The following is a 111,620-nucleotide window of genomic DNA, read 5'->3' on the forward strand; positions in this document are numbered from 1 at the left end:
ACCCGGCCGGTCTCGAACAGGCGCCCCGTCCAGAAGTCCACGCCGGCCGAGGGGAGGAGCACGGCACCGAGCAGTGCCGTGCCCGCGAAGGACGCCGTCGCGACAGCCGCCTCCTTCCTGCGTGCGGTGAGGAACAGATAGGCGATGAAGACCGCCGGGGTGAGTTTGATGCCGGTCGCGATGCCCAGGGCCACGCCCCGGGCGCGGGCGCCCGGCGGGCGGGTGAGGTCCCACAGGACCAGGCAGGCGATCGCGAGGTTGATCTGGCCGAAGAGGAGGGTCTGGAAGACCGGCTCCAGCCAGAGGGCGCCCGCGGTGGCCGCGCACAGCACGGGCAGGGACGCGGTGCGGCCGGCCAGCCGGGCGGAGAGGGCGACGAGGAGGGCGAGCAGGAGCGCGTTGCCCGCGAGGAACGTCACCTTCAGGGCCGGGACGGGGATCCAGGTCGTCGGGACGAAGAGGACCGCCGCGAAGGGCGGATACGTCGCCGGCAGCCGCCACCGGGTGACGGTGAAGCCGTACAGGTCACCGCCGTGCACCACGGCCTCGCCCTCGGCCCGGTAGACCAGCAGGTCGGCCATCGGGGCGTGGAGCAGGAGGCAGAGGGCGGCCAGCGAGGAGAAGGAGACCGCGAGGAGGGAGACGGACAGGAGGAGGCGCGGCGGGCGGGAGCGGGGCGGGCGGGGGTCGGGCAGGCGGGCGCGGGGCGACGACACCGTGCGGTTCGGCACGGTGGTGACCCTATGCCGTCACTTGCGGCGTATGCCCGCCTCCTCGCCGTACTCGCCGAGTACGGCGACGCTGAACGCCGCGGTGACGAACACCTTGACGGCTCGCAGGGCGTCGCCCAGGCGGTGGTGGGGGACGCCGTCCACGGCTGTGGCGCCGGGCGGACGGCTGGGGGCCGGGTTGATGGTTGCTGCGCTCATGCCTCAATGATGGAACTTCGGACATATGGACGGCATCGGTCCAGAGGTCCAATTTCCGGCACGTGTCCGTCCACCCCAGGACGGACCTCCACCCCTACCTCCGACCCGCCTTCCGGGTGAGCCTCCCCCTAGGGGTCGGAGGGCCGGGAAAATCCATTGGCCTCCCCCACCCCCACCTCACTAGAATCTCCGCTCTTGCCCGCCTCCCACCCCGGAGTGCCGCCGCCCGGACGGAAACCGGTCGGCTGATCGCCATCCGCGCGACAACCCGCACGCGCCGTCCACCGCAGGCCTTTCGGAGGCACTCCCTTGTCCACGCCCGCCCACGACCCGCTCCCGGACCGGCCCACGGCCCCCGCCACCGCAGCCGCCACCACCGCCACCAGCACCGGCACCGGCGTCGGCACCGATCTCCTCTCCCGCGAGCGTTCCCACCTCAGCGAGTCCCGGGCCGCCCTGCGCGCCATGCGTGAGGACGTGGAGTCGCTGGACATCAGCAACGTCACCGCGAACTGGGTCAACGCCGAGGTCCTGGCCCGCCAGATCGACGAGCGCATCAAGGCGCTGGCGGACCTCAGCGACACCCCGCTCTTCTTCGGCCGCCTCGACTACCTGCACGCCCCCGGCGCCGACCAGGCCGAGGGCGCGGACGGGGAGCGCTTCTACATCGGCCGCCGGCACGTGCACGACCACGACGGCGACCCGATGGTCATCGACTGGCGGGCGCCGGTCTCGCAGCCGTTCTACCGGGCGTCCAAGAAGGACCCGATGGACATCGCGCTGCGCCGCCGGTTCGGCTACACGCGCGGCGAGATCACGGCGTACGAGGACGAGCACCTGTCGGATCCGGCGGAGGCGGCACGCACCAGCAAGCTGCTCCAGCAGGAGATCGAGCGGCCGCGTGTCGGCCCGATGCGCGACATCGTCGCGACCATCCAGCCGGAGCAGGACGAGATCGTGCGCAGCGGGCTGGGCGGCACGGTGTGCGTGCAGGGCGGGCCGGGGACCGGGAAGACGGCCGTCGGCCTGCACCGGGTGGCCTACCTCCTCTACGCGCACCGGGAGCGGCTGGCCCGCACCGGCACCCTCGTCATCGGCCCGAACAAGTCCTTCCTGCACTACATCGAGCAGGTGCTGCCCGCGCTGGGCGAGCTGACGGTCCAGCAGGCGACGGTGGACGACCTGGTGGGCCGGCACGTCGAGCTGCGGGGGACCGACGACGCGGCCGCCGCGGTCGTCAAGGGCGACGCCAGGATGGCGGAGGTCCTGCGCCGGGCCGTGTACGCGCACGTCACGATGCCCGCCGAGCCGGTCGTGGTGGTCCGCGGCTCCCGGCGCTGGCGGGTTCCGGCGTACGAACTGGAGGACATCGTCCGCGAGTTGCTGGAGCGGGGGATCCGGTACGGCGCCGCGCGCGAGGCCCTGCCGCAGCGCATCGCGCACGCGGTGCTGGTCCAGATGGAGCGGTCCGGGGAGGCGCCCGACGACCGCGTGCAGGACTCGGTGGCGCGCAACGCGGCGGTGAAGGCGGCCGTGAAGCAGCTCTGGCCGCCGGTCGACCCGGCGAAGCTGGTGCTGCGCCTGCTCACGGACGCGGACTTCCTGGCGGAGCACGCCGACGGGATCCTCACCGAGGACGAGCAGAAGAGGATCGTCCGGGCGAAGCCCGTGCGGTCGGTGAAGGCGGCCAGCTGGTCGCCCGCGGACGCCGTGCTGATCGACGAGGCGACGGATCTGGTGGAGCGGACGCACTCGCTCGGCCATGTGGTCCTCGACGAGGCGCAGGACCTGTCGCCGATGCAGTACCGCGCGGTGGGCCGCCGCTGCACCACGGGCTCGGCGACCGTCCTCGGCGACCTGGCGCAGGGCACGACGCCCTGGGCGACCCGGAGCTGGGACGAGGCGCTGGCCCACCTCGGCAAGGCGGACGGCGTGATCGAGGAGCTGACGGCGGGTTTCCGCGTCCCCACCGACGTGATCACCTACGCCTCGCGGCTCCTCCCGCACATCGCCCCCGGCCTGACCCCGGTCGCCTCGGTCCGTGAGAACCCCGGGTTCTTCGACCTCCGCGCCGTCACCGGGGTCGCCGACGTGGTGGCGGCCTGCGAGGAGCTGCTGCGCAACGAGGGCTCGACGGGTCTGATCGCGGCGGACGCGCGGGTGCCGGACCTCGCGGAGGCGTTGGCGGCGGCGGGCATCGGCTGTCTCGCCCCCGGTGAGGAGACCACCGCCGAGACCCGCCTCACGCTGGTCCCGGCCTCGCTCGCCAAGGGCCTGGAGTACGACTACGTGGTCCTCGACGAACCGCAGGCGGTGGTCGACGGCGAACCGGACGAACGCACCGGCCTGCGGCGCCTGTACGTGACCCTCACCCGGGCCGTGTCCGGCCTGATCGTGACCCACGCGGCCCCGCTGCCACCGCAGCTGGTCTGAGCGGCCGGGGGGCGGCGGGGCTAGTGCGGTGCCACCCGGGAACCGTCGCCGGGTGCGGGCGCGTGTGCGTGAAGGCTTGTCGCGTGGTTCCCCGCGTCCCTGGGCGGGACCGGTGAAGGGCGGTCCAGCGCCTGCCGCCACTCCCGTACCGCCTCCGCCGACACCGGCGCGGCCCAGCCACCCGGGCGGGCCGCGCCGCCGATGTGGAAGGCGTCGATGCCCGCCGGCAGGAGGTGGGGCACGTGGTCGAGTCGCAGGCCCCCGCCGACCAGGAGCGTCTGACCGTAGCCGGGCTCCCCGCGTCGGCCCGCCTCGGCCAGCAGCCTGGGGAGCCCCTCGTCCACGCCCGTCGCGGCGCCCGCCGTGAGGTACGTGTCCAGGCCCGGCATGTCGGCGAGCTCCTTGCGCAGGGCATCCCGGTCGGCGGACCGGTCGATGGCCCGGTGGAAGGTCCACCGGCAGCCCGCCAGCACCTCCACCACCCGTTCCACCGCGCGCAGGTCCACCGCGCCCGCCGCGTCGAGGAACCCGAGCACGAACTGGTCGGCGCCGGCCGCCCGCAGTTCCCCGGCCACGTCCACCAGGCGGTCGGCGTCCCCCGCCGCGAACCCGTCCGCCAGCCGCAGCATCACGCGCAGGTCGATGTCGACGGCGGCCCGGATCGCGGTGAAGGTCCTGGTCGGCGGGGTCAGCCCGTCGGCCGCCATGTCGGTGACCAGTTCGAGGCGGTCCGCGCCTCCGGCCTGGGCGGCGACCGCGTCCTCGGCGTCGAGGGCGATCACCTCCAGGACTGCACGCGTGCTCATAGGGCCCCTTCCGTGGTGTTCCCCGTGTACCCATGCGACCGACCACAGGAGGTCTAGTCCAATCCAGGGTACGCGGGGAACACCGGCGCCCGCGAGACCGCCTCCTCCGTCACCCGGCCCGCCGCACCGTCGCGCGGCCCGTCGCACCGTCGCGCGGCCCGCGTCACGCGTAGAGGTTCAGCTCCCCGGCCGCCGCTCCCGTCAGCTCGTAGGTCGCGCCGTCCACGGAACGCCCGGTGTACAGCCGTACGAGCGTCGCCGCGTCCCCGATGAAGCGGGCCGGGGTCCTGGTTCCGCTCGGCTCGCCCAGTTGCAGGGGCTCGTCCACGTCGTCCAGGTCGGCCTGCACCCGCAGGTGGCCCCGCCCGCGGGTCACCCGGGCCAGCAGCGCGAGGGCGTGCGGCAGTCCCTCGCCCGCGTACGCCCCGGGCTCCCCGAGGGCGTCGCGGACGTCACCGGCGTGCACCCACTCACCGAGCGCGATCGGGTCGAACACACCGTCCTCCCGGCCCGCGATCACCGCCCCGGCCTCGGTCATCCCGCGCTCCAGTTCGTCCAGCACGCGCGCGTTCGTCCACTCGGCGCGCTCCGCGATGTCCCGGTCGTTCGACGCGGGCGAGAACACGCCCGTCTCGAAACGGTGTTCCACCACCCGGGCCAGCGCGGACGAGCAGTGCGCGAGCACATCGCGCACCGTCCATCCGGGACACGCGCCGGCCGGCAGCGCGAAGTCCGCGTCCGGCCGGGCGCGCAGCAGCGGGAGCAGGGTGTCGCGTTCGACGGTGAGGAGACGTCCGGGCAGCTGGGGATCGCGTACGTCGTCAAGAGTCATGCCCGCCACGCTAGGGCGGGGTGGGCGGAGCGCGCGAGAATGGGCGCATGGCCGATCTCGACGACCTGCGCTCCCGGTGGCTGCGCGCCCTCCGCGGCACGACGGACGACGCCCGCCACCCCGACTCCGCCCTTCACCCCGACCCCGCCCGTCACCCAGACCCCGCCCGGTACGCCGACGCGCTGCTGGAGCGCTGGCAGGAGCCCCAGCGGCGGTATCACACGCTCGCCCACCTCACCGCGGTCCTCGACCGTGTCGACGTGCTGGCGGAGTACGCGGACGAGCCGGACCTGGTCCGGCTCGCCGCCTGGTTCCACGACGCGGTGTACGCGCCGGACCGCTCGGAGAACGAGGAGCGCTCGGCCCGGCTCGCCGAGCGCGCCCTGCCCGAGGCCGGGGTGCCCGGGGCCGGCACCGCCGAGGTGGCCCGCCTGGTGCGGCTCACCGTCACCCACGACCCGGCCCCCGGCGACCGCAACGGCGAGGTGCTGTGCGACGCCGACCTGGCGATCCTGGCCGCTCCGCCCGCCGCGTACGCCGCCTACACCGCCGAGGTGCGCGAGGAGTACCACTTCGTGCCCAACGAGGCCTTCCGGGCGGGCCGTTCCGCGGTACTTCGCCAACTCCTGGATCTGCCCAGGCTGTTCAGAACGCCGTACGGCCGCACCGAGTGGGAGCCGACCGCCCGCTACAACCTCACCGCCGAGCTGGAAATGCTGTCGACCGCCGAGGATCCGGCGTCCTAGGGTGCGGCCCATGCGTGAAATGGGCGGGGATCAGGTGACAGCGGCCGTCGCGGGCTGTGTGGCGGCCCTGGGGGCGGCAGTGGACCGGAACTGGACCGAGGTGACGGCCGGCGGGCTGGACTGGAACTGCCATCAGACGGCGGTCCATGTCGCCGACGACCTCGTCGCGTACGCCGCCAACCTGGCCGGCCGCGCCCGGGACGCGTACGTGCCCTTCGAGCTCACGCTCGACGACGGCACCGACAACTCCGGTCTGCTGCACGTGATCGAGACGACCGGCGCCCTGCTCGCCGCCACCGTCCGCACCACCTCCCGGCAGGTCCGCGCCTTCCACCCGTACCCCTTCCGCAGTGCCGACCGGGCGGGCTTCGCCGCGATGGGGGTGGCCGAGGTACTGCTGCACACGCACGACATGGCACAGGGCCTGGGGCTCCCCTACCGTCCCGCCGAGGAGCTCGCCGAGTCCGTCCTCGCCTACCTGTTCCCGCACGTCCAGCCCGGCCCGGCGCCCTGGGAGACCCTGCTGTGGGCGACCGGCCGCGGCGGGCTGCCCGGCCGTGCCCCCGTCACCGGCTGGCGCTGGAACAACAACCTCGTCATCCCCGCCGAACGCCTCGACCTGGTCGGCATCCGCCCCGCGGAGGCCCGTGACCTGCGCCTCGGCGGCGACGGCGGCTTCGAGTGGATCGAGGGCGGCCCGTACGAGGGCACCCGGGACGCGGCCGGCTTCCTGCTGAAGGCGTACGAAGGGGGCGTGCACCGGCCGGAGTTCGGGGTCTTCGCACTGGTCCGCCGCGACGACGGCCTGGCGGTCGGCGGTATCGGCTTCCACTCCGCGCCGGACGAGGAGGGCCGCGTCGAGATCGGCTACGACCTGACCGAGGCCGCCCGCGGCCACGGCTACGCGACGGAGGCGCTCCGCGCCCTGGCCGACTGGGCACTGGCCCGCGACGACGTACGCTCCGTGTTCGCGACGACCGAACCCGCCAACGCCCCCTCCCAGGCCGTGCTCTCCCGCGCCGGTTTCACCAGGGTGAGCGCGGCCGGCGAGGGGCCGGCCTTCGAACTGCGCGCCGGGTAGCGGCCGTCACCGGGGAGCGTCGCTCTTGCGTCTGCGCAGCCCCGCCCCGTGCAGCAGTCGTACCACCTCACGGCTGCTGACCTCCACGGCGCCGGCCCGTACCGCGTCGGCGTAGCGGTGGGAGGGGATGTCGTAGTGGTCGCGTTCGAAGGCGCGGCGCGGGACGGCCAGTTCCTCGGCGAAGCCATGCAGTTCGGCGTAGGAGACGTCGCTGACCAGGTGGGACCACATCCGGCCGTGGCCCGGCCAGTTCGGCGGGTCGATGTAGACGGTCACGAGGACGACGTCCCGCTGCCGGTGGCCCGGCCGAGCGAGCCGACGGAGGCGACCTTCACGCCCGCCTTGTGGCACACCCAGTGCGGATCGGGGCCGAGTTCCGGTTCCACGTCCAGGGCGTGCGGGTCGCCGGAGCCGCACACCGGGCACAACGGCCAGCGGCCGTACCGCTCCAGGAGCGCGTCCTGCACGTCCTGGGCGACCAGCCCCGCCACGTACCCCGCGCCCTCCGGCCACTGCTCGACCCACCAGCGCCGCTGCACGACGGAGTCCTCGACCAGGGAGACCACGTCCGCCTCGGCGACCTCGCCCGCGACGAGATCCGCGAGCACCAGGGCGCGGGCGGCGTGCAACGACTGTTCCAGGGGGCTTACGGGGTCCATGGTCCCATTGTGCGCGGTCTTGACCCGGAGCCCGATACGAAAATATCTTTCAAGGGTGACCGAGGAGGTGAAGGAAATTTTCACTCCGCACGGAAGCGGCCCGCCGGGCGCGAACCCGCCGGCCCCGGCCGCCCTCGCGGCCAAGGTGCGTACCCTCGCGCCTTCCATGACCCGCTCCATGCAGCGCGTCGCGGAGGCGGTCGCCGGGGACCCCGCGGGCTGCGCCGCCCTCACCGTCACCGGCCTCGCGGAACTCACCGGCACCAGCGAGGCGACCGTCGTGCGCACGGCCCGGCTGCTCGGCTACCCCGGCTACCGCGACCTGCGGCTCGCCCTCGCCGGGCTCGCCGCTCAGCAGCAGTCGGGGCGGGCGCCCGCGATCACCACCGACATCGCCGTGGACGACCCGATCGCCGACGTCGTCGCGAAACTCGCGTACGAGGAGCAGCAGACCCTGGCGGACACGGCCGCCGGCCTCGACACCGGGCAGCTGGGGGCGGCCGTCAGCGCGCTCGCCGGGGCGCGGCGGACCGACGTGTACGGCATCGGGGCGTCCGGTCTGGTCGCCCAGGACCTCACGCAGAAGCTGCTGCGGATAGGGCTGATAGCGCATGCTCCCGGTGATCCGCACCTCGCCGTCACCAACGCGGTGCAGCTGCGGGCGGGTGACGTGGCGATCGCCATCACGCACTCCGGGTCCACCGGGGACGTCATCGAGCCGCTGCGGGCCGCGTTCGAGCGCGGGGCCACGACCGTTGCCGTCACCGGGCGGCCGGACGCGCCGGTGACGCAGTACGCCGACCATGTGCTCACCACCTCGACGTCGCGGGAGAGTGAACTTCGGCCCGCGGCGATGTCCTCGCGGACGAGTCAGCTGCTGGTGGTGGATTGTCTGTTCGTGGGCGTGGCGCAGCGGACCTTCGAAGCGGCGGCACCGGCGTTGGCGGCGTCGTACGAGGCGCTCGCTCATCGGCACCGGAGTCTGCCGCGATAGACCGTGGGGTGCGTGTCGCGTCACTGCCACGGGTGGTTGTGGCTGGTCGCGCAGTTCCTCCCCCGGCCTTCGGCCGGGGGTGCCCCCAACGCCCCTGAGTTGATGCACTCGTCCGCGTCGGAAAGAGCCGTCTGCCCATGACCACCGAACACCACGGCCTCCGTGCCGAACTCGACTCGCTCACCACCGAGGCCTTCAGACCGGACCTCGCCGAGATCGACACACTCCCCACCCTCGACATCGCCCGCCTGATGAACGGCGAGGACGCCCAGGTCGCAGCCGCGGTGGCGCGGTGCCTGCCCGCGATCTCGGACGCCATCGACGCCGTCGCCGCCCGGATGGCGCACGGCGGACGGCTGGTGTACGCGGGGGCCGGCACCGCCGGGCGGCTGGGGATCCTCGACGCCTCCGAGTGTCCGCCCACCTTCAACACCCGGCCCGGTCAGGTCGTAGGGGTGATCGCGGGCGGGCCCGCGGCCATGGTCACGTCCGTCGAAGGTGCCGAGGACTCGGCGGAGCTGGCCCGGCAGGACCTGGACGCGCTCGGGATCGGCGCGGCGGACACGGTCGTCGGGATCTCGGCGTCCGGCCGCACCCCCTACGCCGTCGGCGCCGTCGAGCACGCCCGCGCCCTCGGCGCCCTGACCGTCGGTCTCTCCTGCAACGCGGCCAGCGCGCTCGCGGCCGCCGCCGAGCACGGCATCGAGGTCGTCGTCGGCCCCGAGCTGCTGACCGGCTCCACCCGGCTCAAGGCGGGCACCGCCCAGAAGCTCGTCCTCAACATGCTGTCGACGGTCACGATGATCCGGCTCGGCAAGACCTACGGGAACCTGATGGTCGACGTCCGCGCCTCGAACGACAAGCTGCGCGCCCGTTCCCGGCGGATCGTCGCGCTGGCCACGGGCGCGTCGGACGCCGAGATCGAGGACGCCCTCACCGCGACCGGCGGGGAGGTGAAGAACGCCGTGCTGGTGATCCTGGCCGGCGTGGACGGGCCGGCCGCCGCCCGCCTTCTGGAGGAGTCCGGCGGCCACCTGCGCGCGGCGCTCACCGCGGCGGCCGGCTGACCCGCACGCTCGGAGGGTGCAGAGATCGCCGTACGACACCGCCACCGCGCTGCTCCCCCTCGTGGGCGGCCCCGCGAACGTCATCTCCGTCGCCCACTGCATGACCCGGCTGCGGCTGGGCCTCGCCGACCCGGAGCGGGTCGACGGGGAGGCGGTACGGGCGGTACCCGGGGTGCTGGGCGTGGTGGCCGACGGGGAGACCCTCCAGGTGGTGATCGGCCCGGGCGCGGTGGTACCGGTGACCACGGCCTTCGAAGCAGTGCTCGCCGCCGCGGCAAGGGCGACCGCCCACGAGCCGAACGACGACCGTACGGACGCCGGGGGCGACGCGACCGGGCTTGCCGCGCGGGGGGCCGGGCTGAAGGCGGCCCGGGACCGGCGGAACGCGACCCCCCTCAAGCGCGCCCTGCGCCGCATCGCCGACGTCTTCGTGCCGCTCATCCCGGCTCTGATCGGCTGCGGGGTGCTCGCCGGCCTGGACGGGCTGCTCGTGAACGCCGGCCTGCTGACCGGGCTGACCCCCGCCCTCGCCGCGATCGCCTCCGGCTTCATGGCGCTGATCAGCGTCTTCGTCGGCTACAACACGGCGAAGGTGTTCGGCGGGACGCCGGTGCTCGGTGGTGCTGTCGCGGCGATCGTGGTCTCGCCGGGCGTGGCGAAGGTGACCGCGTTCGGGGTCGCCCTCTCCCCCGGTCAGGGCGGGGTCCTCGGAGCCCTGGCCGCCGCGCTGCTGGCGACGTACGTCGAGAAGCGGTGCCGGGGCCGGGTCCCGGACGCCCTCGACGTGCTCCTCACCCCGACCGTCACCGTCCTCGTCGCCGGACTGGCCACGCTCTACGGCCTCATGTACGTCGCCGGACTCGTCTCCACCGCCATCGGCACCGCCGCGAACTGGCTCCTCGCCACCACCGGACCGCTCGCCGGACTGGTCCTCGGCGGCCTCTTCCTCCCCCTGGTCATGCTGGGCCTGATCCCCATCCACACCACCCTGATCCAGCAGCAGGGCTACACCGTGCTGCTTCCCCTGCTCGCGATGGCGGGCGCGGGCCAGGTGGGCGCGGCCCTCGCCGTCTACGTCAGGCTCCGCCACGACACCTCGCTGCGTACGACGATCAGGTCGGCCCTCCCGGCGGGTCTGCTGGGCGTCGGCGAGCCCCTGATCTACGGCGTCTCGCTCCCCCTCGGCCGCCCGTTCCTGACCGCCTGTGCGGGCGGGGCGGCCGGCGGCGCGTTCGTCGGGTTCTTCGCGATGCTCGGCGACCGGGTGGGCGCCACCGCGATCGGTCCGTCGGGCTGGGCCCTGTTCCCGCTGGTCACGGGGAACAGGGGCCCGGCCCTGGCGGCGGCGGTCTACGCGGGCGGTCTGCTGACCGGTTACGCGGTCGGCTTCCTGGCCACGTACGTCGGGTTCAGGGGCGCCGCGCGGAGTGCGCCGAACGCGCCGGGTGACCCGTCACCTCCGCGATCCAGCTGACGAAGTCCCCCGGGTCCTGGTCGGCGCCGTGACCGGCGTCCCAGTAGTACCTGATGTTCACGTCGTCGCCGAGGTTCCTCAGCCTGGCGGCGAGGTTGGCGGCGACGGTGAGCGAGGTGTCGCTGTCCTTCGTGCCGAGCCGGATCCACCAGTGCCGGGCCCGGTTCGGGTTGACCCGCTCGGCCACGTGGTACATGGCGTTCATCTGGTCGAGCTTCCTGGGCAGGTCGCCGTCGAGGCGTGCGCTGTCACCCTCCGCGTGGCGCAGGCTGTAGAGGGTGAAGTGGCGGACGGCGGTGGTGCCGGTGCCGAACTCGTTGCACTCCGGGGTGGACAGGTCGAAGGCGTCGAAGGCGGGGGCGTTCTTCTTCCGGGCGCCGACGTGGGTGAGGAAGTCCGCCCAGGTGAAGGTGGCGTTCGTGCCGTCCCAGCCGATGAAGGTGTGCGCGGCCAGGTAGGCGGCCCGGTCGGTGTCGGAGAGGGCCGCCAGGTAGGCGGTCGCGGAGGGCTCCAGATGGGTCCTGAGCAGGTACTCGTCGAGGTTGCGGTCGGTGAGCCGCCCGAACCCGGGGGCCGTGAGCCGGAGTCCGGCCAGATACTCGGTGAACTGGGCCTTCAGCTCACCGGACACGGTCGCGTCTACCGTCGTACCGTCGGCGAGGGGGTTACCGCCCCAGCACCACTCGTAGGACATGTCGGAGTGTTCGAGGTCGGTGATCGGGCACCAGTCGGCGCTGGCGAACACCGCGTCGCTCGCGTCGGCCGCGCCCAGCGCCGCCAGTTCCGCCGCGTACAGGGGGCTGTCGCCGGAGGTGCCGAGCAGCGCGGAGAGCGCGCCCCCGGCGCTGGTCCCGGCGGTGACGATCCGGTCCACGTCCCCCGGGACGCGCCCCCGGTTGAACCTCACGTAGCGCACGGCCGCCTTGAGGTCCACGATGGCGGCGGGCGCGCACCCGTAGTACACGCCGGCCGAGTCCACGAGGGTACGGCCGCGGGCCCCGGGCTCGACGACGACGTACCCGGCGAGCAGCGCGAGCAGCGTCCGGTTCGGGCCGCCGCTCCCGCCGCCGGGGCCACCGGGGCCACCCGGGCCGCCGGGCCCGCCGGCGCCCCCGCCGCCGATCCCGGTCGCGCCCGCCACGGACGACGGCATGTAGCCGCCGACGTTGTTGGCCAGCAGGATCGGCGCGTGGGTGGCGTCGACGGCGGTCCCGTCGACGGACACCGGAACGCTGACGTTGAGTCCCTGGTACGTGGTGTCCACGGGGTTCGCCACGTAGCCGGCGACCTTGTAGAAGCGGTACGTCACGTCGTGGGTGGCGCCCGCGGTGTCGGTGATGCCGGTGGTCAGCTCCGTGTACGCGCTCGGGTCGAACACCAAGGCGGTCTCCGTGCCGGCCGCCGTGTCGGCCGCCGTCTCCGCGGGGTCCTTCCGCGCCGGGCTCGCGGCCCGCGCGGCCGTCGCGGGCCCGGCGGCGGGGACCGCGGCGGCCGCGGTGAGCCCCATGACCACAGTTCTGCGCTTCACTCGCTTCACTTCCGTCTCCTGAGTAGGCGGCTCGTGACAACGGGGCCCAGTGGAGCACTGGTTCACAAAATTGTCAGCAATATCGCCGGAACCCCGGGCTGTTCTCAGCCACGTCCGGCGGCGTCGGCGAGGATCGCCCGGAGCCGCGCCAGGCACTCGGCGACGAAGGCGGGGAAGGTCCGCCAGTAGTAGGCGACCCCGCTGACACCGACGGCGATCGCCCAGCCCCGGGCCCGGTCCCAGGTCTCGTCGTCCAGGCCCGACGCGTCCCGGTAGGCGTGCCGAGCGGCCGCCGGCAGGTCCCAGAGCACGGAGTGCTCGGCGTCCGGGTGACCGACCGAGAGGGACCCGAAGTCGATGACCGCGTGCAGCCGGCCCTCCCGGACCAGGAGGTTGGTGGGCTTGAGGTCGCCGTGCAGCCACACGTGCGGGCCCCGGGGCCCGGGCAGCGCGCGGGCCGCCCGCCACAGCCGCTCCAGGGTGTCGACGTCGAGTTCCGCGCCCGCGACCGCGCGGCACTCGTCGAAGTACTCACCGACCCAGCCGTCGCACTCCCCCAGGCCGCCTCCGCGGTACCAGCTCAGGTCACCCGCGCGCACCGCCCCCATGAGATCGATGCCGTGCAACTCCCGTACGAACGCGGCCAGGTCGGCGCCGAAGGCGGCCCAGTCCCGGACGCTGTCCGGACCGGCCTCGGCGCCCTCGATCCAGCGGTAGACCGACCAGCGGGCCGGGTAGGCGCCGGTGGGCGTCCCGGCGTGCACGGGCTCGGGCACCGGGCACGGCAGGGCGGGCGCCAGACGCGGCAGCCACTCCTGCTCCTTGCGCAGCGCCAGCCCCTTCTCCACGGTCCGGGGAAGCCGCACCAGCAGGTCTCCGCCCAGCCGGTACATGGTGTTCTCGGTCCCCGCCCCGACCCGCGCCAGCGGCAGCCCCGCCCACTCCGGGCACTGGGCCGCCAGCAGCCCCCGCACCAGCCCCTCACCGACCGCGATCTCACCCTCGTGAAGCCCCACCCCAGCAGTCTGACCACCACCCGCCCCACAGAGCCAACGAGTTACGCCCCCGACCGCCGGGGCCGACCGCCGTCCGGGGTGCTGTCGGTGGTGTGTGCCAGGCTGGTTCGTATGAATCATGCCCAGCTCACCGCCCTCGGACGGGCGCTTCGTCTGCTCGGGGAGCATGGGGAGGCGCTGACCGGGGACACGCCCGACGCGAAGTTGCACGAGGTCAAGGACGATCTGCGGCGCGCTCTCGACCTGCTGGAGGAGAGCGTCAGCGCCGCCGCGCCCACCACCCGGTGCGCCGAGCACCCGCAGGGCCCCGTGGACGAGAGCGCACCCGACCTGTGCCTGCTGTGCGAGACACGGCGGCGGGCGGCGCGGCGGTCGGAGTTCGGGGGCGGGCCGCGGCCGGCCGCGCAGGGCGAGGCCGCGGCGCCGTCCATGTCCCGGTACGGCGTGCGGGCCGACCGGCCGCAGGCGCAGCAGCGGTGGCTGCCGGAGGCGTGGAACGGACGGGAGTGGGAGCTGTGCGGCACCCCCCGGCGTGACCGGCGGGAGGCCGAGCTGTACCTGGCAGCCCAGCGGCGCGGGTCCCGGCCCGCGATGGCCTACCGGCTGGTGCACGAGTTCACCGACTACGAGGTGCTCCGGGTGTGGGGCACTCCCGTCCACGTCGACATCGAGCCGCTCGGCAATCTGTAGCGGCGGTGCGAGGCCGTCGGGTGCGCCGGGGTGAAGCTGCCGGCCGGGGCCCCGGCGGAGATCAAGCGCATGTGGGTGGCCCCGCGGGCCCGCCGGCTCGGCCTCGCCCGCCGGTTCCTCACCGAACTGGAGGCGCGGGCGGCCGGGCACGGCTACGACACCCTGCGCCTCGACACCAACAAGACGCTCGACGCCGCGATCAGCCTCTACCACTCCTTCGGCTTCCGGGAGGTCCCCGCCTTCAACGACGAGCCCTACGCCCATCACTGGTTCGAGAAGCGGATCACCCCGGCACCGCCGACGGGACCGGTGCCGCCGACGGGACCGGTGCCGCCATCCAGGCAGTGAACGCCCGGACCCCATGTGTCACGGCACCGTCCCGGGTACCTGAGCGGAGACACGTACGCGGAAGGGGTTCGGCGCAATGAAGATCGATCTGACGGGCCGCACGGCACTGGTCACCGGCTCCACACAGGGCATCGGCGCGGCGATCGCCGTCGGGCTGGCCCGCGCCGGGGCCCGGGTGGGCGTCAACGGCCGGGACGAGAAACGCGTCCGGGACAGCGTCGCCCGGCTGGCGGAGCAGGCGCCCGGCGCCGACCTCGTCCCGGTCGCGGCGGACGTGAGCGGCGACGACGGGGCCCGGCGGGCGGCCGAACTCCTGCCGGACGTCGACGTCCTCGTCAACAACCTGGGGATCTTCGGCTCCGAGGACCCCCTGAAGATCAGCGACGACGAGTGGCGGCGTTACTTCGAGGTGAACGTCCTGGCCGCCGTCCGGCTGACCCGGATGTACCTGCCGGGGATGACCGAACGCGGGTGGGGGCGCGTGCAGTACATCGCCAGTGACTCGGCGGTCGTCATCCCCGCCGAGATGATCCACTACGGCATGTCGAAGACCGCGCTGCTCGCGGTCGGCCGCGGCTTCGCCAAGCAGGCGGCGGGTACCGGCGTCACGGTGAACTCCGTGATCGCCGGTCCCACCCACACCGGCGGCGTCGAGGACTTCGTCTACGAACTCGTGGACCGCGACCTGCCCTGGGACGAGGCGCAGCGCGCCTTCATGCGCGAGCACCGGCCGCAGTCGCTGCTCCAGCGCCTGATCGAACCGGAGGAGATCGCCCACATGGTCGTCTACCTCAGCTCCGACCAGGCCTCGGCCACCACCGGCGGCGCCCTGCGCGTGGACGGCGGATACGTCGACGCGATCCTGCCCTGAGCAGCCCTGAGAGCCCTGAGAGCCCTGAGAGCCCTGAGCAGCCTGGGGCGACCGTCGGCCCGGGTCAGCCGAGCAGCGGCGACGGGGTGAAGTCGTACCCCTCCCACAGCCGCCGCGTGGTCTCCTCCGGGTACGGCGTGACCGTCGGGGTCGTGTCCAGGACCTGGGTGCGGCGGTGCTCGGGGTCGTACGCCGGCCAGCCCGGATCTCCCGTCCTCGCGAACGCAGTCCACGCGGTGCGGAAACGGGCGGAGAGGGTCTCGGCCTCGGGGGTGACGCCGGCCCCGGCCCAGAGGAGGTTGGCGAGGTCCGCCTCGAACGTGCCGAAGAGCAGCGGGATGTCCAGGCCGTGGCAGGCGCCGAGCAGACCGCCGCTGCCCGGGGCGCCCCAGGTCAGTTCGTAGAGGTGGGCGCGGCCGCCGCCCGCGGTCTGGGCCTCCGCCAGGCGCAGCGAGGGCATGGCGAACAGCCAGTCCGTCTGGACCTGTTCGTACAGAGCGGTCGGTGACGCCTCGGGGTAGGCCGCGCGGTAGGCCCGCTCGCCCGCCTCGCCGCCGGGCGCGAACAGCCGCAGCGCGCCGGTCGCCTGCTCGTCCGTGATCTTGCCGTACATGCCGCCCATCACCAGGAAGAGGCGGAACTCGTCGCGGTTGTGGCCGACGAGGAGGTCCACGTCCCGGGCGGCGCCGGAGGCGAGGGCCTGCCAGGGGGTGGCGGGCAGCACGTCACCGTCGACCACCGGGGAGAACGGGGTGACGGTCGGCGCGATCCGGCCCCAACGGTCCACGTACTGGGCCATCTTGACGCCCAGCGCCTGCCCGGCCTCGGTCAGCCGCCGGGGATCGGTCGTCGCCAGGTCGGCCACCGTGGGGCGCAGCCCGGCCTCGGCCGCCAGGGCCCGGCCGATGTCCTCGGCCAGTTCGGCGGAGAAGAAGGTGCCGGGGACGCTCTGCGCGATCGCCCGCCGGAACAGGCCGCGTGCCCTCGGCATCGCGAGGAGGGAGGCCACCGACCCGGCGCCCGCGGACTCGCCGAAGACCGTGACCTGCCCGGGGTCGCCGCCGAACGCCGTGATGTTCTCCCGCACCCACTCCAGGGCCGCTACCTGGTCCAGCAGGCCGCGGTTCGCGGGCGCGCCCTCGATGTGGGCGAACCCCTCCATGCCGACGCGGTAGTTGAGGGTGACCACGACGACGTCACCCGCACGGGCGATGCGCCGCGCGTCGTAGCCGGGGCTGCCGGAGTGGCCCAGCTTGTAGGCGCCGCCGTAGATCCACACCATCACCGGGCGCCGGGCGGCCGGGTCCGGGGCGGGGGTCCACACGTTCACCGTCAGCCAGTCGTCGCCCTCGGGGGCGTCCAGTACGCCGGTGCGCCCCTGGATGCCCAGGTCCTGCGGGGGCGGCGGGCCGAAGGCGTACGCCTCCCGGGTCCCGTCCCACGAGCGGGCGGGCCGGGGCGCCGCGAACCTCGCCTCCCCCACCGGGGGCTCGGCGAACGGGATGCCCCGGAAGACCGCGAGGCCGTCCTCCCGGAGTCCGCGCACGGCACCGGCGGCGGTACGCGCGACGGGGCCTTCGGCTCCGGAGACCGACTGGGAGGGCTCGCTCGTGGTCATGGTCACTCACCTTCGCATCGCCGACTGGTGGTCACCGGTGGAACGCACGGCACAGCCCACAAGTGCCGGCGTGCACGCGGCCGTGCCGTAGCCCGTGCACCGGAGCCCGGGGGCGGACACGGCGTGGATCCTGGCCCTGGTCCTCGGCGTTCTCTCCCTGCCGGTGCGGGGCGGGGTCGCTCTGGTCATGACCGTGTTCCGGTGATCACGCGCGTCCCCGCCCCGCCCCGTCCCGCCGGTCCGCGTGGCTCGGCTCAGCGTGGCTCGGCTCAGCTCAGGGACTTCAGGGCCGCCGCGTCGTACGGCTTCAGGGCGGCCGTGTCGCCGGCCAGCACCTTCGACGCCCACTCGGGGTCCTGGAGGAGGGCACGGCCGACGGCGACCATGTCGTACTCCTCGCGCTCCAGGCGGTCGAGGAGGTCGTCGATGCCCTTGACCGGGGAACCCTCGCCCTGGAAGCCCTTGATGAAGTCGCCGTCGAGGCCGACCGAGCCGACGGTGATGGTCGGCCTGCCGGTGAGCTTCTTGGTCCAGCCGGCCAGGTTCAGGTCGGAGCCGTCGAACTCGGGGAGCCAGTAGCGGCGGGTGGAGGCGTGGAAGGCGTCGACACCGGCGGCGGCCAGCGGCGTGAGGATCGCCTCCAGCTCCTCGGGGGTCTCGGCGAGGCGGGCGTCGTAGTTGTCGGACTTCCACTGCGAGAAGCGGAAGACGACGGGGAACTCGGCGGAGACCGAGGCGCGGACCGCGGCGACGATCTCGGCGGCGAACTTCGTACGGGCGACCGGGTCGCCGCCGTACGCGTCGGAACGGCGGTTGGTGCCCGCCCACAGGAACTGGTCCAGCAGGTAGCCGTGAGCGCCGTGCAGCTCGACGCCGTCGAAGCCGATGCGCTCGGCGTCGGCCGCGGCCGTGGCGAACGCGGCGATCACGTCGTCCAGGTCCTGCCGGGTCATCTCCTTGCCCTCGCCCTCGGTGCCGTCCAGGCGGATGCCGGAGGGGCCGACGGCGGGCGCGTCCGCGAACGGCGGCTGGCCCTGCTTGCGGACCATGCCGATGTGCCACAGCTGCGGGACGATCGTGCCGCCGGCCGCGTGCACGCCCTCGGCGACCCTGGCCCAGCCCGCGAGCTGCTCCTCGCCGTGGAACCGCGGGACGCGGCTGCTCTGCCCGGCCGAGTCGTGGCCGACGTACGTCCCCTCGGTGACGATCAGACCGACACCGGCGGCGGCCCGGCGGGAGTAGTACGAGACCACGTCCTCGCCGGGGACGCCGCCGGGGCTGAACTGGCGGGTCATCGGCGCCATCACGATCCGGTTGGGGACCGTCAGCCCGTTCAGGGCGATGGGACGGGAGAGGATCTCGGCCGCGCGGGAGGCGGGGGGCGTGGTGACGGTCACGTGGGGGGCTCCTCGTGAGTAGGTCGGGTACCGGGGGTGGGGGTACCCGAGTCCATAGACCAGACGGTATGTGCACACGCATCGAGTGCACGTCTGTGCACAACGGTCTGCCCGGACGCGCGCATTCCCGCTCCCGCACCCGAGCCGTGTGACCCCCGCCACGAAGCGCCGCTCTTATCGGATGGCCGCAGCGCCCCCCGCCCTGCGAGCATCTGCGGATGCTGACACTCGCCGACGATCTCGGCCATCTCTCCTACGACGTCGCCGGTGACGGGCCGCCCGTCGTGCTCGTGCACGCCGGTGTCGCGGACCACCGCATGTGGGACGCGGTCGCGCCGGTCCTCGCGGCACGGCACGCGGTCGTCCGGTACGACCTGCGCGGCTTCGGCGAGTCCGCGCCCCCGAGCGGGCCGTTCCGCGAGACCGACGACCTGCGCCGGCTCCTGGACCACCTGGGTCTCGGGCGGGTCCGGCTGGTGGGCGCGTCCTGGGGCGGCCGGGTGGCCGTGGACTTCACCCTCACCCACCCGGACCGGGTGCACTCCCTGGCGCTGCTCGCGCCGCCCTGGCCGGGATACGACTGGTCCGCCGAGATGATCGCCTACGACGGGGCCGAGACGGCGGCCCTGGCCGCCGGCGACCTGGACACCGCGGTCCAGGTGAACCTGGACATGTGGCTGCGCGGACCGGCCCGCGCATGGTCCGACGTCGCCGCCGGACTGGCCGACGGACTCCGCGGCCCGCTGCGGACCTCGCTGGTGAACCAGGACGTCGTGGGCGGGCACTCCCAGGGTCCCGCGTCCGGTGACATCGCCGCCGTCTCCGTCCCCACCCTGGTGGGGGTCGGGGGGCTCGACGTCGCCGACTTCCAGGACATCGCCCGCCGGTACGCCGCCGGGATCCCGGGCGCCACCCTGGTCGAGTTCCCCGCCGCCGCGCACCTCATAGCACTGGACGCCCCCGCCGAACTCGTCACGGCACTGGAGCCGTTCCTGGCCCGCTGAGCGGACCGCGCCCGGGTACGGCGAAGGGCGGCACTCCCTGTCCGACAGGGGGTGCCGCCCTCGGTACCGCTGGGGAACCGCCGAGCCGTCAGGCTCAGAAGTCCATGTCACCGCCCGGCATGCCGCCCGGAGCGGCCGCGGCGGCCTTCTCCGGCTTGTCGGCGATGACGGCCTCGGTGGTGAGGAACAGCGCGGCGATGGAGGCCGCGTTCTGAAGAGCGGAGCGCGTCACCTTCGCCGGGTCGATGATGCCCTCGGCGACCAGGTCGACGTACTCGCCGGTCGCGGCGTTCAGGCCGTGACCCGGGGTGAGGTTGCGGACCTTCTCCACCACGACGCCGCCCTCGAGGCCGGCGTTGACGGCGATCTGCTTCAGCGGGGCCTCGAGCGCGAGCTTCACGGCCTGCGCGCCGGTCGCCTCGTCACCCTCCAGCTCCAGCTTCTCGAAGACCTGGGAGGCCTGGAGCAGGGCCACGCCACCACCGGCGACGATGCCCTCCTCGACGGCCGCCTTGGCGTTGCGCACGGCGTCCTCGATGCGGTGCTTGCGCTCCTTGAGCTCGACCTCGGTCGCGGCACCGGCCTTGATGACGGCGACGCCACCGGCGAGCTTGGCCAGGCGCTCCTGGAGCTTCTCGCGGTCGTAGTCCGAGTCGGACTGCTCGATCTCGGCGCGGATCTGGTTGACCCGGCCCTGGACCTGCTCGGTGGAGCCGGCACCGTCGACGATGGTGGTCTCGTCCTTGGTGATGACGACCTTGCGGGCGCGGCCCAGCAGGTCGAGGGTCGTGTTCTCGAGCTTGAGACCGACCTCCTCGGAGATGACCTCGCCGCCGGTGAGGATGGCGATGTCGTTCAGCATCGCCTTGCGGCGGTCGCCGAAGCCCGGGGCCTTGACGGCGACGGACTTGAAGGTGCCGCGGATCTTGTTGACGACCAGGGTCGACAGGGCCTCGCCCTCGACGTCCTCGGCGATGATCAGCAGCGGCTTGCCCGACTGCATGACCTTCTCCAGGAGCGGGAGCAGGTCCTTGACGGAGCCGATCTTCGAGTTGGCGATCAGGATGTACGGGTCGTCGAGGGACGCCTCCATACGCTCCATGTCGGTGGCGAAGTACGCCGAGATGTAGCCCTTGTCGAAGCGCATACCCTCGGTGAGCTCCAGCTCCAGACCGAAGGTCTGGGACTCCTCGACGGTGATGACGCCTTCCTTGCCGACCTTGTCCATGGCCTCGGCGATGAGCTCGCCGATCTGGGTGTCGGCGGCGGAGATGGAGGCCGTGGAGGCGATCTGCTCCTTGGTCTCGACATCCTTGGCCTGCTCGAGCAGGGCACCGGAGACGGCCTCGACGGCCTTCTCGATACCGCGCTTGAGGGCCATCGGGTTGGCGCCGGCGGCTACGTTGCGCAGACCCTCCTTGACCAGGGCCTGGGCGAGCACGGTCGCGGTGGTCGTACCGTCACCGGCGACGTCGTCCGTCTTCTTGGCGACTTCCTTGACCAGCTCGGCGCCGATCTTCTCGTACGGGTCCTCGAGCTCGATCTCCTTGGCGATGGAGACACCATCGTTGGTGATCGTGGGGGCGCCCCACTTCTTCTCGAGGACGACGTTGCGGCCCTTGGGGCCGAGCGTCACCTTGACGGCGTCCGCGAGCTGGTTCATGCCGCGCTCGAGGCCGCGCCGCGCCTCCTCGTCGAACGCGATGATCTTGGCCATGTGAAGTGGTCCCTCCAGGACTGGGGGTGAGTCTTCGAGGACCGCGCCCGCGCCCGCGACGGACGGCTCGCCGACCCGTGGGTTCCTTGCCCCACCCGGCCTGCGGGCCTCACCGACCCGGTCCTTCTTTGTCACTCTCACCTTCAGAGTGCTAACGCCAATGATTAGCACTCGCCCATGCCGAGTGCAAGCGCCTCCCGGGGATCGGCCACCGGGAGTCAGGCCCGCCAGGGGCGCGGCCCCCGCCCCGCAGCGGGGCCGCCCCCGGGCATGCCGAAGGGCTCGTGCCCCGGGAGGCACGAGCCCTTCGAAGAAGTACAGAAGAACGTCGCTGTCAGTCGGCGCGTGCTTCAGCTGGTCGCCAAGCGGACCATGTCCGCCTGCGGCCCCTTCTGGCCCTGCGAGATCTCGAAATCGACTCGCTGACCCTCTTCCAGGGTGCGGTACCCGTCCATCTGGATCGCGCTGTAGTGGACGAAAACATCCGCACCACCGTCGACCGCGATGAAGCCGTACCCCTTCTCCGCGTTGAACCACTTGACGGTGCCCTGAGCCATGCCTAACTCCCCTATTACTGGCCCTTGCACAGATCCACACTTCGCGGATCCGGGTCAGACCTCACCCCCCATTGGTTGGGGGCGTGCGCCGGAACGCGTCGACCGCGGCTGAATGTATCTGTCCAACTGCCGTCTGCAACAGGTCAATCGGACGAGAATTCTGGGCGGGAAGGGTCCGGAATGTAGCGAGAATTCGGCCGAATTCAGGGCAAGTCGGGCCACATAAAAGCCGCAAAAGCCGCATATAACCCACACACTTTGGCTACTTCTTGGCGGGCTCGCGGTATCGAATAACAGGGCCCGTGACCCGGAGATCGGGACCGTGTTCCCCAACTGTACCGCGCTCAACCACACAGAATTGCCCCCTCCGCTTCTCTCGCGGAGGGGGCAATCCGATGAACAATCGGTGATGGCTGTTACCGAAGGTAATGTTCGGTCATTCGGCCATCACGTCAGGGTGATCGACGGTTCAGCCGCCGGCGACGGCCGGGATGATGGAGACACCGGCGCCGTCCGGGGTGGCCGTCTCCAGGCCCTGCTCGAACCGCACGTCGTCGTCATTGACGTACACGTTGACGAAGCGGCGCAGCTTGCCCTGGTCGTCGAGGACGCGGGCGGCGATCCCGGTGTGGTTGTTCTCCAGGTCGGCGATGACCTCGCCGAGGTTCGCGCCCTCGGCGACGACCTCGGCCCTGCCGCCGGTGTAGGTACGCAGGATGGTGGGGATGCGAACGGTGACGCTCACGCTTGAACCTCCGGTAGCTGTGGCACCCCGTCAGGGGCGCTGGGGGTACCCCCGGCCGAAGGCTGGGGGAGGAACTGCGCGACCAGCCCCCACCGGCCCGCAGAGTGACGACTGCCTACTGGGCGAGCCCAGCCTCACGGAACGCATCGAGAGTGGGCCGAATGGTCGCGGTCAGCCCGGTCCCCGCGACAGCGTCCAGTGTCTTCAGTCCGTCACCCGTGTTGAGCACGACGACCGACTTCGACGGGTCGATGAGCCCGCTCTCGATGAGCTTCCTGGTGACTCCGACGGTCACCCCGCCGGCGGTCTCCGCGAAGATGCCCTCGGTCCGCGCGAGCAGCTTGATCGCGTCGACGATCTGCTCGTCGTCGACGTCCTCCACCGCGCCGCCGGTGCGCCGGGCGATGTCGAGGACGTACGGCCCGTCGGCCGGGTTGCCGATCGCCAGCGACTTGGCGATGGTGTCCGGCTTCTGCGGCCGGACCACGTCGTGACCCGCCTTGTACGCGGTCGACACCGGCGAGCAGCCCTCGGCCTGCGCACCGAAGATCTTGTACGGCCTGTCCTCGACGAGCCCGAGCTTGATCAGCTCCTGGAGCCCCTTGTCGATCTTCGTGAGCTGCGAGCCGGAGGCGATCGGGACCACCAGCTGGTCGGGGAGCCGCCAGCCCAGCTGCTCGCAGATCTCGTACGCGAGCGTCTTGGAGCCCTCGGCGTAGTAGGGCCGCAGGTTGACGTTGACGAAGCCCCAGCCCTCGCCGGCCGGGTCGCCGATCAGCTCGGAACAGAAACGGTTCACGTCGTCGTAGTTGCCCTCGATGCCGACGAGCTCGCCGCCGTAGATCGCGGCCATCACGACCTTGCCCTGCTCCAGGTCGTGCGGGATGAACACGCAGGAACGGAAGCCGGCCCGGGCGGCGGCGGCACCCACCGCGCCGGCCAGGTTGCCGGTGGAGGAGCAGGAGAGCGTGGTGTAGCCGAAGGCGCGGGCGGCCTCGACGGCCTGGGCGACGACCCGGTCCTTGAAGGAGTGCGTCGGGTTGCCGGAGTCGTCCTTCACGTACAGCCCGCCGGTGACCCCCAGCTCCCCGGCCAGGTTGTCGGCCTGCACCAGCTTGGTCCAGCCGGGGTTGATGTTGGGCTTGGTCGTCACGTCCGCCGGGACGGGCAGCAGCGGCGCGTAGCGCCAGATGTTCGCGGGTCCCGCCTCGATCCGCTTCCGCAGCTCCTCGGCGTCGTAGGCCGAGAAGTCGTACGCGATCTCGAGCGGGCCGAAACACTCCTCGCAGGCGAAGACCGGGCCGAGCGGCACCCGGTGGCCGCACTCGCGGCAGGACAGCGCCGTGGCGGGGCCGAGGTCTACGGTCTTCGGGGAATCGGTTGCAACAGTCTGCGCAGCCATGTGAGGCGAGGCCCTTTCTCCTCATCTTCCTCACGACGCATCTCGCCGTGAGACGGATTTGGCACCTTCCCTAGCCGGGAGCCTCACCACGACGACGTGGAAAGACCGACTGGAGGGTTGCCGGGGCTTCATCGGGCCGTTTCCCTCTGCCCCTCTGGATGAGCGGTATTCAGTTGTCCGTTCAACGACCTTGGACATGCGATGGTCATCGGCGTTGTTCAAGACTGTAACCGAAGGCCAGGACAGTTGAGATAGTCGTCCGTACCGCGAGACACACGTAAGGAGCCGCTGACTGTGCTGGAAGAAGTCGAGCGCTGGCTGGCCACCCGCTCCTGGTCCGTGAACGACCGCCCGCTGCACCGGATACTCGCCGCCAAGCAGCGCACCGGTCAGTCCGTCTCCGTCGTGCTGCCCGCGCTCGACGAGGAGGAGACGGTCGGTGACATCGTCGCCGTCATCCGCCACGACCTGATGCGGCAGACGCCGCTCGTCGACGAGATCGTGGTCGTCGACTCGGGTTCCACCGACCGCACGGCGGAGGTGGCCGCGGCGGCGGGCGCGCGGGTCGTCCACCGTGACTCGGTCCTGCCGCGCATCCCCGCGGTCCCCGGCAAGGGCGAGGTCCTCTGGCGCTCCCTCCTGGTCACCACCGGGGACATCGTCTGCTTCGTCGACGCGGACCTCAGGGACTTCTCCTCCGACTTCGTCACCGGGATCGTCGGCCCGCTGCTGACCGACCCCGGCGTGGACCTGGTCAAGGCGATGTACGACCGCCCGCTGGCCGGCGCGGCCGGGCAGGGCGGCCGGGTCACCGAACTGATGGCCCGCCCGCTGCTGAACATGCACTGGCCGCAGCTGGCCGGGTTCGTGCAGCCGCTCGGCGGCGAGTACGCGGCCCGCCGCAGCCTGCTGGAACAGCTTCCCTTCCCGGTCGGCTACGGCGTGGAGCTGGGCATGCTGGTGGACGCCCTGCACCTGGTCGGCCTGGACGCCCTCGCCCAGGTGGACGTGGGGGTCCGCAAGCACCGCCACCAGGACGGCCAGGCACTCGGCCGGATGTCCGCCGCGATCTACCGCACGGCCCAGCTGCGACTGGCCCGCGGCCACCTGGTCCGTCCGGCCCTGACCCAGTTCGAACGGGGGGAGAACGGCTTCGAACCGCGCACGTACTCCGTGGACACGGAGGAGCGGCCGCCGATGGTGGAGATCGCGGAGTACGCCGAGCGCCGGGTGGCGTGACCTCGTATACCTTCCGGGCATCGGGCACAGCCGTACGTTTGAGCGTTTACGGGCCGGGCTAGGTTCAGGCGTATGGCTTCTCCCTTGGCTTCCACCGGCGGTGCCGAAGTGCTGGTCGCGTCGAACCGCGGCCCGGTTTCGTACGAGGTCCGCGCCGCCGACCCGGCCGGCGCGCTGCACGTCAAACGCGGCGGCGGCGGGCTGGTCTCCGGGCTGTCGGCGATCGGGCCGGACGCGAACGCGGTGTGGGTGTGCGCCGCGCTGGGCGACGGCGACCGCGAGGCGGTCCGCCGGGCCGCGGGCGGCCGGCTGCCGGCTGCGGACACCGGGGGCCAGCAGGTCCGGATGCTCGACATCGACGCGGACGTGTTCTCGGACGCGTACAACGGCGTCGCCAACTCGGTGCTGTGGTTCGTCCACCACATGCTCTACCAGACCCCGCTGGAGCCCGTCTTCGACGCGGAGTTCCGGCGCCGGTGGGCGTCGTACCAGGCCTACAACCGCGCGTTCGCCGAGGCGCTGGCCGAGGAGGCGGGCGAGGGGGCGGTGGTGGTCGTCCAGGACTACCACCTGGCGCTCGCGCCCCGGATGCTGCGCCGGCTCCGTCCGGACCTGCGGATCGGCCACTTCTCCCACACCCCCTGGGCGCCGCCGGACTACTTCCGGCTGCTGCCCGACGACATCGCGGCGGAGCTGCTGAGCGGGATCCTCGGCGCCGACCACGCGGCGTTCCTGACGCGGCGCTGGGCGGACGCGTTCGTCGACTGCTGTCACGCGGTGCTGGGCCCGGGGATCCCCTCCTCCTCGGACACCCGGATCGGGGTGCACGGACTGGGGGCCGACGCGGACTTCCTGCGCAAGCGGGCGCACGAACCCGACGTGGACGAGCGGATGCGGGCGCTGCGCGAGGAGATCGGCGGCGCGGACCGCAGGACCATCGTGCGCGTCGACCGGACCGAGCTGTCGAAGAACATCGTGCGGGGGCTGCTGGCCTACCGGCAGCTGCTCGACGACCACCCCGAGTGGCGGGAGCGGGTGGTGCATGTCGCGTTCGCGTACCCCTCGCGGCAGGACCTCGCCGTGTACCGGGACTACACGGCCGAGGTGCAGCGGGTCGCCGACGAGATCAACTCGGCGTACGGCACGGCGGGTTGGACGCCGGTGGTGCTGCACGTCAAGGACGACTTCGCCCGGTCGCTCGCGGCGTACCGGCTGGCCGACGTGGCGCTGGTGAACCCGATCCGGGACGGCATGAACCTGGTCGCGAAGGAGATCCCGGTGGTGTCGGACGAGGGGTGCGCGCTGGTGCTCTCGCGGGAGGCGGGGGCGTACGAGGAGCTGGGCGAGGACGCGGTGGTGGTGAACCCGTACGACATCGGGGGGACGGCGGAGGCGTTGGCGCGGGCGCTGGCCATGCCGGCGGGGGAACGGGCGGAGCGCTGCAAGCGGTTGGCCGCGGCGGCGACCGCGTTGCCGCCCGCGGCCTGGTTCCTCGAGCAGTTGGGGGCGTTGGGCGGGTAGTTCGTCGGCCGCGGGACGGGTGGGGGCTGGTCGCGCAGTTCCTCCCCCAGCCTCCGGCCGGGGGTATCCCCAGCGCCCCTCAACGGGCGCTGATCCTTAGAGGGTGAGCAGTTCCGCCAAGTTGTTCAGGAGGCGTACTACTTCCTCCGGGCCGTTGACCACCAGGTCGGCTCGGTCGGCGAGGTCGGTGACCTCCTCGCTGCCGCTGCACACCAGGAGGCCCGGGACGCCCTCCTCCCGGAGTTTCTCCACCGCGGCGAAGGCCGGGATGTCGCCCAGGTCGTCGCCCGCGTAGAGGACCGCGCCCGCGCCGATCTCCCTCGCGAACTCGCGGAGCGCCACGCCCTTGTCCATGCCCGGGGGGCGGAGTTCCAGGACCAGGCGGCCCGGTTCGACGATCAGGCCGTGCCGGGTGGCCAGGTCGGTCAGCGGGGCGCGGAGGGCGTCGAAGGCGGCCTGGGGGTCGTCGGCCCGGCGGGTGTGGACGGCCACCGCGAAGCCCTTCTCCTCGATCCAGGTGCCGTGCGCGGCGCCGACGCGGTCGAGGAGGGCGGGGAGTTCGGCGCGGACGGCCGCGATACCGGGGTGCGGCGGCGGTGCGGTGAGCCGGCCGGTGGCCGCGTCCCAGCGTTCGGCGCCGTAGTGACCGAGGACGACCAGGTGCTCCAGACCGGGGACGTCGGCGAACCCGCCGTGGCGGACGGCCACCTCGGCCGGGCGGCCGGTGATCACGGCGACGGCGGCCACCCGGGGCGCGAGGGCGGCGAGGGCCGGTACGGCGTCCGGGTGGGCCCGCGCCTGCTCGGGGTCGGCGACGATCGGCGCGAGCGTCCCGTCGAAGTCGAGCCCGACGAGGGCGGAGCGCGGCCGTGCGAGGAGAGCGGCGAGCCCGTCCCGCCCGGCTGGGGTGCGTGGCGTCGGGAGGGGTTCCGTGGCGTGGGGGTCCGTGCTGTGGTTGCCCATACGGCTGACAGTATCCGAGCGCTCTCGGTTCAAGCGCCCGGATGGGCGGGCGCCCGGCCCCCACCGGCCCGCGGATCCCCACGCCCTCGACCCGCCTGTCACCGCTCCCCGCGCCGCGCCTCCCGCACCCTCCGCAGCCGGTTCACCGTCACCGGGTCGTGGGCCAGCGCCCGCTCGTCGTCCAGCAGCGCGTTGAGGAGCTGGTAGTAGCGCACGGGCGCCAGGTCAAGCTCCTCCCGTATCGCCCGTTCCTTCGCGCCGGGGCTCGGAAAGCCCCGGCGTTCCAGAGCGAGGATCGTCAGCTCGCGCGCGCCCAGTTCTTGCCGGTCCATGCCGAGAACCGTAATACGCGTTCAGCCGGTCGCCGCCGCCGTACGGCTGTCCGCGAGGGCGGCCTCGGCCTGGATCGCCGTGAGCACGCTGGTCGGGTTGCCGGACGGGCTGACGGCCGTACCGATCTGCTTCTTGAGGTCGGCGCTGACGGCCGCCCAGGACGTCTTGCCCGCCGGGTACAGCTGGGACGTCGGCAGCTCCTCCAGGAAGGGGCGCAGCTGCTTGTCCTCGGCCCGGCCGGAGTCGGTCATCGTCTGGGACGCGGAGGTGGTGACGGGCAGCAGGCCGTACTCACGGGAGAAGTCGAGGACGTTCTTCTCGCTGTAGACGTAGTTCAGGAAGTCGCCGACCTGCTCGGCGTGGCCGTTCTGCTTGAACGCCGCCATCCAGTCGGTGACTCCCATGGACGCGGTGCTGGTGCTCTGGCCGCCGCGGGCCGGCATCGGGACCGCGCCGAACTTCACGCCCTTCTTCTCGGCCTGCTTGATCAGCGTGGGGTGCCCGTTGAGCATGCCGACCTGGCCGTCGGCGAACGCGGCGAACGCGGTGGCGCGGTTCAGCTTGCCGGGGGCGGTCGGGCCGGTCAGGCCCTTGCCGACCAGGTCGTCCTTGAGCCAGGTGAGGGTGTCGACGTTCTGCGAGGAGTCGATCGTGTAGGTGCCGGTGTCGTCGGTGTAGCCGCTGCCGCCGCTGAGCAGCCACTGCATGGTCTCCGCCTGCGCCTCCTCGGGGCCGAGCGGCAGCGCGTACGGGTACTTCACGCCGTGCGCCTTGAGCGCCTCGGCGTCGGCCGCCAGCTCCGTCCAGGTGCTGGGCGGGGTGATGCCGGCGTCGGCGAAGAGGGTCTTGTTGTAGAAGAGGACGCGCGTGGACGCGGCGAACGGTATGCCGTACTGCGCGTGGTTCCACTGGCCGGCCTCGGCGAGCTGGGACGGGAAGTCGGCCTGCACGGGGATGGAGAGCAGGTCGCCGGCCTCGTACAGCTTGCCGGCCGCCGCGTAGTCGGCGTAGGAGCCGATCTGCGCCAGGTCGGGGGCCTTGTCGGCGGCGACCATGTCCTTGACCTTGCGGTCGACGTCGTTCCACGAGTAGACGGTGACGTCGATCTTCACTCCGGAGTGCTGGGCCTCGTACGCCCTGGCCAGCTTGTCCCAGTACTTCTGGGAGCTGTTGGCGGCGGAGTCCCCGTAGTCTGCGGCGACGAGTCTGAGGGTGACGTCGGAGGATCCGGTCGTCCCACAGCCACCGAGGACCGCCGTCATGCCCAGGGTGGACACCACCGCGATCATTCCTGCCTTACGCCGCCGCACCCGCACTACCCCGATCTGACTGTGTCGCCGTTCAACATGTGGACACATAAGGTCTACACCACGCAAGTGGACTAGACCTCTTGAGGGTCCACGGGCCACACTGTTCCCGTGAGACATGTCATCGCCCTGGACGTGGGCGGCACCGGAATGAAGGCCGCGCTCGTCGGCCCGGACGGCGAGCTGCTCCACCAGGACCGCCGGGCGACCGGCCGCGACCGCGGCCCCGACGCCGTCGTGTCCGCCATCCTCGACTTCGCCGCCGACCTGCGGGCCCACGGCGAACAGCAGCTCGGTGAACCGGCGGCCGCGGCCGGCGTGGCGGTGCCCGGCATCGTCGACGAACGGGCCGGCACCGCGGTCTACGCGGCCAACCTCGGCTGGCGGGACGTCCCGCTGCGCGCGCTCCTCGCCGACCGCCTCGGCGTCCCGGTCGCCCTCGGCCACGACGTCCGCACCGGCGGTCTCGCCGAGGGCAGGCTCGGCGCGGGCCGGGGAGCGGACCGCTTCTTCTTCGTGGCGCTCGGCACCGGCATCGCGGGCGGCTTCGGCCTGGACGGCCGGGTGGAGTCGGGCGCGCACGGCTTCGCGGGCGAGATCGGCCACATCGTCGTACGGCCGCAGGGCGCGCCGTGTCCGTGCGGGCAGCGCGGCTGCCTGGAGCGGTACGCGTCGGCGGCGGCGGTGAGCGAGGCGTGGGCGCAGGCCTGCGGCGACCCGGACGCGGACGCCGCGGACTGCGCGAAGGCCGTCACGTCCGGCGACCCGAACGCCGTACGGGTGTGGGGCGGGGCGGTGGACGCCCTGGCCGACGGCCTGGTCACGGCCCTCACCCTGCTGGACCCACGCGTCCTGATCGTCGGCGGCGGCCTGGCGGAGGCGGGAGACGTGCTCTTCGAGCCCCTGCGGGAGGCGGTGGGACGCCGGGTCACCTTCCAGAAGCTCCCGGCCGTCGTCCCGGCCGAGTTGGGAGACACGGCGGGCTGCCTGGGGGCGGGCCTGCTGGCACAGGACCTGTTGACCACGACGACTGCGGAGGTAACCCCCTGATGGCTGCAAACGAGCGTGAGGAGAGCGCTCCCCATGCGGGGCGCTGGGGGTCCCCCCGGCCGAAGGCTGGGGGAGGAACTGCGCGACCAGCCCCCACGCACCCGCAGCCGGGGTCGAGCGGCCTGATCCTCTCCGGTGCCCGCACAGTCCTTCCCACCGGAGTGGTCGACAAGGGCCAGGTGAACGTCAACGGCACGCACATCACCGCCGACCCCTCACCGAACGCCCAGCGCATCGACCTCACCGGCCACTGGCTGCTGCCCGGCTTCGTGGACATCCACAACCACGGCGGCGGCGGCGCCTCCTTCAGCTCGGGCACCGCCGAACAGATCCTCACCGGCGTCCGCACCCACCGCCTGCACGGCACCACCACCCTGGTGGCCTCCACCGTCACCGACGACATGGACGTCCTCGCCCGGCAGGCCGGCCTCCTCTCCGAACTCGCCGAGCAGGGGGAGATCGCCGGGATCCACTTCGAGGGCCCGTTCATCTCCCCGTGCCGCAAGGGCGCCCACTCCGAGGCGCTGCTGCGCGACCCGGACCCGGCGGAGGTCCGCAAGCTGGTCGACGCGGCGCGCGGGCACGCGAGGATGGTCACGCTGGCCACCGAACTGCCGGGCGGCATCGAGTCGGTACGGCTCCTCGCCGAGCACGGCGTGATCGCGGCCGTCGGCCACACCGACGCGACCTACGAGCAGACGGCCGAGGCGATCGACGCGGGTGCCACGGTCGCCACCCACCTCTTCAACGCGATGCCGACGCTGGGCCACCGCGCTCCCGGCCCGATCGCCGCCCTCCTGGAGGACGAGCGGGTCACGGTCGAGCTCATCAACGACGGCACGCATCTGCATCCGGCGGCGCTTCAGCTGGCGTTCCATCACGCGGGCCCGGACCGGGTGGCGTTCATCACGGACGCCATGGACGCGGCGGGCGGCGGTGACGGCCGCTATCTGCTGGGCCCGCTGGAGGTCGAGGTCACGGACGGCGTCGCCCGGCTGGTGGAGGGCGGTTCGATCGCGGGCTCGACGCTGACCCTGGACCGCGCGCTCCGGCGGGCGGTCACCGTCGACCGGCTCCCCGTCGAACACGCCGTCGCCGCGCTGTCCGCCAACCCGGCCCGGCTGCTGGGCCTCTACGACCGCGTCGGCTCCCTGGAGCCCGGCAAGGACGCCGATCTCCTCGTCCTGGACGCGGAGTTCACGCTGAAGGGCGTGATGCGACAGGGCACGTGGCTGGTCACACCCGAACTTCCCTGATCATGACCGTGGTTCGAGAGACGGCGACCTAGGCCTGGTCGCCGTCTCTTTGGCATGATCAGGGCTCCGGACGAACGCCACGGTCGCACCCGCGAGGGAGGTCTCCCGGTGATCCTCACCGTCACGCTGAACACCGCGCTCGACATCACCTACCGGGTCGGTGCGCTGCGCCCGCATGCCTCGCACCGGGTCTCGGCGGTGACCGAACGGCCGGGCGGCAAGGGGGTGAACGTGGCCCGGGTGCTGGCGGCGCTCGGACACCCGGCGACCGTGACCGGGTTCGCGGGCGGGGCGACCGGGGCGGCGGTGCGGGAGCGGCTCACGGAGACGCCGGGGGTGGTGGACGCGCTGCTGCCGGTGGCCGGGGCGACCCGCCGCACGATCGCCGTGGTGGACGAACTGACGGGCGACACGACCCAGTTGAACGAGCCCGGCCCGCAGATAGCGGCCGCCGAGTGGGGTGCCTTCCTCGACCACTACGAGGAACTGCTCGCCGGGGCGTCGGCGGTGGCACTGTGCGGGAGTCTGCCGCCGGGCGTGCCGGTCGGGGCCTACGCCGGGCTGATAAAGGCCGCCCGCTCCGCCGGGGTGCCCGTGCTGCTCGACACCGGCGGTGAACCGCTGCGGCGCGGGGTGGCGGCCCGGCCGGACCTGGTCAAGCCGAACGCCGACGAACTGGCCGAACTGACCGGCTCCCACGACCCGACCCGCGCGACCCAGGACGCCCGCCGCCGGGGCGCCCGCGCGGTGGTCGCCTCCCTGGGCCCCCGGGGCCTCCTCGCCGTCACCCCGGAAGGCACCTGGCGAGCCACTCCGCCCAGCCACGAACACGGCAACCCGACGGGCGCGGGCGACTCCACGGTCGCCGCCCTGCTGTCGGCCCAGGCGGAACAACTCCCCTGGCCGGCCCGCCTGATCCGCGCGGCGGCCCTGTCGGCGGCGACCGTACGGTCCCCGGTGGCGGGCGAGTTCGACCGCACGGCCTACGAGAAGCTGCTGGGCCAGGTCACGGTGACGGGCGGGACGACGGCCCCTTAACCCTTGTTCGTGTGCTTGCCCTGCTGCACCCACAGCTGGTCCAGCAGAACGTCGCAGCTGTCACCGCTCTGGCAGGACAGGGAGATCGTGTTGGTGCCCTTGGTGAGCGTCGGCCAGGCGTAGCTGGTGGTCCAGGCCTTGGTCGGGTCGCTCTGGTGCGTGTAGTTGTCCAGGCTGAACTTGCTGCCGAACGCCTTGCCGTTGATCGACAGCGTCATGCTGCCGTCCTGTATGGCGCTGTAGTGCGCGAAGACCGTGTAGAGGCCGTCCGCCGGAATGCCGTTGACCGTCCAGGTGACGCCGGCGCCCGTCTGGTTGAGGTTCGTGACGTAGATGCCGCCGTCAGCCCTCGCCCCCTTGACGTCCGAGGCCAGGCTCGCGCCGCCGTCCAGCCGGAAGGCCTTGGCGTCGACCGGCGCGATGTCACCGGACGCCGACACCGAGCTGGAGCTGGACGGGCTCGGGGACGCGCTCGCGCTCTGGGTCGGGGTGGTGGAGGCGCCGCTGTCCGCCTTGTTGTCGTCGCCGTTGCCGTTCAGCATGGCGACGCTGATGCCTATGACGACCGCGGCCACGACCGCGATGGCGCCGATCAGGAGGCCCTTGGTGTTCGGGCCGCGGCCGCGGCCCGGACCCGGCGGGGCCTGGCGGGTGGTCGGGGCGCCGCCCGGGAAGGTCTCCGGGGCCTGGTAGGCCGCGCTGGGCTGCTGGCCGTAGCCACCCGGCTGCTGCTGGCCGTACCCGGCGGGCTGCTGCGGGATGGTCTGGCCGCCGTACTGCGGTGCCTGCTGCTGCCCGCCGTAGGTGCGCTCGCCGACCGGACGCACTCTGCTGACGGCGTTCGGGTAGCCGTAACCACCGGAGCCGGAGGGCGGCTGGGCCCCTCGGGCCTGGCCGTCGGCGTACAGGTAGCCGAACGGGTCGTCGTCCTCGGGCGTGCTCGCGCCGTTGTCGCCGGGCGTCATCCCTTGGTACTCCTCAACAGGTGCGGGCGGATGCAGTACAGGTATTGAGAGTCGAGCCTACCCGGTCTGACTGAGCCAAACGGGTGACTCGGACCGCATCAGCGAGCTGACCTGCGCATCATCCGGCACGCCTGTGTGCTTTGGGACGAGATCGTTTCTCTACGTACATCCGCTCGTCCGCGGATTTCAGGACTTCGTCCGCCGTCATGCCGCAGTGCGCCCACCCGATGCCGAAGCTGGCGCCCACCCGGACGGCCCGGCCCTCGGCGCGGATCGGCTGGATGATCTCGTTGCGCAGCCGTACGGCGAGGTCCTGGGCGTCGGCCTGGCCGAGCCCGTCGGCGAGGATCACGAACTCGTCGCCGCCGAGCCGCGCCACGGTGTCGCCGTCCCGTACGCCCCGGCTCAGCCGCCGGGCGACCTCGATGAGGACCGCGTCGCCCGCGTTGTGCCCGAACCGGTCGTTGATCGACTTGAAGCCGTCGAGGTCGCAGAAGAGCACCGCGAGCCCCTTGGCGCCGTCGTCGCGGTTCGCGTCGGGGGCGACGGTGTGCACGTGGTGGTCGAAGCCGTCGTACGCCGTCGAGCCGCCCGCCATCGAGCCGCCCGCCATCGAGCCGCCCGCCGTCGAGCCGCCCGTCCCGCCGGCGAAGTCGAAGCCGTGGCCGTTGACGTCGTAGGCGGGGTGGCCGTAGGCCGCGTCCAGGGACTCCAGCTCGGCGCCGCTGCCGGTCCGGCGGCAGAGCCGGGAGGTGAGGCGGGAGCGCAGTTCGGCGGAGTTCGGCAGGCCCGTGAGGGCGTCGTGGGAGGCGCGGTGGGCGAGCTGGAGCTCGCGGCGCTTGCGTTCCTCTATGTCCTCGACGTGGGTGAGGAGGAAGCGGGGGCCGTCGGCCGCGTCGGCGACCACGCTGTTGCGCAACGACACCCACACGTACGTGCCGTCGCGGCGGCCCAGGCGGAGTTCGGCGCGCCCGCCCTCGGCCGAGGTGCGCAGCAGGGTGCCGATGTCCTCGGGGTGGACCAGGTCGGAGAAGGAGTAGCGGCGCATCGCGGAGGCGGGGCGGCCCAGGAGGCGGCACAGGGCGTCGTTGGAGCGCAGTATTCGGCCGTGCTGGTCGCCGCCCATCTCGGCGATCGCCATGCCGGAGGGGGCGTACTCGAAGGCCTGCCGGAAGGACTCCTCGCTGGCCCGCAGGGCCTGCTGCTCGCGCTCCAGCCTGACCAGGGCCCGCTGCATGTTGGCGCGCAGCCGGGCGTTGCTGATCGCGATCGCGGCCTGGAAGGCGTACATCTGGAGGGCCTCGCGGCCCCAGGCGCCGGGGTGGCGGCCGTTGCGCGGGCGGTCGACGGAGATCACGCCCAGCAGTTCGCCGCAGGAGCTGCCCGATATGCCGGGTGTGTACATCGGGGCGAAGAGCCGGTCGGACGGGTGCCACTCGTCCTCGAAGCGGGGGGCGGGGCCGTCGGTGTACCACTGCGGGACGTCGTCGTCGTCGAGGACCCAGCCCTCGGTGTGCGGTATGAAGACGAGGTCGCCCCACTTCTCGCCCATGCCGAGCCGCCGGTCCCAGGACTCCCGGGAGCCGACCCGGCCGGTGATCAGGGCCTCGGCGGCGGAGTTGCCGGAGAAGGCGGCGACCACGAGGTCCCCGTCGGGACGCACCAGGTTGACGCACGCCATCTCGTAACCGAGGGCGGTGATCACGCCGTCGGCGACGGTCTGAAGTGTGTCCGCCAGGCTCCGTGCCGTGTTCATGTCGGCCATGACCTGGTGCAGCTGTCGCAGGGACGCAAGACGGACGTAGGGCTCGGACTCGGTCTCCATGCTCGCCCTCCCCCCGAGACCTCGTAGCGAATCAAGGGTCTGCTTCCACGCTACTTTTCCCCGCCACTGAATCACAGCGCGCTGCCCACTCGGTACACAGGGTCAACAATTAAGGCCCCTTGTGACTCAAGTCACAGGAGAAGATGAACAATTGCGTGGAGTTTCTGCGTTTTCCCTGTGCGTTTACTGAACGCAGCCTTTGCGACTGTGCGCACATCATGCACGTTACGGCCCGACGCCCGCCGTTGGTCCTAGGACCCGGCTCGGGCCGATGGCCGATGCGGCGGCACGGGAGCCGACATTAGCGTTTCCGGTGTGCTGAAGACTCCCTCCGCCGCCGCCGCAGAAGCCACCGGGCATGCTGTGGGGGTGAGCAACGAAGCGTTCAAGGCCGCGATGTCCCGGCTGGCCGCCGGTGTGGTCCTGGTGACCGCGCAGGAGCCGCCGCTGGATCCGGACGATCCGCTGGCACCGGTCGGCGAGGACGTCGGCATGACCGCCACGGCGTTCCTCTCGGTGTCGCTGGATCCACCGTTGGTGCTGGTCAGCCTGCGTACCGGCGCCCGTATGGACGACCTGCTGGACGAGCAGCCGCTGTGGGCGGTCTCGGTGCTCACCGACAGCCAGCGGCACATCGCCGGCCGGTTCGCGATGAAGGGCCGCATCAGCGACCGGCTGCTCTTCGAGGACATCCCGTACGAACGCGGCGAGACAACGGGCGCCCCGCTGGTCGGCGGCGCGCTCGCGACCCTGGAGTGCCGCACCGAGCAGCGGGTGACGGCGGGCGACCACACCCTCGTCATCGGGCGCGTCCTCACCGCCCGGCTCCCGAGCACCGAAGACGGTCCGCTGATGTATTTCCGCGGCCGCTATCGCCAGTTGGGATGAAACCACGCGGTCTGTTTTCCGCAATTTCCGCGGGAGACCGCCGAACTCCCCTCCGCAGAAGTCACATCCGCGAATTGAACATCGGTCGAAAACCGGTACGCGCGCGTGCCGACGGGGTCGGACGCACCGCGAAATGATCGCCGGCGCGGACCGCGTGGTCGGGTTTTGCGAGGGCTACCGGGTTTCGCGGACCAGCGGTCGCGGGCCACCGGTCGCGGGCTACCAGTCGCGGCCCGTCCGGCCCCGTTTGGTCTCCGAGCGCTGCTTCTTCTCGCGCAGCCGGCGTTCGTTGATGCCGCGCGGGATACGGGTCGGCCGGCGCGGCTTGGGCGGGGGCGCGGTCGCCTCGGCGAGCAGCGCGGCCAGGCGTACGGCTGCGGTCTCGCGGTTGCGCCACTGGGAGCGGTGCTCGGACGCCCGTACGACGACCACGCCGTCGACGAGCCGGCCGGCCAGCCGCTCCAGCGCGCGCTCCTTCCAGACCGGGGGCAGGGCCTCGGTGTTCGCGAGGTCGAAGCGCAGCTCCACCTGCGAGTCGCTGGTGTTGACGTGCTGGCCGCCGGGCCCGGACGAGCGCGAGAAACGCCAGTGGAGCTCGGCCTCGGGGAGCGAGACGGAGCCGCGGATGACGTAAGGACCGGACATGCCCCCTATGGTCGCGCGGCTGACCGGCACACGTCACGCGAATAACGTTCATCACCCGTTTGGCAAAGAAGGTAAAGGAAGCTGGAACCTTCGGTACCCCTCGTGGCGTTCATACCGGTAGCTGTAGCTTCAAGCCCGTACGCCGCACGGCCGTACGCATACGAGGGAAAGGACCCCCGACCATGGCTGTAAGCCTCTCCAAGGGTGGCAACGTCTCGCTCACCAAGGAGGCTCCGGGCCTGACCGCCGTCACCGTGGGCCTCGGCTGGGACGTCCGCACCACCACCGGCACGGACTTCGACCTGGACGCCTCGGCCATCGCGGTCAACACGCAGGGCAAGGTCTACTCCGACGCCCACTTCGTCTTCTTCAACAACAAGAACACCCCGGACAACTCGATCGTCCACACCGGCGACAACCGCACGGGCGAGGGCGCCGGCGACGACGAGGCGATCAACGTCAACCTGGCGGCCCTGCCCGCCGACATCGACAAGATCGTCTTCCCGGTCTCGATCTACGACGCGGAGAACCGCAGCCAGAACTTCGGCCAGGTCCGCAACGCCTACATCCGTATCGTCAACCAGGCCGGCGGCGCCGAGATCGCCCGCTACGACCTCTCCGAGGACGCGGCGACGGAGACGGCCATGGTCTTCGGCGAGCTCTACCGCAACGGCGCGGAGTGGAAGTTCCGCGCGGTCGGCCAGGGCTACGCGTCGGGCCTGGTCGGCATCGCCCAGGACTTCGGCGTCAACGTCTGAGTGACGCTGCGCTGAGCGGGAGCCCCTGGCCGCGTGGGTGCGGCCGGGGGCTCCGGTGTATCGCCGGATCAGTTCGCCGCCACGTACGGCACGAAGGCCGCCCAGGCGGAGGGGGCGAGCGCGAGCCGGGGGCCGGGGGCGGCGGGCGTGTTCGGGTACTTGGAGTCGCGGATGTGGATGGCAGTGGAGGTGGGGGCTATTTCGAGGCAGGATTCGCCGTCGTTGCCACCGCTGTAGCTGCTCTTGAACCAGGCGAGGGCGACTTCTACGCAGCTGTCGCCCTCAGGGCCGTCGCTGTAGCTGCTCTTGAACCACGCCAGGTTGGAGGGGTCCCCGGCCGAAGTCTTGTGGATCATGCTTCTCCCAGCAGTTGCTCGATGAAGGCCCGCGACTCCCGTGGCGTGAGCGCCTGAGCCCGGATCGTGCCATAGCGCAGCTCAAGGATGCGCAGCTCTTTGGGGTCGGTGGTCGGTCGACCGTTGTACGCACCGTCGGATCGACCTACGGCTGAGCCGTCCGGGAACTTCAGCACCTCGATCTTCCCGCTCAGTCCAGGGTGAGCTTCGGAGTTCATCGGCATCACCTGGAGGGTGACATTTCGCAACTGGCTCACCTCCAGCAGATGTTCGAGCTGCTGACGCCACACCATTGTGCCCCCGACGGGTCGACGTAGAGCCGCCTCCTCCTGCACAAAGCTGAGTGCCGGTGCAGGCGTCCGCTCGAAGATCGACTTCCGAGCCATCCGGGCGGCCACCAACCGCTCCATCTCTTCCGGTGAATACGCCGGCTGCCCCGCATCAAAAATGGCCCGCGCATGCTCAGGCGTCTGCAACAGTCCGTGAAGACTGAGTCCGACGTACACCCCGATCTCAACGGCCTGCCCCTCCAGCTTCGCCAGCTCCCGCACCTTCTTCGGATACCGGACCCTCTTCACGTCCTCCCAGGTCGCCGAGATCAGCCCACCGGCCCCCAGTACCTCGTCCGCCCGGTTGAGGTAGTCCTGCCGTGGGATCCGCTTGCCGCCCTCCACCTTGTAGACCATGTCCTCCCCGTAGCCGACGGCCTCCCCGAACTCGGCGGCGCGCATCCCCACCGCCTCGCGCCTCAGCTTGAGCTGACGTCCGACCGTCGCGATGACCGCCACACCCCAGTCGTCGTCCGGGTCGACCTCCCAGCCCGGCTCGGCCACCTCGCCGTCCACGGTCATCCCCCACACCCCTCTCTCCGACAGCCAAGACAGCACTGGACAAGCGCCGGACAGTCACCGTACGTAAGCCCTCCGTCACTGTTCACCGTACGCACGCGCGGCCACGCTGGGTGACGTGAACGATGAAATCTCCACCCCCGTCCGCAACATGAGCCTGCGCCTCTCCCCCACTCCGCGAGGCGCCCGGCTGGCCCGGCTGCTGACGGCCGAGCAACTGCGCAGCTGGGGACTGCCCTTGGACCCGGCGACGCAGATCGTGGCGGAGCTGGCGGCGAACGCGGCGACGCACGGCAGGGTGTCGGGGCGTGACTTCGGCCTCGTGGTGTACGTCGTGGGGAACACCCTGCGCATCGAGGTCACGGACACGCGCGGTGACCTACAGCCGCAGCCCCAACCCTTCGCACCGGACGCCGAGTCGGGCCGGGGCCTCGTCCTCGTGGACGCGCTGGCCGACAAGTGGGGCGTGACACCGGGCCTGTCGCCGCGCAAGACGGTGTGGGCCGAGATCGACGTGTCACCGTAGCCCGCAACCGCGGGCTTCGGCCGCGAGGGACGTCACCAACAAAGAACGACGGGGAGAAAGAACCCGACCAAACCCCACCCCTCCCACCCGTCGCACAGAGTCACTCCCGCGGGTGAATACGCCCAACTCGGCTGGCTTTGAGGCGGGTTGCGCGCCCTACGTTCAGCGCACCAACCGCAGAAAAACTTCGGCCCCCGCCGGGACGGCAATCCCAGTGCGAGGGCCTGACCACCTAGGAAGCACAACCTTCCCGATGGATACGAAAAACCCTAGCGCGCCCTCGTGCGCCGAGTCCCGCACTGCCGCCAAGAAGCACCCGAACCGGGGGTCCGGCAGTCTCCTGCACGACAACGCCCGCCACACCTCACACTTCGTGGTGATCGGCAACCACCTCGCCCAGCACCCCACCCTCTCGGCGCTGGCCATCGGCCTCGGCGTGCACATCCAGTCGCTTCCCAAGGGCGCCCAGGTCGACATCAAGAGCCTGGCGCTCCGCTTCCCGGAGGGCAGGGACCGCATCGGCGCGGCCCTGCGGGAGCTGGAGGCGGAGGGCTATCTGCGGCGCGAGCGGGAGCGGATCCCCGACGGACGGATCGTCACCCGCACGGTCTCCTGCAACAGGCCGGGCCACCGGACCACCGGGACCGAGACCCCCGACAGACCCGCCCGCCGTACGGCGACCACCACGGACAAGCCACCTCCCCGTAAACGCCTCCCCGCCGTACCGCAGCCCGCCGCCACCTCCCCCGCACTCCTCGGCACAGCCCTCGACGTCCTCGTCGGCCTCCGCCGCCGCGACCCCCGGCTCCGCCGCGCCCGGGCTCTGCCGTGGCTGCCGAACCGATCGCCCAGAGGAGACCTAGCATGAAAGCGACGATCCTTGCCCCTGGGCACAGACGACGAGGAGCGAGCGCCATGACCATCGCACCGGACAGCGCGCGGCAGGGCGCCTCCCACCTCTACCGAACCATGCGGGATTTCGTGCACTCCACGGACGACACCCTTCCCGGCAAGTTCGAGATCACCAAGGAAGGGATCGTCCTCGACATGATGTCGCCCTCGAAGCCGCACGAGCTCACCGTGCTTCGCGTCCGGCAGAGGCTGGAGAGGGTGATGCCCGAGTCCCTGGTGGCTCACACTGGCGAGCCCGACGTAGAGGACGAACCTGAAGGGGTCATGCGTCGCCCCGATGTCATGGTGATCAGCGAGGCGGAGATGGAGGGGGACGGTTCCTTCGACGCACGCTCGCTCGTCGCCGCCATCGAGATCGTCTCGCGCTCCAACCCGGACAACGACTGGGTTTCCAAGATGCGCGACTACCCCCTGATCGGCGTTCCGGTCTACGCGGTCTTCGACCCCCGTACCGGCACCGGTGCCGTCCTCACCGACATCCACCCCACCCCCGACGGCCCGCGCTACGCGACCCGCAAGGACTTCGTCTACGGCGAGGACGTGACGATCGGGGACTGGACGATCCCGACGGACGGCCTGCCCCGCTACGGGCCCCCTGACCGGTAGTGGCGCCGCCGAAGTCCCTTTGGCCGACGTGAAGTTATGGTTGCCTCCGGGATCGAAGGCCGGGGGGCGGATGAGGTCGGGACGTTTGCTGTGCAGGCCGGCCTGTGCCGGGCTGGTCGCGGTCGTCGCCGTGGCGACGGGGTGCACGAGCCCTTCGCAGGAGTCACCGGACGACGGCATGGCGCCCCACGCACGGGCTTATTTGTCGAAGGCGCTGAGCATCATGGAGGAGCGCTCTCTCCTCCGCCGCCAGGTCGACTGGGCGGACGTGCGGGCCAAGGCGTTCGCGCGGGCCCGTGGTGCGCGGAAGCCCGCGGACACCTATGAGGCGATCGGCGCGGCGCTGCGGTCTCTGGGCGACGGCCACAGCACCTTCTGGGAGCCGGAGCAGGCAAAGGAGAACGTGGAGTCCTCCGTCGCTCCCGACGGCCTGGAGGGCCGTTCGCTGAAGAACGGCATCGGGTACCTCTCACTCCCCGGAGCGCGGGGATCCCAGAATTCGTACGACGCGTACGTACGGCAGGGCCGGGACGCCGTGGCGAAAGTGGACCGGGCGGGGGCCTGCGGCTGGGTGGTGGATCTGCGTTCGGACACCGGCGGCAACATGTGGCCGATGCTCGCCGTCGTGGGACCCGTCCTGGGCGACGGGAAGGTAGGCATGTTCGTGGATGCCGACGGCAGGAAGTCACTCTGGTCGATCAAGCACGGTGCGCCGTACGAGGACGGGAAGTCGGCCGGCTGGGGCCCCGTCCGGCCCGTGACCGGGAGCCTGCCACCGGTCGCGGTCCTGACCGGCGGGCTGACGGCGAGTGCGGGTGAAGCAGTCGCGGTGGCCTTCCGAGAGCGTCCGGGCACCCGGTCCTTCGGTGAGCCGACCTACGGCATCCCCACCGGGAACGAGCCGCACCGTTTGTCCGACGGCGCCATGCTGTTCCTGACAGAAGTCAGGGAAGGGGACCGTACGGGCCGTACCTACGATGCGGCGATCCCACCGGACGAGGAGATCGTCAAGGACCCCCGCCCGGCAGCCCGCAACCACGACGAGGTCCTACAGGCAGCACAGACCTGGCTGCTCGGACAGACGGCGTGCCGACGGCCATGACCCGCTCCGTCGGCGCGGGACCGAGCGCGCCTGAGGCGCGGGACCTACGCCCTGCGGCGTAATTCGTCACGGGTGGTGTGTCGATCCGTGCGGCTCCCGTTCGACGCATGGGCAGAGCGGCACCCGGAACAGAGCCGGCCGTCGTACTGACCGAGGAGAGATCATGCAGATTCGTGCCCGTGTGAGCATGAGTGCCGATGGTTATGTGACCACGCCGAGCGGGTGGCCCGCGCTGACCGCCGATCCCGCGTTCGTCTCCGGTCAGAGTCACGGGATCCGGGAGTTCCTGGAGGGCTGCGAGGCGGCGCTGATGGGGCGTACGACCTTCGAGCCCGCGCTGACCAACAGCCGCTGGCCGTGGCCGACCCTCGACGTGTTCGTGCTCGGCTCGCACCGCCCGGACGGCACCCCCGACCACGTCACCACCGACAGCGACCCGGTCCGGCTGCTGGAGAAGCTCCGCGCGGCCAACCGGGGCGGCGACGTCCACCTCGTCGGGGGCGCACGGACGATCGGGACGTTCCACGCGCTGGGCGCGCTCGACTCCCTCGAACTCATCGTCCTGCCGATGCTGTTCGGCGGGGGGACACGGCTGACGCCCGCGCTCAGCCCCGACGCCGGGCTGGTCCTCCAGCGCCAGCGGGCCCTGCCCGGCGGTGCGGTGGAGATCGTCTACTCCTGCCGTGGCAGTCGCGCCGGACTTCCGGCCAAGCCCGCCAGTCAGCGCTGAGACCGGCCACGCGCGCACGCGGCCCGGATAGGTTGCCCGCATGATCCTTCAGCCCCTGGCCGTGCGGCCCGGCGCCGACATCCCGGCGCCGGTCCTCACCGAACTCACCGCCCTGTACGCGTCCAACCGGGAGTTCCAGGCGCTCAGCGGCGACTTCCCGGATCCGGACGACATCCGGCCCGAGCAGGTGGCCGCGCAACTGGCCGACGAGTTGGCGAACCCGGACGTCGAGGTGCTGCTGGCCCGCGCCGAGGGGCTGCTGGTCGGCGTGGTCGTCACGCTCGCCCGGCACCCCGACCCGGCCGACCCGGACCCCTGGATCGGGCTGCTGATGGTGGACGCGGGAGCGCACGGGAGGGGGTACGGGCGGCGGATCGCGGACCAGGTCGAGCAGCGGTTCCGGGCGGAGGGCCGGGACGCCGTCCGGCTCGCCGTACTGGAGAACAACCCGAAGGGGCTCGCCTTCTGGACCGCCCTCGGGTACGAGGTGATCGGTCACCGGCCGGATCTCCAGCTCGGGCGTCCGTGCGCCGTCCTGCGGAAGGCTCTGGGCGAGCGGGAAGCCTGACCCGCTACGGGTGCGCCGGTCTGCCGACGCCGTACAGCCAGGTCTTCCAGATGGCGGAGAAGTCCTTGCCGGGTGCCGTCTTCTCCACGTAGGCCGTGAACTGGGCCGTGTCCGCGTTGCCGTGGCGGTGGGCGGCGGCCCAGCCCTGGATGATGTCGTAGAAACGGTCGTCGCCGACCGTCTGCCGGATCTTGTGCAGGACCATCGCGCCCCGCTCGTACACCGGCCGCTCCGAGATGTACGCGGCGCTCGGCGGCTTCGCCGGCGCGAAACCCCACAGGGTCGCGTCGTCCGCGGCGGTGGCGTAGACCTCGTCGAATATCTTCTGGGCGGTCCGGCCGCCGTGGTCCTCCTGCCACAGCCACCCGGCGTAGGTCGCGAAACCCTCGTTGAGCCACATGTCCCGCCAGGTGCGCGGGGTGACGGAGTCGCCGTACCACTGGTGGGCGAGTTCGTGGACGAGGGTCTCGGTGTCCGGGGTGCCGGGGAAGACGGGCCGGTTCTGGGTCTCCAGCGCGTACCCGGCGTCCCCCGGACGGTCGATGATCACGCCGGTGGAGGAGAAGGGGTAGGGGCCGAAGTTGTACCGCTCCCACTCGATGATCTCGGGGAGCTTCGCCAGCACCGCCCGGCTCGCCGTCACCTGCGTCGGGTCCACGGCGGTGTACACCGGCAGGCCGCCGGGGAGCGTGGACCGGGTGACGGTGTAGTGGCCGACGGCGACCGTGGCGAGGTAGGTCGCCATCGGCTCGGCGGTGCGCCAGGCGAAGGTGGTCCGGCCGTTCTTCGTCGTCTCGCTCCGCAGCTCGCCGTTGGAGACGGCCTGAAGGCCCTTCGGGACGGTGATCGTGATGTCGTACGACGCCTTGTCGGAGGGGTGGTCGTCGCCGGGGAACCAGGCCATCGAGCCGACCGGCTCGCCGAGGGCCAGCGCGCCGTCCGCGGTGCGCAGCCAGCCCTCCTCGGAGCCGTCGGGGTCGGTGATCGTCTCCGGGCGGCCCGAGTAGCGCACGGTGGTGGCGAAGGTCTCGCCCTCGGCCAGGTCGTCGTGCGGGCGGACGGTCAGCTCCTGCCCGGCGCGGTTCCAGCGGGCGGCCCGGCCCTCGACGGTGACCGCGTCGACGTCCAGTCCTCGCAGGTCGAGGTCGAAGGCGGTCAGGTCCCGGGTGGCGCGGGCGGTGATGACGGCGGTGCCGGTGAGCTCGCCGGTGCCCGGGTCGTAGCCGAGGTCGAGGGCGTAGTGGCCGACGTCGTAGCCGCCGTTGCCCGCCTTCGGGAAGTAGGGGTCGCGCAGGCCCGCGCCGCCCGGGGTGCCGTGCACACCGCCGTCACAGGCGGTGAGCGCGAGACAGAGCAGGACGGAGGGGACCAGTGGGACGCGTCGGGGCACGCTCGTGATCGTAGGACGCCATGACACCATCGGCTACGTGCTCGACATCGGCTACGCCCTCTCCAACCGCTTCCCGGACCCGCCCCAGACCGACTACCGGCGGGTGGACGTCCGCACCCTGCGCCACGACCTGTTCTGCGGGGACGTCTACCTCGCCGACACCAAGGCGGACCGGGAACTGTCCACAGCCTGGGGATGGGTGCCGGTGCTCGACTTCGCGTGGGCGCTGTGCGACATCGTGGAGCGGATCGACCGGGACCCGGCGGGGTCCAGGGCCGCCCGCCCGCAGCACGCGGAGCTCGACTTCACCGAGTCCACCGACCGCATGCTCTTCGAGCGCCGCTTCGGCTGGGTGGACATCGAGGCGGACTGGATGCCGGCCGAGGAACCGCCCCTCACCTTCTCGCACGCGGAACTGCGCCGGGAGGCCAGGGACTTCCTGCACGACCTGCTCGCCGACCTCACCGACATGCACGAGGAGCTGGCCGACAACCCGGCGGTCTGGACCCTCCAGGCCCGCTTCCCACGAGTCTCCTGACCCTTCCCCGGTCCCGCTGAACGACCGTCACGTGTACGGGAGTTGACTCGCCGCTGAGGCGGGGGTGACAACTCACACCGGAGTCCGCGGAAGGCGATCCGGCCGGCCCTGACCTGCATACGTTGACTCCGTGCGGACGCAGCGACAGGCAGGCGACAACGGCAGGGACGCCGTCCCCGGGACCTCCCGGGCGGCGACCGGCGCCCGGCTCACCGGTCCCACCGAACACGCGATGCTCGCCCTCCAGGGCAAGGCGGGGAACACGGCCACCACGCTGGCGCTCGGCGGCGGCAAGGGCAAGGGCGTCTCCCGGCCGGCGCCGGAACGCCGGCGGCCCGCGCCGCCCGCGCCCATCGAGGAGGAGCACACCGCTCCGGGCCTGGTCCTGCCGCCGTACCTCATGGAGTTCCAGGCCGCCGGGCTGTCCACGGCCTACGCGCTGGCCGGGCAGGAGTTCGTGCGCAACGCGGTGGCCGCCGTGGTCGGCCACGGTGACGGCACGGTCGCCGCCCTCGCCGCCGACCTGGCCGCCCGCCCCGAGGCGTACTACGGGCAGGGCCGCGCCGTGCCGGTCCAGGGCAGGACCGGCAAGGAGTGGTACGACGTCACGGTCACCGTCTCCCGCGCCCCTGACGACCGGCCGCCCGTCTTCCACCCGGAGGACCTGCTCGCGAAGACCGTGCCGGACCCGGACGGGGCGCCGCTCGCCGCGGTCGACGAGGCCGAGGGCAAGGACACCAAGGTCGACGTCCAGCACAACTCCGCGGCCACCGTCGCGACCACCGCGAGCGGCGGGTCGAGCACGGGCGTGGGCGGCATGGCCTTCGGACTCGCGCCCGTCGTACCGGGGCTGTGGCTGGGCGGCGCCGGGATGGCGAACGCGCAGCCCTGGCAGTCCTCTCGGGAGTCCCGCAGCCAGCGCAACGTGGCCGAACCGCGGGTGCTGCGCAGCGACAAGGGCTCGGTCGAGGCACCGCGCAAGGTGCGGTACGGCGTACGGATCAAGAAGCACGGCGCCGAGGACGTGCGGACCTTCCACGGGTCGGGCACCCTCACCCAGCGGGTGCCCACCGAGCACCTCGTGCCGGCCGGCACCCTGGCGCCCGCCGCTCCGCAGGCCGTGGCGGCGGACACCGCGCGACGGGTCTCGCTCGCCGACTCCATGGCCCCGGTCGCGGTGACCGACACCGCCGCCCCGCACCAGGGCGGCGGCGGGCTCTTCGACGCGGTCGCCTCCGTGCTGCACCCCTCGCTCACCGCCCCCGGCGCACCCGGCCGGGCCCGGCTGCACGAGGCGACGTCCACGGCGACCGTCCTGGAGGACCTGCCCCGGCTGCTGCGGGACGGCGTCACCGGCGAGGACCTGTCGTCCAAGGACGGTGGCAGCGTGGGCAGTTACCGCATGCACGCGGAGATCACCGGGATGTCGCCCGGCTGGGGCACCGGCGGCACCCAGCTGCGCACCCACCAGCAGACCCAGCACACGGTCACCGAGAGCGCGGGCAAGGGACGCGCCCTCGCCGGCGGCCTCGGCCCGGCCGTCGGGGTCGGCGCGGCCGGCAACGCCGCCGTCCTGCGGGGTACGGCCATGCCGGTCGCGGCGGCCCGCAAGGCACGGTTCACCGTGGCCGAGCAGACCGTGTCCAGCCGGCAGGGCGCCGAGGTGCGCGGCGACAAGGTGCTCTACCTCGCGAGCGTGCGGATCACCGCGGAGGGCACGGGACCGCGCTCGGCGGAGATGATCCTGCGCCCGGGGGCCCGGGTCGCCCGGCACTCGATGCGGGTGTGGATGAGCCTGCGCGCCGACGAGGCGCAGTCGCTCGGGCTGCCGCTGCCGCCCGGCACCGAGGCCGGGGAGTTCGTCGAGAAGCCCAGGCGGACCGACGAGAACGGCAACGAGACCGACGTCGAACGGCACCTCCCGTTCGGCGCCATGGGCTCCAGCGTCACCCTCAGCCGGCTCGACACCGGCCCGATGGTGCGGGCCGTGCGGGAACTGTTCGCGACCGACCCCCGGCTGGCCGGATACCTGCCCGACTTCGGCACGGAGACGGTGACCTCGACGCCGGGCAAGGAGGAGGCCGCGCTCCAGCGGCGCAACCACCGCGAGCTGATGGCCGCCCTGTCCGAGACCAACCTGCGGGTCAACAAGGACCAGCTGACCTCGACCGGCATCCGGGTCCGGCTGCGCCGCAAGACCGCCCTGCACGCGCACGACGTGCAGATCCGCGTCCGCGGGCAGCTCCGCGAGACCGGCTACCTCGGCGACACCGACAACTGGCTGGTGCGCAGCCACTCCGGTGTCACCGCCAACGCGCAGAGCGGGCGCGGCAGTTCCCGCTCGATCGGCGGTCTGGTGCTCGGCCAGGCCCGGATCGTGCCCGGCGTGCTGACCGGCTCGGCCCGCTACGAGAGGCACCGCACCGGCACCCGCCGCAACCAGGCCGGACCCGGCACCCGCACGGACGTCCTCACCAACGGCTCCGAGAAGGCCGCCACCTTCGGCGCCGCCCTGCGCCTGGACGTCGACGTCACCATGACCTCCCGGCAGCGCAAGCTCGGCCGCGCCCTCACCCCCGGCGCCCCGGGCCGGGACACGCCGGAGGCCGCCCCGCTGGCGGGCCTGCACCTGGACGAGCAGGACGTACGGCTGGTCACCCCGGCGGAGTTCACCCTCGACGAGGAGGGCAGGCAGCGGCGGGACGCCGTGCGCGACCGGCGCACGGCGCGGGCGCCGCGCCCCGAGCACGCCGTCACCGCCGAGGGCATCGGCGACCTGGCCACGCTGGTGCCCCGGCCGTCCGTCGGGCAGCCGCTGCGGGACTGGCAGCTGGTGGAGACGGTCGGCGACGGGCAGGCCGTCCGCGACCTCGCCTTCCAGTTGCTGTCCCGGGCCGCCGCCCGCAACAAGGGCGTGCGTGAGGATCCCGCGCTGCGGGCCGAGGGGCTGGCGCCGCGGCTGGCGATCGAGGAGCGGTTCGGGCCGCAGGCCATCACGGCGGCGCTGCGACAGGCCGCGTCCTCCGGGTGGGTGGTGAAGAACCTGCGGTATCCGCGGCGGCTCGCCGCGCTCGACGGGGCGGTCGGCACCCGGCTCACCCTGACCAACCCGAAGTTCCTGCACCGGGGCGCGGGGCCCGGCACGGAGACCTTCGTGCTCGGCGGTCACCAGGCGGCCGGCCAGGAGGGGGAGGCCACCACCAGCACCTGGCAGTTCGGCGCGACCGGCTCGGAGAACGCCGCCGAGTGGCGGCTCGGCCAGGGACTCTCCGGGAGCCGGACCACGAGCGCGGGCGACACCAGGGCGGCGGCCCTGTCGGGCACGGTCGAGCGCAACGCCCACACCCCGAAGAAGGCGCCCCTCCACCTCGTCCAGTGCGATCTGCTGGTCACCATGGTCGCCGAGGTCAAGGTCACCGGCGGCGGCCCGTACGTGGCGACGGCCGCCCGCACCCTGCCGGCCGAGGCGGCGGTGTGGCTGACCGAGGCGCAGCTGCCGGCGGCGATCCGCAGACAGCTGGGCCTGGACCCCGAACCGGCCCTGATGACCTCACCGGCGTCCTCGTCCCGACCGGGGCACCGACCGGCCGAGGGGCCGCGGACGGCGGAGGGGGCACGGAAGACGGCGGAGGGGGCTCGGAAGACGGCGGAAGGGTCGCGGACGGCGGAGGGGGCTCGGACGGCCGACGGCTCACGCGCGACCGACTCCCGCGCGACCGACGGCTCACGTACGGCCGACGGCTCACGCGCGACCGACGGCTCACGCGCGGGCAGTGGGCGCGCGGCCGGGTCGTCCACCTCCGTACCGCCGCGTACCGGCCCGACCTTCGACCGCGGTCTCCCGCTCGGCTTCGGCATGATCGAGAACCTGCCGAACTTCGTGCCGCTGCTGGCCCGGCTGCGCACCCGGCTCGCGGAGAGCGGACAGCAGCGCCTCGCCGACGACCTGCTGCCCCGGCAGCAGCTGGCCGACCGCAACGACAACGTGCAGCGGCTGCTGCGCGTCCTGGACCGCGACGGCAGCACCGGGCTGCTCTCCGGCGCCATGGACGGCGGGGTCACCGTCGAGCTGTTCGACGGCCGCAGGACCCCGTACTGGGCGGTGTTCAAGGTCAACCGTCTCGGTGACGGCGGCTATGAGGGCGCGGCGGACGACGGCCGGGACATGGAGTACATCACCGCGGCCGTCACCCAGCAGGCCACCGCCCACGACGAGGGCGTGACGACCGGGGTGGAGGGGATCTTCGCGGGCTCCGGCAAACCGGACGGCGGGGCGGGGCAGCTGAAGAGCACGGGCGGCGCGGCGGGGCTCGGCGCCGGCTGGGGCGGCGCCCGGCGCTCCGGCGCGGCGGCCCGCGGCCAGCTCGGCATGAAGACGGTCGCGGAGGCGAAGACCGCGAAGTCGTCGAAGATGCGGGTGCCGATCGAGGCGACCCTCGAACTGCACCGCGGTGACCGCCGGGTCGCGCTGGTCTCCCTGGGCCGCCAGGCGCTGACCCATCGCGTCCTGGACCAGGACCTCGCCGCCCTCGGCCGGCTCACCGCACCGCGCCCGGCCCCGGCCGCCACCGCCGCCGCCCCCGGCCCGGCGGCCGGCGCCCGGGACGACCGCGCGGCGGCGCTCGGCGCCTGGCGCTCCACAGGCGCGCGGCTGCCGATGGAGGCGCAGGTCAACGGCTTCCAGGGAGCCCCGCAGGTGCGGGAACTGGTCAACTCCGCGGTACGGGAGGCGGGCGGCGGTGAACGCTTCCGCGGCAAGGGCCAGGCGGCCGCGTACACCCTGCACGAGGCCGTCTCCACCGAGTGGCTGACCGCGGCGCTGCCGCTGCTGACCTCAGCGGGCGCGGAGCTGCCGCCCGTGCACGCCACGGGGGCGACCGGCCAGGACCTGCGGGCGTCCCTGCACGCACGGCTGCGGGACGGGCGGGTGCTGGGCGTCGGCGACAAGATGACCTTCGAGACGGTGGGGCAGAGTCACCTCGACGCGCCCCGGCCCACCCAGACGGACGGACTGAGCTCGGCCGACCAGGGCAGGTCGGCGCGCGGCCTGGCGGGCGCGGGGCTGCTCAACGCCGACGAGTTCCGCCTCAACCAGCTGATGGGCAACGCCGGTGGCGCGGGCGGCGCGGGCGGCCTGGCGGCGAACGCGGCCGGTTCGATGCCGCTGCACAAGCCCAAGTCCGCTTCGGTGCTGGTGCAGTTCACGCTGGACGTGCGGGTGGTCGCGCGGGTGACGGACCGGGTCCGCCCCGGCCGTACCGGTACGGCCGTGCGGGAACTGACGCTGCCACGGCCGGTGGTGGTCCGGATGCCGGAACCGGCGGTGCGCCGCATGCTTGCCGCGCAGCCGGACCGGGTCCAGGATCCGGACGACCGGCTGGGCCTGAGGAAGACGGCGGCGCCCCCGCCCCCGGTGAGCTGAGTGCCGGTTCTCGGCCGCGGGCCGGTGGGGGCTGGTCGCGCAGTTCCTCCCCCCAGCCTTCGGCCGGGGGGACCCCCAGCGCCCCCGAAGGGTCGCCGTTCCTGAGGTCGGTCAGTCCTCGACGTTCCTGAGGTCGGTCAGTCCTCGACGCGGATTCCCAGCTGTGCCGCCAGTACCGGGGCCAGGTCCATCAGCTGGGGCATGCTGATCACCGCCCCGGCCAGCCTCTCCACCCCGCCTGCGATCTCCAGGGACGCGGCGCCCCGCAGATCGACGTCCTTCATCGTCACCCCCCTGAAGTCGGCCGCCTTCACCGTGCAGCCGACGAACTCCACCCGCTCCAGCACGGCGTTCCCGAAGTCCGGCTCCACCAGGACGCAGCTCTCGAAGACCACGTCCCTGAGTCTGGCCGTGCGCAGGTTCAGGTAGTCGATCTTGCCGCCGCGGATCACCACCCGTTCCAGCACGGAGCCGTGCAGCTGGGTGCCGCCGAGGCGGGCGTCGACCAGTTCGACGTCGCGCAGGGTCGCCTCGGCCAGGTCGGTGCCGACACCTCTGGCCCCGGTGAGGACGCTGTCCAGCAGCCGGGCGTGCCGCAGTCCCGTCTCGTCGAAGGCGCAGTCCGTCAGCGCGCAGTCCATGAAGCGGGCGCCCGCGCCGTCCTGCCCGGCGAGGTCCGCGCCCCGGATCTCCACCCCGTCGTAGTCCCCGTCCGGCTCCAGTGCGCCGTCGCTCCACGGCTCCAGGGGTGGCAGCCGCACCTCCGGCCGCCGTGCGCCCTTCACCCTGTTGCCGCCGGCCCCGCCGGTCCCAGTCCTCGCCATGCCCTCATAGTGCAGCCCCCCACTGACAATGCCCCCGAGCAGCACGGACGCCCGGCCGGCCCCGGCCATGTCACATTCCGGCCCCGCCGATCCGTCGTATCGGCGATGAAGCGCATGACGCGCACGACGCGCGTGACGCGCACGACGCGCGTGACGCGCGTGACGCGCACGACGCGCGTGACGCGCGTGACGCGCAGTCCTCGGCCGGCACGGCCGGAAAGGGGGTCCTGGAGCCATGACCAGGAACAGCACAGCACGGGATGCGACCCGTCCCGATCCGTGGTCTTCTGACCGAATGAGCAGCGCCCGGACGGGTGGGACGAACACCGGTGCCGACGGAGCCGATCCGCGCCGCTGGTGGGGGCTGGTCGTCATCGCGCTCGCCCAGCTCATGGTCGTACTCGACGCGACGATCGTGAACATCGCGCTGCCGTCCGCGCAGCGCGCCCTCGGCATGTCCGACGGCAACCGGCAGTGGGTGATCACCGCCTACACGCTCGCCTTCGGCGGGCTGCTCCTGCTGGGCGGCCGGATCGCCGACCTGGCCGGCCGCAAGCGCACCTTCGTCATCGGGCTGATCGGTTTCGCCGCCGCCTCCGCGTTCGGCGGCGCCGCCCAGACCCCGGGGATGCTCTTCGGCGCCCGCGCGCTCCAGGGCGCCTTCGCCGCCGTCCTCGCGCCGTCCGCGCTCTCCCTGCTCACCACCACGTTCACCGACCCGCGTGAGCGCGGCAAGGCCTTCGGGATCTACGGCGCCCTCGCGGGCAGCGGCTCCGCGATCGGGTTCATCGTCGGCGGGCTGCTCACCGAGTACCTGAACTGGCGCTGGTGCCTGTACGTCAACGTGCCCATCGCGGTCCTGGCCGTGGCCGGCGCGCTCGTGCTGCTGCACGACCGGCCCGGCCAGGCCGGCGGCCGCCTCGACGTACCGGGCGCGGTGCTCGGCTGCGGCGGGCTCGTCGCGATCGTCTACGGCTTCAGCGAGGCCCAGCCGCGCGGCTGGAGCGATCCGCTGGTGCTCGGCCTGTTCGCGGCCGGGACCGTCCTGCTCGTCGCGTTCGTGCGGTGGCAGACCCGCGCGCCGAGCCCGCTGCTGCCCCTGCACATCGTCAGGGACCGGGACCGCGGGGGCAGCTTCCTGACGATGGCCCTCGCGACCGTCGCCATGTTCGGGCTGTTCCTCTTCCTGACCTACTACCTCCAGGTCATCCTCGGCTACTCGCCCGTCCGGGCGGGTCTCGGTTTCCTCCCGCTGACCGTGGCGATCATCATCGGCTCCACCCAGATATCGGCACGCCTGCTGCACCGGCTGGCCCCGCGGCTGCTCATGGTCCCCGGCACGCTGCTCGCCGCCTGCGGTCTGCTGCTCCTGACCCGGATCACGGTCCACTCCTCCTACCCCACCGAGATCCTGCCCGCCCTGCTGCTGATGGGCCTCGGCATGGGCCTGACCTTCATGCCGGTCTTCGCCACCGCCACCTCGGGTGTCGCTCCGCGGGACGCCGGGGTCACCTCGGCCACCGTCAACACCTCGCAGCAGGTGGGCGGCTCCATCGGCACGGCACTGCTCAACACCGTCGCCACCACCAGCAGCGCCGCCTACCTCACCGCCCACCTGCACGACCCCGCGCGGAGGGCGGCGGTGGTCCCGGAGGCCGTCGTGCACGGCTACACGGTCGCCATCTGGTGGGCGGCCGGCGTGATGCTGCTGGCCGGCCTGGTCGCGGGCCTGCTGGTGACGGCGGAACCCGTGAAGCACGACAGTCCGGCCGAGACGCCGATGCCGGAATGTCAATCACCCATGTGACGTTACGGTCGTGCGTGAATCGCCTCATGGGATTTCTCCGGGGCCTCGGCGGCAGGGTGTGGGCGTACGTCCGCGGCGCCCCCGGCACGTACGTCTGGCTGGCGATCCTCTTCGTGACGACCGTCGCGCTGCACCACATGTCCCCGGAGTTCGAGCAGCAGTTCCTGCGGCAGCGCTCCACCAACCTGCGGGAACTGTCGGACAACCCGGTACGGGTGCTGATCGCCAGCGCGATGTGGATCGACGGCGGGCACTGGGTGCCGTACGCCCTGCTCTACACCGTCTTCCACGCGCCGGCCGAACGCTGGCTGGGTACGCTGCGCTGGCTGGCGGTGTGCGTCCTCGCGCACGTGCTGGCGACGCTGATCAGCGAGGGCGCCCTGCTGGCGGGCATCCACGACGGCCTCGCCCCGCCGTCCGCGGTCAACACCCTGGACATCGGGGTGAGTTACGCGCTGGCCGGGGTGATCGGGGTGCTCTCGTACCGGATCGCGGCGCCCTGGCGGTACGGGTACGTCGTGGTCGTCCTGCTGGTGTACGGACTGCCCCTGACCGAGTCCCCTGGCTTCACCGACCTGGGACATTTCGTCGCCGTACTGATCGGTCTCGCCTGTTACCCGCTGGCCGGAGGGCGCGGAAAAGCATGGAATCCGAAGGAGACACTGGCCGCTCTCAAGGGTTAGCGTCCCGGCATGAGCAGCTCGGCAAGCAGTGTCGTCAACGGTGGCATCTCCTTCTGGTACGCGCACGACGGTCTCCCCGCGGTCCGGGAGCCGCTCGCCGGTGACGCCTCGGCGGACGTGGTGATCGTCGGCGGCGGCTACACCGGTCTGTGGACCGCGTACTACCTGAAGAAGGCCGCCCCCTTCCTCCGGGTCACCGTCCTGGAGCAGAAGTTCTGCGGCTACGGCGCCTCCGGCCGCAACGGCGGCTGGCTGTACAACGGCGTCGCGGGCCGCGACCGGTACGCCGCGCTGCACGGCCGGGAGGCGGCCGTACGCCTCCAGAAGGCCATGAACGAGACCGTCGACGAGGTCGTCGCGGTCACCCGGGCCGAGGGCATCGACGCCGACCTGCACAAGGGCGGGGTCCTCGAAGTGGCCACCACCCCGGCCCAGCTGGCCCGTCTGCGGGCCTTCCACGAGCACGAGCTGTCGTACGGCGAGAAGGACCGTGAGCTGTACGGTGCCGGGGCGACCCGGGAGCGGATCCGGGTCGTGGACGCCGTCGGCTCCACCTGGACCCCGCACGGCGCCCGGCTGCACCCGGTGAAGCTGGTGAAGGGGCTGGTGGCGGCCGTGGAGGCGCTCGGGGTGGAGATCCACGAGTCCACCCCGGTGACCGAGATCCGGCCCAAGCACGCCGTCACGCCCTACGGCACGGTCCGCGCCCCCTACGTGCTGCGCTGCACCGAGGGCTTCACCGCGAACCTCAAGGGGCAGCGGCGCACCTGGCTGCCGATGAACTCGTCGATGATCGCCACCGCGCCGCTGACCGAGGAGCAGTGGGAGTCGGTGGGCTGGTCGGGGCTGGAGACCCTGGGCGACATGGCGCACGCCTACATGTACGCCCAGCGGACCGCCGACGGGCGGATCGCGCTCGGCGGCCGCGGGGTGCCGTACCGCTTCGGCTCGCGGACCGACAACGACGGCCGGACGCAGGCGGCGACCGTCGAGGCGCTGCGGGAGATCCTCGTCCGGTTCTTCCCGTCGCTGGCCGGGGTCGCCGTCGAGCACGCCTGGTCCGGGGTGCTCGGGGTGCCGCGCGACTGGTGTGCGACCGTCACCCTGGACCGTTCGACCGGCCTGGGCTGGGCGGGCGGGTACGTCGGCTCCGGGGTGGCCACCACGAACCTCGCCGCCCGGACCCTGCGCGACCTCGTCCAGCTCGACTCGGGGCAGGCCGGCCGCACCGACCTGACCGAGCTGCCGTGGGTGAACCACAAGGTCCGCAAGTGGGAGCCGGAGCCGCTGCGCTGGCTCGGCGTCCAGGGCATGTACGCCACCTACCGCGCCGCCGACCAGCGCGAGCGACTGCACCCGAGCACCACCTCGTCCCGGCTGGCCCAGGTCGCGGACCGGGTGGCGGGACGGCACTGACCCACCGGCACTGACCCACCACCGCGGCCCGGCGGTACGACGCCCCCCGTGATCACCGATCACGGGGGGCGTCGCGTTGCCGGGAGAACCTCACCTCGCAGGGTATTGACATAAGTATGTCCTGACATACTCTGGACGGAGCGCCCCCGTGGGGCACCCCAGGTGAAGGGAAACCAGTCTGATGTCGTTCGAAGTGCTGACCGTCGGCCGCGTGGGAGTGGACGTGTACCCGCTCCAGACCGGCGTGGGGCTGGCCGAGGTCACCTCGTTCGGCAAGTACCTGGGCGGGAGCCCGACCAACGTGGCGGTGGCGGCGGCCCGGTACGGGCGGTCGGCGGCCGTGATCACGAAGACCGGCCGGGACCCCTTCGGCGACTTCGTCCGCACGGCCCTGGACGGCTACGGCGTGGACACCCGCTTCGTCGGGACGTCGGACATCGCCCCGACCCCGGTGACGTTCTGCGAGATCTTCCCGCCGGACGACTTCCCGCTGTACTTCTACCGGCTGCCGAAGGCCCCCGACCTGGACATCCAGCCGGCCGAGCTGGACCTGGACGCCGTCCGGGACGCCGGGATCTTCTGGATCACCGGCACCGGCCTGAGCGAGGAGCCCAGCCGCTCCGCCACCCTCGCGGCCCTGGCCCACCGGGCGAAGTCCGGCACGACGGTCTTCGACCTCGACTGGCGCCCGATGTTCTGGCGGGAGCCCGCCGAGGCCCGCGCGTTCTACGCCGAAGCCCTGCGGCACACCACCGTGGCCGTCGGCAACCTCGACGAGTGCGAGGTGGCCACCGGCGAGCGCGAGCCGTACGCGGCGGCGCAGGCGCTGCTGGCGGCGGGCGTGGAGCTGGCCGTGGTGAAACAGGGCCCGAAGGGCGTGCTGGCCGTGGACCGGGACGGCTCGGCCGCCGAGATCCCGCCGGTGCCGGTGGACGTGGTGAACGGCCTGGGCGCGGGTGACGCCTTCGGCGGCGCCCTCTGCCACGGCCTGCTGTCCGGCTGGGACACCCGGCGCACGGTCTCCTTCGCCAACGCGGCCGGCGCCATCGTCGCGAGCCGGCTGTCCTGCTCCGACGCGATGCCCACCGAGGCCGAAGTCAACGCCAAGCTGGACGAGGTGACCAGTGCTGTCTGAAAAGCTGAACCGGATCGTGGCGGCCCGGGTCAACGACCCCGGTGCCATCGCGGCGGCCGCCGAACGCCGGGTGAGGGCGACCTCGCTGCTGGGCGAGCACGGCAAGGCGATGATCATCGCCGCCGACCACCCGGCCCGCGGCGCCAACGGCGTCGGCGACGACCCGAACGCCATGGCCGACCGCTTCGAGCTCCTCGACCGGCTGTGCGTCGCCCTGGAGCGGCCGGGCGTCACCGGTGTCCTCGGCACCGCCGACATCCTGGAGGACCTCCTCCTGCTCGGCGTCCTCGACGGCAAGTCCGTCTTCGGCTCCATGAACCGCGGCGGCCTGGCAGGCTCGGTCTTCGAGATCGACGACCGGTTCACCGGGTACGACGCCGAGACCATCGCCGCGATGGGCTTCGACGGCGGCAAGACCCTCACCCGCATCGCCCTCGGCGACCCGGCGACCCCCTCCGTCCTGGCGGACACCGCCCGCGCCGTCAACGAACTCAACGACCGGCGGCTCATCGCGATGGTCGAACCGTTCCTCTCCACCTGGCAGGACGGGAAGATCCGCAACGACCTGTCGACCGACGCCGTGATCAAGTCGGTCACCATCGCGTCGGGCCTGGGCCGGCGCACCGCCTACACCTGGCTCAAGCTGCCCGTGGTCGAGAACATGGAACGCGTCCTGGCCGCCTCCACCCTGCCCGCGCTGCTGCTGGGCGGCGAGGTCAGGGACGCCGAGGCGGCGTTCGCGTCCTGGGGCCGGGCGCTGAAGCAGCCGACCGCGCAGGGCCTGGTCGTGGGCCGTTCCCTGCTCTACCCGGCGGGCGGCGACGTCGCCGGCGCCGTCGACAAGGCGGTGGGTCTGCTGTGACCTCCGTGCACACCGCCAAGTACCACCTGCCGAAGGGCACGTCGGCGGACGGCCCCTACGACCTCCTGGTCACGCCGGAGTCGGCGGGCTGGGGATACTCCGGCCTGCGGATCCTGACCCTCGGGCCGGGCCAGACGCACGCCCTGTCCACCGGGGACTCCGAGTTCCTGGTGCTGCCGCTGGCGGGTTCCTGCACCGTCACCACGGACGGCAGCACCTTCGAACTCACCGGCCGGACGGGCGTGTTCGCCTCGGCCACGGACTTCGCCTACCTCCCGCGCGAAGCCGAGGCCGTGATCAGCAGCGCGGCCGGGGGACGGTTCGCGCTGCCCTCCGCCCGTACCGAGCGGGGAGGTCACCCGGCCCGGTACGGGCGCAAGGAGGACGTCCCCGTCGAGCTGCGCGGCGCCGGGGCCTGCTCACGGCAGGTCAACAACTACTGCCTGCCGGGCACGTTCGACGCCGAACAGCTGCTGGTGTGCGAGGTGCTCACGCCGGGCGGCAACTGGTCCTCGTACCCGCCGCACAAGCACGACGAGGTACGCGTCGACGCGGACGGCCGCCCGGTCGAGTCCGAGCTGGAGGAGATCTACTACTTCGAGGTCTCCGACGGCAGCGGCGGCGAGGGGAGCGGCTTCGGCTACCAGCGGGTGTACGGCACCCCGGAGCGGCCGATCGACGTGCTCGCCGAGATCCGCTCCGGCGACACCGTGCTGATCCCGCACGGCTGGCACGGCCCCTCGGTCGCCGCGCCCGGCTACGACCTCTACTACCTCAACGTCATGGCCGGTCCCGGGCCGGACCGGGCCTGGCTGATCTGCGACGACCCCGCCCACGGCTGGGTGCGCGGGACCTGGGACGCCCAGGACGTGGACGACCGGCTGCCCTTCGGAGAGGACCGATGAACACCGTACGACTGACCACAGCCCAGGCCCTGGTCCGCTTCCTGGCCAACCAGTACAGCGAGCGCGACGGCCAGGAGCAGCGCCTGATCCCCGGCGTGTGGGGCATCTTCGGCCACGGCAACGTGGCCGGCGTCGGCCAGGCCCTCCTCCAGGCCGCCACCACCGGTGAGGCCGACCTGCCCTACTACCTCGCCCGCAACGAACAGGGCATGGTCCACGCGTCGGTGGCCTACGCCAAGATGCGCGACCGGCTGGCGACCTTCGCGTGCACGGCCTCCACCGGCCCGGGTTCGACCAACATGATCACCGGTGCCGCACTGGCCACCACCAACCGGCTGCCGGTCCTCCTGCTGCCCTCCGACATGTTCGCCACCCGCGCCGCCGACCCCGTACTCCAGCAGCTGGAGGACACCCGCGGCGGCGACGTCACCGTCAACGACGCGTTCCGGGCCGTGTCGAAGTACTTCGACCGCGTCCAGCGTCCGGAGCAGCTGATCCCGGCCGCGCTGGCGGCGATGCGGGTGCTGACCGACCCGGTCGAGACCGGCGCCGTCACCCTCGCGCTGCCGCAGGACGTGCAGGCCGAGGCGTACGACTGGCCGGTCGACTTCTTCCGGCGCCGGGTCTGGCACGTGGGCCGCCCGGTGCCGGAGCCCGCCGCCGTCGAGCGGGCCGTGGCCCTGCTGAGGAACGCGAGGAAGCCGCTGATCGTGGCCGGCGGCGGTGCCGTGTACTCGGGCGCGGAGACCGCGCTGCGCGCCTTCGCCGAGGCCACCGGCATCCCGGTCGCCGACACCCACGCCGGCAAGGGCGCGGTGCCGTGGGACCACCCGTACGCGGTCGGCGGTATCGGCTCCACCGGGTCGTACGCGGCGAACGAGCTGGCCCGCGAAGCCGATGTCGTCGTGGGCATCGGCACCCGCTACAGCGACTTCACCACCGCCAGCCACACCGTGTTCGGCAACCCGGACGTCACGTTCGTCAACCTCAACGTGGCCCGCCTGGACGCCGTCAAGCACTCGGCGGAGCCGCTGGTGGCGGACGCCCGGCTCGGCATCCAGGCCCTGGCCGGAGCCCTGGACGGCTGGGAGGTGTCCCCGGAGTACCGGCGTCACAGCCGTGAACTCATCGCCCGCACACGGGAGATCGAGGACGCCTGCTTCCACGTCGGTCACGGCCCGCTGCCCGCGCAGACCGAGATCCTCGGCGCGCTGAACGACGTCCTGGACGACCGCGCGGTGGTCATCAACGCGGCCGGTTCCATGCCCGGTGACCTCCAGCAGCTGTGGCGGGCCCGCGACCCGAAGGCCTACCACGTGGAGTACGCCTACTCCTGCATGGGCTACGAGGTGGCGGCCGGCGTCGGCGCGAAGATGGCCGACCCCTCGCGTGACGTCGTCGTGCTGGTCGGCGACGGCTCGTACCTGATGATGGCCCAGGAGATCGTGACCATGGTCTCCGAAGGCCTGAAGGTCATCATCGTCCTGGTCCAGAACCACGGCTTCGCCTCCATCGGCGCGCTCTCCGAGTCCCTCGGCTCGCAGCGGTTCGGCACCAAGTACCGCTACCGCGACGGCGATTCCGGCCAGCTGGACGGCGATGTCCTCCCCGTCGACCTGGCCGCGAACGCGGCGAGCCTCGGCGCGGACGTCCTGCACGCCACCTCGGTGGAGGAGTTCCGTTCCGCGATGGACAAGGCCAAGGCCGCCACCCGCACCACCGTCGTGCACGTCGAGACCGACCTCTACGGACCCAACCCGCCCGGTCACGGCTGGTGGGACGTGCCCGTCAGCCAGACCTCCGCCCTCGACACCACCCAGGCCGCCCACGACACCTACGCCACCCACAAGCGCGCCCAGCGGCACTACCTCTAAGGACACCCCACCCCGTGAACACCATCCCGCACTGGATCAACGGCTCCCCGGTCTCCGGCACCACGACGGCCCCCGTCTTCAACCCGGCCACCGGTGCCGAACAGGCCCGTCTCGTCCTCGGTGCCGCCCCCGAGGTGGACGCCGCCGTCCAGGCCGCCGCTGCCGCGTTCGAGACCTGGTCGGAATCCTCGCTCTCGCAGCGCACCCAGGTCATGTTCGCCTTCCGCCAGCTGCTCGTGGAGCACGAGGAGGAGCTGGCCCGGATCATCTCCGCCGAGCACGGCAAGACCGTCGACGACGCCCGTGGCGAGATCACCCGCGGCCGCGAGGTCGTCGAGTACGTCTGCGGCCTCGGCGACGTGCTCAAGGGCAGCTTCTCCGACCAGGTCTCGCGTGGCGTGGACGTGCACAACTTCCGCCAGCCCCTCGGTGTCGTCGCGGGCATCACGCCGTTCAACTTCCCGGCGATGGTGCCGCTGTGGATGCACCCGGTCGCGATCGCCACCGGCAACACGTTCATCCTCAAGCCGTCCGAGCGCGACCCCTCCGCCGCGAACTTCGTCGCCGACCTGTACCAGAAGGCCGGCCTGCCCGACGGCGTCTTCAACGTCGTGCACGGCGGCAAGGACGCGGTCGACGCGATCCTCACCCACCCGGGCATCGAGGCCGTCTCCTTCGTCGGCTCCACCCCGATCGCCAGGTACGTCCACGAGCAGGCCACCGCGCACGGCAAGCGCGTCCAGGCCCTCGGCGGCGCCAAGAACCACGCCGTCGTCCTCCCGGACGCCGACCTGGAGTTCGCCGCCAACCACATCACCGCCGGCGCCTACGGCTCCGCGGGCGAACGCTGCATGGCCGTCTCCGTGGCCGTCGCGGTGGGAGACGCGGCCGACGCCCTGGTCGGGATCCTGGAGCGCAAGGCGAACGAGGTGCAGGTCGGCCCCGGCGACCGGCCCGGCACCGAGATGGGCCCGCTGGTCACCAAGGCCGCCCAGGAACGCGTCGAGAACGCGGTCGGGGGCGCCGCCGCCCAGGGCGCCACCGTCGTCGTGGACGGCCGCGGGCTGAAGGTCGAAGGACACGAGGACGGCTTCTTCACCGGCCCGTCCCTCCTCGACCACGTCACCACCGAGATGGACGCCTACAAGGAGGAGCTGTTCGGCCCGGTCCTCGCGATCGTCCGCGCCGAGAGCCTGGACCAGGCGATCGACCTGATCAACGCCAACCCGTACGGCAACGGCACCGCCCTGTTCACCGCCTCAGGAGAGGCCGCCCGCCGCTTCCAGCGCCGGATCAAGGTCGGCATGATCGGCATCAACGTGCCCGTGCCGGTCCCGATGTCCTACTACTCCTTCGGCGGCTGGAAGGACTCGCTCATCGGCGACAACCCCATCCACGGCCCCGAGGGCGTCCGCTTCTACACCCGGCCCAAGGTCGTCACCACCCGCTGGCCCGAGCCCAGGCAGCAGGTCGCCGCCGGGTTCGACTTCCCGACCTCCAACTGACCGACCGCACCCCGGAAAAGACCAGGTCACGGACGACGTGAACTGGTCTTTTCCGTTGCCTGGGGACTCGGCCCGGCCTGGCGTTCCGCCTCGACCTGGACCAGCATCGCGAGCAGGGAAGCGACCGTGAGCCCCGCCTCGGCCGGATGGCGCAGCACCTTGCCGGGGTCGATCCGGTACTGGTTGGCCCGGCCGTTGCGGGTGTGGGAGAGGTAGCCGTCCTCCTCCAGATCGGAAATGATCTTCTGGACGGCGCGTTCGGTGAGCCGGCAGCGGGCCGCGATGTCCCGGATCCGCACGTTGTGGTTGTCGGCGATGCTGGCCAGCACGCGCGCGTGGCTCGTGAGGAACGTCCACCCGTTGTGCGGCTCGGGAACTGCGTCGACTCCCACCATGTGTCCACCGTACGACCGTCTGTTCACGAAGACAAAAACACGAACATGATTTCACGTATGTCTTGACGCGTCTTCGTGTTCGTACGAATCTGGGAAGGGAGAGACGAGGAGAGGATCCGGAGGCGACCATGCTGGTGCAGGCGGGACCGACCGGCGACCGGGTGACCGTCGCGCTGAGCGGCGAGTACTGCCTCGACGACGGCCAGACCCTCCAGCACGCCCTGCACGACGCCCTCGGCCGTTCGGCCGCGGGCGTGGACCTGGACCTCTCCGGCCTGGCGTTCGCGGACTGCTCCGCGCTCAACGTGCTGCTGGCCGTGCGCGGTCAGGCGGCCGCCACGGGCAGAACGCTCACCGTCACCGCCGTCAGCCCGGCCGCGGAACGCCTGCTGACGTTCACGGACACCTACGCCCTCTTCACCGCGCCGGCCGTCGCCACGGACGCGTCCCACACGGCGCCCGAGAGAGTCCTCCAGACCGAGGTCGTGCAGCTCCGCCGCGCGCTGCGGACCCGCCCGGACATCGATCTGGCGCGCGGCATCCTCATGGCCACCTTCGGGCTGAACGCCGAACAGGCATGGCAGGCACTGGTCCTCACCTCCCAGCACACCAACCTCAAACTGCACCGGCTGGCGGAGGACGTGGTGACGACGGTGGAGGGTGCCTCGCTGCCGGAACCGGTCCAGCGGGAGCTGACAGCGGCCGTCTCCCGGGTCCGCGGTGCTACCGGCACCGAGGACACACGGGAGACGGTCCCCCAGGCCCGGGGACGTTGACCACCCGGGGCCCGGCCGTCGCTCAGTCGTCACCTCTGACGATGTTCCACTCGGCGCCGGACCGCGCGGCGGGCGACGCGCTCTCGTCCGCGACGGCGGCCACACAGGTACGTACTCCCCTGCGCGGGAGATGACGCTTCTTCGCCCAGCCGGTCCTCGCCACTCGCAGGGCGGGCTTCTGTGCGGTTGGCCTGGTCACGGCGTCTCATCTTCTCTCTGCGTATTGCCTGTTCGCCGAGTACCCGCCGCCCCGCGAGCAAACACCGGCCACCGCGGTCACGGGCCGAGCAGCCCCGACACCGCCTGCTCCACGGGCCCCTGGGTGGCCGGGCCGCCTCCAGCACGTGGTCGCGCTTGGCCGCCTCCTGCTGCTCGCGGAACCGCTGGTGGTAGAGGTACTGACGGCGGCCCGCCGGATCGGTGACCGTGCGTCCCGCGGTGTCGAGACAGCGGAAGCCGCGACCGCAGCGCCGCCGGCCGTGTCCCGGGGCGCGCACGTCGCTGGTTCTCAGCCGCATCGGCGGTACCGGTTCCGGGGGCGCCCGTCGCGGCCGGGGTGGCACAGCAGCCGTATCCCCTGCACCAACGTCAGCGGCCACACCGCGGCGAGGCACCACAGCACCACGGGGTCCGAGGTCCGGATGCCCACGACCATCAGGAAGACGGACGCCACGCCCAGCAGCGCGACCGACAGCCCCAGCCAGCCCCGGGCAGGCGGGGCGCCCATCCGGCGGGCGAAGCGACGGTCGCGGCGCAACTCGGCCTCGATCCCCCACAGCGCGAGGCGTTCGTACGGGGAGAGCCGTACGTCGTCCGACGGATCCGCACCCTCAGCCATGGTCACGGCACCTTCCTGGGCGGCGAGCAGATTCGCACCGGCGCCGGCTCCGACGGCAGGGGGTGCTCGCAGCCGAGTGCCCGCGTCGCGACGGCCGATGCGGACCACTCGGAAAAACCGAAAGGCCAGGTCACGAGGTGTGACCTGGCCTTGTCCGAGCCCCCTGTCGGATTCGAACCGACGACCTACGCATTACAAGTTGTCCGATCTTGGTCCGGGGACGTCCATGGCGGTAGTTGGGACCCAGGTCAGACGGCTATTCGGATGAGAGCGGATGTCTATGGACAAGGTCGGATCGACCGGCTAGCGAGACCACAATTGAGACCACCCCAAAGTGCTCCCGTGCCGCTCTCAGCACCGGCACGTAATCCAACCGATTGACCAATTGGTCATCAAAGCGAGCCGAGAAATGCCTGCACTTCACTCAAGTTCACCTCGTCGGCACCGGATGGGTGCACGACTACTGTCAGCTTTCTAGAAATCAAGGAAACGCGAGAACTGGCCACGAATGAGAGTATGATCATTTTGATCAGACTCTCGCGCCCAAGACTTCCAACTCTCGCAAGATCAGATCCAAGGACAGGAACCGCCACGGGCTGCAATTGACCACTCGAAGCGACTGCCGACCACACGCTGCTTAGACCCTGCCAGAGATAATCAACACTTGATCGAGCAACTAGGTCATTACTCATGTGCGAGTACGCGACGCAATAGTATCTATTCGCCCCCTTGGCAACAACAGCGACAGTGCCTAGGGGGTAACGATCGCGCTTACCCCTTGGCTTACTGACTTCGCTCTCCGACTCACGGATGGCCGCGCCACTCAACGCCACTTCCAGAGCCGCATCGAGAGCAGAAGCGTCCCCGCTAAAAACTTTGTCGAGAAACTGGGCCTGTACGCTTCTAGGAGCGATAATATCCCCGGCTTCAGTCGAAGTATCGAAAACATCCGTGAAGCCGATAATCAGGTCAGACTGCTCGGCAAACAAATCCCCCACTTTCACAGTTACAGAAAAGTCAGGCTGTTTGAAATGTCGACCGATTGATTGACGAGGAGCAGATCGCATGAGCGCCCACAGGCAAGAAAGAGCGATCATCCCGACTATCGTTCTCCCGCCCTGAAGTTCAACGGTTGGCCGTACCGCCAGAACGAGTTGCACAATTCCCGCTAACGCGGCGAAGAAGAATGAAAAGTGCGCAGAGAGGAGCGCCCACCCTCGCCGCGAACGGAAGATGGCAACCAAGCGAGTCATCGCGATACCCTGAATACTCTTTAAGGGTGACTAGAAAGGCGGGTAAGAAGCTTCCTCTGTGCCGTCCGGCCTATAAAGCGTAATGCCAACCATGTAATCTACCGCAAGATTTGAGAGTTCGAGCGCTACTGCACGCGCCTTCAAAATCCCCTCTTCGGTGCACACAAACTCGATCTGCGATCCACCACCGACAACCACGGATTTCGTTACACGCGAACGCCCACCGATCAACTCCCGGGCCATGCTCCCCACCCGCTTGGCTCGTTCCCTTCGACCAGCGACTGTCGATGAATCGTCTGCATCACTGGTGATCCGAACTTCCTTCGGGTCGTTAATCGTATAGTGGGATGTGGTTCCCCCGGTGCTTCCGATCGACTTTTCCAGAGCACCGATCCGCGTGTGTTGTTCTCGCGCCAGCTTGACTAGTTCATCAAGAATCTCGGGAACCTCCCGTTGCGCAGTTTCAGTAGGTGGATTCGCGTTCCGGATCGAGGTCAATTGGACTGCCAAGTCACCCCAGAACCTGTCGAACATCGTCCGCAGCCTTGCCTGTTCGACAGGCGGCTCACATTTTTCATTGATGGACTTTACCATCGCCCATACGTCGGTTTCGTTCGAGCTATCAGCCGCTTGGAATTGAGTAAGAGGCCCAGAAGAAAGATCTTTTACTTGCATATCTAGCAGGAAAGGAATCAGTGAACTTTCCCCCAACTCGCGCGACAGGGCCCCTGATTCAAAGTTAATCCAGGGTGCAGATTGATTCTCACGAGTTACGCAGACAATGCCGAACGAGCATTCTTGAAGCTGGCCCGCGATTTTAGCGAGCCCTCGCTCCCCCTTCGAAATATCCTGAGATGAGACGAACGGGGAGATGGCGTTATTCATGTACGGCAGCCAGTCTCGGAGCGCTTCCGCGCACAGCTTCGCCATGTCCCCCGACCAGCTGATGAAAATCTGCATGCGTCTGTACCCCCCACGGCACCGTTCTGGTGAGCACTCATGATGCCCCAACTAGGACCTTAGGATCCGCAGTTTCCCCAGATGAACCCCATACGGGGCCTGCGAAGCCTTCCTTCGGCAAGCTGTACGCACCGTCTCGGATCGAGAGTGCTCCGCAGATGGAGTGCCCATGACGAACAAGGTCTACGCGACGCTCAGCGCGCGGCTCGCCGCTGGTCAACTCAAATGAGACAGGCGTCAGGGGACGGCTGAGCACCTGCCCGCATCAGGCAGATCGAGACAGCGATTTAGTGCGCCCTTGCGTGTTGCATCCCGTCCGGGCCCCTCCGCAACGGTCGCAGGTCGTGGGAGCCTTGAGGAGACCACGAACGAACAGAGAGGGAGAGCGGGTGCCGGAGCAGGCCAACCCTCGGGGAACCTTCCTGAAGATTGCCCACTCAGTGAAGCAGCAGATCGAAGATGACCCGACCATGACAGAACTTCCGTCGCTGGCTGAGGTCATGCGCGATCACAAGGTCTCACGCGGGGTCGCGGTCCGGGCGTTCGGCGTCCTGCGTCGGGAAGGCGTGGCCGAACCGGCGAAGGGCGGCCGATGGCGAGTCGTGCGATCCGGCACCCCCGTGGACCGACGCCCGCTGGAACAGCAGATCACGGACATCATCACGGCTGAGAAGCTGGAAGTAGGGGAAGCGTTCCCCAGTGCCTCCGTGCTGGCTACGCGATTCGGGGTCTCACGCCCCACAGTGACCAAGGCTCTGGACAAGATGGAGTCTGCCGGCGTGCTAGCGAGCGGAGGACAGGGCAAGGTGCGGACAGTCCGCGCGGTGCCGATTCGAGAGGAGCGTTCCTAGCTTGTTGACAGAGTGGGCCTATCCCCTGGCTGAGTCGTTGCTGGCTGAGTCGCTGCCCCGCCGATGGCGACACTCACAGGGCGTCGCCGAACGGGCCCGCACGATCGCGCCCATCCTCGGGGAGGATGCCGTGTTGCTGGAAGCCGCGGCCGTCCTGCATGACATCGGGTACTCCCCCTCGCTGGTCAAGACCGGCTTTCATCCGCTTGACGGCGCACGCTACCTCCGAGACGTCGCCAAGGCTGATGAGCGAGTCATCAACCTGGTTGCCCACCACTCGTGTTCGTGGATGGAGGCCGACGCGCGGGGCTTGCGTGAGGAGTTGGAGGGCGAGTTTCCCCGCGAACACGCGCATCTCAATGACGCGCTGTGCTTCTGCGACATGAACACCACACCGGACGGCACGTCCACGAACCCGATCGACCGGGTGAACGAGATCACCGGACGGTACGGGCCTGACAGCCTGATCGGGATGTTCATCCGGCGAGCCGAACCGGAGATCCTCGCCAGCACTTCGCGAGTGCTCGAACGGGTGGCCGCCGCCAAGCGTCAGCCAATGTAGGGGGCGGTACGCGCCCGGTCCATGGCGTGCTCGATGCGGAGCCGCATCGTGGGATGTATGTCGAGTTGAGACAGGTCTGCCGGGGTGACCCAACGGACTTCTGTCGTCTCGTTGCTCGTACGCACCTCACCGCCGACAAGACGGGCCCGGAAGCAGATGCTGAACTGCTGCCTAACTTCGCCGTCGTCGTACTGCATCACGTGACCGGGGTCGGTGTAGATCCCGGACATGTCGAGGACTTCCGCCTTGATCCCCGTCTCCTCCCAGACCTCCCGCGCGACGGTGTCGCTGATGGACTCCCCCACGTCGTGACCACCGCCGGGCAGAGCCCAACGGCCGTTGTCTGACCGCCGGATCATCAGCACCTCCCCCGCGTCGTTCTGCACGAACGCGACGACGGACGGCACAACCGAGTTGGCCGGCGGCGCGTCGGGGTCGTGAAGGTAGTCGATCCGCCCCATGGTCAGGCTCCCGTGTTGCTCGCAAAGTCCGCGTCGGTGATCTGGCGCGCGTTCTCCCAGGTGTGTTCGATGCTATTCGCGTACGTGTCGAACAGCCCACCGTCGGCCAGGCGACGCAGGTGTAGCACGGGGGCCATGTAGGCGCCGATGCCGTAGACGTGGGGGTTGACGAGCATCTCGTCATCAGCGCGGTAGATCGAGTTGTAGAGAGTCGAGTCATGCAGCCGGAACCCGATGTCAGGGTGGCTCCGCATGAGCGGACGGTAGAGCACCATGGCGTTGCGAATCTTTCCGTCCATAATCCGGTGACCCTCGTCTATCCCGCGCTGCCGCACGGCCGCGCTACCAGGCTCCCCGAGCAGGATCCGCACGCGGACGCCGGCCGCTACCTTCGCCTTGAGAAGGTCATGGAACAGCGGGTCTTCCGACAGGAACAGACCGGAGTAAACGAGCACGTCAAGGGTCTTTTGTGCCCTGCCGTAGATCTCGCGCCACAGCCCGGACGGCACAGTGTGCCGGTGCGGGTAGACCGTGCCAATCTCAGCTTTGGACAAGTCAGTTGCGCTGTCGATAGTGCGGTCGTCGTCCCACAGTGAGGTGACGTCGACCTTGAGCACGGTGGCCGTCGCGTACTGGTGGCGCCGGTACGGCACTTTGCCTTGCGTGATCCAGCGTTCCACGGTCTTCGGGTTGACCTCGATCGCTTCGGCCAGCCCCTGAACCGTCATGCCCCGAGCTAACAGCGCCGAGCGCAATCGTTCGTTGGACATCTGAACCCCCGTTGGGACGTCTAGGGACGTCTTGACCGTAGCCAGAACTCCCGAAGCTGTCCATGCAGGGGGTCAACAACTCCCCTGACCTGGGGCGATTCTGAGTGTGCGCCAAGAAGTCCTGGCGTGAAGTCAAGGAGTTCCGTCGACAGACTTGACGGACCACTATGCAGTACCTGTAAAACAGGTACTGCATGAACGCCCGGAGGGCTCCGTGAAACGGGCTCGAAGGAAGCGATTGATCTTTGAGAACTTCACACAGGGAACTGCCGGTAACCCGTGGTCCGCCTGCCCGAAGGGGTCGGAAACAAGGCGGAGAAGACCGGCGTGCCCCGTACGGCAACCCGACCGGTTCGAGTCCGGTCCGGGGCACTTCGGCCACTCCTTAGTGGCCGTGCCGCGTGCGACGCGCGGCTTTCCCCACCAACGGCGCGCACCCACCGGAGAGGCAACTCCGGTGGGTGCTGTTCGGGCCGTTCACCCTGCGAGAGGAACCACGACCCATGAACCCCATCGTCACTGTTCAGGACGCCGTTACCGCGTTCGCCGACTGGATCGAACCGACGGCGGCGGAACTCGACGCGATCGAGCAGGAGATGCCCCTGATCTTGGCGGACGTCGACCTGTTGGACGCGCAGATCGCCACCCTGGACCGCACCCCGACCGAGTTGGACGCCCGCCGGATCCGCCGGGCCCGCCGCCGGGCGCTCGCCGCCCGGCTGGCCCTGGTCAACCGCACGGCCGACACGAGCCTGCCCGGCGGTGCCGCATGAGCGCCCCGACCGGACAGACCCTGACCGCCGCGCACGCCGAAGTCCGTGCGGAGATCGCGCGGACGGACAACAAGACCGCGCTGCTGCTCGCGTTCGTCGGCGCTGTCCTGGCCGGCGCATGGACCATCGGCAGCTCCCTGCCCCTCACCCCGGCGGCGGTCGTCGTCGGCGTGCTGGGCATGGCGCTGCTGGTGAGTGCGGCGAGCGTGCTGCTGACGTCGGTACGGCCGAACCTGAACGGCGGTCATGGGTTCCCGCTGTGGGCGACCCTGACCCCCGAGCAGATCACCGCAAGCCTGTCGACGGACCTCGCCGCAGACATCGCCGGCCTCTCCCGGCTCGCGGTCGTCAAATTCACCTGCCTGCGCCGCGCGGTCGACCTCACCCGCGCCGGCGGCGCCCTCCTGGTCCTCGCGGTGGTGCTGGCGCTGGGGGGTGCGGCATGAACGAGCCCAAGCCCCTGAACAAGGTGCAGATCGGCGTTCTGTCCGCCGCGTTCGTTCCGATGTTCGCCACGGGCGTGGTCGGCGGGATCGGCACGTACAGCAACATCGGGCACGCATACGGCACCGGCACCGCCCTGGGCGCCCTGGGCGCGGGTGAGGGTGCCACGGCGGTTCTCGCCCTGGTCCTGCTCGGTCTGACGCTGCTGGGGCAGTCCTCGCCGCGCGTCATCCGGATCGGGTTGTGGGCGCTGCCGGCGGCCGCTGCCGTCATGGGCGCCACGGCGGCACCCGACTTCGGCCGGACTGTGATCTACGCCCTGACTCCGCTGGGTATGTCCGTGTCGGCGGAGGGCATGGCGTTCCTCGCGCGACGGATCGTGGTGCACACCGATGGCCGGGACGCGGAGCACGAGCAGCGCACCGCCGACATCGTGCAGGCGCTCGCCTACCACCGCGCCCGTGCTGCTCACCACCCGAGCGATCGGGTCAAGTGGTGGTCGGAGCGGAAGTCGTGGCGATTGGCCCGCAAGGTCGGTGTCGGAGACACCGTGCTGGGATCGAGTCTGCTGAACGTGCAGCGCCAGCGGGTCACTGCTGGCGCGGACGCGGCACTCGCGTCGATGTTCGGCACCGCCGCCGCACTCCCCGCCCCGGTCACGAATGCGGATGAATCCACCGGAAGTAGTCGAGAACGGTCTACCTCTGACCAGCCTGTATCGAGCATGCCCACGGTCGTGGTGGCACGGCTGTCGGTGCCCGATCCTGCGCCCGTCGACCTGGGAAAGTCGGGTACCGGCATGAAGCCGATGCCCGCCGTCGTCCCGACTGTGAAGCCGGTCCCGATCGCCCCGGCACCCGCCCGATCGGTCCCGGCCGCGTCGACCGCGCCGCGTCGGGCAACCGGTCGTGTGCCGGTCGCCGCGAAGTCGCCCCGCACCCGCCGCACTCCCGATCAGCTCATGGCCGAAGCGCGGAAGGCGACGGCCGGTCTGACGGACGCTGAGGTGACCGGAGAGGGTATCCGCCGGGCCCTGCGCACGTCGCCCGCCAACGCCCGCATGCTGCGGGATGCTCTGCTCACCGAACGCGCCGCCGGGGTGGTGGCGCCGTGAGCAGCCTCGCCGCGCTCTTACCGGCCCTGCCCGTGCTCGGGTGGGCGGTTCATGCCCGGTGGCTGCACTCCCGGTTGACGACGGCCCGCCGTGACCCGCTCACCGGGTTGTGGACACGGGACGCGTTCACCCGCCGGGCCCGCCGTCTGCTCCGGGACTCCCGCGCCGTGGTGGTGTTGGCGGACGTCGACCACTTCAAGCAGGTCAACGACCGCCACGGCCATGCGGCCGGTGACGTGTTGCTGGCCACGGTCGCCGCCCGCCTCGCCCACGGCACCACCCCCGGCGGTGTGGCGGGCCGGCTCGGCGGTGACGAGTTCGCCGCCGTGGTCATCGACCGCGACGGCACGATGCCGGACCGGCTGCACACCCTCGCCCGTGTCCTGGCCCGGCCGGTCGACACCGCCCCCGACCTGCACACCACCGTGTCCCTGGGCTGGGTGAGGGCCGGTGACCATCCGGGCGAGGATCTGTCCGCGCTGCTGCGCCGCGCCGATGAGGCCATGTACGCGGCGAAGCGCTCCGGCCGGTCCGGTCCCCGGCGGGCCCGTCTCGGGCGGCTGCTCGGGTCGGTGGCCGGTCGTCGTCCCGGACGGCGCGGCGCGGCGTGAGCACGCTGCCCGTCTACCGGTGGCGCCTGGCGCCGGACGGCTACGCCACCCGCCGCCAGCTTCGGGCCCGTGGCCTGCGCCCCGGTGGTCAGGACGTTGCCGCGCAGCTCGAACGCCCCCGCCGCCGGCGCGGCCCGCTGGTCGCGTACCTGTACCGCGTCGACCTGGCCAAACCGGTCCGGCCGATGACGCCGGGCCGGTGGGCGGCGCTGGCCAAGGCCAATGCCGCCCGCCGCATGTGCCCCTCCTGCCGGCGTGACGCCGGCTACGTCATCCCCGCCGCGCTCGGCAGCTGCGCGCCGTGCGCCTACCCGGAAGGGACCGCCTGACATGGGCAAGCCCGACACCAAGCGCGTGGACCGCGAGATCGAGAAGACCGCGAAGAAGCTGGAAGCGGTCCGCCGGGGCGAGTGGTGGCCGCTGACCAGCCGCGAACGCCTCGCCATGACCCGCGCCATGGCCGGCGGCGCCCGCAGCATCCACCAGGGCCGCAGCACCGGCCGTGCCGAGACCCGCATGGACACGATCGGGTCCGCCGCCGAGACCCGGCTGACCGCCGAACTGTCCGCGCTGTACGGGGAGCGGCAGCGGATCGTCACGGAGTACGCCCGCGCCAAGGCCGCGAAGAAGTCTTCCGGCTGGTTCTGACCAGCCACACCGCCGAGGGCGGGCCGCTCTTTCCACGGACCCGGCCCGCCCCGGTGCTCTCCCACTCATCCCGCCCCCACTTCGGGGGCAGTCAGGAGAAGTTCCAGCATGACCGAGAACGTCATCAACCTCCACAAGCCCACCGACCCGCCCGCCGGGGAGAACGCCCCGACCGTGCTCACGGTCGTTCCCGACCCGGCGCCCGCCCCGCGGCTGCCGCTGTGGGTGCGCTCCGGGCGTGCGGTGAAGGCGGCCGCAACGGACGAGAACACGAAGACGGTGGTCCGCGCGGTCGCCCGGCACTCCCTCTACACGTTCAACGGCGGCCGGATCGTCGCCCGCCGCACCTGGGACGGCCGGACCGGAGCCCGGTACGAGCGGATGATCCGGGCCGCTGAGGTGGCCGGGAACCTGGAGGTTGCGGAGGAGTGGGAGGAACGGCTCCAGCGGTTCCGGCAGGCACGCCACCACCGCCGCATGGACCTCCTGCACTCCCCGGTGGAAGCCGCCAAGGGCGTCGCCGTTGGCGCCGGCATGGGCGTCGGAGCACTAATCGGGCTCGGGATCATCATGGCCATCAACACCAAGCACCCCGTCGACGTCATCACCCCGCTCGCCGCCACGATCGACTTCATCGCCACCCTGATCCGGATCATTCAGATCGTGTGGGGGCCCGCGCTCACGATCGCCCCCTTTCTCGCGCTGCTGGCGCTGTGGTCGGTCGGCGCGCACCAGAAGGCGGCCCCGTCGTGGTCGATGCCCGAGCACCAGCGATCGAGCGAGGGTGAGCCGATCACCCCGTCCATCGTGGTCAAGGCCCTGCGCGACCTGGGGGTGCCCGCGCTGCGCAACGCCATCAAGGAGATGGGCGACGCGGGCGCGTCGATGCTCGGTCCGATCCGGATCGCCGGATGCGGCGTGGAAGTCGACGTCACGCTGCCGTCCGGGGTGTCCACGAACGAGATCCAGCAGCGCCGGCGGAAGCTCGCGGAGAACCTGACCCGGCACGAGCACGAGGTGTTCATCATGCTCCCCGTGGCCGCGCGCACGGTCCGCCTGTGGGTCGCCGATTCCGGCGCGCTCGATGAGCCGATCGGTCCGTCTCCGCTGGTCACCGACGAGACGATGACCACCGACTACAAGAAGGGCAAGGCGCCGTGGGGGCAGGACCTGCGCGGGGACGCGGCGGCCCTGAGCCTGTATCAGCGCCACCTGCTCATCACGGGTCTGTCGAACCAGGGCAAGACCGCCGCGCTCCGGTCGCTCGCCCTGTGGCTGGCGCTGGATCGGTCGGTGGAGTTCCTGATGGGCGACCTCAAGGGCGCCGGGGACTGGGCGATGTTCGAGGGTCGGGCGCGGGTGCTGATCCAGGGTCCGACGGATGAGCACGTGATCGAGGTGACCGAGATGGTGGAGAGCGCGGTGGACGAGATGAACCGCCGTCTTCAGGAGCCGCCCGGTACCGAGTTCCCGCCGCTGATCGTGCTGGTCGATGAGGCGCAGGTGGCGTTCATGTGCCCGCTCAAGGACGAGGAGAAGCGGCCGTATGGCGGGTCCAAGGCCACGTCCCGGTACTTCATGGCGGTCCGCAAGATCCACAACCAGGGGCGTGCGGTCAACGTGCTGATGTGGCAGGGCACGCAGGACCCGACCGACCAGAACCTTCCCAAGCTGGTCCGCGAGGGGGCCCACACCCGTGCCTCGCTCGCGCTGGGCACCGAGTCTCAGGCCCGCATGGCGCTGGGGGACAAGGCCGTGGACGGCGGCGCCGCGCCCAACCTGCTGCGCCCGGGTCTGGACAAGGGCACGGTCGTGGTCGCCTCGGACGGCATCGACATCCCGGCCGGCCAGTCGTCCATCACCGTGCGCACGCACTACATCGACACCGACACCGCGTACGAGATCTGCGAGCGGGCCAAGGCCCTACGCGACGGCGTCACCACCCTGCACGCCATCGAGCGGGACGAAGCACGTGACCCGCTCGCCGACATCGCGCAGGTGATGGGCGACGCGGCCCGCGTGCGCACCAAGGACGTCCTGGCCCGCCTCGGAGCGCTCGACGCCGGCACGTACGGGAAGTGGTCGTTCCTGGACCTCACCCGCGTGCTGGAGGGCACCGGCGCTGAGCCGTACAAGTCCGACGGCGTCATGACCATCGCCCGCGACCGCATCGCCCGCGCGCTCGCCGACCGCAACGAGCAGGGCTCCGCTTCCGCTTCCGAATGACAGGGAGCCGAACCCCGGCGGGTCAGGGAGACAGGGAGAACTCCCTGAACCCCTCCCTGACCCGCCTCCCTCCCCCTGACCTGCGTAATTGATCGTCAGGGAGGCAGGGAGGCACCGCAGGTCAGACCCCCGAAACCCCCCTCTCAGCGCCCCCGGCAGGGGGTGTCCTCTCCTCCCTGAACCGTGACCGGAAGGGATTCCGCATGTACCCCGACACCACCCCCGACAGCACCCTGTCGGGCATCCGGATGAGCGACGACGTCGCCGCCGCCGAAGCCGCCCGGATCATCGCCGACGCCTACAAGCCCGCCCCCAAGACCCCGACCGCCTACCGCGACGACAGCCCGCTGCCGCGCTTCGGCGACACGCCCCCGGTGCTCCAGCCGGACCGGCGGATCGTGCCCGCCTGGGCCGCCGGGACCGCTGTGGCCGGCATCGGCGTCGGCGCCGCGTTCGTCGGCGTCGGCTGCGGTGTCTGGCTCGCGTGCCAGGGATTCGCCGCCGTCTCCCTGACGTCGGTCCTGTTCGTCACGCTGCCCATCGCCGCCGTGGCCGGTGTCTTCGCCGCGATCGGGACCGCCCTGCGTTCCCTGCGGGGCGTGCACACGGAGACCCACCACCACTACCGGGGCCCGGTCCGGCAGGAGAACACCACCACCAAGACCTACGGACTCATCGCCCGCACCAACAACGAGCACAACGGCTGACAAGGAGAAACACCGACGTGAGCGCCATCCTGATCCCCGTCGCGGCCCGCATCGCCGCCGCCCTGAACACCACCAACGGCAGCAGCGAGCACGAGACCGCCATGCGCCTGATGAAGGTCACCGAAGAGGCCGGCGAAGCGTCCGCCGCCTACATCGGCATGACCGGCCAGAACCCCCGCAAGAACATCACCCACACCACCGCCGACATCGCCGGCGAACTGTGTGACGTCATCATCGCCGCCACCGTCGCCCTGCACTCCTTCACCACCACCCCGGCCGCCGACCTCACCGCCAAGCTCGACGCCGTCGCCCGCCGACTGAGCGCCACCCAGCAGTAGCTACGCCAAGGGCGGCCCCCGCATCTCGCCAAAGAACCGGGGCCGCCCTTGCCTGCCAGTCACCCATCAAGGAACTGGAGACATCCAGCATGACCTATCGTCCCGTCGATGTGCCCGATGGCGGCAACGTCAGCCTGTGCACCGGCTCCGCCGCGCTGGACCAAGCCGTGGAAGCCGCAACCGGCCTGCCCACGGTCCTGGTCGGCGAGAAGGACCCCGCCGCCTCCCGGCTGCTGGCCGCCCGCCTGCCCCACGCCCGCAACCTCGGAGACATCACCGCCGTCGACTGGCCCGCGCTCGCCGCGTCGGTACCGCGGCCGGCGTCGCTGACCGCCGGGTTTCCCTGCCAGGACATCTCCAACGCCGGACCTCGGGGAGGGATCGCCGGTGACCGCTCCGGACTCTGGAAAACCATCGCCAAAGCCGTTCGCCACCTTCGACCCCGACTCGTCTTCCTGGAAAACGTCGCCGCCATCCGCAGCCGGGGACTCGACGTCGTCGCCGCCGACCTGGCCGCGATCGGGTATGACGCGCGGTGGATGTGCCTACGCGCTGGAGACCCCGAAGTCGGAGCCTGCCACCGCCGCGACCGCTGGTTCGCCGTCGCGTATCCCGCTGCTGAAGACCCCCACCTCACAGCTCGCCAGGAACGGCGGACCGCAGCACCCGGACAAACGCCGGGCGGGCGGGCACGGGCCCACGCTGGAGGACGAAGTGGTTTTCTTGCTGCCCCCGACGGACACCTGAGGCTGCTGCCCACCCCGGCCGCCGCCGACGGCACCGGCGGTCCCGGCACCTCCCCCAAACGCCAGGGCGGCATGAACCTGCGCACCGCCGTCACCCTGCTGCCCACCCCGGCGGCACGTGACTGGAAGTCCGGCGCCTCCAACCTGATCGGGACCAACTCCCGCCCGCTGAATGAGGTGGTGGTCAACCTGCTGCCCACCCCGACCGCCTCCCGCTACGGCCGTAACCGGTCCGCCTCGCAGGGCGCGAGCTCGCGCCCGTCCATCGAGTACCTGGCCCGCAACCTGGCCGACGGCTCGCGGTGGGTGGCCACCAACGGCACCGACTACGGGCCCGCCATCCGCCGCTGGGAGGCGGTGCTGGGGCGGCCCGCGCCGGAACCGACCGAGGCGGGCACCAAGGGCAACCGCCGCCTGTCCCCGGCCTTCGTGGAATGGATGATGGGCGCCGACCCCGGCTGGGTCACCGATGCGGACCTGGGACTGTCCCGCTCCGACCAACTCAAGATCCTCGGCAACGGCGTCGTCATCCACCAGGCCCACTACGCCTACCGCGCGCTGCTCGCCACGCTCGCCCCCAAGACCGCGGCCCCGGCCATGCCGTCACAGCTCGCCCTGGACATCGCATGAACCACATCCTCCTGAACGCCGCGCTTGACGCGGCAGGACGCGGCTGGCACGTCTTCCCCCTGCGCCCCGGCATGAAGCGGCCCGCCCTGCACGGCGAGACGTCCTGCTCCCGGACCGGGGCGTGCGCGGCCGGACACCGGAAGTGGGAGCAGCGCGCCACCACCGACCCCGACCGCATCCGCGCGGCCTGGTCGCGGGCCCCGTTCAACGTCGGCATCGCCACCGGCCCCTCCGGGCTGCTGGTCGTCGACCTGGACATGCCCAAGGACAAGGACAAGGGCACGAGCGTGAAGGGCAGTTCGGACGCGCCTGGCGGCGCGGCGACCTTCGGGGCGCTCTGCGAGCGCGCCGGGCACGCCGTCCCGGACACCTACCGGGTGCGGACCGCGAGCGGCGGCATGCACCTGTACTTCACCGTCCCGGCCGGGGTCCGGCTCGCCAACACGGCCGGGACCGTGGCCCGTTCGGTCGACACACGGGCTTGGGGCGGGTACGTGGTCGCCGCCGGCAGCACCACCCCCACCGGAACGTACGAAGCCCTGTGCGCTCCCGTGACGGCCCCTCTGCCGCTCTGGCTCCAAACCATCCTGCAACCCACCCCCAAGCCCGCACAGGCCCCCTCGGGGGCCGTAGCGGGGCAATCACGCCGATATGCGGATGTAGCACTCGCCAACGAGACGCGGAACGTGGCCGGGGCCCAACAGGGTTCGCGGGAAGGCTCGTTGTTCCGGGCGGCGCGTGCTCTGGGGCGGTTCGTCGCGTGGGGCGACCTCCCCCGGCACGTGGTCGAGCAGGCTCTTCAGGAGGCGGGGCAGACGGCCGGTCTGTCCGCCGCCGAGTGCCGCTCGACCCTCCGCAGCGCCCTGGACTGGTCCATCACCCACAACTCCGGGCGCCGGGAGGCGGCATGAGTCCCCGCTCCCGCCCCCTCCTGAAGAGCGTCACCACCACCCCGGCCAGCCCGCAGGCCGCGCGACTGGCCGAACCGACGGCGGCCGTGGGCGAGCCGGAAGGCGCCGCCCGTAAGGGCGCCCGAACTGCTCTTCTCCCTGACCCGCAGACGGGTCCTTCGGCGGATCCGACGCCGGAACGGCCCAGCATCCGGATCTACGCGCCGCCGGTCTACCGCCACCCCTACGACGGCGCCCGCTGGTCCAAGCGCTACGCCGACACCCCTACCGCTGCCTGTGCCTGCGCGTGCGGGCTCACCGCCACCGCGACCGGGGCCGCCGACGTCGCCGCGCTGATCGCCGACTACGAGTACCACCGGGCCAAGGAATGCACCGGGGCCGCCGCCTCGCTCACCGAAGGGAGGGCCGCCGCATGACCCCCACCATTGACGGGGCCACGCTGCTCAACGAGGTGGAAGCCTTCCACCGCCGGTTCAACGTCTTCCCCACCGAAGCCGCCTACGTCGCCGTCGCCCTGTGGGACGCGCACGCCCACCTGCTCGACTGCTTCGACTCCACCCCCCGCCTGGCCTTCCTCTCCCCGGAACCGGGGTCCGGGAAGTCCCGCGCGCTGGAGATCGTGGAAACCCTCGTGCCCGCCCCGATGACGGCGGTCAACGCCTCCGCCGCCGCCCTGTTCCGCTCCGTGTCCAACCCCGCCGGCCGCCCGACGATCCTGTTCGATGAGATCGACACCGTATTCGGGCCGAAAGCTGGGGAGAACGAGGAACTGCGGGGGTTCCTGAACGCAGGGCACCGCCGCACCGGGGTCACCTACCGGTGTATCGGTGACGGCGGGAACCAGACCGTTCAGGCCTTCCCCTCGTACTGCGCGGTCGCCGTCGCCGGACTCGGCTCGCTCCCGGACACGATCATGACCCGGTCGGTCATCATCCGGATGCGCCGGCGGGCCCGCAACGAACGCGTCGAGTCCTTCCGGGCACGCGTTCACGAGGCGGAAGGGCACAAGCTGCGCGACCGGCTCGCCCAGTGGGCCGAGCACGCGCGGGGGTTCGTGATGGGCGCCTGGCCCGACATGCCCGACGGGGTCACCGACCGCCCCGCGGACGTATGGGAACCCCTGCTCGCCATCGCGGACGCGGTCGGCGGCGACTGGCCGGAGCGGGCCCGCGCCGCGTGCGTGACGCTGGTGACCGCGTCCAAGGCCAACGACAAAGGCAGCCTCGGTATCCGGCTGCTCGCCGACCTGCGCGACCACGTCATGACCGGCATCGACCGGCTCCCGACCGTGGCCATCCTGGACCGGCTCAACGCCCTGGACGACGCGCCCTGGGCCGATCTGCACGGCAAGCCGCTCGACAACCGCCGCCTGTCGCGGATGCTCGCCGAGTACATGACGGCGGACAACGAGCCGATCGCCTCCCGCAACATCAAGACCGCCGGGAGCGTGCTGAAGGGCTACTACGCCGCCGATCTGTGGGACGCGTGGGCCCGCTACTGCCCCCCACCCCCGGAAAGTCCGCTACCTCCGCTACCCGGCACCGAAAACGTGGCCTGACCAGCGCCAACACGGTAGCGGCAACCACCCCGAGTTGCCGCTACCGTCCCGCTACCCATCCGCTACCGCTACCCCTTCCCGCTACCCCGAACAGGCCCCTGACCTGCGCGGTAGCGGCGGTAGCGGAAGTAGCGCCCCTCAGAGAGCCCCCTCCCAGAGCGCCCGAGGAGTACGCCCCGATGAGTACCCCTACACTCGCCCACACCCAGTTGCTGTACACCCCGGAGGAAGCAGCCAAGCTTCTCCGCTTCGGCCGCTCCACCGTCTACGAGCTGATGGCCACCGGCGACCTCAAGTACGTCAAGCGCGGACGCTCCCGCCGTATCCGTTGGGACGTCCTCGAGGCCTACGCGAACAGCCTCGAACTGCTCCCCAACTGACCAGGCCCACCCCGAAGCCGCCCCGGACACCTGCTCCGGGGCGGCTTCCCGCATGGAGGAGTGCATGAGCACCCGCAAGCCGAACATGGAGTCGTCCATCTACCTGGGCAGCGACGGCTGGTGGCACGGCCGCGTGACCATGGGCGTCAAGGACGACGGCAGCCCCGACCGGCGCCACCGCCGCGCCCGAACCGAAACCGAGGTCAAGCGCAAGGTCCGCGACCTGGAAGACCTGCGCGACAAGGGACGCGCGCCCAAGGCCGGCCGCAAGCCGACCGTCGAGCAGTGGATGACCACCTACCTCACCGACATCGCGTCCCTGAAGCTCAAGCCGCGCTCCCTGGACGACTACTGGTCCAAGACCAGGAACGACATCGTGCCCGGCGTCGGAAAGCACCGCATCGACAAGCTCCAGCCCGAACACCTGGAGCGGATGTATCGCGTCATGCTCGATGAGGGGCACGCCCCCTCCCACGTCCTCAAGGTGCACCGGATCCTGTCGCGCGCCCTGAAAATCGCACTCCGTCGCCGCCTCATTGTCGAAAACGTCGCCACCCTCGTTGACCCGCCGACCGTGGACGAGACCGAGGCGAACCCATTCACGAAGGAAGAGGCAAAGGCCTTCCTGGAGGCAGCCGCGAAACGGCCCACCTTCATGCGGTGGTGTGTCGGTGTCGGCATGGGATTCCGGCAGGGCGAAACGCTCGGGCTGCGGTGGCCGTACGTCGACTTCGAGAATGAACTGTTCCACCCCAAGTGGCAGATACAGCGGCTCACCTGGCGCCACGGCTGCGACAACCCGCATACCTGCGGGGCCCGACTCCACCGGTTCGAGCCGTGCCCGCCGGACTGCACGACGCACAAGGGCTACAAGCGCGGATGCCCCAAGCCTTGCGTGAAGGGCTGCACGAGACACGCCAGCGTCTGCCCCGACCGGAAAGACGGCGGACTCGTCTTCACGCGCCCTAAGACGAAGAAGAGCCAGAACCCCGTGCCCATCCCTCCCCCGTTCATCCCGTACCTGGTCGAGCACAAAGCCCAGCAGGACGCAATGCGGGCGGCGGCCGGCGAAGGGTGGGAGGAGCACCGGGTCGTCTTCTCGCGCCCTGACGGACGTCCCCTCGACCCTCACCAGGACTGGGAGGAGTTCAAAGAACTACTGCAAGAGGCCGGGATCGATGACCGCCGCCTGTACGACGGCAGCCGGCACACCGCGGGCACGATCCTGAACGAACTCGGGGTCGACATGCCCACGATCATGGAGATCCTTCGGCACACCCAGATCAGCCAGACCCGCCGCTACGTGAAGGGACGGTCCCACCTGTCGAAGGACGCGATGCGGCGCATGGGGGACCACTTCATGCCTGGCCCGGAACCGTCGACTGAGACCGCAACTGAGACCGCCGAGAGCCGTACGGCGCTCCGTCGTCGCCGGCGCCGGGTGCGCTGAACAGGGAAACCCCAGGTCAGAACTCATCTGGCCTGGGGTCTGAGCTGAGCCCCCTGTCGGATTCGAACCGACGACCTACGCATTACAAGTGCGTTGCTCTGGCCAGCTGAGCTAAGGAGGCGTGCGCGCGCGTGGCGGCGATGCGCCTGTGCAGTGTACCCACGTCCCGGACGGGCCCTGTCGAAAATTTCCGCGAAGTTCACAGGCCTCCAGGTACTGACATACGGGGTGAACGCCAGGTACCGTCCTGAGCCAGTTCACTCTCGTGGACTACACCACCTTCCTACAACGGATCGTCCGGCACGTTCCTGCCGGTAGAAGGGGGCCTCTGAGCCATGGCCACTGTCACGTTCGACAAGGCGACCCGGATCTACCCGGGTTCCACCAAGCCCGCCGTCGACGGCCTCGACATCGCGATCGAGGACGGCGAGTTCCTCGTCCTGGTCGGTCCGTCGGGCTGCGGCAAGTCCACCTCGCTCCGCATGCTCGCGGGGCTCGAGGACGTCAACGGCGGCGCCATCCGCATCGGCGACCGCGACGTCACGCACCTGCCGCCCAAGGACCGGGACATCGCCATGGTGTTCCAGAACTACGCCCTCTACCCGCACATGACGGTCGCCGACAACATGGGCTTCGCGCTCAAGATCGCCGGCGTCAACAAGGCGGAGATCCGGCAGAAGGTCGAGGAGGCCGCGAAGATCCTCGACCTCACCGACTACCTGGACCGCAAGCCGAAGGCGCTCTCCGGCGGTCAGCGCCAGCGTGTCGCGATGGGCCGCGCCATCGTCCGTGAGCCGCAGGTCTTCCTCATGGACGAGCCGCTGTCCAACCTGGACGCCAAGCTCCGTGTCTCCACCCGTACGCAGATCGCGTCGCTCCAGCGCCGCCTCGGCATCACCACCGTCTACGTCACCCACGACCAGGTCGAGGCCATGACGATGGGCGACCGGGTGGCGGTCCTCAAGGACGGTCTGCTCCAGCAGGTCGACTCGCCGCGCAACATGTACGACCGGCCCGCCAACCTCTTCGTCGCCGGCTTCATCGGCTCCCCGGCCATGAACCTGGTCGAGGTCCCGATCACCGACGGTGGCGTGAAGTTCGGCAACAGCGTGGTGCCGGTCAACCGCGAGGCGCTCAAGGCCGCCTCCGACAAGGGCGACCGCACGGTCACCGTCGGCGTCCGTCCCGAGCACTTCGACGTCGTCGAGCACAACGGCGAGGTCGCCTCGGCCCTGTCCAAGGACACCGAGGACGCCCCGGCCGGCCTCGCGGTCTCCGTGAACGTCGTCGAGGAGCTCGGCGCCGACGGCTACGTCTACGGCAGCGCCAAGGTCGGCGACGACCTCAAGGACCTGGTCGTCCGCGTCAGCGGCCGCGCGGTCCCGGAGAAGGGCGCCACCCTGCACGTCGTGCCGCGCCCGGGCGAGACCCACGTGTTCTCGACCTCCACGGGTGAGCGTCTCTCCGACTGAGCGCCCGTCCCGGTGACAAACCTCTGACCAGGGTGAATCTACCCAGGTTGACGGAAAGGGCCCCGCAGCCTGCTGCGGGGCCCTTTCCATTGCCCGAATTACCCCGGCAAGCGGGTGGTTTTCGAGCAGTGTGCGTCAACCCCCTACCCAGAACAAGGCCCTTCTCCATCCCCCGAACCGGTGACTAAATGTCGCCAAATCATTACCGCACGCTACCCTCACACGCGTGAAGCACTCCACCACCCCTCAGACGCGACGTGGCCACCGGGGCGGCCCTGCCCGCCGGATCGGCCGCACACTCGCCCTCGTCCTCCCCGTCGTCCTGGTGCTCTCCGGGACCCTCGCCGTCACCCGCGTCAACTGGACGGGGAGCCCGCGGAACTCGGTGCTCACCGCGACCGACGTGACCGACGCGAAAGTGTCCCGCAAGGCCACCGTCCAGGCCCCGCAGGACGTGCTGCGCGACCAGCTGATGACCGAGCTCCAGGACAAGAACCCCGGCCAGGTCCTGACCCACCTCCAGCAGGCGGTCAACGGCCATCCGTCGCTCGCCGAGCACTGCTCGTCCATCGCCCGCGCGCTGGGCCGCGCCGCCGTGCGCATCTACGGCGCCTCGCGCGCCCAGGGGTACGCCCGCCCGGTGTGCGACACGTCGTTCGCGTCCGGTGTCCTGGCCGCGCACAGCTGAACGCCGACGGGAGAGCAGGTAACAGCTCCTCAAGAGGTCCCCGGGCGGCGGGCAGCCGCACCGGGGGCGCGTCGTACAGTTCGGGGCATGACCCATCCGAACGCCGCGTTGCGCCCCACTCAAGCCGTGGTCCTGGCCGGTGGCCAGGGCTCACGGCTTCGCCCGTACACCGACGACCGGCCCAAGCCGATGGTCGAGATCCCCGGTACGGGCACGCCGATCATCGGCCACCAGCTGACGTGGCTCGCCGAGGAGGGCGTCACGGACGTGGTGGTCTCCTGCGGCCATCTCGCCGACGTTCTACAGAAGTGGCTGGCGACGGCCGACCTGCCGCTCTCCGTCACCACGGTGGTGGAGAACGAGCCGCTGGGCCGCGGCGGCGGCCTCAAGTACGCCGCCGAGCACCTGCCCCACCCCGACCGGCCCTGGTACGCCACGAACGGTGACATCTGGACGCGGTTCTCGCTCCGTGACATGGCCGACTTCCACACGGAGCGGGACGCGGTGGCGACACTGGCGCTCGCCCGGCCGCGGATCCCCTGGGGCGCGGTGAAGACGGACGGCTTCGGGCACATCACCGACTTCATCGAGGCACCACCGTCGACGTTCGAGATCAACGCGGGTGTGTACGTGTTCTCCCCCGCGTTCGCCGGGATGCTGCCGGAGCGGGGGGATCACGAGCGGACCACGTTCCCGCACCTGGCGCGCAGCCGGCAGCTGGCCGGGTTCCCGATTCCGCAGGGGGCGTACTGGCGGGCCATCGACACGGCGAAGGACCTGACGGAGGCGGCGAAGGAGCTGTCCGCGCTGGGGCGGTAGGCCGCGGAGGCGGTAGGCCGCGGAGGCGGTAGGCCGCGGAGGCGGTAGGCCGCGGAGGCGGTAGGCCGCGGAGGCGGTAGGCCGCGGAGGCGGTAGGCCGCGGAGGCGGTAGGCCGCGGGGGCGGTTTCGGTCGTTCGCCGGCTGCGGGTGCGTGGGGGCTTGTCGCGCAGTTCCCCGCGCCCCTATGGGGGCGCTTGCAGCGGGCCCGGAGGGCTTGTCGCGCGGTTCCCCGCGGCCCTGGAGGGGCGCTTGCAGCAAGCCCGGAGGGCGGTGGGTGCGTATCAAGGAGCCCCGTACCTCTCGTGGTACGGGGCTCCTTGCTCTGCCGGCCTTGCTAGCCCAGTAGGCCGCCCACCAGGCCCGGCTGGCCGGAGGAGGACGTGCCGCCGCCGGTGCTGGTGCCGGTGGAGCCGCCCGCGCCTCCGGAGGAGGACGTGCCGCCGGTCGCGGTGCCGCCCGAGGTCGGGCCCGCGGTGGTCGGCGCCGGGGCGGTGTGCCGGGGCGGCGCCTGACCCGTCGTGCCCTGGGTCTGGCTGGGGGTCGTGGTGGTCGTACCCGTGCTGCGGGTGGCGCCCGGGGTGGTCGCCGCCTGCGACGGACTGGCGGAGGCACCCTGGGAGGGCGCCCTGGACGCCGGCGGGCTGACCTCCCGGCGCTTCGTCGGCTCGCCCGGCAGCGGGGAACCGGGCAGGTTGTTGCGGGGGGCCTCGCCGGGACCGGGGACGACCACGCGGCTGGAGTCGCGGACCGCGCCGCCGAGCAGGGACCCGATGAGAAGCGTGAGGCCGATGGTGATGGCCGTGACCAGCGCGCCCCGGCGGAGCACGAAGGCGCGCAGGTCCCAGATGTCGGAGTGGGGGCCGAGGCGCCGCCAGGCGCTGCCCGCGAGGCGGCCGTCCACCGAGTAGACCGGGGCGCCGGCGATGATCAGCGGCGACCAGGCGGCGAGGTAGATGATGTCGGGGGCGTCGTACGCGGGAACGGTCTTCCAGCTGACGGTGACGATGAGCGCGGCGGAGAGCAGCGCGCCGCCGACCGCGGCGACCCGCTGCCAGCAGCCGAGGACGGTCAGCACGCCGACGATCACCTGGAGGAAGGCGATGACCAGGCCGGAGCCGACCGGGTGCTGGAGGGCGAACTGCCGCAGTGGCTCGGCGACTTCCCACGGGTGCAGGGTGTTGAGCCACTTGACCATGGAGCCGCGCTTGCCGCCGTCGAAGTAGACGGGGTCGCACAGCTTGCCCATGCCGGCGTAGATGGAGATGAAGCCGAGGAAGATCCGGAGCGGGAGCAGGACGACGCCGAGGTTCATCCGGCGGCCGGGGTAGTACGCGTGCCGGGCCGGATCGCCGTCGCCGGACCGCCGGCTCGACAGCGGTTCGCCGAAGTCCTCGAACCGGTCGTCGTCGTAGCCCTGTTGGTTGTAGCCCTGTTCGCCGTAGCCCGGTCCGCCGTAGCCGGGCTCGTCGTAGGCGCTGCCGACCGTCGGCATGTCGGGGAGCAGCCGGTTCTCACCGGAGACCGGGGAGCGCGGGTGGCCGACCAGCGGCGTCTCGACGGTCTGGTCGAGTGCGCCGTAGCCGTCGCCGACCCGCGGGATGACCTGGGTGCCGCCGCCCGGTTCGAGGTGTTCCTCGGCGTGCCGGACGCTGCCGCCCCGGACGGCCTGGAGCAGCCGGTGGGCGCCGGTGTCGTCGGGCGCGGACTTGCCGCTCCAGACGACGGGGCGGCGCCGGCCGGGTGCCGCCCCCGCTCTGCCCGCCTGGCCGGCGACCGGGATGCGCGCGGTGTCCTCGGTGGCGCTCAGGTGCCGTGCGACCCGGGGGGATTGGGTACGCCGTGTCGATACGCCCAGCTGCACGCGGAAACTCGCGTGGTTGACGATGACCTGCGCCGGATCGCTCGGCACCTTCACCATGCTCAGCGCGGGAGCGTCGTCGGGCCCGGAAGCGAATCCGGAGCGGAATCCCGGCGAGCGGTCCCCCGTGGGTGTGCGGGGTGTTCTGGTGTCCACACTCATCTAACCGAGTGACGTGGAGTTAGGACACTGCTTTGACCGGCCGGATGTGTCCGGACCCCGTCAAGGATGTCCTGGACGCCGGAATTACCCCGCACGGGTGAGGTTACGGACGTTTGTTCAGCTCCGGCGGCGAGCCGCCTGACACCGCCGTCAGCCCCGCCGCCGTGCCGTCCGGTACCGCCGTCAGCTACGGCGGCGAGCCGTCCGGTACCGCCGTCAGCTCCGCTGGCGAGCCGCCTCGTACAGCACGATGCCCGCCGCCACGCCCGCGTTCAGCGACTCCGCGCCGCCCGGCATCGGGATCCGGACCCGGTAGTCGCAGGTCTCGCCGACCAGCCGGGACAGGCCCTTGCCCTCGCTGCCCACGACGATGACGACCGGGCCGGACAGCGCCTCCAGGTCACCGACCTCGTGCTCGCCGTCGGCGGCGAGGCCGACGATCGCGATCCCGGCCTTCTTGTACGCCTCCAGCGCCCGGGTCAGGTTCGTGGCACGGGCGACGGGGGTGCGGGCCGCCGTACCGGCCGACGTCTTCCAGGCACCCGCCGTCATACCGGCCGCGCGCCGCTCGGGCACGACCACGCCGTGGCCGCCGAAGGCGGAGACCGAACGGACGACCGCGCCGAGGTTGCGGGGGTCGGTGACCCCGTCCAGGGCGACGATCAGCGGGTCCTCGCCCTCGTCGGCCGCGGCGTGCGCCAGGTCCTCGGGGTGCGCGTACTCGTACGGCGGGACCTGGAGGACCAGACCCTGGTGGTTGAGGCCGTTGGTCATGCGGTCCAGCTCGGGGCGCGGGGCCTCCATGAGGTTGATGCCACCGCGCTCGGCGGCGAGCTGGAGGGCCTCGCGGACCCGCTCGTCGTTGTCGATGAACTGCTGGACGTAGAGGGTGGAGGCGGGCACGCCCTCGCGCAGCGCCTCGACGACCGGGTTGCGGCCCACGACCATCTCGGACGTGCCCCTGCCGCCCCGGCCGCGCGCCACCGGACGGCGCTGGGTCTGCTTGGCCTTGGCGGTGGCGATGCGGTTCTTCTTGTGGCCCTTGCGCATCTCGGCGGGCGGGGTCGGGCCCTTGCCCTCCAGGCCTCGGCGCCGCTGGCCGCCACTGCCGACCTGCGCGCCCTTCTTGCCGGACATGCGGCGGTTGTTGGCTGCCATGAGTTACCCGTCTCCGTGAGCTTCGTTTCGTACGTACGTCTTATGCAGTGTGCCGCCCGGGGGGCCGGGCGGCACAGTTGATCTTCAACGACCGGCGATCGACCGACGGTCAGGACCTGAGGGTCCAGCGGGGGCCCGAGGGGCTGTCCTCGATCGCCAGTCCGGACTGGTTGAGCTGATCGCGGATGGCGTCGGCGGTCGCCCAGTCCTTGCGGCCGCGGGCGGACTCGCGCTGGTCGAGGACGAGCCGTACCAGGCTGTCCACGACCCCGTGCAGGTCCTCGCCCTGGTCCGCCTCACCCGACCAGTGGGCGTCCAGCGGGTCGAGGCCGAGGACGCCCAGCATGGCGCGGACCTCGGCGAGCCGGGCCACCGCGGCCTCCTTGTCGTCGGCGGCGAGCGCGCTGTTGCCCTGCCGGACCGTGGTGTGCACGACGGCGAGCGCCTGCGGGACGCCCAGGTCGTCGTCCATCGCCTCGGCGAACGCCGGCGGGACCTCGGACGAGGGCTCCACGGTGCCCCCGGCCAGCTCCACCACGCGCTGCACGAAGCCCTCGATCCGCGCGAACGCCGACTCGGCCTCGCGCAGCGACTCCTCGCTGTACTCGATCATCGAGCGGTAGTGCGGGGTGCCCAGGTAGTAGCGCAGCACGACCGGGCGCCACGTCTTCACCATCTCCGAGACGAGCACCGAGTTCCCGAGGGACTTCGACATCTTCTCGCCGCTCATGGTGACCCAGGCGTTGTGCACCCAGTACTGGGCGAAGTCGTCGCCGAACGCCTTGGCCTGCGCGATCTCGTTCTCGTGGTGCGGGAAGATCAGGTCGAGGCCGCCGCCGTGGATGTCGAAGGACTCACCGAGGTACTTGTGGGCCATCGCCGAGCACTCCAGGTGCCAGCCGGGACGGCCGCGCCCCCACGGCGTCTCCCAGCTGGGCTCGCCCGGTTTCACGGCCTTCCACAGCGCGAAGTCCCGCTGGTCCCGCTTGCCGGTCTCGCCCTCGCCCTCCGGCTGGCGGAGGTTGTCCAGCTCCTGGTTGGAGAGCTGGAGGTAGTCCGGGTAGGAGCGCACGTCGAAGTAGACGTTGCCGTCGGCCTCGTAGGCGTGTCCCCGCTCGATGAGCCCGCGCATCATCTCGATCATCTCCGGCACGTGCCCGGTGGCCCGGGGCTCGTACGTCGGCGGGAGGCAGCCGAGCGCGGTGTAGCCGTCGTTGAAGGCGCGCTCGTTCTCATAGCCGATCGCCCACCAGGGACGGCCCTGGTCGGCGGACTTGGCGATGATCTTGTCGTCGATGTCCGTGACGTTGCGGATGAACGTCACGTCGTAGCCGCGGTATTCGAACCAGCGGCGCATGATGTCGAAGTTCAGGCCGGAGCGGATATGACCGATGTGGGGCGCCGCCTGCACGGTGGCACCACAGAGGTAGATCGAGACGCAGCCCGGCGCGAGCGGGGCGAAGTCACGGATCTGCCGGGCGTTGGTGTCGTACAGGCGAATAGTCACGGGACCTAGGGTAGTGGGCCGAGGGTGGTGCGCGGCACCGGTGTGTGAAGCGCCGTCGCCCCGTATGGGTGCGCTGTGGCTCGTCGCGCGGTTCCCCGCGCCCCTAAAGGAATCCGGTCACGCCGTTTTCACGACCAACGCCGTCGCCACCGCCATCAGACCCTCTTCCCTGCCGGGAAATCCGAGACCGTCCGTCGTGGCCCCGGAGACCGAGACCGGGGCGCCCGCCGCGTCCGAGAGGATCTTCTCGGCCTCGTCCCGGCGCTTTCCGATCTTCGGGCGCGGGCCCACGACCTGTACGGCGATGTTCCCGATCACGAACCCCGCGGCGCGGACGATCCTGGCCGCCTCCGTCAGCAGGGTCACCCCGGACGCGCCCGACCACTCCGGCCGGCCCGTGCCGAAGTGCTGCCCCAGGTCCCCGAGCCCCGCCGCCGAGAACAGCGCGTTGCACGCGGCGTGCGCGACGACGTCCGCGTCGGAGTGGCCGGCCAGGCCCGGGCCCTGGCCCTCCCACTTGAGGCCGGCGCACCACAGGTCGCGGCCCTCCTCGAAGGCGTGGATGTCGGTGCCGATGCCGACACGCGGCAGTACGACCTCAGAACCCATCGTTGAGCCTCCTGCGGGCCAGCACCGCTTCCGCGAGGACCAGGTCGAGGGGGCGGGTGACCTTGAAGGCCTCCTCGTGGCCGGGGACGACCACGACCTGCCCGCCGAGCTGCTCGACCATGCTCGCGTCGTCGGTGACGTTGTCGGTGACCGTCTCGTGGGCGCGGACCAGCGTCGCGCGGTCGAAGCCCTGGGGGGTCTGCACCGCGCGCAGGCGGGCCCGCCGCGGGGTCGCGACCACCGGCTCGGGGTCGCCGGGCACCGCCGCCGGCTCGACCTCCTTGACCGTGTCGGCCAGCGGGAGGGCCGGCACCACGGCCGGGGCACCGTCCCGGACGGCCTGGATCACCGCGTCGACCGTGTCGACGGGGACGAGGGGGCGGGCCGCGTCGTGGACGAGGACGATGTCGTAGTCGGGGGGCAGCGCGTCCAGGCCGAGCTTGACCGACTCCTGGCGGGACTCGCCGCCGGGGACCACGAGGAAGTCGGTGCTCCCCCAGCTACCGCCGGGGGTGCCCCCGGGCAGCGCGTGCGCGTCGAGCAGCGATTTGACCTCGGGGGCGCCGTCGGGCGGGGCGACGATCACGACGAGGGAGACGGCGCGGGAGGCGGCCAGCGCGCGTACGGCGTGGACGAGCATGGGGGTGCCGTTCAGCGCGCGTAGCGCCTTGGGGGCGCCAGGACCGAGCCGTACGCCCCGGCCGGCGGCGGGAATCACGGCTGCCGTGCGCAGTGCGGTGCGCGGTTCCGTAGGCGGTTCCGTACGCGAAGGACGCGAATCGTCAGACATCGGTTCCTGTCAGGTTTGTGTGCGGGCCTGGCGTGGGTATGGCCTGGGAAGTGCCGGGCGCGACGCCTTGACCGGACCCTTCCGTGACACTGGTCGAGCCAGCAGCCCGGGCCCGGCACGCCTAGTATCGGGGGTTCGGACCGGGGCGGGCTTCAGGGCCGGAATCTCCGAGTGATCCGAGTGGTCAGTGATCCGAGCGGTCGGCGGATTTTCCCGAGCGAGGCCGAGCGAGTCGGCACGCGGCTTCGGGTACAGACATGCCGCAGCGCCCGGCGACAGTTGCTGTGTCATCGGGCACCGCGGCATTTCAGTGTGCGGAGTTCAGCGTTTCAGCGTGCCGAGCCGGACCGTGTCAGGACGCGAGAACCTCGTCCAGCAGGGCCTCGGCCTTGTCCTCGTTCGTGTTCTCCGCGAGGGCGAGCTCGCTCACCAGGATCTGGCGGGCCTTGGCGAGCATCCGCTTCTCACCTGCGGAGAGTCCGCGCTCGCGCTCACGACGCCACAGGTCACGCACGACTTCCGCGACCTTGATGACATCGCCGGAGGCGAGCTTCTCCAGGTTTGCCTTGTAACGACGGGACCAGTTCGTGGGCTCCTCGGCGTACGGTGCACGCAGCACCTCGAAGACCCGGTCCAGCCCGTCCTGACCGACCACATCACGCACGCCGACGAACTCCGCATTGTCCGCTGGCACACGTACCGTCAGGTCACCCTGGGCGACCTTCAGCACCAAGTAGGTCTTGTCCACGCCTTTGATCTGGCGAGTTTCGATGGCCTCGATCAGCGCGGCCCCGTGATGGGGATAGACCACGGTGTCGCCAACCTTGAACGTCATGTGACAGGTACCCCTTCCGTGGCTATCCAGGGTAACACGGAAACCGGCGGTTCTGAATGGCGTTTTCGCAGGTCAGGGCATATCTCGGGGCTTGACAACAGCAACCGGAACGTGCTGCGCGGGCCGTCCGGAAGCAGGTATTCGCAGGTCGGAGCCGCTGTCCGGGCGAGGAGAAACGCGCACGTTACACACATCCGGACACCCGCCCAAGTGGCTTAACGTCCACATATGTCCGCTTCCAAGCGTACGACTTCCGCTACTCCGTTCGGCCGCCTCGGCCGGATCCGGGACCGGCTCCCGGGCGTTTCCGGAATTGATCACACGCGTCCGACCGAACGGTACGTGATCCATTTCCCCGGTGGCCGCGCATTCCTTCACGTAAGTTTTGCGTCCCGTGTTGCGAACGAGTTATGTGAATGCCTGACGAGCGCCGCCGCAAAGTGACCGGAGAGCCACTTGTGGCGCTCCGGGGTACCCCCTGCCCGAGGGAAGCGAGGGGCTTGGGGAGGGTCGGGTGCGGTCGCGCGGGAACGGCTCGGTAACCTAAGGCCGCTGACAGACACTTAGGGTGGCTTTATAAGGGAGTCGCCCGTGCGTTCAAGGAGTTGCCGCCGCCGTGAGCAGCAGCCTTCGACGCGGCGCCCTCGCCGCCTCCGCCCTCGCCTTCTCCGTCGCCTCGCTCGCCGCGTGCGGTGCGGGCAACAACTCCCAGACGCTGGAGATCAAGCCTGACAACGCGGCGACCAGCGTCGGCGACATCAAGGTCCAGAACGCGACCGTGATCACCCAGCCCGACCTCACGTCGACCGGCCCCGCCGTGGTCTCCGCGACCATCTTCAACACCGGCACCGAGCCGCAGACGCTTCAGTCGATCGTCGTAGCCGGCACCAACAAGACCGCCGAACTGCACGCCACCAAGTCGCAGCCGCTGACCATCCCGGGCGGCGGCCGGCTGATCCTGGGCGGCAAGGACAACGCCTCCGCGGTGCTGGCCAGCAGCCGCGAGGCGGTCAAGGACGGCAACGCCCAGAAGATCACGTTCACCTTCAGCAAGACCGGTGACGTGAGCCTGCGGGCGTTCGTGGTCCCCGCCGAGAGCTTCTTCACCGGCTGGGGCCCGAGCTCGGTCCCGTCGGCCTCCGCCTCGGCCTCGGCGTCCGCCTCCGGCTCCCCGGCCGCGGGCAGCAAGGCGAGCGAGAGCGCCAAGCCGGGCAAGGGCAAGGCGTCGGAGAGCGCCTCGGTCACGCCGAGCGACTCGGCGTCGGAGTCGGCGAACGCGGGCTGAGCGGTCGTACGAGAACGCTGAAAGGCGGCACCCCGCGCGGGGTGCCGCCTTTCGCCGTACGGTCGCCTGAACGGGTCCGTAAGACCGGCTCAGCGGTTTACGGCTCGAACTTGTAGCCGAGACCGCGGACCGTCACCAGGTACCTCGGCGCGCCCGGGTCCGGCTCGATCTTCGCGCGCAGCCGCTTGACGTGGACGTCGAGGGTCTTGGTGTCGCCCACGTAGTCGGCGCCCCAGACCCGGTCGATGAGCTGCATCCTGGTCAGGACACGGCCCGCGTTGCGCAGCAGCATCTCCAGGAGGTCGAACTCCTTGAGGGGCAGGTCGACCTTGGAACCGGAGACGGTGACCACGTGGCGGTCGACGTCCATGCGGACCGGGCCGGCCTCCAGCGCGGCCGGCGTGACCTCCTCCGGCTCGCCGCGGCGGCGGAGCACCGCGCGGATGCGGGCGACCAGCTCACGGGAGGAGAAGGGCTTGGTGACGTAGTCGTCGGCTCCTATTTCGAGCCCGACGACCTTGTCGATCTCGCTGTCCTTGGCGGTCACCATGATGACCGGGACGTTGGAGCGGCCGCGCAGCTGGCGGCAGACCTCCGTACCGGGCAGCCCCGGCAGCATCAGGTCGAGGAGGACGAGGTCGGCGCCGTTGCGCTCGAACTCGTCGAGTCCGTCGGGGCCCGTGGCCGCCACGGCGACCTCGAAGCCCTCCTTGCGGAGCATGTACGACAGGGCGTCGGAGAAGGACTCCTCGTCCTCGACGACGAGCACACGGGTCACGGAAGGACCTCCGGGGCGGGAAGCGGTTCGTACGGGGATGACTCGGTGGTACCGGCCTCGTCGTCGAGGTCGGGGTCGGGGTGCTGCGATGCGCGATCGCGGGCGACGCCCGCCTCCGGCAGCCTGAGGGTGAACGTGGAGCCCTGGTTCTCGGCGCTCCACACCGTGACCTCCCCGCCGTGCGAGGCGACCACGTGCTTGACGATGGCGAGGCCGAGGCCGGTGCCACCGGTGGCCCGTGAGCGGGCCGGGTCGACGCGGTAGAAGCGCTCGAAGATGCGCTCCTTGTCCTTGTCGGTGATGCCGATGCCCTGGTCGGTCACGGCGAGCTCGATCATGTCGCCGCCGGGCGCGGTGACCCGGCGGGCGGCTATCCCGACCCGGGTGCGGGCCGGGGAGTAGTTGACGGCGTTCTCGACCAGGTTGCCGAGGGCGGCGGCGAGCTGGCCGCGGTTGCCCCAGACGTGCAGGTCGGCGGTGCCGCCGGCGGCCATGGTGATCTGCTTGGTGCCGGCCTGGTGGCGGCACCGGTCGATCGCCTCGGCGACGAGCTCGTCCACGCGGACGGGCTCGGCGTCCTCCAGCGGATCGTCGTTCTGCACTCTCGACAGGTCGATCAGCTCCTGGACCAGGTTGGTCAGGCGCGTGGCCTCGATCTGCATGCGACCGGCGAAGCGCTGCACGGCCTCCGGATCGTCCGAGGCGTCCATGACGGCCTCGGAGAGCAGGGAGAGCGCGCCGACCGGGGTCTTCAGCTCATGGCTCACGTTCGCCACGAAGTCACGTCGTACCGCCTCGATACGGCGGGCCTCGGTGAGGTCCTCGACGAGGAGCAGCACGAGCCGGGAGCCGAGGGGCGCCACCCGGGCGGAGACCGCGAGGGCCTCGCCGCGTCCGGTGCCGCGTCGGGGCAGGTCCAGCTCGACCTGCCGTATCTCGCCGTCCCGCCGGGTGTCCCGTGCCATGGCGAGCATCGGCTCGATGGCGAGTTTGCCACCGCGCACGAGCCCGAGGGCGTACGCCGCCGAGCTCGCCTTGACGACGGCGTCGGCCTCGTCGAGGACGACCGCGGAAGAGCGCAGCACGCTCAGAACGGTGTCCACGCCCGGCGGCAGCACGGGGTCGGTGTGCAGAGAAGTCCTGGTCGGTCGCTTCTGGTCGCGTTCACTCCAGCGGAACGCCAGCATGGCGATGACACCGGTGAGCACCCCGGCGATCGCTGCCGCTGCGGCGACCGCCGCGTTCACGTCCATGCAAACAGGTTAAGCAGGGGGTACGACATCCCCACAGCCATGGGAGTGCGAGCTCGAACACTCGTCGCCCAGAGTTCACCTTGGAGCCAGTATTGGTTCATTTGGGGTGGCAGAAACGGTCGCGTTGAGACCCGAACGTGGGAGCGTGGGGTTCGCAGCTGGTTTCGGCCACGGGCCCCGGCCCCCGGAACCCCTGGAAGACAACGCACGAGAGGGAACCCTGATGCGGGACGCGTACCACGAGGAACTCGACTCGATCGGCGACAGCCTGGTCGACATGGCCCGGCTGGTCGGCTCGGCCATCGGGCGCGCCACGACGGCGATCCTCGATGGCGACCTGAAGCTGGCCGAGAGCGTCATCGAGGCCGACCAGAAGGTGGACGAGCTCCACCACGACCTGGAGGCGCGCGCGATAGCCCTGCTCGCGCGCCAGCAGCCGGTGGCGACGGATCTGCGGATCGTCGTCACCTCCCTGCGGATGTCCGCCGACCTGGAGCGCTCCGGCGACCTCGCCCAGCACGTGGCGAAGCTGGCCCGGCTGCGCTTCCCGGAGCGCGCGGTCCCGCGGGACCTGGAAGCCACCATCCTGGAGATGGGCCAGCTCGCGCAGCGCCTGATGGCCAAGGCCGCCGAGGTCATCGTCACCAAGGACGTCGACCTGGCGCTCCAGCTGGAGCAGGACGACGACGAGATGGACCTGCTGCACCGCACGCTCTTCTCGCACCTGCTGGACGACCGCTGGAAGCACGGCATCGAGACGGCCGTCGACGTGACGCTGCTCGGCCGCTACTACGAGCGGTACGCCGACCACGCGGTGGCCGTCGCCAAGCGCGTCGTCTTCCTGGTCACCGGCGAGCACGCGGACGAGCTCCAGGCCGACATCCAGCCGGTGACGGGCCCCGAGGGGGCGTGACCGCCCTGGTGGGCGGGGCTCGCGACGTGCGGGACGGGCGTGCGGGCGCCACTGTGCGCCGTTGATGCGCCCAGTAAAACGGGCATGGAATGGGCATGGCACGGGCAACGGCAGCACGCCCTGCCGCCAGGGAATCTAGGGACCTCCAGGAGGGATCCATGGCCGAATCCCCCAGCACCACGCCCGACCCCACCCAGGAACGTGAGACCGACCAGCCCGCCGAGATCAAGAACCTGCTGGTGATCGGCGCCTGCGGGTGCGGCTCGGGCTGTGGCTGCGGCTGCCAGTCGGGCAGCCCCTGCCAGTGCGGCTGAGCGGACGCCCCGTTCACGCGGCTGAGCGGACGCCCCGTTCACCGCGGACCGGATACAGCAGAGGGGCCCCGGACTTCGGTCCGGGGCCCTTCGCATGCCGTCGGCGCGGGTCGGGCGCAGCATGGAGGTGACACCCAAGGTGAAGGAGGTGGCAGCCATGCCGCAGTTCATGGACGTCCACCACGGGATGCAGGGCATCACCGCCGACCAGCTGAAGGAGGCCCACGAGGCGGACCTCGCCGTCGAGAAGGCCGAGGGCGTGCACTTCGAACGGGCCTGGGCCGACCCGGAGTCCGGCAACGTCTACTGCCTGTCCGAGGGACCCTCGGCCGAGGCGGTCAGGCGCGTCCACGAACGCACCGGGCACCCGGCGGACGAGATCCACGAGGTACCGCTGTCGATCTGGTGAGCCTCCGGTGCCACCGGGTGTCCTCAGTGGCCCGGAGCACCCCGGACCCGGGCGGCGCCGAGTCGGCGGCGTTCAGGGCAGGTGCCGTACGCCCTTGTCGTCGAGCCCGGCCGCCAGCGCGGAGAGCGTGTCGGACGGTATGTCGTCGACGCTCCGTACGCCGGGTGTCCGGGCCAGTCCGGCGGACGTCTGGAACGACGTCAGGGCCGAGCGGGTACCGGGACCGATGACGCCGTCCAGGCCGCCCGGGTCGCAGCCGAGAGTCTCCAGGGCGGCCTGGACACCGACGAGCAGTTCCAGCGGCACCGGGAAGACACCGGATCGCATGTTGGCGTCGAGTTTCCGGGCCGGATCGTAGACGAGCGGCGTGGGGTCGCCGCCCTCGGCGGACGTCCAGCCCGCGAGTGTGAACAGCAACGCGTTGCGGACGTTGCGCGGGATGACGCCGGGGTTGCCCGCTTCGGTCATGCGGCACTCCCGGGCCATGGTGCTCCAGTCGGACTGGGCGGCGGCGGCCTGGAACTTGGGGAAGTCGAACAGGGGTCCCAGCGCCCAGGCCATGCTCAGCAGGCCCAGTTGTCCGTCCGCGGGCCAGTCGTCGAAGGCCGCGAACGGCGGTCTGCCCTTCAAGGTGCCCTCGAAGCTGTCGAGTTTCCCCGTCACCAGGGTGTCGATGTCGTCGTCCGAGATACGCAGCCGGGTGATCTGCTGTTTCTGGCCGAGCGGCGCGAGGTTCGTGCCGCTGAACTTGACCTTGCGGTATTCGTCCTCGATCTCGTCCCGGCCGGCCGGGACACTGGTGTCCTTGTCGAACCAGCCCAGGGTGAAGATGTCGGGGAGCGGGTTGGGATTGGTCCCGAAGCGCTCGGAGTCGTCGGCGTCCAGCAGGTTGCCCACGCCTGTGGACACCAGGCTCTTGACGTCGAGGTACATGAAGTGGACTCGGGCTTCGAGCGGTTCGCTGAACGGCAGGAAGGCCGCCCGCACGCTGTCGTACATGAGACTTCCTCCCGCTCAGTTGTTGGAGAGCAGACCCGCCGCCCGCAGCAGTCGCTGGATGTCGTCCAGTGGGCCGAGCACGTCGTTGCCCGTCGCGGTGAGCAGTCCCGCGTTCTGCATCGCCTCGCGCAGCCGGACGAGTTCGGGCGTGGCCGGTGCCCCGGCCGTGGCGGTGACTCCCAGCGCACGGGCCAGGTTGGGGAGGCCGGCACCGGTCCGGTTCGGGTCCCCGAAGTCGAGGGTGTCGCAGGAGGACCGGATGATGTCGAAGAGGCGGTCCACGCGCTGGGCGTGGCGACGTCGTACGCCACGACGATCGAGGCGGCCGAGAACCGGCACTGAACGGCGTGAAGTTGGAGCCCATGCCGAATGGGCCGCCACCCGCTCCAGCCCGAACAAACGGTGAAGGTACCCGCGCAGGCCGTGAGTTCGGCGCCACCACCCACAACCGACTGCGGGATCAGGAAAGCAGGCCGGCCTCGCGAAGCGCATCGAGAGCCAGCCCGTCGACGGCAGATACCCGGTCCCGGTCCGCACAGCGGAACCACGCCTTCTCGGCGATCTCCCGTGACGGGATCAGCTCGCCGCGGTGATCGGCGGTGTAGCAGATCATCCGGAAGGGGCCGTGGTCAGGATGGCCCTCGCCGATCTCGAACGTGCCGAGGTGCACCATGGAGCCGGGGTCGATCGCCGCCCGCAGTTCCTCGGCGATCTCCCGCACCAGGGTCTCGCCGTCGGACTCGCCCGGCTCGCGATGACCGCCTGGCAGGTAGAAGCGGTCCCTGCCGTGACTACGCGTCACGAGCACCCGTTCGTCCCGGACCAGGATCCACGCCACCTTCTCCGGCACGTCGCCGTCGTTCGCCATGGTCCGGGACCGTATAGGAGGACATGGCCCGCGCGGCGCGATCCGGCCGGCCCCGGCCTGTTGTCAGTGCCCCTTGCTAGCTTTCCCGGTGGAAAGAGACCGGTCAGAGAACCTTCGAGGTCCGCGGTCAAGGGGGGTGGGCATAAAGGTCCCCGGGAGCCACCTCGGGACCATGTCGCAGGCCCAGACCCCACCCCCCTCTTCCATGTGCCACCACTCGGAACCCGGAGGGGGAGTCATGGCGGACGAGTACTTCTCGTTGGTGTGCGACGACGTCCCCCATGACGTGGTGCTCACCGACCCCGGTGTCCGCGTGCTGGAGGTCGCTCAGGTCGTGCGGCGACTGACGGGGCTGAGCCTCTGGCGCGGCAACGCCACGGCAGCCGTCGTGTCCCTTCGCGATGCTGGAGCGCGGGCAGAGACGAGAGAACAGTCGGGGCCGGGCTTCCGGAGGTCGTGAGGACGGCCCGATCAGGCAGCTGCCGGCCCAGAGACGACCCCCGGCACAGCGACAAGGCCCCTACCGGCGGAGAGTCCGCAGGCAGGGGCCTTGATCAGTAGCACTTACTTCTTCTTGCCCCGGGTCTTGTCCGGGATCTTGGTGAGCTGGGTTTTCGCTGCTCAGTGGCGGTGGACTCGTGCGCCTCGTGGTCGTCGTTGGTCGTCCTTGGCCACTGTCGAGCGACCTCGGACGGCCCAGGGACGGCCCAGCTCCTCGTGAGTGGGCGGGCCGCCGGCCTCAGCGCATGGGGCGCCGCTTCGGGGGGACCGGGCCCGGGATCACGTCCTTGCCAAGGTGTTCCTTGATCAGGTACTTGAGTTCCGGCCCTTCGATGAGCTGGAGCCGGCCATGTTGGCGGGCAAAGTCGTGGCTTGCCCTGCCGAACCACGATGTGGTGATCAGGACCCCCTTGGCAGCACGCTTGTGCTCGACCACTCCTGCGAGCGCCTGGACGGACTCAACGCCCACGAGCTTGCTGTAGCGCTTCGCCTGAATGATGCACTCGCCGTTGAAGACGGGGTCCTTGCTGACGGCCACCGCGTCAACGCCCTCGTCTTTGGACGCCTGGGTGTTCCAGGCCTCCATGCCGATCGCCTCGAACAGTTGGCGAATCAGGTGCTCGAACTCGGTGGGCGTCAGCTTCACCAGCACGGGCCTGCTGTCCAGGCCGGCGACTACATCCATGCTGTCCATGAGCCGGTACTTCGACAGGTCGAACTCGACGATGGGGCGAATCGGTTCGAGATCGTAGGGGTTGGGAGACACCAGAGCGTTGAGTCCCCTGAGGCACTGCGCTGGATCAACCTGACTGAGACAGAGCTTCCCGAACTGCTCCCTGCTGGCGCTGAGCGTCACCAGACAGGGTGAGACCTCCTGACCGGTGGCCCGGTCGATGGTTCTCACATGGCCGTTCAGGATCACGCCATTGACGATCCGGTCTGGGTCGCTCGTCAGGACCTCGTGAACTGTCCTCAGAGCGACTTGGGCCAGGACGGAGGCGTAGATCTCCTTGCGCTCCTTCTCGGGACGAGGCAGCACGGTCGTCTCGTCTCGGTTCTTCACGTACCGGTAGCCCCGCGCGGTAGGAACGATCGCCTCGGGAGGCAAGTGGATCTCAATGAGTACGTCACCGGTGGCAGGCCGAAAGGCGATCCGATGCTCGTGGGGGAAGCCCAACGGATACTCCGACGCATCCAGAACCGCCCCTAGATGAGCCTCGACCGCCGCGGGCTCCCCGGCCCTGTACGCCTCGCGCTCCTCGTCCAACTTCCTGTTGAAGGCCGCCACCTCGTCAAGGGCCTGCGCTTCGGCCTGGCGGTGTTCGGCACGCTTCTGCCCCAGCGTTGCCAGCCGCTTCTCCTCGGCTCGCCTGTGGCGCTCTTGTGCCTCGCCGAACCGCACACGCGCCTCGGCAACCTCAGCTTCATAGCGCTTCCTACCGAGGCCCAGGACAGCAGCCAGACCACCGGGTTCCGGTGGCGCGAATTCTTCCCAGCGCGGCGAAGGCTCCGGACGAGACCAAGGACGCTCGTCTAACTTCCTCGGCGTGTGAGTCCTCCGTCGGCACTCAAAGGTCGTAGGCGGATCGCCCACCAACGCGTTACGGAGCAACTGCCCCAGCTGCTCGACCTCGTGCTCGACCCCGATCGTGCCCACCCGCGCCTGCTCGGCCTGCTGCTCCTGATACGCGGCCTTCCGCTCGCGCTCCTGCCGCTTGCTGGCCGTCTCAGCGGCCTTGCGTTCCCGCTCCGCTTGTCGTGCCCGTTGCTGCTGAGCACGTTGTAACGTCTGCTGCTGCCGCTGATAGTCGTTGCTTCGGCCGCTGCCCCGTTGCGCCACCTGTCCACCCCTCCCCTGGCCTTCTCCACCACAGGGCTGCATTCCCCTTTCGATTCTATGAATCACGTGGAAGTCAGATTGATCACTCGCCGCGAACCAGAGCACGGCCTGCGGTGGAGGGACAGAAGTCAGTTCGAGCCACGCCAGGTCGTCTGTGCCTCAGCCGACGACAGTCAGCCACGACGGCGGGTGTGTCCGATCGATCCAGACGCGCGTATGCCTCGCTGTACCCCCACGTACCTCAGCCCAGTAGCAGGCCTTGTTTCTTCGACCAGAGCCAGGGGTGTCGGTCAGCAGCTATAGCGGCTATTCCGTATCAATGTCAGCCTCCCCGCTATGAGCGACTGGCGTTTCGATTCTCATGGATTCCATGAACTCACGCTCACTGCTTTCCAGGAACCTGGCCCTTTCGATGATGAAACCCTCCCCGTCACCTCCACGAAGACACTGCAAGGCCGACGCAGGAATCCCGTGACTGGCCGCGACTTTGTGAGCGATGTCAGGCTCCAGGTTCAGCAAAGCACGACGAACAGAGACACCTGGTTCCGTCGGATAGATGAGACGGTTCGCAGGATGAGAGGCTTTAGATGTGCCCAAAACGACATGCTGATACGCATTCGTATCGGAGGCGGAAAGAGCTGCTACTGGGTCAATGCTCCTTCCACTCTCAGACAAGCGCGCGTCGAAATGTTTAAGCTCCCAGAGAATGAACGCTCTAACTCGCGCGCTACGCATGTCAAAGCGATTCGGGAATGGTCGAGCCGCTTGAGGATCCCAGGGTGCACGAATTGCACCTTGGGCGAATTCTTGCATTTGGTGAAGAGAATTTTTAACCTGAGTACTATTGGCTCCGGCAAAGAATCCGGACCAAGAGGTCCCCCAGAACCAGCGTACCAGTTCTTCGATTTCCCCTTCCGACGGATTTGGATTATGATGGAAAAACGCAGTCAGCAGGACGACTTGAACCTGATAGGGAACTAGGCGAGCCAAGGGAACAGGGACATGCTCATTAAGGAAAATGACGGCCCTGCGAATCGCTTTTTCTGTCTTCTCTACAGAATCAGCAAGTTGGCCTCGCACCCGATTGGCTAGCACATCCCACCGAGCATCGAGTACGTCTCCTTCCCCACTGACGGCAAGAATCGACCGGAATACAGTGATAGAGGTAAGCTGGCCGAACCCTAGTGGCCCCAACCCCTCTCTGATTGCATCAATTCGCTCGGCCAGGCTGTCGCCCTCTGCTTGATAAGCAAGAGCGGAAACCATCTGATCAGGAGACATGGATTGGCCGCTGCTGTTCAGCCTTGAAAAAACTTCCACTGCGTGGCGGAGGTCGCCACCTTTCAAGCGCACAACAGCAATTTGATACGACTTAATCCTATGAGCCAGCTCCTCTGCCTCGTCCAGAAGAGACTCAAGAGCCTCAACCTCAACAGAGTTTGAGAGCTTCCTTGAGTACGCTAGGAAGTCCATAGTGCGAAGGACCGAGCGCATAGGAAGATAATTCGGCGGGGGCGGTTCCTCCTTCTTCCAGTGCCGAAATCGTTCTACCCTTTCTTCCCGGTTACGCAGGACCCTATAGATTTGCCACATCCATTCTTTCTGCGCCTCAGGGCTATCGACCTGAGGTCGCTTCAGCAGATTCCCGAACAGCGTTGACAACCGCTGATGTCCGTCGAGTAGGTATGCGGCTGGACCGTCTTGGGGAGGAGGAGGGATGGGAATATCGGCGACGCGGTCAAGACTTGGAATTCGGAGGTTTGTCTCCCACACCAGCAAGCTTCCGATAGGATAACCCCGTTCAATACTGTCGAATAGGTTCAGCATCTGGTCAGGGCGCCAGACAAAGGGCCTCTGGAACCGTGGAACACGTAGTCGACCTGCCGCAATTTCTCCAAGGACCTGCTCAAGCAGCATGATCTGAGGATTTACGGTGATCTCGCCATCATCTTCCGTCATTGATTCTCCTAGATCACGGATGAGATCTTGTTGAGCAGTGACCGCAGCTCGGAAGCTACTTCATCGCCCAGACTTTCGAAGTCGCGCGGTGTCAGATTAGGTGACATCTCCTCCAGTTTTGAAAGAATATGCTTGCCGAAACCTCCTCGCAAGCCGAGAATCACCGAGATCCCGAGATTCTTATATAGCTCGGCTTGCTCTTGAGGGATTTTAGGCTGTTTATCTGTGGAGCCAAATCCAAACTTCATGTCGTAGTGAGCTCTCTGTTCCTTCGATAGTCTTTTCAGGTGGGAGAGCCTCGGGTACGTTTCTATCCGCTTACCAATGGTGATCAATACGCGATTAGGAGTGTAATTTTCCGCTTCTCTCATTTCCAAGACATGAGTGTCAACTCCAAGGTTCTGAATCTCTTCGGCCTTGCGGTGGGAATCTGTTCTCTGGCCCGGAACCATTCGATCGCTATCTAGGATAGCTACAACTCTCGGCCGCACTCGATACTTTTCGACTGCGGCGGATGTGATACGAGGCAGGCTGCCGCCACCGCCTCCGTGTTGCAATTCAAGCCACCCTTTAGTGAGGGCTTCCAGAACGCGCTTAGCCCCAAAAGTGCGCGCAATGGCTCGGATGAAGAAACCATCCGAGTTTTCGTCCTCGACTACGATGAGCGCTGGGCGGCAGAGATCATCTACGTAGTCTTTAAGCTTATCTGCTTCTACTTGTACCGTGGCGGCACTATCGAGTCGACCGCTCCAAGCTGCCGCAACCATGCTCTTCTCAGCAAGTTCCGAATAGGTTCGAGCCAGCTCAGGAACGTGGTTGGTGAAATAAATTCCTGCCTGATCGATTACGTCAGGTGTCACTACCCAATCGTGTCGCCCGTCCGCCACGGTGCGGAGCAGATAGAGCAATTCGGGAAGGAATTCTTTGTTTGTGAAAACCTCGCGAGGTAGATCAATCCGCACTGGTGGTGTGCCTCTCCATCTGGGCTGCGGCCAACGCGCGAGTCTCAGCGTAGTCTTCAGAGAACACCCCGTCTGGCCAAAAATCGAGGTTCCCATCCTGATCGACATTAATTGATCGGACTTGAGAGGCCTGACCATCGTGGTCCACGAAATACATTGCCACCATTTCGGCGGGAACTCCTTCTGCAATCCGTCGTCGTAGACGCAGTAGGAATGTTTCACTGTGCGTCTCAACAATGAAACGGACCCCCGTACGCTGTGCTGCATACAGGTACAGGTCGGCTAGTGCTCCGTGCGCCGCAGGATGAAGATGCAGTTCGGGCTGTTCGATGATCTCCAAAACAGCACCATGCGGCGGATTTAGAGAGTCGGTTGCGCGCTGTACGAAGATTGGCAACACCTGCGCGACGCCCGTGCCCGCATCGGCTAGATTCACGGTGAGGCTGTCGTCAGCGGTTGATTTGAGGACCAGGGAATACATGCCGCCACGCTCGACGACATCAACTTGCCATCCCGGCAGGTTCTCAGAAAGATCTTCGTTTACTTGCTCTACAAGGCGTCCCTGATGACGCTCTAGATCGCTAGCCAGGATCCCAGCCGCATTCTCACCACTAATTCCTACTTCAGCGGGCATGCGGGCCGGAAGGCGATAGCGACGATGTGGCCGGTCGCGAAACGGACCAAAGTATCGAACAGTCGGGTAAGCCTCTCGAATAATGCTAGAGGCCTCACGCAGAAAAGAGGCTAGCTCTTCGGTTTCTGCCCCTCCCCGGATCGCGAAGGGAAGGATACCTTGAAAGGAAACTGGGATCCCGGTGAAGGATTGGCCAGAATACTCGACTGTGTATTCAAGAGTCTCCGGCGGATCTTTTGGTTCCCATGTGAGAGTGGCCGCCCCACTCGGGGTCTGAATTTCTACCTTACTTACAACCTGGGTGCGAAATTCGTCGATATTCTGAATGGTGGCTGTGAGCATAAGGGGCGACTGATCTGGGGATGAGAAGTCAAGCTCGACCGTAATGCTGCCATGGGGTCGATTTCCGTAGATGAGGTCAGTGAATGATTCCAAGACATCCTCACTGAGCTCGTCCAAGTCGAGGGGGGACGGCGCATCTGTGTGAACTCCGGTATTGAGCACCAAAGGCGTCCTGGCGAGTGCGCTTTTCCCGGAATTATTCCGGCCAAGGATCACAGTAACTGGGCTCAGCGGGATATCCACCCGCTGAGCAAAACACCGGTAGCTAGTCAGAGCCATCCGCACGAGAGCCATGGAATCAGCTTAGCGGTGCACGATCCACGCATCGAGTGATGATCCGGAGTTACCTCGGAGTCTGAGTCCGTGACTTCGTGCAGCCAGAGACAGGTTTCGGGCATAAGGCAATGCGCGCGGCACGGGCGCCGGCTGGGCTGGAGCGGGACGAAGGCAGGAGCGCAGGCCCGGCCGGGGGGCCGGGCCGCGCGCGGGGAGCGGAGCGAGCCGCCTTGAACGCGTGTGCGCAGGCTGTAAGTTCGGCGTCTTGGCGGTGTGCCAGTGGCAGGAAGATGACTGGCCGGATTGTCCACGTGATGCGTGTGGTGGCCTGGGTGACTGACACGGTGCAGGGCTGTAAGCGCAGGAGGGCTCGTCGGGTTTGTGCGCGGCCGTCGTGGAGCCAGGCCCAGACCTCGTCGGAGGGTCTGGGTCGAGTGCGGGTGAGATGGTGCGCAGGGCGATGGCGACCCATCTGTCCGCCTGGGGCGCTGAGTAGGCGTCGAAGGATGCTCGGAGTGCCGGCCACTGCATCCCGTCGGTGAGGTCCTCGGTCCAGCACTCGCACCAGAAACCCCGCCGGGGCTTGTCCATCAGCATGGGTGGCCTCCTCGTTGGGCGTGCACGAGGAGTTCCGCGGTGACCGTGTAGTCGCCGTCGGCGCCCTGGACGACGACCCTGTGGGCGATGGCGCTGACCATGCCCAGGCCCCGGCCTTGCTCGGCGTCCTGGTCCTGGTGCTCGACCTTCGGGGCGCTGCCGCCTCCTCCGTCGTCGGTGACCGACAGTGCGATCACCTGTGGCGCCACCGCGAGGGCCAGGTGGAAGCTTCCGCGTTGCCCGCCGCTGCTCGTGTGGAGGAGTGCGTTCGTGCTCAGCTCGCTCACGATCAGGGCCGCGTCGTCGGCCAGGGGTGATCTCCCTCAGCACCGGCGCCGTCGCCGCCGTGCTCACGGGCGGCGTGGTCCTCACCGCGCTCCTGACCGCCGTCGCCGTCTCGGCCGTCTCCGTGGCCATCGCCGCCGTGGTCCTGCGCTCCCTGCTCCGCGAACACAACCGGCGCTAGTCCCTCTGCCCGACCCCTGGGGCGGCCACGACACCGCCAAGCATCCGGCCGCCCCGGGGCCCGTCACTCCTGACCGAGCCAGCCAGAAGGAGCCCGCCATCTTCACCCGCACCACCCCGCCCCCGCTTAGCGAACTCACCAACCTCGCCGCAGGCGGCACCCTGCCCGGTATCCTCCGCCAACTCTCCGGCCTCGGCGGCTGCACCAACCCCATCCGCCTCGACGGCCACCGCACCGAATACGACATCGACACCACAACCGGCGAGATCGGCCGCATCCTCCAGCACCTCGACTCCACCGACCTGCCCGCCGGCCAACTCCTCGTCCGCTGCAACAACCGCCGCACCACCCGCTGCCCGGCCTGCGCCGAGGTCTACCGCCGCGACACCTTCCACCTCATCTCCGCAGGCCTACGCGGCGGCAAGGGCACCCCCGAACACGTCGCCACCCACCCCCGCGTCTTCGCCACCTTCACCGCCCCCGGCTTCGGCCCGGTCCACAACCGCCGCACCGACAACCGTCCCTGCCGCTGCGGCACCCACCACGACCAGGACGACGACGCCCTCGGCACCCCGCTCGATCCCGACACCTACGACTACGACGCGGCCGTTCTCTGGAACGCCCACGCGGGAGCCCTTTGGCGGCGCTTCTCGATCTACCTCCGCCGGGAGGTCGCCAAGCGCGCGGGCCTCTCCCAGCGACGCCTACGCGACCACGCCCGCGTCTCCTTCGCCAAGGTCGCCGAGTACCAGAAGCGCGGCGCCGTCCACTTCCACGCCGTCATCCGCCTCGACGGCCCGAACGGCGGCGACACCCCACCCCCGCCCTGGGCCACCGCAGAACTCCTCACCGACGCCATCCAAACGGCCGCCACCAAGGTCCGCGTCGACGGCCCGACCCTCGACGGCCGCACCCACACCTTCACCTTCGGCCGCCAACTCGACGTCCGAACCATCCGATCCGCCGACTTCAACGACGGCCAGGAACTCACCGAACGCGCCGTCGCCGCCTACATCGCCAAGTACGCCACCAAGGGCGCAGAGACCGCCACGGGAGCTCTCGACCGGCCGCTGAAGTTCGCCGCCGAACTCGCCCAGCTCGACATCAGCGACCACGCCCGACGACTCATCCGAACCGCCTGGACCCTCGGCGCCCGCAAAGACCTCGAACACCTCCGCCTGCGCGCCTGGGCCCACATGCTCGGCTTCCGCGGCCACTTCTCCACCAAATCCCGCCGCTACTCCACCACCCTCGGCGCCCTCCGCGACGCCCGCGCCGAATGGCGCCACGCACAAGCGGCAGCGACCACCACACCCGACAACGCGCCCGGGATGACGTACGTCCTCGCCCACTGGGTCTTCGCCGGCACCGGCCTCTCCGCCGCCGAAGCCTGGCTGTCCGCATCCCTCGAACCAGCCCCCGGAACCGAAGGAGAACCCACTCGTGGCTAGCCGACGCCTCACCCTCACCGACCTGGCCACCGAACCGCGCGCCCTGCCCGCGCGGTACCTGACCCCCGAGGACCTGGTGGAGATGTTCGAGCTGCCCAGCGTCGAGACGGTGTACCAGTGGCGCCGCAAGCGCACTGGGCCCCGTGGCTTCCGTGTCGGTCGGCACCTGCGCTTCGACCCGGCCGACGTTCGGGCCTGGGTGGACTCGCAGCTTGAGGGGGCGGCTGCCTGATGGCCGGACACATCCAAGACCGCTGGTACAGAACCGAGGTCGGACAGGACGGCAAGGACCGCAAGGTCAAGACCGAGCGCTACGGCACCGGCATGCGCTACCGGGCCCGGTACGTCGGTCCGGACGGCACGGAGAAGTCAAAGAGCTTCCCCGACCGGCAAAAGCGACTCGCCGAACAGTGGCTCGCCCACATCGAGGCGGACATGGCGCGCGGGCAGTACATCGACCCGCGCGCGGCACGGATCACCTTCCAGCAGTATGCGGAGACCTGGGTGCAGACGCAGGGAGCGGACCCCAACACACAGGCCTCGATGGAGTCGCAGCTCCGCCTGCACGCCTTCCCTCATCTGGGATCACGTCCGCTCGGTTCCTTCCAGCCCGCCCACATCCGCGACTGGGTGCGGAAGCTCCAGGAGAACGGTGTCCGGGGCCCGTACGCCCGGACGATCTACTCCAACGTTCGTGCCGCGCTGAGTGCGGCGGTGGACGACGGACACCTTCCGCGCAACCCGTGCGCAGCCCGCTCGGTCCGGCCGCCCACGGTCGACACGAAGCGGATCGCCCCCTGGACAACGGAACGGCTCTTCGCCGTCCGGGCCGGCATGCCCGAGCGCTTCCAAGCCGTGGGCGACCTGGGCGGCGGCTGCGGGCTCCGCCAAGGCGAGATCCTCGGCGTCGCCGTCGACGCCATCGACTTCGGTTCGGACACACTTCACGTGGTCCAGCAGCTCAAGCTGAGTCGGAGCAAGGCGGTGTTCGCCCCACCCAAAGGCGGCAAGCTTCGGGACGTACCGCTTCCCGCGCCGGTCGCCGATGCACTGCGGGCCCACATGAAGCGGTTCCCGCCGGTCGAGATCACCTTGCCGTGGAAGGTGGCCAACGGGCCTCCGGTGACCAAACGGCTGATCTTCACCGGGCCGCGGGGCAGGCACGTCTGGCGTACGTCGCTCAACGAGGAGGTGTGGAAGCGGGCTCTGGCCTCGGCCGGTGTGATCCCCGAGCGGGAGCCGGGCGGAGCGTACGCCGAGTCGCGTGAGAACGGCATGCATGCGCCGCGGCACTTCTACGCGTCGCTGCTGCTGGACGCCGGGGAGAACATCAAAGCTCTGGCCGAGTACCTCGGCCACTCAGATCCAGGTCTGACGCTGCGCGTCTACGCGCACCTCATGCCGTCCAGTCAGGAGCGCACCCGTAAGGCAGTGACTGCCGTCTTCGATCGGCGGGGATGACCACACCGCAACGATCAGAGATACAACTGTTCCCGGTAGTCACTGGCGAACAGTTCGGGGTGGATGTTCAAGTAGAGACGAGAGATCTAGAGCACGAGTAGGCTCACAAAGTTGATTGAATTAGCAGTGCGTGAGAGATTATAGATAGCTCTAGTTAGCTCTACTTAGCTCTAGATCGCTTCTCAGAAGCTATGCAGAGTGCAGAACGACTGAGGACCCGGATCCGGCGGCAACCAGATCCAGGCCCTCGTGCAGTCAACGAGCCCGGTCGCGTGAGAGCAGACCGGGCTCGCTGTACGTACAGCGCCCGATCCCGACCGTACTCGCGCGTGACTCGCTCATCGAGCGAACTGCATCACGCCAGTAGCGATGGCCACGAGTAGGCCGACCCCCGCAAGCCAGACCTGCCACTTCTCGGCACCGGACCACTTGCGAGGCTTGTCCTTCTCAAGACTCACCTCTACCACCTCCCTCCTCCTCCAACCGACCCGCTTCTCGGGCCGGAGTCTGGAACTCTCGTGCCGCCACATCGAGTTCGAGGGAGGTTCAGGTGAGGTGGCATCAGCATACCGGTCACGTAGCTCCCCACTGAGGCTCATGGGGAGGCTTGACAGCGGCCCCGGATTCCTTTCACGGCCCAGCGACGGCCCAGGTGTAGCAAATAACCCCCTGCGCGCGGGAAAACCGCAGGCAGGGGGCTTTTCTGGCTCGCGTTACTTCTTCTTGCCCTGGTTCTTCACTGCCTCGATCGCCGCTGCTGCCGCGTCCGGGTCGAGGTAGCGGCCGCCCGGGGTGGTCGGGGTGAAGTCGGCGTTGAGTTCGTAGTAGAGGGGGATGCCGGTGGGGATGTTGAGGCCCGCGATGTCGGCGTCCGAGATGCCGTCCAGGTGCTTGACCAGGGCACGGAGGCTGTTGCCGTGGGCGGCCACCAGGACCGTGCGGCCGGTCAGGAGGTCGGGGACGATGCCGTCGTACCAGTAGGGGAGCATGCGGACGACGACGTCCTTCAGGCACTCCGTGCGGGGGCGCAGCTCCGGCGGGATGGAGGCGTAGCGGGCGTCGGCCGACTGGGAGAACTCCGAGTCGTCGGGCAGCGGCGGGGGCGGGGTGTCGTACGAGCGGCGCCAGAGCATGAACTGCTCCTCGCCGAACTCGGCCAGCGTCGCCGCCTTGTCCTTGCCCTGGAGCGCGCCGTAGTGCCGCTCGTTCAGGCGCCAGCTGCGGTGGACCGGGATCCAGTGGCGGTCGGCCGCCTCGAGGGCGAGCTGCGCCGTGCGGATCGCCCGCTTCTGGAGGGACGTGTGGACCACGTCGGGCAGCAGGTCGGCGTCCTTCAGGAGCTCACCGCCGCGGACTGCCTCCTTCTCGCCCTTCTCGTTGAGGTTGACGTCCACCCAGCCGGTGAACAGGTTCTTCGCGTTCCACTCGCTCTCGCCGTGGCGGAGGAGGATCAGCTTGTACGGTGCGTCGGCCATGGGTCAGAGCGTAATCCACGTGTTCGGGGCGGGGAGCCGACGCCCGGGGGCCGTCCCAGGGGGCGGACAGTTGACTGCATTTGTTAATTGAGTGGCTCAGGCGAGCGAGGGGTTAGTAAGTTCCGGTCGGGCCTCGCGCCACTTACTTCTTCGCACCACTTACTTCTTGCCCTGGGGGAGCCATGCCGTCCGCCGTCCTGCGACGCGCCGTCCGGGAGACCGTCTCCGGTCTGCCCCGGGAGTTCTGGTGGCTGTGGACCAGCACCCTCGTCAACCGGCTCGGCGCCTTCGTCGCCACGTACATGGCCCTCTACCTGACGCTGGACCGCGGGTACAGCGCCTCGTACGCCGGGCTCGTCGTCTCGTTGCACGGGCTGGGCGGGGTCGTCTCCTCGCTGGGCAGCGGGGTGATGGCCGACCGGCTGGGACGGCGGCCCACCCTGCTCGTCGCCCAGGGCTCCACCGCCGGCGCCGTCGCGCTGCTCGGGTTCGTGCAGAACCCCGTCGCCATCGCGGCCGTCGCCTTCCTCGTCGGCATGGCCTCCAACGCCTCCCGGCCCGCCGTGCAGGCGATGATGGCCGACATCGTGCGGCCCGAGGACCGGGTGCGGGCGTTCTCGCTGAACTACTGGGCCATCAACCTCGGCTTCGCCGTCTCGTCCGCGGGCGCCGGGTTCATCGCCGAGGTCAGCTACCGCGCCGGGTTCCTCGTCGAGGCCGGGATGACCGCCCTGTGCGCGGTGCTCGTCTTCGCCAAGCTGCCCGAGTCCCGGCCGCAGCGCACCGTCAAGGAGGCCGACGAGGTCAGCCTCGGGACCGTGCTGCGTGACGGGCGGTACATGGCCGTCGTGGGGCTGTCGTTCCTCGTCGCGCTCGTCTTCCAGCAGGGGGCGGTCGGGCTGCCGGTGGCGATGGGCGGGGCCGGGTTCACGCCCGCCGACTACGGCCTGGCGATCGCCGTGAACGGCGTGCTCATCGTGGTGCTCCAGATCCCGGTCACCCGCGTCATCGAGCACCGTGACGCGCGGTCCCTGCTCGTCGTCTCGTCGCTGCTCGCGGGGTACGGCTTCGGACTCACCGCGTTCGCCGGCTCGGTCGGGGTGTTCGCGCTCACCGTGTGCGTGTGGACGCTCGCCGAGATCGTCAACGCGCCGACCCAGACCGGCCTCGTGGTGCGGCTCTCGCCCACCCACGGGCGGGGGCGGTACCAGGGGATGTACACGCTGTCCTGGTCCGCCGCCGCGCTCGTCGCGCCGCTGATGTCCGGTGTCGTCATCGACCGGTTCGGGGCGGAGTGGCTGTGGGGGCTGTGCGCGGTGGTGGGGACGGCGGCCGCGGCCGGGTACGGGGTGCTGATGCGGCGCCTGCCGGAAGAACGCGCCTCGGTCACGAAGACCCCGGGCACGGACACGGACACGGACATGAACACGGGCACGGGCACGGGCACGGACATGAACACCGGCGCGGGCACGGCCACGGCCACGGACACGGACACCGAGACGGACACGGCTGGGGCGCCGGAGGCCGGGGTGCGCGCCTGACGGCCGGCGCTACCGAGGGGCGCGCGCCTGACCGCTGCCCCACAGCCGAGGGCGCGCGCCTGACGGCCGGTGAGGCCGACGGGTGCGTGCCTCGTCGCCGCGTCAGTCTCGGCAGCCCGCCACGATCACGGGGCTTCCCGCACAGTTCGTCGGGGTGTTGCGGCTGACGGTCGAGTCGAGGACGGTGAACGCGTTGGTCGTGTAGACGCCTCCGGGGGCCACCCTGGAGGCGTTGTCGCGGACCTTGCTGTGGTCGAGGGTGACGCGCCCGCCGTCGTTGTAGA

111 protein-coding genes, 1 tRNA gene, 3 pseudogenes and 1 riboswitch (2 of these 116 cut by a window edge) are annotated in these 111,620 nt (G+C 70.4%); of the genes and pseudogenes, 64 read left to right on the forward strand and 51 right to left on the reverse strand.

Features of this window, described 5'->3' with window-relative positions; all coding sequences use genetic code 11:
- On the reverse strand, positions 1-581 hold the 5' portion of the coding sequence (locus tag AAW13_RS12930; RefSeq protein WP_079178806.1) for a glycosyltransferase 87 family protein. 505 nt of this gene lie to the left of the window's left edge; 581 of the gene's 1,086 nt are visible here — the first part of the coding sequence; the start codon lies at positions 579-581; its stop codon lies beyond the left edge, outside the window.
- A gap of 168 nt (positions 582-749) precedes the next feature.
- Positions 750-929, reverse strand: coding sequence for a hypothetical protein (locus AAW13_RS12935; RefSeq protein ID WP_046730933.1), 180 nt, complete (start codon positions 927-929; stop codon positions 750-752).
- A gap of 465 nt (positions 930-1,394) precedes the next feature.
- Here AAW13_RS12935 and AAW13_RS12940 point away from each other — a divergent pair, with 465 nt between their 5' ends.
- Positions 1,395-3,362 (forward strand): HelD family protein, encoded by a 1,968-nt coding sequence (locus AAW13_RS12940; protein ID WP_046730998.1) that lies wholly within the window; start codon positions 1,395-1,397, stop codon positions 3,360-3,362.
- A 20-nt stretch (positions 3,363-3,382) separates the two neighbouring features.
- Here the strand turns inward: AAW13_RS12940 and AAW13_RS12945 are convergent, their stop codons facing one another.
- Together AAW13_RS12945 and AAW13_RS12950 are read right to left on the reverse strand one after the other, a co-directional pair.
- Positions 3,383-4,168 carry a copper homeostasis protein CutC gene (locus tag AAW13_RS12945; RefSeq protein WP_079178796.1) on the reverse strand — a complete coding sequence of 262 codons (786 nt, stop codon included), beginning with the start codon at positions 4,166-4,168 and terminating at the stop codon, positions 3,383-3,385.
- Between the two features lie 163 nt (positions 4,169-4,331).
- Complete coding sequence (locus tag AAW13_RS12950; RefSeq protein ID WP_046730934.1) at positions 4,332-5,000, reverse strand: maleylpyruvate isomerase family mycothiol-dependent enzyme; 669 nt, start codon at positions 4,998-5,000, stop codon at positions 4,332-4,334.
- A gap of 47 nt (positions 5,001-5,047) precedes the next feature.
- Here AAW13_RS12950 and AAW13_RS12955 point away from each other — a divergent pair, with 47 nt between their 5' ends.
- Together AAW13_RS12955 and AAW13_RS12960 are read left to right on the forward strand one after the other, a co-directional pair.
- Complete coding sequence (locus tag AAW13_RS12955; RefSeq protein ID WP_046730935.1) at positions 5,048-5,746, forward strand: HD domain-containing protein; 699 nt, start codon at positions 5,048-5,050, stop codon at positions 5,744-5,746.
- 10 nt (positions 5,747-5,756) lie between these two features.
- The gene (locus AAW13_RS12960) at positions 5,757-6,827 is read left to right on the forward strand and encodes a GNAT family N-acetyltransferase (protein ID WP_107483308.1); all 1,071 of its coding nucleotides are present in this window, start codon (positions 5,757-5,759) and stop codon (positions 6,825-6,827) included.
- A gap of 6 nt (positions 6,828-6,833) precedes the next feature.
- Here AAW13_RS12960 and AAW13_RS12965 read toward each other — a convergent pair whose 3' ends face one another.
- Complete coding sequence (locus tag AAW13_RS12965; RefSeq protein WP_046730936.1) at positions 6,834-7,103, reverse strand: DUF4031 domain-containing protein; 270 nt, start codon at positions 7,101-7,103, stop codon at positions 6,834-6,836.
- Positions 7,100-7,486 (reverse strand): hypothetical protein, encoded by a 387-nt coding sequence (locus AAW13_RS12970; RefSeq protein ID WP_046730937.1) that lies wholly within the window; start codon positions 7,484-7,486, stop codon positions 7,100-7,102. The genes AAW13_RS12965 and AAW13_RS12970 overlap by 4 nt, the downstream gene beginning before the upstream one ends.
- A 55-nt stretch (positions 7,487-7,541) precedes the next feature.
- On the opposite strand from AAW13_RS12970, the gene AAW13_RS12975 reads away from it, so the two are divergent.
- The 3 genes from AAW13_RS12975 to AAW13_RS12985 all read left to right on the forward strand — a co-directional run bounded on the left by AAW13_RS12975 (position 7,542) and on the right by AAW13_RS12985 (position 11,021).
- On the forward strand, positions 7,542-8,480 hold the full coding sequence (locus AAW13_RS12975; protein ID WP_046730938.1) for a MurR/RpiR family transcriptional regulator: 939 nt from the start codon (positions 7,542-7,544) through the stop codon (positions 8,478-8,480).
- A 137-nt stretch (positions 8,481-8,617) separates the two neighbouring features.
- Positions 8,618-9,547 carry an N-acetylmuramic acid 6-phosphate etherase gene (gene murQ / locus AAW13_RS12980; protein ID WP_046730939.1) on the forward strand — a complete coding sequence of 310 codons (930 nt, stop codon included), beginning with the start codon at positions 8,618-8,620 and terminating at the stop codon, positions 9,545-9,547.
- A gap of 16 nt (positions 9,548-9,563) precedes the next feature.
- Complete coding sequence (locus AAW13_RS12985) at positions 9,564-11,021, forward strand: PTS transporter subunit EIIC (RefSeq protein ID WP_046730940.1); 1,458 nt, start codon at positions 9,564-9,566, stop codon at positions 11,019-11,021.
- Here the strand turns inward: AAW13_RS12985 and AAW13_RS12990 are convergent.
- Both AAW13_RS12990 and AAW13_RS12995 read right to left on the reverse strand, forming a co-directional pair.
- A complete protein-coding gene (locus AAW13_RS12990; RefSeq protein ID WP_046731001.1) occupies positions 10,957-12,528 on the reverse strand; it encodes a subtype B tannase in 1,572 nt (523 codons plus the stop codon). The genes AAW13_RS12985 and AAW13_RS12990 overlap by 65 nt on opposite strands.
- A gap of 125 nt (positions 12,529-12,653) precedes the next feature.
- Positions 12,654-13,565, reverse strand: a complete 912-nt coding sequence (locus AAW13_RS12995) for an aminoglycoside phosphotransferase family protein (protein ID WP_046730941.1) — start codon at positions 13,563-13,565, stop codon at positions 12,654-12,656.
- 111 nt (positions 13,566-13,676) lie between these two features.
- Here AAW13_RS12995 and AAW13_RS13000 point away from each other — a divergent pair, with 111 nt between their 5' ends.
- The 3 genes and pseudogenes from AAW13_RS13000 (at position 13,677) to AAW13_RS13010 (ending at position 15,474) form a co-directional block, all read left to right on the forward strand.
- A complete protein-coding gene (locus AAW13_RS13000; RefSeq protein WP_046730942.1) occupies positions 13,677-14,255 on the forward strand; it encodes a hypothetical protein in 579 nt (192 codons plus the stop codon).
- A gap of 9 nt (positions 14,256-14,264) precedes the next feature.
- Positions 14,265-14,603: pseudogene (locus AAW13_RS13005) on the forward strand (GNAT family N-acetyltransferase); the annotation flags it as partial.
- Between the two features lie 76 nt (positions 14,604-14,679).
- Positions 14,680-15,474 (forward strand): SDR family NAD(P)-dependent oxidoreductase, encoded by a 795-nt coding sequence (locus AAW13_RS13010; RefSeq protein WP_046730944.1) that lies wholly within the window; start codon positions 14,680-14,682, stop codon positions 15,472-15,474.
- Between the two features lie 64 nt (positions 15,475-15,538).
- On the opposite strand, the gene AAW13_RS13015 is transcribed toward AAW13_RS13010, so the two are convergent.
- Complete coding sequence (locus AAW13_RS13015; protein ID WP_046730945.1) at positions 15,539-17,092, reverse strand: carboxylesterase/lipase family protein; 1,554 nt, start codon at positions 17,090-17,092, stop codon at positions 15,539-15,541.
- Positions 17,093-17,361: 269 nt separating this feature from the next.
- A complete protein-coding gene (locus AAW13_RS13020; protein WP_046730946.1) occupies positions 17,362-18,489 on the reverse strand; it encodes an NADH:flavin oxidoreductase in 1,128 nt (375 codons plus the stop codon).
- Between the two features lie 218 nt (positions 18,490-18,707).
- Here AAW13_RS13020 and AAW13_RS13025 point away from each other — a divergent pair, with 218 nt between their 5' ends.
- A complete protein-coding gene (locus AAW13_RS13025; protein WP_046730947.1) occupies positions 18,708-19,493 on the forward strand; it encodes an alpha/beta fold hydrolase in 786 nt (261 codons plus the stop codon).
- Positions 19,494-19,587: 94 nt separating this feature from the next.
- On the opposite strand, the gene groL is transcribed toward AAW13_RS13025, so the two are convergent.
- From groL to thrC, 4 genes are all read right to left on the reverse strand, one after another.
- Positions 19,588-21,210, reverse strand: coding sequence for a chaperonin GroEL (gene groL / locus AAW13_RS13030; protein ID WP_046730948.1), 1,623 nt, complete (start codon positions 21,208-21,210; stop codon positions 19,588-19,590).
- A gap of 350 nt (positions 21,211-21,560) precedes the next feature.
- Complete coding sequence (locus AAW13_RS13035; RefSeq protein WP_019057200.1) at positions 21,561-21,767, reverse strand: cold-shock protein; 207 nt, start codon at positions 21,765-21,767, stop codon at positions 21,561-21,563.
- A 469-nt stretch (positions 21,768-22,236) separates the two neighbouring features.
- Positions 22,237-22,512 (reverse strand): MoaD/ThiS family protein, encoded by a 276-nt coding sequence (locus tag AAW13_RS13040; RefSeq protein WP_046730949.1) that lies wholly within the window; start codon positions 22,510-22,512, stop codon positions 22,237-22,239.
- Positions 22,513-22,627: 115 nt separating this feature from the next.
- Positions 22,628-23,914: a threonine synthase gene (gene thrC, locus AAW13_RS13045; protein WP_046730950.1), complete on the reverse strand. Its 1,287-nt coding sequence runs from the start codon at positions 23,912-23,914 to the stop codon at positions 22,628-22,630.
- Between the two features lie 18 nt (positions 23,915-23,932).
- Positions 23,933-24,079, reverse strand: a riboswitch (SAM riboswitch).
- 129 nt (positions 24,080-24,208) lie between these two features.
- Between thrC and AAW13_RS13050 the strand changes: the two genes are divergently transcribed.
- Together AAW13_RS13050 and AAW13_RS13055 are read left to right on the forward strand one after the other, a co-directional pair.
- Positions 24,209-25,153 (forward strand): glucosyl-3-phosphoglycerate synthase, encoded by a 945-nt coding sequence (locus tag AAW13_RS13050; protein WP_046730951.1) that lies wholly within the window; start codon positions 24,209-24,211, stop codon positions 25,151-25,153.
- A 72-nt stretch (positions 25,154-25,225) separates the two neighbouring features.
- Complete coding sequence (locus tag AAW13_RS13055) at positions 25,226-26,674, forward strand: alpha,alpha-trehalose-phosphate synthase (UDP-forming) (protein WP_107483309.1); 1,449 nt, start codon at positions 25,226-25,228, stop codon at positions 26,672-26,674.
- 96 nt (positions 26,675-26,770) lie between these two features.
- Here AAW13_RS13055 and otsB read toward each other — a convergent pair whose 3' ends face one another.
- The 3 genes from otsB to AAW13_RS13070 form a co-directional block, all read right to left on the reverse strand.
- The gene (otsB, locus tag AAW13_RS13060) at positions 26,771-27,637 is read right to left on the reverse strand and encodes a trehalose-phosphatase (protein WP_046730953.1); all 867 of its coding nucleotides are present in this window, start codon (positions 27,635-27,637) and stop codon (positions 26,771-26,773) included.
- 98 nt (positions 27,638-27,735) lie between these two features.
- Complete coding sequence (locus AAW13_RS13065; protein ID WP_046730954.1) at positions 27,736-27,969, reverse strand: DUF3263 domain-containing protein; 234 nt, start codon at positions 27,967-27,969, stop codon at positions 27,736-27,738.
- 21 nt (positions 27,970-27,990) lie between these two features.
- Entirely contained in the window at positions 27,991-29,259 is a 1,269-nt protein-coding gene (locus tag AAW13_RS13070) for an ABC transporter substrate-binding protein (protein WP_206306204.1), read from the reverse strand.
- Between the two features lie 129 nt (positions 29,260-29,388).
- On the opposite strand from AAW13_RS13070, the gene AAW13_RS13075 reads away from it, so the two are divergent.
- The 3 genes from AAW13_RS13075 to AAW13_RS13085 all read left to right on the forward strand — a co-directional run bounded on the left by AAW13_RS13075 (position 29,389) and on the right by AAW13_RS13085 (position 32,621).
- A complete protein-coding gene (locus AAW13_RS13075) occupies positions 29,389-30,327 on the forward strand; it encodes an ROK family protein (RefSeq protein ID WP_071659527.1) in 939 nt (312 codons plus the stop codon).
- 125 nt (positions 30,328-30,452) lie between these two features.
- Positions 30,453-31,583: an N-acetylglucosamine-6-phosphate deacetylase gene (nagA, locus tag AAW13_RS13080; RefSeq protein ID WP_046731003.1), complete on the forward strand. Its 1,131-nt coding sequence runs from the start codon at positions 30,453-30,455 to the stop codon at positions 31,581-31,583.
- 108 nt (positions 31,584-31,691) lie between these two features.
- On the forward strand, positions 31,692-32,621 hold the full coding sequence (locus tag AAW13_RS13085; protein ID WP_046730956.1) for a 1-phosphofructokinase family hexose kinase: 930 nt from the start codon (positions 31,692-31,694) through the stop codon (positions 32,619-32,621).
- On the opposite strand, the gene AAW13_RS13090 is transcribed toward AAW13_RS13085, so the two are convergent.
- Together AAW13_RS13090 and cdgB are read right to left on the reverse strand one after the other, a co-directional pair.
- On the reverse strand, positions 32,618-33,586 hold the full coding sequence (locus AAW13_RS13090; RefSeq protein WP_046730957.1) for a carbohydrate-binding protein: 969 nt from the start codon (positions 33,584-33,586) through the stop codon (positions 32,618-32,620). The genes AAW13_RS13085 and AAW13_RS13090 overlap by 4 nt on opposite strands.
- Positions 33,587-33,704: 118 nt before the next feature.
- Complete coding sequence (gene cdgB / locus AAW13_RS13095) at positions 33,705-35,411, reverse strand: diguanylate cyclase CdgB (RefSeq protein ID WP_046730958.1); 1,707 nt, start codon at positions 35,409-35,411, stop codon at positions 33,705-33,707.
- A 369-nt stretch (positions 35,412-35,780) separates the two neighbouring features.
- Here cdgB and AAW13_RS13100 point away from each other — a divergent pair, with 369 nt between their 5' ends.
- Entirely contained in the window at positions 35,781-36,299 is a 519-nt protein-coding gene (locus AAW13_RS13100; protein ID WP_046731004.1) for a flavin reductase, read from the forward strand.
- A 219-nt stretch (positions 36,300-36,518) separates the two neighbouring features.
- Here the strand turns inward: AAW13_RS13100 and arfB are convergent, their stop codons facing one another.
- Positions 36,519-36,953, reverse strand: coding sequence for an alternative ribosome rescue aminoacyl-tRNA hydrolase ArfB (gene arfB / locus AAW13_RS13105; protein ID WP_071659535.1), 435 nt, complete (start codon positions 36,951-36,953; stop codon positions 36,519-36,521).
- 173 nt (positions 36,954-37,126) lie between these two features.
- Here arfB and AAW13_RS13110 point away from each other — a divergent pair, with 173 nt between their 5' ends.
- Entirely contained in the window at positions 37,127-37,702 is a 576-nt protein-coding gene (locus tag AAW13_RS13110; protein WP_046730960.1) for a TerD family protein, read from the forward strand.
- Between the two features lie 68 nt (positions 37,703-37,770).
- Here AAW13_RS13110 and AAW13_RS13115 read toward each other — a convergent pair whose 3' ends face one another.
- On the reverse strand, positions 37,771-38,058 hold the full coding sequence (locus AAW13_RS13115; protein ID WP_046730961.1) for a DUF397 domain-containing protein: 288 nt from the start codon (positions 38,056-38,058) through the stop codon (positions 37,771-37,773).
- A complete protein-coding gene (locus tag AAW13_RS13120) occupies positions 38,055-38,909 on the reverse strand; it encodes a helix-turn-helix domain-containing protein (protein WP_046731005.1) in 855 nt (284 codons plus the stop codon). The genes AAW13_RS13115 and AAW13_RS13120 overlap by 4 nt, the downstream gene beginning before the upstream one ends.
- Positions 38,910-39,024: 115 nt before the next feature.
- On the opposite strand from AAW13_RS13120, the gene AAW13_RS13125 reads away from it, so the two are divergent.
- The 6 genes and pseudogenes from AAW13_RS13125 to AAW13_RS13150 all read left to right on the forward strand — a co-directional run bounded on the left by AAW13_RS13125 (position 39,025) and on the right by AAW13_RS13150 (position 43,350).
- Positions 39,025-39,432, forward strand: coding sequence for an ATP-binding protein (locus tag AAW13_RS13125; RefSeq protein ID WP_420855457.1), 408 nt, complete (start codon positions 39,025-39,027; stop codon positions 39,430-39,432).
- A gap of 253 nt (positions 39,433-39,685) precedes the next feature.
- Positions 39,686-40,240: pseudogene (locus AAW13_RS46380) on the forward strand (helix-turn-helix domain-containing protein); the annotation flags it as partial.
- Positions 40,241-40,347: 107 nt separating this feature from the next.
- Positions 40,348-40,950: a Uma2 family endonuclease gene (locus AAW13_RS13135; protein ID WP_046730963.1), complete on the forward strand. Its 603-nt coding sequence runs from the start codon at positions 40,348-40,350 to the stop codon at positions 40,948-40,950.
- Positions 40,951-41,173: 223 nt separating this feature from the next.
- Positions 41,174-42,052, forward strand: coding sequence for a S41 family peptidase (locus tag AAW13_RS13140; RefSeq protein WP_240528610.1), 879 nt, complete (start codon positions 41,174-41,176; stop codon positions 42,050-42,052).
- Between the two features lie 163 nt (positions 42,053-42,215).
- Positions 42,216-42,782, forward strand: a complete 567-nt coding sequence (locus AAW13_RS13145; RefSeq protein WP_046730965.1) for a dihydrofolate reductase family protein — start codon at positions 42,216-42,218, stop codon at positions 42,780-42,782.
- A gap of 40 nt (positions 42,783-42,822) precedes the next feature.
- Positions 42,823-43,350, forward strand: coding sequence for a GNAT family N-acetyltransferase (locus tag AAW13_RS13150; protein WP_046730966.1), 528 nt, complete (start codon positions 42,823-42,825; stop codon positions 43,348-43,350).
- A 4-nt stretch (positions 43,351-43,354) separates the two neighbouring features.
- Here AAW13_RS13150 and AAW13_RS13155 read toward each other — a convergent pair whose 3' ends face one another.
- Complete coding sequence (locus tag AAW13_RS13155) at positions 43,355-44,770, reverse strand: M1 family metallopeptidase (RefSeq protein ID WP_046730967.1); 1,416 nt, start codon at positions 44,768-44,770, stop codon at positions 43,355-43,357.
- Positions 44,771-44,777: 7 nt separating this feature from the next.
- Between AAW13_RS13155 and AAW13_RS13160 the strand changes: the two genes are divergently transcribed.
- Both AAW13_RS13160 and AAW13_RS13165 read left to right on the forward strand, forming a co-directional pair.
- Complete coding sequence (locus tag AAW13_RS13160; RefSeq protein ID WP_046730968.1) at positions 44,778-45,278, forward strand: hypothetical protein; 501 nt, start codon at positions 44,778-44,780, stop codon at positions 45,276-45,278.
- A 130-nt stretch (positions 45,279-45,408) separates the two neighbouring features.
- On the forward strand, positions 45,409-50,700 hold the full coding sequence (locus AAW13_RS13165; protein WP_079178797.1) for a hypothetical protein: 5,292 nt from the start codon (positions 45,409-45,411) through the stop codon (positions 50,698-50,700).
- A 137-nt stretch (positions 50,701-50,837) separates the two neighbouring features.
- Here AAW13_RS13165 and AAW13_RS13170 read toward each other — a convergent pair whose 3' ends face one another.
- On the reverse strand, positions 50,838-51,524 hold the full coding sequence (locus tag AAW13_RS13170) for a pentapeptide repeat-containing protein (protein WP_240528611.1): 687 nt from the start codon (positions 51,522-51,524) through the stop codon (positions 50,838-50,840).
- 295 nt (positions 51,525-51,819) lie between these two features.
- Between AAW13_RS13170 and AAW13_RS13175 the strand changes: the two genes are divergently transcribed.
- The 8 genes from AAW13_RS13175 (at position 51,820) to AAW13_RS13210 (ending at position 61,711) form a co-directional block, all read left to right on the forward strand.
- Positions 51,820-53,331, forward strand: coding sequence for an MFS transporter (locus AAW13_RS13175; protein WP_046730970.1), 1,512 nt, complete (start codon positions 51,820-51,822; stop codon positions 53,329-53,331).
- Between the two features lie 26 nt (positions 53,332-53,357).
- Positions 53,358-54,014: a rhomboid-like protein gene (locus AAW13_RS13180; protein ID WP_206306207.1), complete on the forward strand. Its 657-nt coding sequence runs from the start codon at positions 53,358-53,360 to the stop codon at positions 54,012-54,014.
- Between the two features lie 9 nt (positions 54,015-54,023).
- On the forward strand, positions 54,024-55,430 hold the full coding sequence (locus tag AAW13_RS13185) for an NAD(P)/FAD-dependent oxidoreductase (RefSeq protein ID WP_046730971.1): 1,407 nt from the start codon (positions 54,024-54,026) through the stop codon (positions 55,428-55,430).
- A 181-nt stretch (positions 55,431-55,611) separates the two neighbouring features.
- The gene (iolC, locus tag AAW13_RS13190; RefSeq protein ID WP_046730972.1) at positions 55,612-56,565 is read left to right on the forward strand and encodes a 5-dehydro-2-deoxygluconokinase; all 954 of its coding nucleotides are present in this window, start codon (positions 55,612-55,614) and stop codon (positions 56,563-56,565) included.
- Positions 56,558-57,427, forward strand: coding sequence for a Cgl0159 family (beta/alpha)8-fold protein (locus AAW13_RS13195; RefSeq protein ID WP_420855459.1), 870 nt, complete (start codon positions 56,558-56,560; stop codon positions 57,425-57,427). The genes iolC and AAW13_RS13195 overlap by 8 nt, the downstream gene beginning before the upstream one ends.
- Positions 57,424-58,332, forward strand: a complete 909-nt coding sequence (gene iolB, locus AAW13_RS13200; protein ID WP_079178798.1) for a 5-deoxy-glucuronate isomerase — start codon at positions 57,424-57,426, stop codon at positions 58,330-58,332. Before AAW13_RS13195 ends, iolB begins: the two co-directional genes overlap by 4 nt.
- The gene (gene iolD / locus AAW13_RS13205) at positions 58,329-60,206 is read left to right on the forward strand and encodes a 3D-(3,5/4)-trihydroxycyclohexane-1,2-dione acylhydrolase (decyclizing) (protein WP_046730974.1); all 1,878 of its coding nucleotides are present in this window, start codon (positions 58,329-58,331) and stop codon (positions 60,204-60,206) included. Before iolB ends, iolD begins: the two co-directional genes overlap by 4 nt.
- A gap of 14 nt (positions 60,207-60,220) precedes the next feature.
- Positions 60,221-61,711, forward strand: a complete 1,491-nt coding sequence (locus AAW13_RS13210) for a CoA-acylating methylmalonate-semialdehyde dehydrogenase (RefSeq protein WP_046730975.1) — start codon at positions 60,221-60,223, stop codon at positions 61,709-61,711.
- 26 nt (positions 61,712-61,737) lie between these two features.
- On the opposite strand, the gene AAW13_RS13215 is transcribed toward AAW13_RS13210, so the two are convergent.
- Positions 61,738-62,106, reverse strand: coding sequence for a MarR family transcriptional regulator (locus AAW13_RS13215; RefSeq protein ID WP_046730976.1), 369 nt, complete (start codon positions 62,104-62,106; stop codon positions 61,738-61,740).
- 128 nt (positions 62,107-62,234) lie between these two features.
- Here AAW13_RS13215 and AAW13_RS13220 point away from each other — a divergent pair, with 128 nt between their 5' ends.
- Positions 62,235-62,882: an ANTAR domain-containing protein gene (locus AAW13_RS13220; protein WP_046730977.1), complete on the forward strand. Its 648-nt coding sequence runs from the start codon at positions 62,235-62,237 to the stop codon at positions 62,880-62,882.
- Between the two features lie 22 nt (positions 62,883-62,904).
- Here the strand turns inward: AAW13_RS13220 and AAW13_RS45900 are convergent, their stop codons facing one another.
- From AAW13_RS45900 to AAW13_RS13235, 4 genes are all read right to left on the reverse strand, one after another.
- Entirely contained in the window at positions 62,905-63,081 is a 177-nt protein-coding gene (locus tag AAW13_RS45900; RefSeq protein WP_167391709.1) for a hypothetical protein, read from the reverse strand.
- 309 nt (positions 63,082-63,390) lie between these two features.
- Entirely contained in the window at positions 63,391-63,720 is a 330-nt protein-coding gene (locus AAW13_RS13225) for a DUF3040 domain-containing protein (protein WP_046731010.1), read from the reverse strand.
- 392 nt (positions 63,721-64,112) lie between these two features.
- Complete coding sequence (locus tag AAW13_RS45565; RefSeq protein WP_143145001.1) at positions 64,113-64,817, reverse strand: macro domain-containing protein; 705 nt, start codon at positions 64,815-64,817, stop codon at positions 64,113-64,115.
- A gap of 186 nt (positions 64,818-65,003) precedes the next feature.
- Positions 65,004-65,933, reverse strand: coding sequence for a toll/interleukin-1 receptor domain-containing protein (locus AAW13_RS13235; protein WP_071659529.1), 930 nt, complete (start codon positions 65,931-65,933; stop codon positions 65,004-65,006).
- Between the two features lie 389 nt (positions 65,934-66,322).
- On the opposite strand from AAW13_RS13235, the gene AAW13_RS13240 reads away from it, so the two are divergent.
- Positions 66,323-66,784 (forward strand): GntR family transcriptional regulator, encoded by a 462-nt coding sequence (locus AAW13_RS13240; protein ID WP_046730978.1) that lies wholly within the window; start codon positions 66,323-66,325, stop codon positions 66,782-66,784.
- 4 nt (positions 66,785-66,788) lie between these two features.
- The gene (locus tag AAW13_RS13245) at positions 66,789-67,346 is read left to right on the forward strand and encodes an HD domain-containing protein (RefSeq protein ID WP_046731011.1); all 558 of its coding nucleotides are present in this window, start codon (positions 66,789-66,791) and stop codon (positions 67,344-67,346) included.
- Here the strand turns inward: AAW13_RS13245 and AAW13_RS13250 are convergent.
- Together AAW13_RS13250 and AAW13_RS13255 are read right to left on the reverse strand one after the other, a co-directional pair.
- A complete protein-coding gene (locus AAW13_RS13250; RefSeq protein ID WP_046730979.1) occupies positions 67,334-67,807 on the reverse strand; it encodes an NUDIX domain-containing protein in 474 nt (157 codons plus the stop codon). The genes AAW13_RS13245 and AAW13_RS13250 overlap by 13 nt on opposite strands.
- A gap of 2 nt (positions 67,808-67,809) precedes the next feature.
- A complete protein-coding gene (locus tag AAW13_RS13255) occupies positions 67,810-68,577 on the reverse strand; it encodes a helix-turn-helix transcriptional regulator (protein WP_046730980.1) in 768 nt (255 codons plus the stop codon).
- A gap of 503 nt (positions 68,578-69,080) precedes the next feature.
- Here AAW13_RS13255 and AAW13_RS13260 point away from each other — a divergent pair.
- The 15 genes from AAW13_RS13260 to AAW13_RS13330 all read left to right on the forward strand — a co-directional run bounded on the left by AAW13_RS13260 (position 69,081) and on the right by AAW13_RS13330 (position 81,113).
- Complete coding sequence (locus AAW13_RS13260) at positions 69,081-69,350, forward strand: DUF6284 family protein (RefSeq protein ID WP_046730981.1); 270 nt, start codon at positions 69,081-69,083, stop codon at positions 69,348-69,350.
- On the forward strand, positions 69,347-69,796 hold the full coding sequence (locus AAW13_RS13265) for a Pycsar system effector family protein (protein WP_046730982.1): 450 nt from the start codon (positions 69,347-69,349) through the stop codon (positions 69,794-69,796). Before AAW13_RS13260 ends, AAW13_RS13265 begins: the two co-directional genes overlap by 4 nt.
- Positions 69,793-70,908 carry a conjugal transfer protein gene (locus AAW13_RS13270; protein WP_046730983.1) on the forward strand — a complete coding sequence of 372 codons (1,116 nt, stop codon included), beginning with the start codon at positions 69,793-69,795 and terminating at the stop codon, positions 70,906-70,908. Before AAW13_RS13265 ends, AAW13_RS13270 begins: the two co-directional genes overlap by 4 nt.
- The gene (locus AAW13_RS13275; RefSeq protein WP_046730984.1) at positions 70,905-71,519 is read left to right on the forward strand and encodes a GGDEF domain-containing protein; all 615 of its coding nucleotides are present in this window, start codon (positions 70,905-70,907) and stop codon (positions 71,517-71,519) included. The genes AAW13_RS13270 and AAW13_RS13275 overlap by 4 nt, the downstream gene beginning before the upstream one ends.
- Entirely contained in the window at positions 71,516-71,848 is a 333-nt protein-coding gene (locus tag AAW13_RS13280) for an RRQRL motif-containing zinc-binding protein (protein WP_046730985.1), read from the forward strand. The genes AAW13_RS13275 and AAW13_RS13280 overlap by 4 nt, the downstream gene beginning before the upstream one ends.
- A 1-nt stretch (position 71,849) precedes the next feature.
- On the forward strand, positions 71,850-72,167 hold the full coding sequence (locus AAW13_RS13285; protein ID WP_046730986.1) for a hypothetical protein: 318 nt from the start codon (positions 71,850-71,852) through the stop codon (positions 72,165-72,167).
- 108 nt (positions 72,168-72,275) lie between these two features.
- Positions 72,276-74,393, forward strand: coding sequence for a cell division protein FtsK (locus AAW13_RS13290; protein WP_046730987.1), 2,118 nt, complete (start codon positions 72,276-72,278; stop codon positions 74,391-74,393).
- Positions 74,394-74,596: 203 nt separating this feature from the next.
- On the forward strand, positions 74,597-75,100 hold the full coding sequence (locus AAW13_RS13295) for a hypothetical protein (RefSeq protein ID WP_046730988.1): 504 nt from the start codon (positions 74,597-74,599) through the stop codon (positions 75,098-75,100).
- Positions 75,101-75,117: 17 nt separating this feature from the next.
- Complete coding sequence (locus tag AAW13_RS13300) at positions 75,118-75,438, forward strand: MazG-like family protein (protein WP_046730989.1); 321 nt, start codon at positions 75,118-75,120, stop codon at positions 75,436-75,438.
- A gap of 89 nt (positions 75,439-75,527) precedes the next feature.
- Positions 75,528-76,814: a DNA cytosine methyltransferase gene (locus AAW13_RS13305; RefSeq protein ID WP_046730990.1), complete on the forward strand. Its 1,287-nt coding sequence runs from the start codon at positions 75,528-75,530 to the stop codon at positions 76,812-76,814.
- Complete coding sequence (locus tag AAW13_RS13310) at positions 76,811-77,725, forward strand: bifunctional DNA primase/polymerase (RefSeq protein WP_046730991.1); 915 nt, start codon at positions 76,811-76,813, stop codon at positions 77,723-77,725. Before AAW13_RS13305 ends, AAW13_RS13310 begins: the two co-directional genes overlap by 4 nt.
- Positions 77,722-78,141, forward strand: a complete 420-nt coding sequence (locus AAW13_RS13315) for a hypothetical protein (protein WP_240528612.1) — start codon at positions 77,722-77,724, stop codon at positions 78,139-78,141. Before AAW13_RS13310 ends, AAW13_RS13315 begins: the two co-directional genes overlap by 4 nt.
- The gene (locus AAW13_RS13320; RefSeq protein ID WP_046730992.1) at positions 78,138-79,283 is read left to right on the forward strand and encodes a DUF3631 domain-containing protein; all 1,146 of its coding nucleotides are present in this window, start codon (positions 78,138-78,140) and stop codon (positions 79,281-79,283) included. The genes AAW13_RS13315 and AAW13_RS13320 overlap by 4 nt, the downstream gene beginning before the upstream one ends.
- A 179-nt stretch (positions 79,284-79,462) precedes the next feature.
- Positions 79,463-79,663 carry a helix-turn-helix domain-containing protein gene (locus AAW13_RS13325; RefSeq protein WP_046730993.1) on the forward strand — a complete coding sequence of 67 codons (201 nt, stop codon included), beginning with the start codon at positions 79,463-79,465 and terminating at the stop codon, positions 79,661-79,663.
- A 64-nt stretch (positions 79,664-79,727) separates the two neighbouring features.
- The gene (locus AAW13_RS13330; RefSeq protein ID WP_046730994.1) at positions 79,728-81,113 is read left to right on the forward strand and encodes a tyrosine-type recombinase/integrase; all 1,386 of its coding nucleotides are present in this window, start codon (positions 79,728-79,730) and stop codon (positions 81,111-81,113) included.
- Positions 81,114-81,160: 47 nt separating this feature from the next.
- Here the strand turns inward: AAW13_RS13330 and AAW13_RS13335 are convergent.
- Positions 81,161-81,234, reverse strand: a tRNA-Thr gene (locus AAW13_RS13335).
- Between the two features lie 214 nt (positions 81,235-81,448).
- Here AAW13_RS13335 and AAW13_RS13340 point away from each other — a divergent pair.
- The 3 genes from AAW13_RS13340 to AAW13_RS13350 all read left to right on the forward strand — a co-directional run bounded on the left by AAW13_RS13340 (position 81,449) and on the right by AAW13_RS13350 (position 84,092).
- Positions 81,449-82,585: an ABC transporter ATP-binding protein gene (locus AAW13_RS13340; RefSeq protein ID WP_046730995.1), complete on the forward strand. Its 1,137-nt coding sequence runs from the start codon at positions 81,449-81,451 to the stop codon at positions 82,583-82,585.
- Positions 82,586-82,811: 226 nt separating this feature from the next.
- The gene (locus tag AAW13_RS13345) at positions 82,812-83,273 is read left to right on the forward strand and encodes a hypothetical protein (RefSeq protein ID WP_046730996.1); all 462 of its coding nucleotides are present in this window, start codon (positions 82,812-82,814) and stop codon (positions 83,271-83,273) included.
- 87 nt (positions 83,274-83,360) lie between these two features.
- Positions 83,361-84,092, forward strand: a complete 732-nt coding sequence (locus AAW13_RS13350; protein ID WP_046730997.1) for a nucleotidyltransferase family protein — start codon at positions 83,361-83,363, stop codon at positions 84,090-84,092.
- A 335-nt stretch (positions 84,093-84,427) separates the two neighbouring features.
- Here the strand turns inward: AAW13_RS13350 and AAW13_RS13355 are convergent, their stop codons facing one another.
- The 6 genes from AAW13_RS13355 to AAW13_RS13385 form a co-directional block, all read right to left on the reverse strand.
- Complete coding sequence (locus tag AAW13_RS13355; RefSeq protein ID WP_206306208.1) at positions 84,428-86,113, reverse strand: DoxX family protein; 1,686 nt, start codon at positions 86,111-86,113, stop codon at positions 84,428-84,430.
- Between the two features lie 216 nt (positions 86,114-86,329).
- Complete coding sequence (gene rlmB, locus AAW13_RS13360; RefSeq protein ID WP_046732013.1) at positions 86,330-87,271, reverse strand: 23S rRNA (guanosine(2251)-2'-O)-methyltransferase RlmB; 942 nt, start codon at positions 87,269-87,271, stop codon at positions 86,330-86,332.
- A 109-nt stretch (positions 87,272-87,380) separates the two neighbouring features.
- Positions 87,381-88,778, reverse strand: a complete 1,398-nt coding sequence (gene cysS / locus AAW13_RS13365; protein ID WP_046732014.1) for a cysteine--tRNA ligase — start codon at positions 88,776-88,778, stop codon at positions 87,381-87,383.
- A 117-nt stretch (positions 88,779-88,895) separates the two neighbouring features.
- Complete coding sequence (gene ispF / locus AAW13_RS13370; protein ID WP_046732015.1) at positions 88,896-89,387, reverse strand: 2-C-methyl-D-erythritol 2,4-cyclodiphosphate synthase; 492 nt, start codon at positions 89,385-89,387, stop codon at positions 88,896-88,898.
- Complete coding sequence (gene ispD, locus AAW13_RS13375) at positions 89,377-90,177, reverse strand: 2-C-methyl-D-erythritol 4-phosphate cytidylyltransferase (protein ID WP_046732016.1); 801 nt, start codon at positions 90,175-90,177, stop codon at positions 89,377-89,379. Before ispD ends, ispF begins: the two co-directional genes overlap by 11 nt.
- A gap of 352 nt (positions 90,178-90,529) precedes the next feature.
- A complete protein-coding gene (locus AAW13_RS13385) occupies positions 90,530-91,012 on the reverse strand; it encodes a CarD family transcriptional regulator (protein ID WP_003953493.1) in 483 nt (160 codons plus the stop codon).
- Positions 91,013-91,628: 616 nt separating this feature from the next.
- Between AAW13_RS13385 and AAW13_RS13395 the strand changes: the two genes are divergently transcribed.
- Positions 91,629-92,297, forward strand: a complete 669-nt coding sequence (locus AAW13_RS13395; RefSeq protein ID WP_046732017.1) for a copper chaperone PCu(A)C — start codon at positions 91,629-91,631, stop codon at positions 92,295-92,297.
- Positions 92,298-92,394: 97 nt separating this feature from the next.
- Here AAW13_RS13395 and phoP read toward each other — a convergent pair whose 3' ends face one another.
- Together phoP and phoR are read right to left on the reverse strand one after the other, a co-directional pair.
- Positions 92,395-93,066 carry a two-component system response regulator PhoP gene (phoP, locus tag AAW13_RS13400; protein ID WP_018568744.1) on the reverse strand — a complete coding sequence of 224 codons (672 nt, stop codon included), beginning with the start codon at positions 93,064-93,066 and terminating at the stop codon, positions 92,395-92,397.
- Between the two features lie 5 nt (positions 93,067-93,071).
- Positions 93,072-94,328, reverse strand: coding sequence for a two-component system sensor histidine kinase PhoR (gene phoR, locus AAW13_RS13405; RefSeq protein WP_046732018.1), 1,257 nt, complete (start codon positions 94,326-94,328; stop codon positions 93,072-93,074).
- A gap of 223 nt (positions 94,329-94,551) precedes the next feature.
- On the opposite strand from phoR, the gene phoU reads away from it, so the two are divergent.
- The 3 genes from phoU to AAW13_RS13415 all read left to right on the forward strand — a co-directional run bounded on the left by phoU (position 94,552) and on the right by AAW13_RS13415 (position 95,964).
- Positions 94,552-95,241 (forward strand): phosphate signaling complex protein PhoU, encoded by a 690-nt coding sequence (gene phoU, locus AAW13_RS13410; RefSeq protein WP_046732019.1) that lies wholly within the window; start codon positions 94,552-94,554, stop codon positions 95,239-95,241.
- A gap of 158 nt (positions 95,242-95,399) precedes the next feature.
- Complete coding sequence (locus AAW13_RS45905; protein WP_167391710.1) at positions 95,400-95,555, forward strand: hypothetical protein; 156 nt, start codon at positions 95,400-95,402, stop codon at positions 95,553-95,555.
- A gap of 157 nt (positions 95,556-95,712) precedes the next feature.
- Positions 95,713-95,964: an SCO4226 family nickel-binding protein gene (locus AAW13_RS13415; RefSeq protein ID WP_046732058.1), complete on the forward strand. Its 252-nt coding sequence runs from the start codon at positions 95,713-95,715 to the stop codon at positions 95,962-95,964.
- Positions 95,965-96,036: 72 nt separating this feature from the next.
- Here AAW13_RS13415 and AAW13_RS13420 read toward each other — a convergent pair whose 3' ends face one another.
- From AAW13_RS13420 to AAW13_RS13430, 3 genes are all read right to left on the reverse strand, one after another.
- Positions 96,037-96,963, reverse strand: coding sequence for a peptidoglycan-binding protein (locus tag AAW13_RS13420; protein WP_046732020.1), 927 nt, complete (start codon positions 96,961-96,963; stop codon positions 96,037-96,039).
- Between the two features lie 15 nt (positions 96,964-96,978).
- On the reverse strand, positions 96,979-97,245 hold the full coding sequence (locus tag AAW13_RS13425) for a hypothetical protein (RefSeq protein WP_046732021.1): 267 nt from the start codon (positions 97,243-97,245) through the stop codon (positions 96,979-96,981).
- A gap of 178 nt (positions 97,246-97,423) precedes the next feature.
- Positions 97,424-97,831, reverse strand: a complete 408-nt coding sequence (locus AAW13_RS13430) for an NUDIX hydrolase (RefSeq protein ID WP_046732022.1) — start codon at positions 97,829-97,831, stop codon at positions 97,424-97,426.
- Positions 97,832-98,069: 238 nt separating this feature from the next.
- Here AAW13_RS13430 and AAW13_RS13435 point away from each other — a divergent pair, with 238 nt between their 5' ends.
- Positions 98,070-98,291: a 50S ribosomal protein L7/L12 gene (locus tag AAW13_RS13435; RefSeq protein WP_046732023.1), complete on the forward strand. Its 222-nt coding sequence runs from the start codon at positions 98,070-98,072 to the stop codon at positions 98,289-98,291.
- Positions 98,292-98,570: 279 nt separating this feature from the next.
- On the opposite strand, the gene AAW13_RS13440 is transcribed toward AAW13_RS13435, so the two are convergent.
- From AAW13_RS13440 to AAW13_RS13460, 6 genes and pseudogenes are all read right to left on the reverse strand, one after another.
- Positions 98,571-100,172 carry a restriction endonuclease gene (locus tag AAW13_RS13440; RefSeq protein WP_240528613.1) on the reverse strand — a complete coding sequence of 534 codons (1,602 nt, stop codon included), beginning with the start codon at positions 100,170-100,172 and terminating at the stop codon, positions 98,571-98,573.
- 306 nt (positions 100,173-100,478) lie between these two features.
- Positions 100,479-102,131: a DUF262 domain-containing protein gene (locus AAW13_RS13445; protein WP_046732025.1), complete on the reverse strand. Its 1,653-nt coding sequence runs from the start codon at positions 102,129-102,131 to the stop codon at positions 100,479-100,481.
- Between the two features lie 8 nt (positions 102,132-102,139).
- Positions 102,140-102,991 (reverse strand): hypothetical protein, encoded by an 852-nt coding sequence (locus AAW13_RS45570; protein WP_143145002.1) that lies wholly within the window; start codon positions 102,989-102,991, stop codon positions 102,140-102,142.
- Positions 102,992-103,082: 91 nt separating this feature from the next.
- Positions 103,083-104,363: an AAA family ATPase gene (locus tag AAW13_RS13450; protein ID WP_046732026.1), complete on the reverse strand. Its 1,281-nt coding sequence runs from the start codon at positions 104,361-104,363 to the stop codon at positions 103,083-103,085.
- A gap of 211 nt (positions 104,364-104,574) precedes the next feature.
- Positions 104,575-104,942, reverse strand: a pseudogene (locus AAW13_RS46730) (hypothetical protein); the annotation flags it as partial.
- The gene (locus tag AAW13_RS13460) at positions 104,936-105,253 is read right to left on the reverse strand and encodes an ATP-binding protein (RefSeq protein ID WP_046732027.1); all 318 of its coding nucleotides are present in this window, start codon (positions 105,251-105,253) and stop codon (positions 104,936-104,938) included. The gene AAW13_RS13460 and the pseudogene AAW13_RS46730, both read right to left, overlap by 7 nt.
- Between AAW13_RS13460 and AAW13_RS46735 the strand changes: the two genes are divergently transcribed.
- The 4 genes from AAW13_RS46735 to AAW13_RS13480 all read left to right on the forward strand — a co-directional run bounded on the left by AAW13_RS46735 (position 105,205) and on the right by AAW13_RS13480 (position 108,320).
- Positions 105,205-105,408 (forward strand): hypothetical protein, encoded by a 204-nt coding sequence (locus tag AAW13_RS46735; protein WP_071659537.1) that lies wholly within the window; start codon positions 105,205-105,207, stop codon positions 105,406-105,408. The two genes, AAW13_RS13460 and AAW13_RS46735, sit on opposite strands and share 49 nt — an antisense overlap.
- Positions 105,409-105,569: 161 nt before the next feature.
- Entirely contained in the window at positions 105,570-106,859 is a 1,290-nt protein-coding gene (locus AAW13_RS13470; RefSeq protein WP_046732059.1) for a replication initiator, read from the forward strand.
- Positions 106,852-107,091, forward strand: coding sequence for a helix-turn-helix transcriptional regulator (locus AAW13_RS13475; protein WP_046732028.1), 240 nt, complete (start codon positions 106,852-106,854; stop codon positions 107,089-107,091). The genes AAW13_RS13470 and AAW13_RS13475 overlap by 8 nt, the downstream gene beginning before the upstream one ends.
- On the forward strand, positions 107,091-108,320 hold the full coding sequence (locus AAW13_RS13480) for a tyrosine-type recombinase/integrase (RefSeq protein ID WP_046732029.1): 1,230 nt from the start codon (positions 107,091-107,093) through the stop codon (positions 108,318-108,320). Before AAW13_RS13475 ends, AAW13_RS13480 begins: the two co-directional genes overlap by 1 nt.
- A gap of 713 nt (positions 108,321-109,033) precedes the next feature.
- Here the strand turns inward: AAW13_RS13480 and AAW13_RS13485 are convergent.
- Positions 109,034-109,795 (reverse strand): phosphoglyceromutase, encoded by a 762-nt coding sequence (locus AAW13_RS13485; protein WP_046732030.1) that lies wholly within the window; start codon positions 109,793-109,795, stop codon positions 109,034-109,036.
- Positions 109,796-109,977: 182 nt separating this feature from the next.
- On the opposite strand from AAW13_RS13485, the gene AAW13_RS13490 reads away from it, so the two are divergent.
- Positions 109,978-111,336, forward strand: a complete 1,359-nt coding sequence (locus AAW13_RS13490; protein ID WP_071659532.1) for an MDR family MFS transporter — start codon at positions 109,978-109,980, stop codon at positions 111,334-111,336.
- Between the two features lie 102 nt (positions 111,337-111,438).
- Here AAW13_RS13490 and AAW13_RS13495 read toward each other — a convergent pair whose 3' ends face one another.
- A protein-coding gene (locus tag AAW13_RS13495; RefSeq protein WP_143145003.1) for a hypothetical protein crosses the window boundary here: on the reverse strand, positions 111,439-111,620 show its final stretch. Its footprint extends 1,015 nt past the window's final position; the window shows 182 of its 1,197 coding nt (coding positions 1,016-1,197); its start codon lies off the right edge, out of view; the stop codon is at positions 111,439-111,441.

Source organism: Streptomyces humi (assembly GCF_001005085.2).
Lineage (GTDB): Bacteria > Actinomycetota > Actinomycetes > Streptomycetales > Streptomycetaceae > Streptomyces > Streptomyces humi.

What these genes read in the sequence shown, in the direction of transcription:
- AAW13_RS13415 (WP_046732058.1), top strand. Translation starts at nt 95,713, where the DNA reads ATGCCGCAGTTCATGGACGTCCACCACGGGATGCAGGGCATCACCGCC.
- AAW13_RS13490 (WP_071659532.1), top strand. Translation starts at nt 109,978, where the DNA reads ATGCCGTCCGCCGTCCTGCGACGCGCCGTCCGGGAGACCGTCTCCGGT.
- AAW13_RS13315 (WP_240528612.1), top strand. Translation starts at nt 77,722, where the DNA reads ATGAGTCCCCGCTCCCGCCCCCTCCTGAAGAGCGTCACCACCACCCCG.
- AAW13_RS13065 (WP_046730954.1), bottom strand. Translation starts at nt 27,969, where the DNA reads ATGGACCGGCAAGAACTGGGCGCGCGCGAGCTGACGATCCTCGCTCTG.
- AAW13_RS13010 (WP_046730944.1), top strand. Translation starts at nt 14,680, where the DNA reads ATGAAGATCGATCTGACGGGCCGCACGGCACTGGTCACCGGCTCCACA.
- AAW13_RS13385 (WP_003953493.1), bottom strand. Translation starts at nt 91,012, where the DNA reads ATGACGTTCAAGGTTGGCGACACCGTGGTCTATCCCCATCACGGGGCC.
- AAW13_RS12950 (WP_046730934.1), bottom strand. Translation starts at nt 5,000, where the DNA reads ATGACTCTTGACGACGTACGCGATCCCCAGCTGCCCGGACGTCTCCTC.
- AAW13_RS13120 (WP_046731005.1), bottom strand. Translation starts at nt 38,909, where the DNA reads ATGACCGTGGACGGCGAGGTGGCCGAGCCGGGCTGGGAGGTCGACCCG.
- AAW13_RS13015 (WP_046730945.1), bottom strand. Translation starts at nt 17,092, where the DNA reads ATGACCACGAGCGAGCCCTCCCAGTCGGTCTCCGGAGCCGAAGGCCCC.
- AAW13_RS13140 (WP_240528610.1), top strand. Translation starts at nt 41,174, where the DNA reads ATGGAGGAGCGCTCTCTCCTCCGCCGCCAGGTCGACTGGGCGGACGTG.
- phoR (WP_046732018.1), bottom strand. Translation starts at nt 94,328, where the DNA reads ATGGACGTGAACGCGGCGGTCGCCGCAGCGGCAGCGATCGCCGGGGTG.
- AAW13_RS13135 (WP_046730963.1), top strand. Translation starts at nt 40,348, where the DNA reads ATGACCATCGCACCGGACAGCGCGCGGCAGGGCGCCTCCCACCTCTAC.
- otsB (WP_046730953.1), bottom strand. Translation starts at nt 27,637, where the DNA reads ATGGGCAACCACAGCACGGACCCCCACGCCACGGAACCCCTCCCGACG.
- AAW13_RS13445 (WP_046732025.1), bottom strand. Translation starts at nt 102,131, where the DNA reads ATGACGGAAGATGATGGCGAGATCACCGTAAATCCTCAGATCATGCTG.
- AAW13_RS12945 (WP_079178796.1), bottom strand. Translation starts at nt 4,168, where the DNA reads ATGAGCACGCGTGCAGTCCTGGAGGTGATCGCCCTCGACGCCGAGGAC.
- AAW13_RS13215 (WP_046730976.1), bottom strand. Translation starts at nt 62,106, where the DNA reads ATGGTGGGAGTCGACGCAGTTCCCGAGCCGCACAACGGGTGGACGTTC.
- murQ (WP_046730939.1), top strand. Translation starts at nt 8,618, where the DNA reads ATGACCACCGAACACCACGGCCTCCGTGCCGAACTCGACTCGCTCACC.
- AAW13_RS13420 (WP_046732020.1), bottom strand. Translation starts at nt 96,963, where the DNA reads ATGTACGACAGCGTGCGGGCGGCCTTCCTGCCGTTCAGCGAACCGCTC.
- AAW13_RS12955 (WP_046730935.1), top strand. Translation starts at nt 5,048, where the DNA reads ATGGCCGATCTCGACGACCTGCGCTCCCGGTGGCTGCGCGCCCTCCGC.
- AAW13_RS13435 (WP_046732023.1), top strand. Translation starts at nt 98,070, where the DNA reads ATGGCGGACGAGTACTTCTCGTTGGTGTGCGACGACGTCCCCCATGAC.
- AAW13_RS13035 (WP_019057200.1), bottom strand. Translation starts at nt 21,767, where the DNA reads ATGGCTCAGGGCACCGTCAAGTGGTTCAACGCGGAGAAGGGGTACGGC.
- AAW13_RS13320 (WP_046730992.1), top strand. Translation starts at nt 78,138, where the DNA reads ATGACCCCCACCATTGACGGGGCCACGCTGCTCAACGAGGTGGAAGCC.
- phoU (WP_046732019.1), top strand. Translation starts at nt 94,552, where the DNA reads ATGCGGGACGCGTACCACGAGGAACTCGACTCGATCGGCGACAGCCTG.
- AAW13_RS13155 (WP_046730967.1), bottom strand. Translation starts at nt 44,770, where the DNA reads ATGGTGTCATGGCGTCCTACGATCACGAGCGTGCCCCGACGCGTCCCA.
- AAW13_RS13310 (WP_046730991.1), top strand. Translation starts at nt 76,811, where the DNA reads ATGAACCACATCCTCCTGAACGCCGCGCTTGACGCGGCAGGACGCGGC.
- iolD (WP_046730974.1), top strand. Translation starts at nt 58,329, where the DNA reads ATGAACACCGTACGACTGACCACAGCCCAGGCCCTGGTCCGCTTCCTG.
- rlmB (WP_046732013.1), bottom strand. Translation starts at nt 87,271, where the DNA reads ATGGCAGCCAACAACCGCCGCATGTCCGGCAAGAAGGGCGCGCAGGTC.
- AAW13_RS13305 (WP_046730990.1), top strand. Translation starts at nt 75,528, where the DNA reads ATGACCTATCGTCCCGTCGATGTGCCCGATGGCGGCAACGTCAGCCTG.
- AAW13_RS13270 (WP_046730983.1), top strand. Translation starts at nt 69,793, where the DNA reads ATGAACGAGCCCAAGCCCCTGAACAAGGTGCAGATCGGCGTTCTGTCC.
- cdgB (WP_046730958.1), bottom strand. Translation starts at nt 35,411, where the DNA reads ATGGAGACCGAGTCCGAGCCCTACGTCCGTCTTGCGTCCCTGCGACAG.
- AAW13_RS12970 (WP_046730937.1), bottom strand. Translation starts at nt 7,486, where the DNA reads ATGGACCCCGTAAGCCCCCTGGAACAGTCGTTGCACGCCGCCCGCGCC.
- AAW13_RS13000 (WP_046730942.1), top strand. Translation starts at nt 13,677, where the DNA reads ATGAATCATGCCCAGCTCACCGCCCTCGGACGGGCGCTTCGTCTGCTC.
- AAW13_RS13430 (WP_046732022.1), bottom strand. Translation starts at nt 97,831, where the DNA reads ATGGCGAACGACGGCGACGTGCCGGAGAAGGTGGCGTGGATCCTGGTC.
- AAW13_RS13025 (WP_046730947.1), top strand. Translation starts at nt 18,708, where the DNA reads ATGCTGACACTCGCCGACGATCTCGGCCATCTCTCCTACGACGTCGCC.
- AAW13_RS13355 (WP_206306208.1), bottom strand. Translation starts at nt 86,113, where the DNA reads ATGAGTGTGGACACCAGAACACCCCGCACACCCACGGGGGACCGCTCG.
- AAW13_RS13115 (WP_046730961.1), bottom strand. Translation starts at nt 38,058, where the DNA reads ATGATCCACAAGACTTCGGCCGGGGACCCCTCCAACCTGGCGTGGTTC.
- AAW13_RS13145 (WP_046730965.1), top strand. Translation starts at nt 42,216, where the DNA reads ATGCAGATTCGTGCCCGTGTGAGCATGAGTGCCGATGGTTATGTGACC.
- AAW13_RS13225 (WP_046731010.1), bottom strand. Translation starts at nt 63,720, where the DNA reads ATGGCTGAGGGTGCGGATCCGTCGGACGACGTACGGCTCTCCCCGTAC.
- AAW13_RS13150 (WP_046730966.1), top strand. Translation starts at nt 42,823, where the DNA reads ATGATCCTTCAGCCCCTGGCCGTGCGGCCCGGCGCCGACATCCCGGCG.
- AAW13_RS13185 (WP_046730971.1), top strand. Translation starts at nt 54,024, where the DNA reads ATGAGCAGCTCGGCAAGCAGTGTCGTCAACGGTGGCATCTCCTTCTGG.
- AAW13_RS13175 (WP_046730970.1), top strand. Translation starts at nt 51,820, where the DNA reads ATGAGCAGCGCCCGGACGGGTGGGACGAACACCGGTGCCGACGGAGCC.
- AAW13_RS13265 (WP_046730982.1), top strand. Translation starts at nt 69,347, where the DNA reads ATGAGCGCCCCGACCGGACAGACCCTGACCGCCGCGCACGCCGAAGTC.
- AAW13_RS13235 (WP_071659529.1), bottom strand. Translation starts at nt 65,933, where the DNA reads ATGCAGATTTTCATCAGCTGGTCGGGGGACATGGCGAAGCTGTGCGCG.
- AAW13_RS13330 (WP_046730994.1), top strand. Translation starts at nt 79,728, where the DNA reads ATGAGCACCCGCAAGCCGAACATGGAGTCGTCCATCTACCTGGGCAGC.
- AAW13_RS13250 (WP_046730979.1), bottom strand. Translation starts at nt 67,807, where the DNA reads ATGGGGCGGATCGACTACCTTCACGACCCCGACGCGCCGCCGGCCAAC.
- AAW13_RS13450 (WP_046732026.1), bottom strand. Translation starts at nt 104,363, where the DNA reads ATGGCTCTCGTGCGGATGGCTCTGACTAGCTACCGGTGTTTTGCTCAG.
- AAW13_RS13070 (WP_206306204.1), bottom strand. Translation starts at nt 29,259, where the DNA reads ATGATCGCGGTGGTGTCCACCCTGGGCATGACGGCGGTCCTCGGTGGC.
- thrC (WP_046730950.1), bottom strand. Translation starts at nt 23,914, where the DNA reads ATGGCTGCGCAGACTGTTGCAACCGATTCCCCGAAGACCGTAGACCTC.
- AAW13_RS12935 (WP_046730933.1), bottom strand. Translation starts at nt 929, where the DNA reads ATGAGCGCAGCAACCATCAACCCGGCCCCCAGCCGTCCGCCCGGCGCC.
- AAW13_RS13090 (WP_046730957.1), bottom strand. Translation starts at nt 33,586, where the DNA reads ATGACGCCCGGCGACAACGGCGCGAGCACGCCCGAGGACGACGACCCG.
- AAW13_RS13055 (WP_107483309.1), top strand. Translation starts at nt 25,226, where the DNA reads ATGGCTTCTCCCTTGGCTTCCACCGGCGGTGCCGAAGTGCTGGTCGCG.
- AAW13_RS13260 (WP_046730981.1), top strand. Translation starts at nt 69,081, where the DNA reads ATGAACCCCATCGTCACTGTTCAGGACGCCGTTACCGCGTTCGCCGAC.
- AAW13_RS13350 (WP_046730997.1), top strand. Translation starts at nt 83,361, where the DNA reads ATGACCCATCCGAACGCCGCGTTGCGCCCCACTCAAGCCGTGGTCCTG.
- AAW13_RS13255 (WP_046730980.1), bottom strand. Translation starts at nt 68,577, where the DNA reads ATGTCCAACGAACGATTGCGCTCGGCGCTGTTAGCTCGGGGCATGACG.
- AAW13_RS13295 (WP_046730988.1), top strand. Translation starts at nt 74,597, where the DNA reads ATGTACCCCGACACCACCCCCGACAGCACCCTGTCGGGCATCCGGATG.
- AAW13_RS13340 (WP_046730995.1), top strand. Translation starts at nt 81,449, where the DNA reads ATGGCCACTGTCACGTTCGACAAGGCGACCCGGATCTACCCGGGTTCC.
- ispF (WP_046732015.1), bottom strand. Translation starts at nt 89,387, where the DNA reads ATGGGTTCTGAGGTCGTACTGCCGCGTGTCGGCATCGGCACCGACATC.
- AAW13_RS13170 (WP_240528611.1), bottom strand. Translation starts at nt 51,524, where the DNA reads ATGGCGAGGACTGGGACCGGCGGGGCCGGCGGCAACAGGGTGAAGGGC.
- ispD (WP_046732016.1), bottom strand. Translation starts at nt 90,177, where the DNA reads ATGTCTGACGATTCGCGTCCTTCGCGTACGGAACCGCCTACGGAACCG.
- AAW13_RS12990 (WP_046731001.1), bottom strand. Translation starts at nt 12,528, where the DNA reads ATGGGGCTCACCGCGGCCGCCGCGGTCCCCGCCGCCGGGCCCGCGACG.
- AAW13_RS12960 (WP_107483308.1), top strand. Translation starts at nt 5,757, where the DNA reads ATGCGTGAAATGGGCGGGGATCAGGTGACAGCGGCCGTCGCGGGCTGT.
- AAW13_RS13480 (WP_046732029.1), top strand. Translation starts at nt 107,091, where the DNA reads ATGGCCGGACACATCCAAGACCGCTGGTACAGAACCGAGGTCGGACAG.
- AAW13_RS13325 (WP_046730993.1), top strand. Translation starts at nt 79,463, where the DNA reads ATGAGTACCCCTACACTCGCCCACACCCAGTTGCTGTACACCCCGGAG.
- AAW13_RS45905 (WP_167391710.1), top strand. Translation starts at nt 95,400, where the DNA reads ATGGCCGAATCCCCCAGCACCACGCCCGACCCCACCCAGGAACGTGAG.
- AAW13_RS45565 (WP_143145001.1), bottom strand. Translation starts at nt 64,817, where the DNA reads ATGATCGCTCTTTCTTGCCTGTGGGCGCTCATGCGATCTGCTCCTCGT.
- groL (WP_046730948.1), bottom strand. Translation starts at nt 21,210, where the DNA reads ATGGCCAAGATCATCGCGTTCGACGAGGAGGCGCGGCGCGGCCTCGAG.
- AAW13_RS12940 (WP_046730998.1), top strand. Translation starts at nt 1,395, where the DNA reads ATGCGTGAGGACGTGGAGTCGCTGGACATCAGCAACGTCACCGCGAAC.
- AAW13_RS13485 (WP_046732030.1), bottom strand. Translation starts at nt 109,795, where the DNA reads ATGGCCGACGCACCGTACAAGCTGATCCTCCTCCGCCACGGCGAGAGC.
- AAW13_RS13220 (WP_046730977.1), top strand. Translation starts at nt 62,235, where the DNA reads ATGCTGGTGCAGGCGGGACCGACCGGCGACCGGGTGACCGTCGCGCTG.
- AAW13_RS13285 (WP_046730986.1), top strand. Translation starts at nt 71,850, where the DNA reads ATGGGCAAGCCCGACACCAAGCGCGTGGACCGCGAGATCGAGAAGACC.
- AAW13_RS13180 (WP_206306207.1), top strand. Translation starts at nt 53,358, where the DNA reads ATGGGATTTCTCCGGGGCCTCGGCGGCAGGGTGTGGGCGTACGTCCGC.
- iolC (WP_046730972.1), top strand. Translation starts at nt 55,612, where the DNA reads ATGTCGTTCGAAGTGCTGACCGTCGGCCGCGTGGGAGTGGACGTGTAC.
- AAW13_RS13290 (WP_046730987.1), top strand. Translation starts at nt 72,276, where the DNA reads ATGACCGAGAACGTCATCAACCTCCACAAGCCCACCGACCCGCCCGCC.
- AAW13_RS13110 (WP_046730960.1), top strand. Translation starts at nt 37,127, where the DNA reads ATGGCTGTAAGCCTCTCCAAGGGTGGCAACGTCTCGCTCACCAAGGAG.